The organism is Vibrio sp. SCP2, assembly GCF_059295395.1.
This window is the reverse complement of sequence record NZ_JCAFVV010000008.1, coordinates 1-115,343: the sequence shown is the minus strand read 5'-3', so window position 1 is coordinate 115,343 and position 115,343 is coordinate 1. Positions and strand designations below refer to the sequence as shown.

Genomic DNA, 115,343 nt, shown 5'->3' with positions numbered 1-115,343 from the left:
CTTCATTCGCTCGGTGTCAGCGACGGGTGATAAGGCCAGTCGTGTGACTAGCATCAAATAGCGGATTCGTTTCCCATAAAAACAAAAATGCCCGACCATTGAACTGGTCGGGCATTTATTATTTTCTACTATTAAGCAACTTGAGCTTGCTGCTCTTCAACTTGTTCTGCATTGCTGATTGGAGACTCAGCACCGTGCATCCAACGAACTAATGTATTTGAGAACATTAAGAGGATGACACCAGAAACGGTTGCGGCAATGGCGATGCCACCAAAGATAGACATTGCACCTAGCTCACCTACATGAGAACCAATTAAACCAGCGACATAGTTAGCAATGGCGTTGAAACCAAACCATGCACCCATCATCAGTGATGCAAGGCGAAGTGGTGCTAGTTTTGTTACCAGTGATAGACCGATAGGTGATAGGCAAAGCTCACCAAGCGTATGGAAGAAGAATGCGCCGACTAGCCACAGCATAGAGGTCTTAACGGCTGTATCGCCACCTTGCTCCATAACAGCACCAACCATACATAGGAAGCCTAGTGCTAAGAAGAACAGAGCTAAGGCAAATTTGACCGGTGAATTCGGCTCTTTTTTACCTAGTTTAACCCAGAAAGCGGCAAGTACGGGTGCCAGAGTAATGATAAAGAATGGGTTGAGTGACTGGAACCAAGCGGCAGGAACTTCAAAGCTACCGATCATGCGATCTGTGTACTGCTGAGTGTAGATGTTCATCAGACCGCCAGCTTGCTCAAAGCCAGCCCAGAATACGATAACAAATAGCCCCATAACTAGAATAACCTTCAAACGGTCAACTTCTTGCTTAGTTAAAGGTTGTTTTTGTGCCGATTGTTTATTTTCTAGATCACGAGCAGCAGCAGGTACGGTACCAATTTCGCCCAACCAAGATTTCGCCATCGTCATTTGCATGATAAGGCTAATGACCATACCGATACCCGCGACAACAAAGCCTGCTTTCCAGCCAAATTCATTGGTGACAGAGCCTGAAACAACACCTGCGATAAGGGCACCCAAGTTGATACCCATGTAGAAGATAGTGAATGCGCCGTCACGACGGTTGTCACCTTCTTCATACAGGTCACCAACCATAGTCGAGATGTTTGGTTTAAAGAGACCATTACCAGCAATCAGCAGTGCCAAACCAAGGTAGAAGCTGTGAACAGCGCTCATGCCGACCATTTCAGCTGGCAGTGCTAGCGTGAACTGACCAATAGCCATTAGAGCACCACCGATTAGAATTGAGCGGCGTTGACCTAGGTAGTTATCCGCTAACCAGCCACCGATCATTGGCGTAATGTAAACGAGTCCAGTATAGATGCCATACAAATCGAGAGCATCTTTAGTCGACCAGCCCAAGCCGCCGTTAAGGGTTGTATCTGTTAGATAAAGAACAAGAATGGCACGCATAGCGTAGTAGGAAAAACGCTCCCACAACTCTGTACCAAACAAAAGGAATAGACCACGAGGGTGGCCAAGGATTTGTTGATGTTGGTTTGTCATAAATTTTACTAATGTGATTTATTAAAGATTTTTATTTGTTGTTACGTATACTCCTTAGTGAATCTATCTGCAATGATGGTAAATATAAGCTAGACTTATGCTTTTAATTTAAGTGTTTGAAATAAAACAAATATTTGCTTGGATTGATTGAAAAATGACGTGCTACAAACTTAGTTTTCAAAATCGAGATTATTGTTTTTACAATACGCTGTCATATCAAAGAGCAAAGAGAAGTAGGCAATATTGACAAGGGCTGGTTGGTAAGTAAGCAAATGGGTTGATTTTCAGCAATTGAAGAAGCTTGCAGTGAAAAAAAAGAGGCTCTATGAGCCTCTTTTGAATTTGTTTTGATTAGTAAGAGTCGTTATGAACGCTTTGAACTGCTCGGCCTGATGGGTCGGCCATGTTCTTGAATGACTCATCCCATTCAATCGCCTTAGCTGACGAACAAGCTACCGATGGGCCTCCAGGGACACATTCTGCCGCTGATGGAAGCGGGAATAGCTCTTCAAAGATCTCACGGTATACATAGCCTTCTTTTGTTGTTGGCGTGTTGTATGGGAAGCGGTAGGCTGCTGTCTCCATTTGTTGATCAGAGACTTTCGCTTCAGCCACTTCTTTTAGTGTATCGATCCAGCTGTAACCTACGCCATCAGAGAACTGCTCTTTCTGACGCCATGCAATTGAGTCTGGCAGGTAGTGCTCGAAGCACTCACGCAGGATGTGTTTTTCCATCTTACCGTTGCCACACATCTTGTCTTCAGGGTTTAGACGCATTGCCACATCAATAAACTCTTTATCTAGGAATGGTACGCGACCTTCAACACCCCATGCTGCAAGCGATTTGTTAGCACGAGCACAGTCAAACATGTTCAGAGCAAGCAGTTTACGTACCGTCTCTTCGTGGAATTCTTTTGCGTTTGGCGCTTTATGGAAGTAGAGGTAGCCACCGAAGATTTCATCAGCACCCTCACCAGAAAGAACCATCTTAATACCCATTGCTTTGATCTTACGGCCCATAAGGAACATAGGTGTCGAAGCGCGGATGGTGGTTACGTCGTAAGTTTCAATATGGTAGATAACGTCACGGATGGCATCTAAGCCTTCTTGAATCGTGTAGGTCATCTCATGGTGAACAGTACCGATCTTGTCTGCTACTTCACGGGCTGCTTTCAGATCTGGTGCACCTTCTAGGCCAACCGCAAATGAGTGTAGCTGAGGCCACCATGCTTCAGACTTTTCATCATCTTCAATACGCATTGCAGCAAAACGCTTAGCAACAGCAGAAGTGATTGAAGAATCTAGACCACCAGATAGAAGTACGCCGTAAGGAACGTCTGTCATTAGCTGACGTTTAACCGCAGCCTCTAGCGCTTCAGTCAGCTCTTCTTTGCTGGTGCTGTTCCCTTGGACTGCTGCATACTCATTCCAATCACGAATGTAGTAACGCTGTGGTTCTGCATCACCACTACTGTAGTAGCAACCAGGAGGGAATTCGCTCACTGTCTTACAAACTGGCACGAGCGCTTTCATTTCTGATGCCACGTAATAGTTGCCGTGCTCATCGTAACCTTGGTATAGAGGAATAATACCGATGTGGTCACGACCGACTAGGTAGGTATCTTTCTCTTCATCGTAAAGCACAAAAGCGAAAATACCGTTGAGTTCTTCTAGAAGGTCTGCACCGAGGTCTTGATACAAAGCTAGGATTACTTCACAGTCAGAATCGGTTTGGAAGTCGTATTTGCCTTCGTAGCGAGCACGAATTTCTTTGTGGTTGTAGATCTCGCCATTGACCGCAAGGATGTGTTTTTTATCAGAGCTATATAGAGGTTGCGCGCCACTATTTAGACCAACAATCGCCAAACGCTCATGAGCTAGAATTGCTTTCTCTGAAGAATAAATACCAGACCAGTCAGGACCACGATGGCGAAGCTTCTTAGACATTTCCAAAGCAACAGGGCGTAGAGCTTCTGCATCACTCTTTATGTCAAGAATACCGAAAATCGAACACATACAACTTCCCTTTAAAATAAAATTAACTTGTTGAGTTCAATTTGCCATTCTGATTAAAAAAATCAACCGTGCTTGATGAAAAAGTTTAATGAACTCGGTTGTAGTTAAATTATATTTAATAAAACTGTATTTTTGATGAATGAAGTCTAGGTGTTGTTGTGTTTTTGTCCGGTGGAGACAAAAAAGGCAGCGATTTGCTGCCTTTTGACTGAGATTATTTAGTGAAGTTAGGCTTGAGTTGATCGCAGACATGCCTCGCAAAACCGCTACCTGCCTCACTGTAAATGTTAAATGCAGCGTCTACACCACCTTCGACTAAGGCATCTAGCTGATCTGGGTATTCTGCAATAGCGGCAATCTGACCTTGGAAGTTTTTACGCTGTAGCTGCTCTAAAGCGATTTGGTTACCTTGGTGGTGTGGCATCGCAAGTAATACGAGTTTTACGTTGGCTACGTCTAGGATGCGCTCCCAAAAATCAGGGTCGGTAGCATCGCCTGCAATTACGTTTCTACCGTGAGCTTTGTGTTGATGGGCCGCATCTTCGCGAACTTCGATACCTAAGCTGATTTTGCCATAGCGATTTCTCAGCTCGTCGTAAGCACCAGTGCCAATTCGACCCATACCAAGGATCAGAACTTGAGCATGACCTGGGCTGATCAGTTGATCGCGGATGTTGAGGTTTTCTGCTGCATGTTCGCGTAACCAACGACCTGAGCGTTGATAAAGCGAGTGACCGTGGCGACTCAGTGGCGCGGCTAGTACAAACGAAATTGAAACAGCAATGGCCAGGGCGACCAGAATATCACCGCTCATCCAGCCCATTTTAAAGGCTAATCCACCAACGATAAGACCAAACTCACTGAAGTTAAATAGGCTTAATGACGCAAGTAGAGAGGTGCGTACGCGAAACTTAAATGCATTAAGCACTAAGAAGTAGAGAATCCCTTTTAGTGGCAGTAGCAACATGAACAAAATTGCGAGTGCAAAGCCAGAAAGCGTTGGCTGAGCGGATAAGCCGATATTTAGGAAGAAGCAGACTAGGAATAGCTCTTTTAGGTTGAATAGAGATTTAGATAATTCCGAGGCTTTCTTATGTCCAGCGAGTAACATGCCAAGGATAAGAGCACCGAGATCTGGCTTCATGCCGACTAATTCGAATAGACCCGCACCTGCAACTAGGGCAAAGAAAATCCCTAGAAGTACCAGCATTTCTCCGTGGCCGACCCAATCAAGCATTTTGAAGAATAGAGGTCTGAGTAATGGTAAGGCAAATAGCGCAATAGCGTACCATTCTGGAAGTTTGCCCGTTGAAGCGGTTAGGAACACAACGGCGAAGATGTCCTGCATGACCAGAATACCAATCGCAATGGTGCCGTAGGTAGCATTCATCTCCCCTTTCTCTTGCAGTGACTTCACAGCAAAGACGGTACTGGAGAAGGATAGGGCAAATCCGAGCAAGACGACTTGATCGATAGACATCGCCGCTAGCGAACTGACCCCTAAGAATTTGAAACAGAACAGCGCAACACTAAAGAGTGCAGTGGACAATAGATTGTGTAAGGTTGCACCTGCCCAGATCTCTTTCGAGAGCAGGGTCTTGATATCGAGCTTCAGGCCAATAGTAAAGAGAAGCAGTGTTACACCGAGATCAGCAAGCGTGATGATGGTGTCATTAGACTGAAAGCCGAAAGCGTGCAGTCCGAAGCCTGCCAATAAAAAGCCAACTAGTGGGGGGAGGTTGCATTTCAGTGCAATAAATCCGGCGAGAAACGCCGCTGAAATCAAGATCAGTTCCATATTCGTGTTGTTTCGTCCTAAAAAAACGGGCTACATATCGTAGCCCGTTATTCTAACTCAATTAGTTGCTTACAGGGTGGAGAAGATTAATCTTCTAACAATTTTTGTAGCAAAACTCCGTTTAACATTGCACGTTTGATCATTGCGAATGCACCTAGGGTAGGCTGCTTATCAATTTGCGAGGCAACAATCGGTAAATCTGTGTGGAAAGTGGTGAGAGATTGGTTCTCAACGTTACGGCGAATCGCTGGGAAAAGAATCTCTTCACATTGAGTAATGTCGCCAGCAATCACTATCTTTTGCGGGTTAAACAAGTTGATCGTAATCGCAATCGCCTTACCCAATTGGTTACCAACACGTACTAAGCTCTGTTTCGCTAGTTCATCGCCCATATTGGCATGTTCACAGACGTCAGAGATACTGATGGTTTCAAGTTCAGTTAAGCTTGATTCATAACCTTGTTTGATCAACTTGTTCACTCGTTCAACGATGGCTGGGTTAGCGGCGACCGTTTCAAGACAGCCAAAGTTGCCACATTGGCATTGCTCGCCAAGGGGATCAATTTGAATATGACCGATTTCACCGACATTGCGGTTGAAGCCTAGGAATACTTGACCGTTAACGATAATACCGGCACCTGTCCCTCGGTGAACACTGACAAGAATGGAGTCTTGGCAATCTTGGCTAGCGCCAAAATAGTGTTCGGCAAGCGCCATACCACGAACGTCGTTGCCAACAAAACATTGTACATGGAAGGTGTTATGAATCAGCTCAGATAGCGCAAGGTTGTCAATCGAGATATTTGGCATGTATTCAACCACGCCAGTTTCTGGATTGACGAGACCAGGCAAGGCAACACCAATCGCAATAAGTTGATTGATATTGGTCTGGTTATCTTGAATAAAGGCTTTTAACTGGGAAAGTAACCCTTCAACCAGTTCTTCTTGGGTTGTATAGAAGAACTCGTTGTAATCTGAGGCAAGCTCTTTGCCGCCCAAATCGTACAAACTGAACTGAAGGTAGTCACGACCGAGTCGAATCGCTACTGAGTGGAAAGGCTCAACTTCTGTTGTCAAAGAGATCGCTCGGCGTCCCCCTGTAGAAGCTTGTTGCGCGACCTCTTTAATCAGGCCGCGCTCTAGAAGTTGGCGGGTAATTTTTGTAACACTGGCAGGCGCCAGCTGGCTAACATCAGCAACTTGAATCCTCGAAATTGGACCTTGCTGATCGATCAGCCTGTAAACAGCTGCACTATTTAGTTGTTTTACTAAATCTACGTTACCTATTTGTCCGCCATTCATTCTTAATTTTGCTCGTATTGTCCGTTAACAACTGTCGCCTGAACATTGAAGTCACGATCAAATACGGTAAGGTTAGCCACCATGCCTTTTTTAACTCGGCCTAGTTGCTCTTCCAAACCCATTGCTTTCGCAGGATACAGAGTAGCCATGCGCAGTGCTTCGTCCAGTGCGATACCGACGTGCTCAACCGTGTTTTGAACTGCTTCAATCATTGTTAGTGCTGAGCCGCCAAGTGTGCCGTTTTCATCAACACACTTACCATCTCGGTAATATACTTTCTTACCAACAAAAATAAAGTAATCCATGTCAGCGCCTGCAGGAGCTGTGGCATCGGTCACTAATACTAATTTTTCGCCCTTAATTTTGTGAGCGATACGAATGTTTGCATAGTCTACGTGGAAGCCGTCAGCAATGATGCCCGCATAAACGTCAGGGGTATCGTAGATTGCGCCTACAACACCTGGTTCACGGCCTACCATTGGCGTCATTGCATTAAATAAGTGAGTGGCAAATGAGATACCTGCGTCAAAGCCTTTACGTGCTTCGGTATAAGTGGCGTTTGTGTGACCAATTGATACCACAATACCCGCGGCTTTTAAGCGCTCGATATGTGCTGGGTCATTGTGCTCTGGAGCCAGTGTCACTTTGGCAATGACGTCTGTGTTTTCACACATGAAGTCGATCATACTGTCTTCAGAAGGACGGATATGATCGACACTGTGAATGCCTTTTTTCATCACGTTTAGGTATGGACCTTCAAGGTGCAGACCGAGTGACTGATTTTGGTATTTAGCATGGTAGTCACGCGCTGCCGCTACCGCTTGACGCATATCTTCGTCAGAAGATGTAATTAGCGTTGGAAGGAAGCTTGTACAACCAGATTTCAGGTTCGCTTCATGCATGATTTGCATTGTTTCAGCGGTAATCTCGTCGTTTAGCATTACGCCACCGCAACCATTCAGTTGCAGGTCGATAAAGCCAGGGCTAACGTTTGCACCATTTAAATCTCGTGTCTCGATACCTGCAGGCAGTTCAGACGCTGGGCATACTGACTCAATCAGATTGTTGTTAATAATTACAGCATGTTCAACGAGGACGTCGCTGCCGGTATAAATTTTACAGTTAGTTAGCGCATACATGGTTAGCTAATCCTTATAAGTTTAGAATCTTAATACCTTAGGCCATCTATTGAAGTTAAATATTCACTAAATAGTTGTACTTTATTTGTGAGCTTCAATTAGATCGCAAAATATCTTTAGCAAACGAAAAAATGAGTTCTCAATATTGTGTAAGCACCTTGTATGGTGCTACATCCGCTAGTGATTTACGTCGCATTGGTATCAAGCGCGAAGAGTACGCCTGACAATCACTTCGGCCTTATTTGTACTGATAGGTTAACGCGAATGTGGCTCAATGAATGCTATTTTTTTGGATTGTAAAATAAGTTTTATGATCTCGCTAGCAAAAACCTTCCGGATCACCTGTTTCTGGTGATTATGATCACAAATGATGAGGTTTTAATTTGCGGAGCAAAATTAATGTCATAAACTGAGCAGGACTAAATTGAGCGGCTAAAAAAAGTGGCTCAGCCAAAATACAAAATCCTATAGGGGGAACTTAAGGTGAATATTCTTGGATATGCGCAAAAGTTAGGTAAAGCTCTTATGCTTCCTATCGCAACGCTTCCAGTTGCGGCGCTCTTACTACGTTTGGGTCAAGGTGACCTATTAGACATTCCATTTATGGCGCAAGCTGGTGGCGCTATCTTTGGTCAACTTCCACTACTATTCGGTCTAGGTATCGCGATTGGTCTTTCTAAAGACGGTCAAGGTGCTGCAGGTCTAGCGGGTGCGGTTGCTTACTTCGTACTTACAGCGACAGCAACAACAATCAATGCTGACGTTAACATGTCATTCTTCGGTGGTATCATCGCTGGTATTATCGCTGGTCACTCTTACAACGCTTTCCATGCTACACGTCTTCCTGAGTGGTTGGCATTCTTCTCTGGCAAACGTCTAGTACCAATTATGGCTGGTCTGTTCGCGCTAGTTGCAGGTGCTATCTCTGGTGTTGTATGGCCAACGATCCAAGGCGGTCTTGACGCACTAGCACACGCAGTTTCTACTTCTGGTGCAATTGGTCAGTTCGTATACGGTACTCTTAACCGTGCACTTATCCCTGTAGGTCTTCACCACGTTCTTAACTCTTACTTCTGGTTCGGTATGGGTACGTGTCAAGAAGTTCTAGTAACTGGCGCTCAAGCTGCTGGTCAAGCACTTCCTGCTCTACAGCAACTTTGTGTAGACCCAGCCCTAGCTAAGACTCTTGTTGCTGGTCAATCTCACACGTTTGAGTTTGCTAACTCTGTAACTCCAGAAATCACTGCAACTGTTAAAGAAGTAACTGAAACAGTTAAATCTGGTGACCTACACCGTTACTTCGGCGGCGATAAGTCTGCTGGTGTATTCATGAACGGCTTCTTCCCAGTAATGATGTTCGGTCTACCTGGTGCAGCTCTAGCTATGTACCTAGCAGCTCCTGCTGAAAAACGTAGCCAAGTTGGTGGTGCACTATTCTCAGTAGGTTTCTGTTCTTTCCTAACTGGTATCACAGAGCCTCTAGAGTTCATGTTCGTATTCCTTGCACCTGCGCTATACGCAATGCACGCAGTATTTACAGGTCTATCTCTAGTTGTTGCTAACATGTTTGGTACTCTGCACGGCTTCGGCTTCTCTGCAGGTCTAATCGACTTCATCCTAAACTGGGGTCTAGCAACTAAGCCGGTAACTCTACTATTAATCGGTCTAGGTTTCGGTGCTCTATACTTCTTCACATTCAGCTTCGCAATCCGCGCATTCAACCTGAAATCGCCAGGTCGTGAAGACGATGAAGAAGAAACTGCAGGCGCTCCTGCTGGTGAAGCGAAAAACGGCGACCTAGCGCGTCAATACCTAAAAGCTCTAGGTGGTCACGACAACCTAACTTCAATCGACGCTTGTATCACTCGTCTACGTCTTACTCTAAAAGACCGCTCAGTAGCTGACGAAGTTGTACTTAAGAAGCTTGGTGCGAAAGGTGTTGTTAAGCTAGGTGAGAACAACCTTCAAGTTATCCTTGGTCCTCTAGCTGAAATCGTTGCTGGCGAAATGAAAGCAATCGGTGCTAACGAAGACCTATCTGATGTAAAACTTCCTTAATTACGACACGTAAACTAAGAAAGTGATGAAAGCCTCCTTCGGGAGGCTTTCTTGCGTTTTGAGGGTTTCGAAACTGATCCCTGCTAGCTTATTAACCATACAGAGAAAAAAAAGACGTTTTGCTTCGAGATATTGTTGTGTAATCCACCATAATTGTGGATCATTAGACGCTATGTACTTGACGGTCATTTAAATCGTCTAAGTAAGAATTATCTGAACAATACTAAAACAATTGAGGTGCTATAGATGAGTGAAGCTGAGGCTCGTCCATCGAATTTCATTCGCCAAATCATTGATAAAGATTTAGCGGATGGTAAACACACTAGCGTGCATACTCGTTTCCCGCCAGAGCCAAACGGCTATCTGCATATCGGTCACGCTAAGTCAATTTGCTTAAACTTTGGTATTGCTCAGGACTACCAGGGAAAGTGTAACCTACGTTTTGATGACACTAACCCAGAAAAAGAAGACGTTGAATACGTTGAGTCAATTAAGAATGATGTGAGCTGGTTAGGCTTCGAGTGGGATGGGGACGTATGTTACTCATCAAACTACTTCGATAAGCTATACGGCTACGCAGTGGAATTAATTAACAAAGGCTTAGCGTACGTTGAAGAGCTAAGTCCTGAGCAGATCCGTGAATATCGTGGCACACTTACCCAGCCTGGTAAGCCAAGCCCGTACCGTGATCGCACACCTGAAGAAAACTTAGCGCTATTTGAGAAGATGCGTGACGGTGGATTCGAAGAAGGTAAAGCATGTCTACGTGCAAAGATTGATCTAGCATCTTCTTTCATTGTGCTGCGCGATCCTGTTCTTTACCGTGTGCGCTTTGCTGAGCACCACCAAACGGGTGACAAGTGGTGCATCTACCCAATGTACGACTTTACGCACTGTATTTCGGATGCACTAGAAGGCATTACACACTCACTGTGTACGCTTGAGTTCCAAGATAACCGTCGTCTATATGACTGGGTACTAGAGAACATCACTATTGATTGCCAACCTCACCAGTACGAGTTTAGTCGCCTAAACCTAGAGTACACGGTGATGTCTAAGCGTAAGCTAAATCAACTTGTCACTGAGAACCTAGTGAACGGTTGGGACGATCCACGTATGCCGACGATTTCTGGTCTACGTCGTCGTGGCTTCACGCCTGCTTCTATTCGTGAGTTCTGTAAACGCATTGGTGTTACTAAGCAAGACAACATGATTGAGATGAGTTCTCTTGAGTCTTGTATTCGTGACGATCTGAACGAAAACGCACCACGTGCAATGGCAGTGCTGGATCCGGTTAAGATCGTTATCGAGAACTTCGAAGAAGGCAACGTAGAGTCTTTGACGGTAGCAAATCATCCAAACAAACCTGAGATGGGTGAGCGCGAAGTACCGTTCACTCGCGAAGTTTGGATTGAGCGTGAAGACTTCCGCGAAGAAGCGAACAAGAAGTACAAGCGTCTGGTTCTAGGTAAAGAAGTGCGCCTACGTGGTGCTTACGTGATCAAAGCTGAGCGTATCGACAAAGATGCAGAGGGGAAGATTACCACTATCTTCTGTAGCTACGACGTAGACACGCTAGGTAAGAACCCAGCTGACGGCCGTAAAGTGAAAGGTGTTATTCACTGGGTTTCTGCTGATAAAGGTCTTCCAGCTGAGATTCGTCTATACGATCGCTTGTTCACTGTGCCAAACCCAGCTGCAGCGGATAACTTTGCTGAGACAATCAACCCTGAGTCACTGGTTAAGCTGAATGGTTTTGTTGAGCCAAGCCTCGCTCAAGCGCAAGCTGAGAAGGGTTTCCAGTTTGAGCGTATGGGTTACTTCTGTGCGGATATTAAAGACTCGAAGCCAGAGGCTTTAGTGTTTAACCGTACTGTAGGTCTTCGCGATACTTGGGCGAAAATCGAAGCTAAGTAATCGTCTTACACTCTAGTTTGAAAGCCAGTCCTCGCGACTGGCTTTTTTATTGATGGCGATTGGTATTAAATAGCAGGCAATAAAAAACGCCAGCTTTTGGCTGACGTTTTAGCGTTGACTGTTAAGACGAATTTATTTCTTCGACTTATGCGCGTCTGGGTTGTCTTTGCAGCTACCATCAGCACATTTACCGTAAAGGTAGAGGCTGTGGTTAGTCAAAATAACATTGTACTGGGCCGCGATTTCTTTCTGACGTTCTTCAATGATGTCATCAGAGAACTCAATCACTTCACCACAATCTAGACACACTAGATGGTCATGGTGGTGCTGAGTTGACAGTTCAAATACAGATTTGCCGCCTTCAAAGTGGTGGCGAGTTACGATACCTGCATCATCAAATTGGTTTAATACGCGGTATACAGTCGCTAGACCAATCTCTTCACCTAGATCAATCAGCTTTTTGTACAGTTCTTCAGCACTGATATGTTGGCATTCAGGTTGCTGTAATACTTCTAAAATCTTTAGTCTTGGAAGGGTAACTTTAAGACCAGCATCCTTAAGCGCTTGGTTATTGTCTGACATATACTTTCCTGTTGATGATCTGCAGTTATTAACAGAATTCAATATTCCTATCATTATAGGGTAGTACTGATAAACAATAAACCACGAACTTCAAAGGGTTACTAGTATTTTTTTATAAACAAGTGAGAAGTCACTGATAAAACATGTCAGACCAGTTACAATTGATTAACAAGTGAGGAAAAATAATCAGTTAAGGACAAGGAATGAATAAGTCATTGGCTAAAATTTATAAGCCTGGAGTGGTTAAATTTGCGCTCAACTCTTGGCCACCTTTTTGGGGGGCGGGGATCAAGATACTCTCAATCAGTGACGACTTTCGTGAAGTCAAAATGAAACTTAAGCTACGTTGGTGGAACAAAAATGCCAATCGTACCCAATATGGCGGCAGCATTTTCTCTTTAACCGATCCTGTCTACTCCTTGATGTTAATGGGGATCTTAGGCGAGCGCTACTACGTCTGGGACAAGGAAGCGAGCATCAACTTTATCAAGCCGGGGCAAAGTGATCTGTTTGCTGAGTTTTGTGTCACTCAAGATCAGCTTGAAGATATTTTAAGGCAGACGGCTGATGGGGATAAATGTTTCCCAGAGTTCATCATTTATGTCAAAGACAAACACGGTAATGTGGTGTCTGAGGTTCAGCGTAAACTGTATGTGCGTAAAAAACCGCAATTTCGAGAAGAGGATGCAGAGGAACAAACGGCATAAAAAAACCTCCGTAACGGAGGTTTCTTAATTCGGCGAGGAGATTAGTCTTCTAGCTCAGCTAGGCACATCTCTTCGTGAATCTGCTTACACCAGCTGTTCACGCGCTCATCAGTTAGCTCTGGCTGGCGGTCTTCATCGATACATAGACCAACGAATTGGCTGTCATCGCCTTCAACTAGGCCTTTAGATGCTTCGAACTCATAGCCTTCAGTTGAAGTGTAGCCAAGGATAGTACCACCTTTAGCTTCAACGATATCACGTACTGTACCCATAGCGTCACAGAAGTACTCTGCGTAGTCTTCTTGGTCACCACAGCCAAAGATTGCGACTAGCTTAGTCGAAAAATCGATTTGCTCTAGCTCTGGGAAGAAATCATCCCAGTCACATTGTGCTTCGCCGTAGTACCAAGTTGGGATACCAAGAAGCAGAAGATCGAAGTTATCAATATCTTCTTTGCTGCTTTTAGCGATATCTTGAACGTGAACCAGTTGTTTACCTAGTTGCTTTTGAATCATCTTTGCAACAGCTTCAGTGTTACCTGTGTCGCTACCAAAGAAGATGCCTACACTTGCCATAGATTCGTTACCTTTACTAATTTCTGTTGTGGGCTCGGTTGATATCAGCCGATACCACCACCTTCCCAGCTAAGCTGAATAATGCCTTTGGCGATAAACCCAGCACAGCCAAGGAATAGGACTAACCATACAATGCGACGACCGAAAGGGGGAACATTACCCGCTTTTAAGACATCTTTTATCGCCATACCGATAAAGAAAAAGATAGACGCGAAAAGCAGATCGAGACCAATTGACTCGAGCATGTTCATGTAGTCGTAGAGCATGGAATCCCTTTATGCCAAATTACTTGCGCCGCACTATACCACTGTTACTGAATAAAGTTAACGGGCATAGTACAACTGATCTCTCATTCTGTTTTACGCAATGAACTTGCGAATAGCACGTATCACTTCAGCCGGCTTTTCGGCATGCAACCAATGTCCGGTATTAGCGATAACATGGGCTTTAGCATTGCTAAACTGCTGTTTCACTTGCCCTTGGTGCTCTGCGGTTAAGTAATCTGAATCGCCACCTTTGATAAATAGGGTAGGCGTAGAAATTGTTTCAATAGTTTGCCAACCAAGAATCTCCCAGTAGTTATCCCACAAGCTTTCGACATTAAAGCGCCACGCCAAATGTTCGCCTGTGCTATACAAAGATTTACCAAGAAACTGGCGTACACCTTCTAGCTCAATATGTTCGGCCAAAATACTAAGCGCTTGCTTACGTTGAGTGGGCTTTTGCTCGATGACGGCTTTGAGACCGTTGAATACATTGTCATGGCGACTTTGTGTGTATTGGACTGGTGCCATATCTAAAACAAGCAGCTTATGAATCTGATCTTGCGCGATTTCCGCTAACTTCATTGCTACCTTGCCACCCATAGAGTGGCCGACTACGGTGTAGTTGGTGAGATTGAGATGTTGCAATAGAGCATAGACATCTTGTGCCATCAGCGGGTAGCTATGCTCGTCACTTTGAAATGAGAGGCCATGGTTGCGCAGGTCAATACTTAGCACTTGATGATCTTGTTTCAGATCGCGAGCAAGCAAACCTAAGTTATCTAAATTACCAAACAACCCATGGATCAATACAATGGTGTGACCCTCACCTTCGAGTTTGTAGTTGAGCAGATGTGACATTTTATTCTATTCGTGACAGGTAAACCGTAGAGTCTCTTTAAAGATCTCGCTATAATCCCCCAGAGTTTAAACATAGAGATTGTGAAAAGCGAATGAAAACAATTGAGGTTGATGAGGATCTATACCGTTACATCGCAAGTCAAACCCAGCATATTGGTGAGAGTGCTTCGGACATTTTGCGTCGTCTTTTGATGACTGAAGGTCAAGCGCCTGTTGCCAAACCGCAGGTTGTGGCGCAACCAAAGGGTGTAGTGGTTAGCAAAGATGCAATAAAAGAAGAAACAGTAGATAGCGTTAAAGAGATGCGATCATTGCTTATCTCTGACGAGTTTGCTGGTCTTAAGAAAGCGATTGACCGCTTTATGCTAGTTCTAGCAACGCTGCATCGCATTAACCCGAATGACTTTTCAGAAGCGACTCAGGTTAAAGGTCGTAAGCGTGTTTACTTCGCTGATAATGAGCAAACATTGCTGGCTAACGGTAACACGACTAAGCCGAAATCAATCCCTGGTTCACCATTTTGGGTCATTACCAACAATAACACTAGCCGCAAGAGGCAGATGGTTGACCAACTGATGGCGAGGATGAACTTCCCATCAGACCTGATTGAGAAAGTGACAAACTCAATCTAAAGAATTCTGATTGAAACCTCATAATGCACAACTCAGTTAACGTATTATGAGGTTTTTTTATTTCTACATATTTTTAAGAAAGGATGTCAAATGGCTATGCACCCACGAGCGGGACAAAAAGCTCAACAGCAAGACCTGCATAATATTCCAGCCCTAGTTGCAAATTATTTTCTTCTTCAACCTGACTCTTCGAACCCTGACCACAAAGTTGAATTTGGTACATCTGGTCACCGTGGTAGCGCAGATAAGTCTACATTCAACGAACACCATATTTTGGCGATTGCTCAAGCGGTAGCGGAAGTTCGCGCAGAAAAAGGCACAAAAGGTCCACTGTTTGTTGGTAAAGATACGCACGCGCTATCTGAGCCGGCATTTTCAACAGTTGTAGAAGTGCTCGTGGCTAATGGTGTACAGGTGATTGTTCAGCAAGACAATGGTTACACGCCAACGCCGGGTGTTTCTCACGCTATTCTGACTTACAACCTGAAACATCAAGACAAAGCTGACGGCATTGTGATTACGCCGTCTCATAACCCACCGCAAGATGGTGGTATTAAGTACAACCCAACTCACGGTGGTCCTGCGGAAGGTGAATTGACACAAGCGATTCAAGACCGTGCAAATGTACTTATCGCTGAAGGTTTGCAAGGCGTTAAACGTATGCCGCTAGGTGAAGCTAAAGCTTCAGAACTGTTCATCGAGCAAGATCTTGTAAAGCCATACATTGATGACTTAGTTAATGTTATCGATATGGAAGCGATTCAAAAAGCAAACCTAAAAATTGGAGTAGACCCACTTGGCGGCAGCGGTATCGACTACTGGCGTCAAATCGGTTCTGCTTACAATCTAGATCTGACTTTGGTTAGCGAAGCGATTGACCCATCATTCCAGTTTATGTCGTTAGATAAAGACGGCGTGGTCCGTATGGACTGTTCATCGCCTTACGCAATGGCTGGTCTGTTAGCGCTAAAAGATGAATATGATCTGGCGTTCGGTAATGACCCAGACTATGACCGCCATGGCATTGTTACGCCAAAAGGTCTGATGAACCCGAACCACTTCCTAGCAGTGTGTATTGACTACTTATACCGTCATCGCGAAGGGTGGGGCAAAGACGTCGCTGTTGGTAAGACGCTAGTTTCAAGTGCGTTGATTGATCGCGTTGTTGCTGATCTTGGTCGAGAACTATGTGAAGTGCCTGTTGGCTTTAAGTGGTTTGTTGATGGCCTGTATGAAGGCAAATTTGGTTTTGGTGGTGAAGAGTCTGCTGGTGCTTCTTTCCTACGTAAAGATGGTACGCCTTGGTCTACCGATAAAGATGGCATCATTCTATGTCTTCTTGCTGCCGAAATTACAGCAGTTACTGGTAAGAACCCTCAAGAATACTACGAAGAGCTAGCAGCGAAGCATGGTGCTTCTGAATACAACCGTATTCAAGCTGTGGCAAATGGTCCGCAAAAAGACGTGCTTAAGAAACTGTCTGCCGAAATGGTGACAGCAGAAACGTTAGCAGGTGAAGCGATCACTGCACGTTTGACGCATGCTCCGGGCAATGGCGCGGCAATTGGCGGTCTGAAAGTGACGACTGAAAATGGTTGGTTTGCGGCTCGCCCATCTGGCACAGAAGACATCTACAAAATCTACTGTGAGAGCTTTAAAGGCGAAGAGCATTTGAAGCAGATCGAAGCAGAAGCACAAGAGATTGTGAATCAAGTATTTGCTGACGCAGGTCTTTAATTCCGACGACTAAGCGTTGTATCAAGGGCTGACTATCTGTCAGCCCTTTTTTGTAGGAGAGAACTGGAACGGGCTGCGCCCTTCGGGAGCGGACTTCGTCCTATGGATAACTGGATAACTGGATAACTGGATAACTGGATAACTGGATAACTGAAATTGCTCCCTCATAGTTTAGTTGTCAACTCTCGCTCTCTAGAAGGGCGAAGCCCGATCCCGCTTTCCATAGCGCAGCGTTCCTGCTCTCCATAGGACGAAGTCCGTTCCCGGTTCCTGCCTTACCCCGGCCAAGTGTCAGGCACAACAAACCAAAATTGACCGTTTTGCGTCTGAGCGTGGACAAACCTTCCGTTGGGTTTATCGATAGGGTTGATGAATTCTTCTAGTCCGACCGCCCAAAGTGGCTTTTTAAGTTCATACAGAGGCTCACCGATTTGTTCCCATTGGCTTTGATAGCACCAATATCCGGTGATTTGGCTTTGATTGAGAGGCAACCCCAAACATTCTTGTGGAATGGTTTCTGGTGAGAACGGGTTAATGTACAGCCTTCCTTGAATCAACAGATGTTCTGTTAGATCTTGATACTGTGGGTACTGGTTAAGAAACTCGTCAGTCGAGCTCATTTTTAGCTGGTGGGAGAGCATTCTGGCCAGTTTTTTATCAAGCTGATCATGAGCGTTTGGCCCATACCAAGTTCCGCTATGTAAAAGATAGAACTTGATCGCCACTTCCCAATGTTCTTTACGCTGTTGCTGATGATTTTTAAGAATAAGATCAATCGCGCCTAAGGTTTGCCCACATGATTTATTGATCTGAATTTCTTCATCGAGCAATGCGAAGCGATCACTTTGAGTGAGTAGCTTGGTACAAAGGTATTGATAGATAAAACCAAGTCGCGGGTTGCCTTGATATTCCTCCTCAATATAGGGAGGAACAGATAGAGAAGAGAGCTCCTCAAAAGGTGGCTTTAACTCGAACAGTGATGGAGTCTTGGCAATCCAATGATAAAAACGCTGTAGAGAATGCATTCTTGAGCCTATAACAGTGTGGTTAAAGAGAGTGTACCACGCACTCGCCTCTAGCATCACTGCTGCGGTTGACTTACACTTTGCCACAGTGAATTGAGCAAGCCTCGACAACAAAAAATGGAAGCCCAAATGAATAACTTACAGCTAGAAAAAATCCTCAACGAGAAGCTATCCCCTCAATTGATTAAAGACTATGCGCCGAATGGCTTGCAGGTTGAGGGAAAAGAGCAGATTAATAAAGTCGTCACTGGTGTAACGGCTTCTCAAGCATTGATTGATAAAGCGGTTGAGTTAAACGCTGATGCGCTACTGGTTCATCATGGTTATTTCTGGAAAGGCGAGCCAGAACCTATTCGTGGTATGAAAGGCAAGCGTATTCGCACTTTGATAAAAAACGACATTAATTTAATGGGTTACCATCTGCCGCTTGATATCCATCCAGAGCTAGGTAATAACGCGGAACTTGCTCGCTTACTCGATATTGAAGTAGAAGGCGGACTAGAAGGGCATCCACAATCCGTGGCTATGTTTGGGCGTTTGAAATCTCCAATGACGGGGACTGAGTTTGCAGCCAAGATCAATCAAGTACTCAATCGACAGCCCCTTCATATTGCGCCGGAAAATGCAGATAAAGTGATTGAAACGGTCGGTTGGTGTACAGGTGGTGGTCAGGACTTGATTGAATTGGCAGCTAGGCACGGTTTAGATGCGTTTATTTCGGGTGAGATCTCAGAACGCACTACTTATTCTGCTCGTGAGCAGGACATTCACTACTTTGCAGCAGGACACCACGCGACTGAGCGCTACGGAATCAAAGCACTAGGCGAGTGGCTAGCCACTGAACATGGCCTAGATGTTGAGTTTATTGATATCGATAATCCGGTGTAAGAGAAGGACGGACTTCGTCCTACGGGAGAGCGGGAACGGACTGCGTCCTATGGGAGGTAGAACGGGCTATGCCCTATGGAACGCTGCGCTTTTGGAAAACGGGATCGGGCTTCGTCCTGCGAGAGAAATATTTGTCATTCCTTAGACCGAAGAATGAGGGAGTAAGGAATCTCTAAAGGTTGGCGGCTCGCAGTGAGAGCTCCCCAACTCACTCGTGCCTCGTTCTTGAGGATGACAACTAATCTAATAAAAAAGGGCTAATGTTCGCACATTAGCCCTTTGACTTTTTGCTAGTCAGCTATTATTCACGCTCGTGTAGAGGCGAGAACTCACGTTGTACTTCACCAGTGTAAAGCTGACGCGGACGACCGATACGGTTTAGTGGGTCGCTGTGCATTTCGTTCCAGTGAGCAATCCAACCGATAGTACGCGAAATCGCGAAGATAACGGTGAACATAGATACTGGGATACCGATAGCTTTAAGAATGATACCAGAGTAGAAGTCTACGTTCGGGTATAGCTTCTTAGAAACAAAGTATTCGTCAGAAAGCGCGATACGCTCAAGTTCCATTGCCACATCAAGCAGTGGATCTTTGATGTTAAGCTCTTTAAGAACTTCGTGACATGTTTCGCGCATAACTGTTGCACGAGGGTCGTAGTTCTTGTAGACACGGTGACCGAAGCCCATTAGTCGGAATGGGTCATCTTTGTCTTTCGCGCGTTCAACATACTCTGGAATGTTTTCTACGCTACCAATCTCTTCTAGCATCTTCAGACATGCTTCATTCGCGCCGCCGTGAGCTGGGCCCCAAAGAGATGCGATACCCGCTGCAATACATGCAAATGGGTTAGCACCAGAAGAACCAGATAGACGTACTGTTGAAGTTGACGCGTTTTGCTCATGGTCAGCGTGTAGAGTAAAGATCTTATCCATTGCGCGAGCCACAACAGGGTTTACTTCGTACTCTTCACATGGATTAGCGAACATCATGTGTAGGTAGTTTTCAGCGTAGCTCAAATCATTACGTGGGTAGATGAAAGGCTGACCGATTGAGTACTTGTAACACATAGCCGCAAGTGTTGGCATTTTCGACAGCAGTCGGTATGCCGCGATTTCGCGGTGCTCGTCGTTGTTGATATCTAATGAATCGTGGTAGAACGCAGCAAGTGCACCTACTACACCACACATTACAGCCATAGGGTGAGCGTCACGGCGGAAACCGTGGAAGAAACTAGCGATTTGCTCATGGACCATAGTGTGACGCGTAACAGTAGTTTTGAATTGCTCGTATTGTTCACGTGTTGGGGCTTCACCGTAAAGAAGGATGTAACATACTTCTAAGTAATCAGCGTTATTTGCTAGCTGATCAATTGGGTAACCGCGGTGCAAAAGAATACCTTTACCGCCGTCAATGTAGGTGATTTGAGATTCACAAGATGCAGTGGCAAGAAAACCTGGGTCAAAAGTAAAAAATCCGTTTGCTCCAAGTGTACGAACATCAATCACAGGTGTGCCTAGGGCACCTTCCATAATTGGCAGCTCGATAGGTGCTTGACCTTCAACATGAAGGGTAGCTTTCTTATCTGCCATAACAATCTCCTTTGTTTATTATTTAATCCGTCCAGGATGTTTGTGTGCCATTTTTGTACGTGTGATCGTTATCAAAGTCAATTTTTCTCATCTGATGTGTGCACTTGTTATGATTTTTTGAACGTATAAGGTGAAAAATCTGGTCTGTGTAGCAAAAATTGTTACATCAATTGTATTAGAATGTTGCCAGCCGTATAGTGGCGCAGTAAATTTTGGTGGAAACCTTATAAATTCAAGGCTTGAAACAAATGTGAGGTGAAGTTTTAATCCTTGTTGTTAACAATTATTTTACAAAATACTCCGGCAATTGTTGCAGTCTAGTGTTAAATAAATGTTAACTTTTGTAGGTTTGCAATCAAAATTCGTTCATAACTATAAATGCTCAATGGAGCTGAGTGAGCAAGCCCGTGAAAGAAAGAAAGTCAAGACCTGTTAATTTAGATTTACAGACCGTAAGCTTTCCGATCACTGCAATCGCATCAATCTTACACCGTGTGTCCGGTGTAATTACGTTTGTCGCAATCGGAATCCTGCTTTGGTTACTATCCATTTCTCTATCCTCCCCAGTCGGTTACGCACAAGCTGTTGACTTAGTCGATGGTTTCTTTGTGAAGTTTATCTTATGGGGCATTCTAACGGCTTTGGCCTATCACATTGCAGGTGGCATTCGTCACTTACTAATGGATCTTGGTCATTTTGAAGAGCTGGAATCTGGCGCGATGAGCGCTAAGGTTGCATTCGCAGCAACAGCCGTTCTGTCTCTACTGGCGGGGGTAATGGTATGGTAAAACACATTTCATCTTTTGGTCGTAATGGTGTGCACGATTTCTTATTGATTCGTGCGACTGCAATCATTATGACGCTTTACACTATCTATCTGGTTAGCTTCTGCGCTTTCACAGATATTTCTTACGTATCTTGGACCCAGTTCTTTGGTGGTACCTTCACTAAAGTGTTTACAATGCTGGCGCTTGTATCTGTTCTAATTCACGCGTGGATTGGTTTATGGCAGGTACTGACTGATTACATCAAGTGCGCCAAGCTTCGTGGTGGCCTACAGCTAGCTATCATTGCTGTATTGTTCGGTTACTTCTTCTCTGGTCTATTTATTCTGTGGGGTGCGTAAGTGTCTATTCCAGTTCGCGAATTTGATGCCGTAGTAATCGGCGCTGGTGGTGCAGGCATGCGCGCTGCACTGCAAATCTCTGAGCAAGGCCTATCTTGTGCATTGCTTTCTAAAGTTTTTCCAACTCGTTCACACACTGTTTCTGCACAAGGTGGTATCACGGTTGCGCTAGGTAATGCGCACGAGGATCACTGGGAACAGCATATGTACGATACCGTTAAAGGTTCCGACTATATTGGTGACCAAGACGCAATCGAATACATGTGTAAAAACGGACCAGAGTCAGTGATTGAATTAGAGAAAATGGGTCTCCCATTCTCTCGCTTTGACAATGGTAGAATCTACCAACGTCCGTTTGGCGGACAGTCGAAGAACTTCGGTGGTGAGCAAGCAGCACGTACAGCTGCAGCGGCTGACCGTACAGGTCACGCTCTACTTCACACGCTATACCAACAAAACGTTAAGCACAAAACAACTATCTTCTCAGAGTGGTATGCACTCGACCTAGTTAAGAATGAAGATGGCGCAGTTCTTGGCTGTACAGCCCTTTGTATGGAAACGGGCGAAGTTTGTTACTTCAAATCGAAAGCAACCATTCTGGCGACAGGTGGTGCTGGCCGTATTTACGCTTCAACAACTAACGCTCACATCAACACGGGTGATGGCGTTGGTATGGCACTACGCGCTGGCGTTCCAATGCAAGATATGGAAATGTGGCAGTTCCACCCAACAGGTATCGCTGGAGCCGGTGTTCTGGTAACTGAAGGTTGTCGTGGTGAAGGTGGTTATCTACTGAATAAAGACGGTGAACGCTTCATGGAGCGTTACGCACCTAACGCGAAAGACCTTGCTGGTCGTGATGTTGTTGCTCGTTCAATGATGATCGAAATCCGTGAAGGTCGCGGCTGCGATGGTCCTTGGGGTCCTCACATTAAACTGAAACTGGATCACCTAGGTAAAGAGACGCTTGAGTCACGCCTGCCGGGTGTTTGTGAGCTATCTCGTACCTTTGCTCACGTCGATCCAGTGAAAGAGCCAATTCCGGTAATCCCGACTTGTCACTACATGATGGGTGGCATTCCAACTCAAGTTTCTGGTCAGGCTATTAAGCAAGATGAAGCGGGCGCTGATGTTGAAGTTCAAGGTCTATTTGCTTGTGGTGAGATCGCATCTGTATCTGTTCACGGTGCAAACCGCCTAGGTGGTAACTCTCTACTAGACTTAGTTGTATTTGGTCGCGCTACAGGCCTACACCTTGGTGAAACACTGGCTAAGCAAGCTGAAGCTAAGCCAGCAACGGAAGCTGACATTGAGCGTTCACTAGAGCGTTACAACCGTTGGGAAAATAGCACGGAAGGCGAAGATCCAGCGCAAATTCGCAAAGATCTGCAACAATGTATGCAGAACAACTTCTCGGTATTCCGTGAAGGTGATGCAATGGCAAAAGGTTTAGAAGAGCTAAAAGTTATTCGTGAGCGCCTGAAGAATGCTCACCTTTCTGACAAGTCGACAGAGTTTAACACCCAGCGTATTGAGTGTTTAGAGCTAGAAAACTTGATGGAAACTGCTTATGCAACGGCTGTTGCGGCTAACTACCGTACAGAAAGTCGCGGTGCACACGCTCGCTTTGATTTCCCAGACCGTGATGATGAGCAGTGGCTATGCCACTCAATCTATAATCCGGACAATGAAGCTATGACAAAGCGTGGTGTAAACATGGAGCCAATCCATCGTGAAGCATTCCCGCCTAAAGCGCGTACGTACTAGGGAGAGGAGGATAATATTATGAAACTGAATTTCTCTTTGTACCGCTACAATCCGGATGTCGATCAAAAGCCATACATGAAGGACTACACGTTGGAAGTAGAAGAAGGATCAGACATGATGCTTCTAGACGCGTTGATTCTGCTAAAAGAGCAAGATCCAACGATCTCTTTCCGTCGTTCTTGTCGTGAGGGTGTATGTGGCTCAGATGGTCTAAACATGAACGGTAAGAATGGCCTAGCTTGTATCACACCACTTTCTGCATTAAGCGGTGACAAGATAGTCATCCGTCCACTGCCTGGTTTGCCTGTTGTTCGAGATCTTATCGTTGACATGACACAGTTCTACGATAACTATGCGAAAGTTAAGCCATTCTTGATTGATGACGGCGCGCTGCCACCATCACGAGAGAACCTGCAAACGCCTGATGAGCGCGCGCATTTGGATGGTTTATATGAATGTATTATGTGTGCATGTTGTACGACGTCATGCCCATCATTCTGGTGGAATCCAGATAAATTTATCGGTCCTGCAGGTCTTCTTGCGGCGTATCGTTGGCTAATTGATAGCCGTGATACAGCGACAGATGAACGTTTGTCAAATCTTGATGATGCATTTAGCGTTTTCCGTTGCCATGGCATCATGAATTGTGTAAGTGTTTGTCCTAAGGGACTAAATCCTACGAAGGCAATCGGTCATATTAAGACGATGCTTGTAAACCGTTCGATTTAATTAACAAAAAATTGCCGACCCATTCTGGGTCGGCTCTTAATAGCTCGGCGTAAGACCGAAGCAAACGTGAAAACTACTGGTTAAGGGAAAATATGCACAACGGCGTGATGAAGGCGTGGCTCGAGTCTTCACACTTGGCTGGCGCCAATGCAACGTATGTAGAGGACCTCTACGAACTGTATCTAAGTGATCCCGATCTGGTAAGTGAGGAGTGGAAACGTGTTTTTGATGGCTTGCCTAAGCCTTCAGAAGAGGTGGTTGAACAACCCCATTCACGTGTCCGTGACTACTTCCGACGACTCGCTCAAGAAACAAAGCATTACAATGTCCAAGTTAGTGATCCTGATGTCGACGCTAAACAGGTAAAAGTACTTCAATTAATCAATGCTTACCGCTTTCGTGGTCATGAAGCGGCACAGCTTGACCCTCTAGGTTTATGGCAACGTCCACCAGTGGCGGAGCTAGATCCTGCATTCCACAATCTTACCGAAGACGATCTAGAAGAAACTTTCAACGTGGGTTCTTTTGCTATTGGCAAAGACACCATGCAATTGAAAGACATCCACTCGTCACTGAACAAAATTTACTGTGGCTCTATCGGTGCTGAATACATGCACATGACAGACACTGAGCAAAAACGTTGGATCCAGCAGCGTTTAGAGTCAGTGGTCGGTCAGCCGTCATTCAGCAAAGAAGAAAAACAAGAATTCCTCGAAGAGCTAACAGCAGCAGAAGGTTTAGAGCGCTATCTTGGTGCGAAATTCCCGGGTGCAAAGCGTTTCTCTCTAGAAGGTGGTGATGCCCTAATCCCTATGACGAAAGAGTTAATTCGTCATGCGGGTAAGAGCGGTATGCGCGAAGTCGTGATTGGTATGGCACACCGTGGCCGTCTGAACATGCTTGTGAACGTACTTGGTAAGAAGCCACAAGATCTATTTGATGAGTTTGCTGGTAAACATGACGACACTTGGGGTACAGGTGACGTTAAGTACCACCAAGGCTTCTCAGCAGACTTTGCGACACCAGGTGGTGATGTTCACTTAGCACTTGCGTTTAACCCGTCTCACCTTGAGATCGTTAACCCTGTAGTTATCGGTTCGGTGCGCGCGCGCCAAGACCGTTTAGGTGATACAGAAGGTAATACCGTTCTTCCTATTACCATTCATGGTGACTCTGCGATCGCAGGCCAAGGTGTTGTGGCTGAAACATTTAACATGTCTCAGGCACGAGGTTTCCGCGTAGGTGGTACGGTTCGCATCGTTGTAAACAACCAAGTTGGCTTTACAACATCTAACCCGACCGACACACGTTCGACTATGTACTGTACCGATATCGCTAAGATGGTTCAGGCACCAATTTTCCACGTTAATGCTGATGATCCAGAAGCGGTTGCTTTTGTCACTCGTATTGCGCTGGATTACCGTAACGAATTTAAACGTGATGTTGTGATTGACTTGGTTTGTTACCGTCGTCATGGTCACAACGAAGCGGATGAGCCAAACGCGACTCAACCGTTGATGTACCAAAAAATCAAGAAACACCCAACCCCGCGTAAGCTTTATGCTGACGTGCTGATTGAACGTGGTGATTTTGGTATTGATACAGCAACCCAGTATGTCAATGAATACCGTGATGCATTAGATCGCGGTGAAGTCGTGGTTAAAGAATGGCGCCCGATGGCGTTGCACTCAGTAGACTGGTCTCCATACCTTGGGCACGACTGGGATACGGAATGGAATAGTAAATTCGATACTAAGCGTTTACTAGAGCTTGGTCAGCGTCTGTGTACTTACCCTGAAAGTCACAAGCTGCAAAGCCGAGTGAACAAGCTATACAACGATCGTACAGCGATGTTGAGCGGTGAAAAAGCGATTGACTGGGGGATGGCTGAAACTTTGGCTTACGCAACTCTGGTTGACGATGGCAAGCGCATTCGTATTTCTGGTCAAGACTCTGGTCGTGGTACTTTCTTCCACCGCCACTCAGTTTTGCACAACCAAAATGACGCGAGCACTTTTGTTCCGCTAGCAAATATTCACGACAAGCAAGGCCCATTTGAAGTCTTTGACTCTGTTCTATCTGAAGAAGCAGTACTGGCATTTGAGTACGGTTACGCGACAGCAGAACCAAGTGGCCTAACTATTTGGGAAGCGCAGTTTGGTGATTTTGCCAACGGTGCTCAAGTAGTGATTGACCAGTTTATTTCATCAGGTGAGCAAAAATGGGCACGTTTATGTGGTCTGACTATGCTTCTTCCTCATGGTTATGAAGGTCAAGGCCCAGAACACTCATCAGCTCGCCTAGAGCGTTACCTACAGCTTTGTGCTGAGCAAAACATGCAGGTTGTCGTACCTTCTACACCAGCTCAGGTTTACCACATGATTCGTCGCCAGGTTGTAAGACCTATGCGTCGCCCACTTGTAGTGATGTCTCCTAAATCATTGCTGCGTCACCCGCTTTGTACTTCGACAATTGAAGACCTAGCTGAGGGCACATTCCAAGCGGCAATTGGTGAAATTGACAGCCTAGAAGCTGCGAAAGTGAAACGCGTGGTTTTCTGTTCAGGTAAAGTTTACTTCGATCTGCTAGAGCAGCGTCGTAACAATGAACAAGATGATGTGGCGATTGTTCGTATCGAGCAGCTTTATCCATTCCCTCTTGAGGAAGTAAAAGCCGCTATCGAGCAATACATTAACGTTGAAGATTACGTTTGGTGTCAAGAAGAGCCGCAAAACCAAGGCGCTTGGTACTCTAGCCAACACAACTTCCGTGCTGCAATCCCAGCCGGCGCTGATCTGAAATACGCTGGTCGCCCAGCTTCAGCATCACCTGCAGTAGGCTACATGTCAGTACACTTGAAACAACAAAAAGCGCTAGTTGATGATGCGCTTAACGTGAATACAAAAACTTCGGACTAAGAACTAGAAGTTAAAGGAAGAAACAGATATGACAATTGAAATTCTGGTTCCAGATTTACCTGAATCGGTTGCTGACGCAACAGTCGCAACATGGCACAAACAACCTGGTGACGCAGTAGAGCGTGACGAGGTTCTAGTAGATATCGAAACGGATAAAGTGGTTCTTGAAGTACCTGCTCCAGAAGCGGGCGTTCTAGAAGCCATCATCGAAGAAGAAGGTGCAACCGTACTTTCAAAGCAGCTAATCGCTAAGCTTAAGCCGGGTGCTGTTGCAGGTGAGCCGACTAAAGACACGACTGAAGAGTCTGAAGCGTCTCCTGATAAGCGTCATAAAGCGTCGCTAACAGAAGAAAGCAACGATGCACTAAGTCCAGCAGTTCGCCGCCTACTAGGTGAGCACGGTCTAGAAGCGAGCCAAGTGAAAGGCACTGGTGTTGGCGGTCGTATCACACGTGAAGATATCGAAGCGCACCTTGCTAAGGTGAAAGAAGCGCCGAAAGCAGATGCTCCGGCAGCAGTCGAAGCACCAGCTACAGCGCGTAGCCAAAAGCGTGTTCCAATGACTCGTCTACGTAAAACAGTTGCAAATCGTCTTCTTGAAGCGAAGAACAACACTGCAATGTTGACTACGTTTAACGAAGTCAACATGAAGCCAATCATGGACCTTCGTAAGCAGTACAAAGACCAGTTCGAAGAGCGTCACGGTATTCGTCTAGGCTTTATGTCTTTCTACGTGAAAGCGGTAACGGAAGCACTGAAACGTTACCCAGAAGTCAACGCGTCTATCGACGGTGAAGACATCGTTTACCACAACTACTTTGACATCAGCATGGCTGTTTCGACGCCACGTGGTCTAGTGACACCAGTACTAAAAGACTGTGACACATTAGGTTTCGCTGATGTTGAAAAAGGCATCAAAGAGCTAGCAATCAAAGGCCGTGACGGCAAGCTAACTGTTGATGAGCTAATGGGTGGTAACTTCACTATCACTAACGGTGGCGTATTCGGTTCTCTAATGTCTACGCCTATCATCAACCCACCTCAATCGGCGATTCTTGGTATGCACAAGATCCAAGAGCGTCCAATGGCGGTGGATGGCAAGGTTGAAATCCTGCCTATGATGTACCTAGCGTTGTCTTACGATCACCGTCTAATCGATGGTCGTGAGTCTGTGGGCTTCCTAGTAACGATTAAAGAGCTACTAGAAGATCCAGCGCGTCTGCTATTAGACGTTTAATATCGCTAAAACGTCTAGCGGCCGTTGGTGGCTAGACGTTCGATAGTTTTCAAGGCTAGACTGGCTCAACTGTCTGGCCTTCACTTGAATCTTATCTACCTGCACAGCGAGATAAGATTGATTTGAGAAGACCCTACAGACGTCCGCTGACATAGCGGCGTTATGGAAATAATAATCCCTACAAGGGAAAATAAACGGAATATCAAAATGAATTTGCATGAATACCAAGCCAAACAGCTGTTTGCAGAATTCGGTTTGCCTGTACCGGAAGGTTACGCGTGTGATACACCACAAGAAGCTTTTGAAGCTGCAGGTCGTATCTCTACAGAGAAGAAAGTCGTTAAATGTCAGGTTCACGCAGGTGGACGTGGTAAAGCGGGTGGCGTTGAGCTGCACGATACTAAAGATGGCGTTAAAGAGTTTGCACAAAAGTGGCTAGGTAAAAACCTAGTGACTTACCAAACAGATGCAAATGGTCAGCCTGTTACTAAAATCCTAGTTGAAGAAGCATCAAACATTGCTAACGAACTTTACCTAGGTGCGGTTGTAGACCGTGCAACGCGTAAAGTTGTATTCATGGCATCGACTGAAGGTGGTGTTGAAATCGAGAAAGTTGCAGAAGAGACTCCAGAGTTGATTCACAAAGCAGCGATCGATCCACTTGTTGGTCCTCAAGCTTATCAAGGCCGTGAGCTAGCATTCAAGCTAGGTCTTGAAGGCGATCAAATCAAACAGTTTGTTAAGATCTTCATGGGTCTTGGTAACATGTTCTCTCAGTACGATTTAGCGCTACTAGAGATCAATCCTCTTGTTATTACTGGCGAAGGCAACCTGCTATGTCTAGACGGTAAGATCAACATCGACTCTAACGCTATGTACCGTCAGCCTAAGTTGCGTGAAATGCACGATCCTTCGCAAGAAGACGAGCGTGAAGCACATGCAGCTCAGTGGGAACTTAACTACGTAGCACTAGACGGCAACGTTGGCTGTATGGTTAACGGCGCAGGCCTAGCTATGGGTACGATGGATATCGTAAACCTACACGGTGGTAAGCCAGCTAACTTCCTAGATGTAGGTGGCGGCGCAACGAAAGAGCGTGTAGCAGAAGCATTCAAGATCATCCTATCTGATGACAATGTAAAAGCAGTACTAGTTAACATCTTCGGTGGTATCGTTCGCTGTGACATGATCGCTGAAGGTATTATCGGTGCGGTTAAAGAGGTAGGCGTAAGCGTACCAGTAGTTGTTCGTCTAGAAGGTACTAACGCAGACCTAGGTCGCGAAGTTCTTGCTAATTCTGATGTTGATATCATTGCAGCTGAGTCGTTAACTGACGCAGCTCAGAAAGTTGTTGCTGCTGCGGAGGGCAAATAATGTCTGTACTAATTAATAAAGACACGAAAGTAATCTGTCAGGGTTTCACTGGTGGTCAAGGTACTTTCCACTCTGAGCAAGCTATCGCATACGGCACGCAGATGGTTGGTGGCGTTTCTCCAGGTAAAGGCGGTCAAACTCACCTTGGTCTACCTGTATTCAACACAGTACGTGATGCAGTAGAAGCAACTGGCGCGACAGCAACAGTAATCTACGTTCCTGCTCCTTTCTGTAAAGACGCTATTTTAGAAGCGATTGACGCGGGCATTGAGCTGATCGTAACAATCACTGAAGGTATCCCAACAACGGATATGATCGACGTGAAAGTGAAGCTAGAAGAAACTGGCGTTCGTATGATCGGTCCTAACTGTCCAGGTCTTATCACTCCTGATGAGTGTAAGATTGGTATCATGCCTGGTCACATCCACAAGAAGGGTAAAGTCGGTATCGTTTCTCGCTCTGGTACACTTACGTACGAAGCGGTTAAGCAGACTACAGACGAAGGCTTTGGTCAGTCTACTTGTGTTGGTATCGGTGGTGACCCAATTCCAGGTTCAAACTTCATTGATATCCTAAAACTGTTCCAAGAAGACCCAGAAACAGAAGCAATCGTAATGATTGGTGAGATCGGTGGTACAGCTGAAGAAGAAGCAGCAGCGTTCATCAAAGAGAACGTGACTAAGCCAGTAGTTTCTTACATTGCTGGTGTAACGGCTCCTCCAGGTAAGCGTATGGGTCACGCAGGTGCAATCATCTCTGGTGGTAAAGGTACTGCGGAAGACAAGTTTGCTGCACTAGAAGCAGCAGGTGTTAAGACGGTTAAATCTCTTGCAGACATCGGTAAAGGTCTACGCGAAATCACAGGTTGGTAATTTAGCCAAATGTGATAAATAAGGCTTGGCATTCGCCAAGCCTTTTGTTTTTTGTGCTCTCCAGCTCTCCAGCTCTCCAGCTTTTTATCCCGCTAACTTCTTCTCAATCGCAACCAGTCTTGCGGTTAAATCAGCAACCTCTTGCTCCAATTGCTTTATACGATCCTGATCGCTTGATTCAGTTTTCGCTGCGACTTCGACTTTTGGTACACGGTTAGAGCTCTTCCAGCTTTTTAATGTAGTGATTAAAGCAGGCATCGGGACAGAGGTACTCAAGCGCGCTTTGACCAAGGCTACAGTCGGCTCCTTTCCTTCTGCGTGTAATTGTTCAAGGATATCTTTTAGCTCTTGGCTAACATCTTGAGTAAGCATAAAACCTCCATTGTGTTGTGAACACCAATAATACTGAGCTTAGCAATAATTGACTAATGGAAAATTAAGAAATGGTGTGTGCGAGATTTCTCACAAGTGATGTAAGACAAAGTGCGTTTTAAACACGGCAATAGTCTCTGGTGTTAAATTAACTTATTGATTTAGCGTGAGTTGTTGGTTTGTTTCTAACTTGTTTCAATAATGGTTTTCTTTCATCGCATTGTCTTAAAGGCGAATTCGAGTAAATTAGAAGGTGTCGGAAGGATGCTGACACGGAACAGGAAATACCAAGGATTGGGAATCTTCAGGATGAAGATTGGTTGACGAGGAACGTTGATCAAGCATGGAGCGAAAGGACATTGTAAGGATACGTTCGCTAACAGGATGTTAGTGGCAAGGATGACAATGGACACCTCTAGGATGAGGCTAGGACAGTATCAGGATGATACAAAGGACACCGCTCAAGGAACAAGTGATGTGGAGCTGACGAGGAATGTTAGCTATCAGGACGATTAGGACACCGCTAGGAAGGCGAAGGCAGGATTTTACTGAAGGATTCAGTAACTATTAAGGAAGATGCATGGAGCACCTTTTGTAGCCGGATTGCTGCGAGTAAGACTATAGCCCCGATACTAACGTATCGGGGCTTTTCTTAGATCTCACCTTTATAAAAAACTCTAACAACATCATTCAAAAAACTACCTAGATCAATAAAGGTATTTAAAAGTTGGTTTAACTTTTCGGCTTTGTTTTACAAGACAATTTTGGCTGCTAACAAGGATGTGTCATGACTATAGTGACTCGCCGTGCGTTATTGGTTCCCTATAACGACTCATTACAATCTGAATTTTTGATGCTCAATTGCTGTGCCATCAATCGCGCTCAGATGAACGGTGCCCATACGGTGTCGTCTGCAAAGAAACTATTTGAAAAAGTCCTGAATGACCGAAATATCTATGCTATGGCAGTGTTAGACAGCCATACTCGCGACTTTATCGGTCATGTGTTTATCTCAGACCTAGATAGCCAGCCAGAGCTCGGATACATTTTCGATAAAGATTATTGGGGTAGAGGTATTGCAAGTGAAGTGTTGCAAGCGTTTTTCCCTAAAGCAGTTAGAGATTTAAATCTAGATAGGGTACTAGCGACAGCCAATGTAGGACACGAACCGTCGGTACGTATTCTGCAAAAGCTAGGTTTCAAGCTAAATGCACACAAGAAAGATACATTTGGTCCGTTTGATGAGTATCTGTTTACATCCGATGTGGTGGAAGCTCAACCTTTGCTAGTCGGAAACCTTGCATAAAGATTTGGCCTTGATAGCAGTCATCGCCAAGCGAAGAAAATTCAAATTGATAAACCGAATGCCAACGCCAGACACCGTCTGGCGTTTTTAGTTTATGACCTTTAAGCGCAACGCTCAGTAGCTGTAAGTCGAGCTCTTTGCATTTACGAGCCGCAATGGTTTTAGCGAGTTCTGCTTGGCGGCGTTGTTGCCAAAACACTAGACAGATAATTGCGAGTCCGAGTATGGCAAAAAGGTCATGAATCATAGTTACGCCTTCGCTGCTTGTTGAAGGTTGATTAACGCTTTTGTTAGCTCTTCAGAAGGGCTAGAGTGAAGCAGCGGCAACAGAACCATTCGTAACTCGGGCAGCATGACAAGATCGGCAAAAAGCTGGTTGAAGAGTGCTTGATTACCCGTTTGGGCCAACCTGAGTAGAAACTGCTCGGCTATTTTCGCATCACTTAGCCAATGCCAGCTGCGCCCTGCAATACCAATCAACACCTCTTGATGGCTTAATCGCGGAGAAGCGAGTACTTGGCGAATAATTGGCAGCGAGAGCGGTTGTGATGCGCCAGATAACGCGCGCAGCAAGGCAGACAGCAGGAATAGGTCCGGTTCGTTGCTATCAATTTGCTGTTGAGCCATTTCAACTAGGCGCTGCGCTAATTTTTGCGGTAAATCGGTATGTTCTAGGGCGCCGAGTAGGGCATAGAGAGGTTCGTTAGGCAGGTGCTGCAACGCTTTTCTAACATTGACACCATTTTGTTCCTGCCCCAAGCGTGCACAGATATCTGTGACTCCTTGTAAGCCAACGGTATGCCACTTATCCCATTCTAAACCGCCAGAGAAGTAGTGCTGGGCATGCTCGTAATATTGGCTGCATGGCAGGTTCAGTTCAGCACGAATTTGGCTATGGAAAACGGCCATCTTATCTTCACCGGGTTTGAAGGTATATGGGTTATTAGATAGCTTTTGCTGCTGCTCTTCGCTCATTTCTTGATTTAAGCGCGTTCCCATTGCTTCAATTACATACTTGATGAAGTTACCCACATCGGCTTGCTTGAGTAAGCCTCGCTCGTCCAATTCAAACTTTAGAAACCATATCCACGGCTGTTGCTCTTGATTCCAATAAGCAATCGCCAAGTGGGCCTTACGCTGCATTGGGTAAGGGTAAGGTTGCTGACCTTTTTCAACATCGGCGAAGACTTTATTTTCAATCTTCTTGGTTCGGCGACCAAGATCAAACACTTGATACTGACAGTCACTGTTCGTCAACAATTGGGTAAGGGTATGAATGGTTTCCATTGGAGAATTGTCCTAACTTTCTTTCCTCTATAAATGGTACTCTTAGGGCAATTTTCAAGGTCAGTAACAAAGATAAATGACAAAAGAGAAACAATTAGCCGCACTGATTGACCGTTTAGAGCTTGCCATGAAGCAACTTGAACTATGGTGCTCAGAGCAGCCCAGCGAACAAGCGTTGGCAAGCCAGCAGCCATTCGCACTGGATACCTTAGAGCCACAAGCGTGGTTGCAATGGGTATTCATTAGCAGAATGCGAGTGATGCTTGAGCAAAAACAACCATTACCAAGTGGCTTTTCGTTGTCGCCCTATTTTGAAGAGTGTTGGAAAGAGCAACATAGCTTGCACCCAATTATAGCGATATTACGTCAGATCGATGAGGAGTGCCGTTGATGCTAGAGATAGTGTATCAAGATGAGTATTTTGTCGCGGTGAACAAACCTGCAGGCATGTTAGTTCACCGTAGCTGGTTAGATAAATACGAAACTCAATTCGTCATGCAGACCTTACGTGACCAGATAGGGCAGCATGTTTTCCCACTGCATCGACTCGATCGTCCTACATCTGGTGTGCTGATTTTTGCCCTGTCGAGCGAGGTCGCTTCTCAGGTGATGCCGATGTTTGCCAATCATGAAATGGAAAAAACGTATCACGCTATTGTCCGTGGCTGGATTGAAGAAGCGGCGCGCTTGGATTATCCGCTGAAAGTAGAGCTAGATAAAATTGCCGATAAGCACGCTAGCCAAGAGAAAGAAGCTCAGGAGGCGATCACCGATTACCAACCTGTTGCGAAAGTCGAAATTCCTCACTCTACCGGTAAGTTTCCGACGACACGTTATTGCTTGATGGAGATGAAGCCATTAACGGGGCGAAAACATCAGCTAAGACGTCATATGGCGCACTTAAGGCACCCAATTGTGGGAGATACCACACATGGCGATGGGAAGCACAATAAGCTATTTCGAGAGATCTATGATTCACACCGATTGCTACTTCATGCCTCTAGCTTGAAGTTTATTCATCCATTTACCGGACAAGAATTGATGATTAAAGCGGGTATTGATGAAACTTGGCAGAGGCTCTGTGCAGAGTTTAGCTGGGACATTCCGAAGTCGTAGAGGAAATAAACCGTCACTTTAATGCAAAGTGACGGTTGAAAAGCTGATATTACTTACAGTAAACACGCGCTTCACGAGGAGTGTAGATACCGAACGTGATAGTGCTGAATACGATATCTTTGAAAGTTTGCTGCGTTTCTACTTTAGCCACTTTATCTGCTGCTCCACATACTTGTGTTGCGTCGATTTGCTTGCTTTGACCGATACCGCTCACAAAGAAGTGATGAGTTTTTAGTTCTGTCGCTTCATTTGTTTCTTGCGCTGGTGATACAACGAACGTTTGTTGTGCACAGCCAGATGCCAATAGACTGATTGCCGCTGCGATGACAAGCTTTTTCATAACTCTTTCCTTAACTATTATAATTGGACTCAAATCGGCAAGCGTTCTAATTAGCCGGCCGAATGCAGTGTAACAAGTTTCTTATAGGTGTGTATGTCTTGAGTTTGTATTTATTTGTCATGTGATTGATTTTTGTGATGCTGATAACTGATTGAACCAGATAATAAAAAACCCTCCGAAGAGGGTTTTATCAATAACAGTTCAAGTTCCAATCTATTTGGCGATGTAATCACGAATCGATTGTTCGATGCCTACAGCATCAAGCCCCAGTTCCTGATGAAGTTCTTCTTGAGTACCTTGGGCGATGAATTTATCTGGCAAGCCAAGGTTTAGTACTGGCTTAATGATCTTTTCCTGCATCATAAACTCGATTACACCCGCACCTGCGCCGCCAGCAATGGCGTTTTCTTCTAGCGTAACCACCACATCATGCTCATCAGCGAGTTGCTTGATAAGTGCTTCATCGAGAGGTTTGACAAAGCGCATATCAGCGACGGTTGCATTGAGCGAGTCTGCTGCTTGTTGTGCACTGTTTAAGAAGGTACCAAAGTTCAGAATAGCCACTTTTTCACCTTGGCGGACAATGCGGCCTTTACCGATTTCTAGCGCCGTGAAATCTTGTTTGATTTCTGCACCTGTCCCGGTTCCACGTGGGTAACGAACCGCAGATGGACCAGTATGTTTATGGCCCGTATACAGCATCTGACGACACTCATTTTCGTCACTTGGTGCCATGATGACCATGTTCGGGATACAGCGCATAAAGCTGAGATCGAACGCGCCTTGGTGGGTCTGACCATCAGCACCAACAAGGCCTGCTCGGTCAATCGCGAACATGACGGGTAAGTCCATGATCGCAACATCATGAATGAGCTGATCATAACCACGCTGCAAGAAGGTCGAGTAGATAGCCACAATAGGGTGGTCACCTGCGATGGCCATACCTGTCGCTAACGTCACGGCGTGTTGTTCTGCGATTGCGACGTCAAAATATTGATCTGGATACTCTTTAGAGAATCTGACCATACCTGAGCCTTCACGCATTGCTGGTGTTATAGCCATCAGTTTTGGATCTTGCGCGGCCATATCACAGAGAAAATCACCAAAAATCTTCGAGTAACTTGGCTTTCCACCGCTGCTCTTAGGCAAGGACGTATGGCTAGGGTCAAACTTAGGGACACCGTGATAGCCGATCGGATCTTTTTCCGCTGGCTCATAACCTTTGCCCTTTTTGGTCATGATGTGTAAGAACTGTGGCCCTTTAAGCTCACGCATATTCTTGAGCGTTTTAACTAGCTCATTCACATCATGGCCGTCTACTGGACCAATGTAGTTAAAACCAAGTTCTTCAAATAGCGTTCCTGGGACAACCATGCCTTTAAGGTGCTCTTCAGTGCGACGAACCAGTTCTTTAATCGGTGGTACACCTGAAAGCACTTTTTTACCACCTTCACGGATAGAGGTGTATAAGCTACCAGATAGCACTTGAGCAAGATGGTTGTTAAGAGCGCCTACGTTTTCTGAAATCGACATTTCGTTGTCGTTAAGAATCACCAGCATATCAGGATGCACATCACCAGCGTGGTTCATCGCTTCAAATGCCATACCAGCTGTAATTGCACCATCACCAATCACGCTAACCACTTTACGGTTTTGCTCTTCTTTACCCGCACTGATTGCCATACCGAGTGCAGCACTGATTGAAGTCGATGAATGACCGACCGATAAGGTGTCATATTCACTTTCTTCGCGCCATGGGAAAGGATGCAATCCATCTTTCTGACGGATAGTAGACATTTGGTCACGGCGACCCGTCAGGATTTTGTGCGGGTATGCTTGATGGCCAACATCCCAAACCAATTGGTCAAATGGAGTGTTGTAGACGTAATGCAGAGCAACGGTAAGCTCAACTGTCCCTAAACCTGATGCGAGGTGACCGCTCGACTGACTTACTGAATTCAATAAGTAGGTGCGTAATTCATCACACAGTTTAGGTAGTACTTCTTTTGGAAGACTACGTAGCTCGTCAGGTGTATCTGCTAAAGCCAGTGTTGGATATTTCGAAATATCAAGAGTCATATAAAAATGCGCGCTTATAGTGTTAGTTCTTGCGCTCGACGACGTATCGGGCGAACTCTTCGAGTAACTCTGTATTGTATGGGATTGCTTCCAAAGCTTGAAGAGCTTCATTTAACAGAGTGTGAGCTTTGTTAATAGCTCCTTCCAATCCAAGCAGTGCTGGATAGGTGCTTTTGTTTAATTCTTGGTCAGAACCTTGCGGTTTGCCTAAAGTTTCTGTATCGCTGATGATATCCAAAATATCGTCTTGAACTTGAAACGCGAGGCCAATTGCATTGGCGAATGTATCAAGTTGAGGCATTACCTCTAACCCTTTATCGCCAGCGGCGAGCGCGCCAAGACGAATAGCAGATTTCATTAATGCGCCTGTCTTGTTGCGGTGAATTGCTTCCAGTTCTTGCAATGATACTTGTTTGTTCTCTGCCGCTAGGTCAAGAGCCTGTCCCATACACATGCCATTGGCACCTGAAGCATCGGCAAGAACTTTTACCATCTTTATACGGTTGCTTTCAGCGTTTGGGTTCAGTGAGCCCTCCGCGAGAATTGTAAACGCTAAGGTTTGCAGCGCGTCGCCAGTGAGAATTGCCGTTGCTTCGTCGAACTTAACATGGCAGGTTGCTTTGCCACGGCGCAGTTCATCATCATCCATAGCGGGAAGATCATCGTGGATAAGTGAGTACGCATGGATGCACTCGACGGCAGACGCTGGAGTGTCTAGGTCGTCAAGCTTGCAACCTAACATTTGTCCTGTGATGTAGACAAGAAACGGACGCGCACGTTTGCCCCCAAGCAATAAGCCATAACGCATTGCTTCAATAAGAGGTAGATTTTGGTGTGGCAGTGCTTGCAGCCAGTTTTCGAGCTGAGTATTGTTTCGCTGTTGAAGTGAGGTTAATGCCTCATGCATGGCAGACATCTTCTATAAATTATTGTTCAGGCTGAGCGTTAAAATCAGATAGTGGAGATTCATCATCATTTTGCAACAAGATGCTAACGCGCTGTTCTGCATCGCTCAGTTTTGATTGTCCTGAACGAGCAAGGGCAATGCCGCGCTCGAATTTTTTCAACGCATCTTCTAGTGCTAAATCACCATTTTCGAGGTTTTCAACGATCACATCAAGCTCTTCAATGGTCGCCTCAAAGGTCATGTTTTCTGGTTTCTTGCTCGCCATAACTATTCTACCGAGATAAAGATGCACGAAAGTTACCTTAGCCGATAATGATGGTCAAATTTAACCGAGTAAATTTGTCAGAAAAATCGAGCTTGTACGGTCATATTCTGCGCAGGTACTCAATATAGGGCTAAAGTCTATTAGGGTCCTGGCACTCAGCATCTATATTTATGTGAGTACAGTACCAATAAAATACTAAAGATCTTAAGATGTTGCCGATATAATTTGTTAGAAGCTTAAAGATAGCATGAGGAGTGCTCTGTGGATTTAGCAACGCTGGTAGGACTGATTGGCGGTTTTGCTTTCGTCATCATGGCAATGATACTGGGCGGAAGCATCATGATGTTCGTCGACGTAACGTCGATTCTTATCGTGGTGGGTGGTTCTACCTTCGTAGTGTTGATGAAATTCACTATGGGGCAGTTCTTTGGCGCAGCCAAAATCGCTGGTAAAGCGTTTATGTTTAAAGCTGACGAGCCAGAAGACTTGATTGCTAAAGTGGTTGAAATGGCGGATGCGGCACGTAAAGGTGGTTTTCTTGCTCTCGAAGAGATGGAAATTACCAATAGCTTCATGCAAAAGGGTATCGACTTGCTGGTGGATGGTCACGATGCCGATGTAGTTCGCGCAGCACTGCAAAAAGATATTGCCTTAACTGATGAGCGACATGATTTTGGTTCTAGCGTGTTTAGAGCCTTCGGTGATGTTGCACCTGCAATGGGCATGATCGGTACTCTCGTCGGTCTGGTTGCCATGCTATCAAACATGGATGACCCGAAAGCAATCGGCCCTGCAATGGCTGTTGCACTTCTTACCACACTCTATGGCGCAATTCTTTCCAACATGGTGTTCTTCCCGATCGCTGATAAGCTTTCCCTTCGTCGTGAGCAAGAAAAACTCAATCGTCGCCTTATTATGGATGGTGTGCTTGCGATTCAAGATGGTCAAAACCCACGCGTTATCGACAGCTATCTGAAGAATTACCTCAATGAAGGTAAGCGTGCCCTTGATGTAGATAACGAGTAAGGTCGCTGATATGGAAGAAGAAGAACCAAAATGTCCGCCACCCGGCCTCCCGCTGTGGATGGGGACTTTTGCTGACTTAATGTCGCTCTTGATGTGTTTCTTCGTACTACTGCTCTCGTTCTCTGAAATGGATGTACTGAAGTTTAAACAGATCGCGGGTTCAATGAAGTTCGCTTTTGGTGTGCAAAACCGATTGGAAGTGAAAGACATTCCTAAAGGAACCAGCATTATTGCTCAAGAATTTAGGCCGGGTCGACCTGAGCCGACGCCTATCGACGTTATCATGCAGCAAACCATAGATATTACTCAGCAGACTCTAGAATTCCATGAAGGAGAGTCAGACAGAGCCGGTGGTACGCAGCGTGATGAGGGCAAATTGACGGGCGGGCAATCGCCGGATACCTCGACGCAAAATAATCAAAACTCTGAGTCAGACAATGAACAGCAGCAATCGGCTGAGATGTCACAAGAGCTTGAAACCTTAATGGAGAGTATCAAGAAGGCCCTAGAACGAGAGATAGAACAAGGTGCGATTGAAGTAGAAAACCTCGGTCAGCAGATTGATATCCGTATTCGTGAGAAAGGCGCATTTCCTGAAGGGTCGGCATTCTTGCAACCTAAGTTCCGCCCACTGGTTCGACAGATTGCCGATCTAGTGAAGGATATACCGGGAATCATTCGAGTATCAGGGCATACTGACAATCAACGCATTGACTCTGAACTTTACCGCTCCAATTGGGATTTATCGGCACAGCGAGCGGTTTCTGTCGCTCAGGAGATGGAGAAGGTCCGCGGCTTTGACCATCAGCGTCTTCGCGTCAGAGGCATGGCAGATACAGAGCCACTTGGCCCCAACGATACTGAAGCGCAGCGTTCTCGTAACCGCCGGGTTGAGATCAGTATAATGCAAGGGGAAGCGCTGTTAAGCGACGAAGTCCCAGTCATTCAATAAAAGATAAAAAGACGAGCACAAACGCTCGTCTTTTTTATGGTCTTTGCTTCATGTATAATCTTGCGCCCTTAGAGGCAGCACATCGCTGCTAGGCTCAATAGAGCGTGAAAATAGCGAAACAGTTAACTTGTGAAGTGAATTATGAAATTTATCGTAAAGCCCCATCCAGAAATTTTTGTAAAAAGTGAGTCTGTGCGTAAGCGCTTCACAAAGATTCTTGAATGCAACATTCGTAACGTAATCAAGAGTCGTACAGAGTCTGTTGCTGTTTTCAACCGTCGTGACCACATTGAAGTAACGGCAGAAACGGATGAATTCCACAAAGAGACAATCGAAGTATTGACTCATACGCCGGGTATCCACCACGTACTTGAAGTACAACAGTCAGAATTTAAAGACTTACACGATATCTTCGAGCAAGTACTGGAACTTAACCGTCCTAACCTTGAAGGCAAAACGTTTGTTGTTCGTGCCAAGCGTCGTGGTAAGCATGATTTCACTTCTATTGAACTAGAGCGTTACGTAGGTGGCGGTCTTAACCAAGCGATCGAAAGCGCGAGCGTAAAACTGCGTAACCCAGATGTGACGGTTAAAGTGGAAGTAGTTAACGAGAAGCTTAACCAAGTTATCAAACGTTACAAAGGTCTAGGTGGTTTCCCTCTTGGTACACAAGAAGATGTTTTGAGCCTGATCTCTGGCGGTTTTGACTCTGGCGTATCAAGCTATCTGCACATCAAACGTGGTTCAAAAGTCCATTACTGCTTCTTTAACCTCGGTGGCCCTGCGCACGAAATTGGTGTCAAACAGGTTTCTCACTATCTGTGGAACAAGTACGGTTCATCTGCAAAAGTGCGTTTCATCTCGGTAGACTTTGAACCAGTAGTGGCCGAAATTCTAGAGAAAGTCGATGACGGTCAAATGGGCGTTATCCTTAAGCGTATGTTTATGCGTGCTGCGGGTATGGTCGCTGAGAAGTTCAAGATTGAAGCGCTAGTGACTGGTGAAGCATTAGGTCAGGTATCAAGCCAAACCCTAACGAACCTGCGTCATATCGACAATGTGACAGATACATTGATTCTTCGTCCGCTTATCAACTGGGATAAAGAAGACATCATCAATCTAGCTCGTGACATCGGTACTGAAGATTTCGCTAAGACCATGCCGGAATATTGTGGCGTAATTTCTAAGAAGCCAACGGTTAAAGCGGTTAAAGCGAAACTGGACACTGAAGAAGAAAAGTTCGACTTTGATATTCTAGAGCAGGTTGTTCGTGACGCGCGTGTCATGGACATTCGTGATATTGCCAAAGAAACCGAGCAAGCTGCGCCAGAAGTTGAGCAAGTTCAAGCGGTGGAAGAGCACGCGATCGTACTCGATATCCGTAGCCCTGAAGAAGAAGACGACAATCCACTTGAGATTGATGGCGTTGAAGTGAAACACATCCCATTCTTCAAGCTAGGCACTCAGTTCGGTGATTTAGACCAATCTAAATCTTACCTGCTTTACTGTGACCGTGGCGTGATGAGTCGTCTACAAGCTCTTTATCTTCAAGAGCAAGGCTTTAACAACGTTAAGGTTTACCGCCCGTAGCGAGCACTCCATATAGTACTAAAAGCGCAAATCGTTGATTCGGTTTGCGCTTTTTAGTTTGTAGCGAGTGGAATTTGGCGCATAAAAAAACACCGCCATCGAGGCGGTGCTAAATATTTGACAGACAGGTCAAAATAAATACAGGAAGTATATGTTTCGTTTCCTATGGAAACAAAACTGGTAGAAACCTACCGAACTCGAAATACGAGTTTGCAAACACAACATCGCAACAAAAGGTCAATTGATTTAAAGCATAAATCAAGCCGTTCTGACTTCTTGCTGCGGGGTGAAATATAGAATTTCTCTGGTCGTCAGGCAACGGACATTTTATAATGTTTCAGATAAAAAAAACTAATCCAATTTATAGAAGGTCACTATGTCCAGAAGATTGCCTCCTTTGAACTCATTAAAAGTGTTCGAAGCCGCGGCTCGACATCTGAGTTTTACTCGCGCAGCCGAAGAGTTGTTTGTGACTCAAGCTGCCGTCAGTCATCAGATTAAGGCGCTAGAAGAATTCCTTGGCTTAAAGTTATTCAGACGAAGAAACCGCTCGTTACTGCTTACAGAAGAAGGTCAAAGTTACTTTCTTGATATAAAAGATATTTTCACATCGTTAGCAGAAGCTACTGATAAAGTACTCGAGCGCAGTGAGAAAGGGGCATTAACCATCAGTTTACCGCCAAGCTTTGCGATTCAATGGTTAGTCCCTAGATTAGCGGATTTTAATCAACAAGAGCCTGATATTGATGTTCGAATTAAAGCGGTCGATATGGACGAAGGCTCGTTGACCGATGACGTCGACGTGGCGATTTATTATGGTCGCGGTAATTGGCCAGGTTTGCGAGCGGACAAACTGTATCAAGAATTTTTGATCCCACTCTGTTCACCTTCATTACTTTTAGGTAACAAACCATTAGAAACTCTAAGTGACTTGAAGCAACATACCTTACTTCATGACACCTCTCGCAAAGATTGGAAACAGTTTGCTAAGCAAAATGGCATTGAAGGAGTTAACGTTAATCACGGGCCCATTTTTAGCCACTCAACTATGGTACTTCAAGCCGCTGCTCACGGTCAGGGGGTTGCACTTGGTAACAATGTTTTAGCTCAACCCGAGCTTGAAGCAGGCCGTCTGATCGCACCGTTTGATGAGGTCTTGGTGTCTAAAAATGCTTTCTATGTTGTTTGTCATGACAAACAGGCCGATATGGGGCGTATTGCTACTTTTCGTGATTGGATGTTAGCCAAAGCGCAAAGCGAGCAAGAGGAGCTTTTAGATGACTGATTACCTCATTGACGGTGACAAAGGCAGTCCGTTGTTTATTTTTGCTCACGGAGCTGGTGCTGGAATGGATCACACCTTTATGGAAGCAGTGGCAAAGGGCCTTGCTCAAAAAGGTATTCAGGTGGTGCGCTTTAATTTTCCTTATATGGTTAAGCGAGCTGAGGACGGTAAGAAACGTCCGCCAGATAGAGCACCTAAATTACTGGAAGCCTACCAAGCCGTTGTTGACCAGTACTGTCCAACAGGAGCGTTTATCATTGGTGGCAAATCAATGGGAGGGCGCATGGCAAGCCTTCTATCAGCTGACGATAAGGTTGCGGGAGTTGCTTGTTTAGGTTTTCCGTTCCATCCGCCCGGTAAACCCGAGAACTACAAAGGTGGTCACTTAGCAGAGATAGAAAAGCCTTGTCTCATCCTTCAAGGCGAGCGCGATACCTTTGGTAAGAAAGAAGAATTTGAACAGTTTGATCTCTCTAGTGCAATCAAGGTGGAATTTATTCCCGATGGCGACCATAGCTTCAAACCTCGTAAGAGTTCAGGGCATACCGAAGTTGGTAACATCGAACTGGCTATCGATCACTTAGCCAAGTTTATCCTAGAGGTGTCTGATGCGAAGTAGGTTCTGGTTAGCGTTGGGTGGTGTATTGTGCGGCCTTGGTGTTGCTTTGGGGGCGTTTGCTGCTCATGGTTTGAAGAAAATGCTCTCACCTTATCTGATTGAGGTTTTCTCTACGGGCGTGCAGTACCAATTCATTCATGGCATTGCTATTTTGCTTTGTGGCGTGTTACTTGGGTTAAAATTGCCGCTTAAGTCACAAAAATATTTCTCCCTTGCCGCGGTTTGCTTTATCATCGGCATCCTTTGTTTTAGCGGCAGCCTCTACGCGTTGGCATTAACAGGCATTAAATGGTTTGGTCCTATCACACCATTAGGTGGTTTAACGTTTATGCTTGGTTGGGGTTTGTTCGTATACGCAGCACTACAGGTTAAAGAGGTGAACCAGTGAAACAATTAATGCTCTACTGCCGCAGCGGCTTTGAAAAAGAGTGTGCCGGAGAGATTCAAGATCGTGCTACTCAGTTAGAAGTGTTTGGTTTCCCACGTCTTAAAAAAAACACTGGTTATGTGCTGTTTGAGTGTTACCAAGACGGTGATGCAGAAAAGCTTGTCAAAGAGCTGGATTTTAAATCGCTGATCTTTGCTCGCCAGATCTTTGCTGTCGCAGCTGAAATTCAAGAACTGCCACGTGAAGATCGTATCTCGCCGATTTTGCATGATTTAAGCTTCGTAGAGACCATGCCTCGTTGTGGTGATATTCGCGTTGAAACGCCAGATACCAACGAAGCGAAAGAGCTACTTAAGTTTTGTCGGAAGTTCACTGTGCCAATGCGCCAAGCTCTACGTGGCAAAGAGATTCTGTTCCCGAAAGACAGCCCTAAAAAGCCTGTGTTACATATTTGCTTTGTCGCTCCGACGCATTGCTTCATCGGTTATTCTTTACCTAGCAATAACTCGCAGTTCTTCATGGGTATCCCTCGTCTTAAGTTCCCAGCGGACGCACCGAGTCGTTCAACTCTGAAGCTAGAAGAAGCGTTTCACGTGTTTATTCCTCGTGAAGAGTGGGATGAACGCTTAGCCGCAGGTATGTGGGGCGTTGACTTAGGGGCGTGTCCAGGCGGTTGGACGTACCAACTAGTGAAGCGTTCGATGTTTGTCCACTCTGTCGATAACGGCATGATGGCTGATAGCCTAATGGAAACCGGGCAGGTTAAACACCACCAAGAAGATGGCTTTAAGTTTGAACCGGCACGTAAGAACGTAACTTGGCTAGTGTGTGACATGATCGAAAAGCCATCGCGCGTTGCTCAATTGATGGGCGAATGGATTATCAGTGGTTGGGCGAAAGAAGCGATTTTTAACCTTAAGCTGCCGATGAAAGGGCGTTACGACGAAGTGTTAGAAGATATCGAGAATTTAAAACTCTTCCTGATTGAAAATGGCGTGAAGTTTAAGCTTCAAGCTAAGCATCTGTACCATGATAGAGAAGAAATCACGGTACATGTTCAGTGTTTATCGAATATCTCACCGCGCTAAATTAAAAACGCTCCCTAGATAGGGAGCGTTTTTTTTAGTTGGACGTTGGCCACATTTCCCACAGCTGCGCTTCCATGCTCTCTTCAGTGCTGTTAGCAATAAGAGAAAAGAAGTCCAATCCTGTTTGCTGCTCAACCGCATCGATTGTAGTGACGAAGCTTGCAAGCTCACTGCTAGAGACATCTCTATGTGGAACAATGAAGGCTATGGCTTCATTGAAAGCAGGATCTAAGATTACCTTGTAAAAAGCGCTCGGTATGATGACATTGTTACCTATGGCGCTTTCGTTACCTTGATAGATAGGTCCAGTGACCACGTAGAGCTCGTTGTACTCGTTCGCAAGATCACGTACGTGCTCTTCCAGGATACGCCAACCTACACGGTTAAAACCCGGAAGCTGAGGAGACATATTGCTCATCAAAAAGCTCTGCTTCATAGAGTCTTGGCTAAAGTCCATTGTGGCAGATGGCGCTAGGTGTCCTCGATCATAGCCAGAGCCGCTGTAATCGGCTAGCGTGGAGCGAGCATAGTCGGGGAGCTCACTGTCTTCTTTGAAGCTATTACTGCGTTTATAGCTGGCGTTAACGCTTTCTGCGGTAATGTGGTAAGCCACCCAGTCGGCATTTTTGGTTTGATAGTTGTAGCCAACGGCATACCCATCCCGGCAAAGCAATTGATCAGGTTGCTCTGAAGGCAAGCCTACGTCTAAGTGCTTTCCACAGGTTTGCGCGAAAGTTGGTAGGGAAAAGACAACAGCAAGTGTTAGTAAAACAGTATTTTTCATTATTATGCTCCTTGTTATTGGAGCTATGAAAAATAGTCGATTGGCTTTGCGTTACTGTGATAGTGGTTGAATGTTAATCAATACTTGGTCCGGTATTGAGCAGTTAAATATTAAGCTTGTGAAAGTAACCGATTTCACAACAGATTCGATTAACATTGCTTTTCTAATCAGCTAGTTAATATGTTCTAGGCATTATTGAGTAGCTTCATTCTCACCATTAAAACGAATATCTTGCAGGTTAAAGCCGAGTTCCATATCGGTTTTGAGTGCTGCAATCGTCTTACATTTTCGCGCTGATTCAATATGCTCATCTAGTTTCTTACGATACTTAGTAGGGAGTTCTTCACTGGCGAACGCTTGTTCGATGTCGCTAAACTGGGTAAGGATTTCTTTGGCGGCCTTTGGTCCAACCCCTGGTACACCAGGTACCTGGCTTGAACTAATGCCTGTTAGCCCCCAATAATCGGCAAGCTGACTCGGCTTAACGCCAAATTCAGCTTCGATAAAAGGTTCGTCCAACCAGCGATGCTGAAAGTAGTCTCGGATTTGCAGAGTCGGAGAAAGGAGCTGACAGTAACCTTTATCCGTCGACACAATCGTGACTTTCTCGCCATGGTTAGCCACCTTAGTTGCTAGAGTAGCGACTAAGTCATCAGCTTCGTCTCCATCTGAAAGTAGCGAGTCTATCCCAAGCTTCCACCAAGCATCTTGAATTGACTCTAAGCCTTGTAACAAAGGCTCGGGCATAGGTTTTCGGTTTTGCTTGTACTCTGGCAAGATCTCCGCTCGCCAACCTCGTTCTTGAAGGTGATGATCGAACACGGCAATGATATGAGTTGGTTGTGACTCGGATAAAATACGATTCAGAGTGCGGGTTGTCGTATTGATGGTTCTTGCTATATCTGTGGGATCGGGTTGCGCGGAATGAACGCGTCGGATCAGGTTGAGAGCATCGATGATAACAAGATGAATAGACATACAAATCAAAAAAATAAGGGCTTAGAGCCCTTATTGTATAGATTGAGGTTGAGATTACCAGTCAGTACAGTAAACAGTACCTAGCCTGATGTCTTAATTTGGTAGCAAGGTTCGTAAGCGGTACCACCTGGTAACTTCATGCGGTCTTGCTCGACGAAATCTTTAAGTAGCTTATCCATTTTCTTCATCAAGCTTGCGTCTCCATCTAAGATGAATGGGCCGTGACGCTCGATTTCACGAATACCTTCTGCTTTGACATTACCGGCAACGATACCGGAGAACGCTTGACGCAGCGCTGCTGCAAGGTTCTCTGGACGCTGATTTAGGTGTAAGTCCAAGCTTGCCATATTATCGTGGGTTGGGTCGAAAGGTAGCTGGAATTCTGGCTCAATTTTTAATGACCAGTTAAAGCTATAGGCATCGCCGGTATCTTTACGGTACTGACGCACATCCGACATGCTCTGCTTCATGATCTGAGCGACTTTGGCTGGGTCGTCAACAACGATTTGGTAGTGTTTCTGCGCCTCTTCGCCAAGCGTATCACCAATAAAGCGGTCTATAGAGCGGAAGTACTCTTCGCTCTCTTTCGGGCCTGTCAGTACGATAGGTAGTGGCTGGTCGGTATTGTCAGGGTGCATCATAATACCAAGAATATAGAGAAGCTCTTCTGCTGTCCCTGCGCCGCCCGGAAAAATCACAATCCCGTGGGCCATACGTACAAAGGCTTCTAAACGCTTTTCGATGTCTGGCATGATGACCAGTTCATTGACGATAGGGTTTGGTGGCTCTGCGGCAATGATTGAAGGTTCGGTTAGGCCCAAATAACGCTGTTCATAGTAACGCTGCTTCGCGTGACCAATCGCTGCGCCTTTCATCGGGCCTTCCATCGCGCCCGGTCCACAGCCGGTACAAATGTTTAACTCGCGCAGACCAAGTTCGTTACCGACTTCTCGAGTGTATTGATATTCGGTGGGATTGATTGAGTGCCCACCCCAACATACCACTAGGTTCGGTTCGATACCCGGCGTCAGGGTGCCTGCATTGCGTAAGATGCCGAAAACAAGGTTAGTGATATGACTAGCGTTAGTCAGGTTAAGACGCTGATTATCAGCAAGGTGCATATTGACGTATACGATGTCACGCAAAACTGAGAATAGGTGTTCTTGAATCCCTTTGATGATCTCGCCATCGACAAAGGCGTGCTCTGGCGCATTGGTGAGTTCGAGCTTAATGCCACGCTCACGACGCACGACGTTGACATCAAAAGATTTGTATTTGTCGAGTAGTTCTTTAGAGTTATCGGTGTGGCTGCCGGAGTTAAGAACCGCGAGGGTACAGTTGCGGTAAAGTTGGTAAAGATCACTTGCAGCGGTTTTCTTAAGGCGCTCAACTTCAAGTTGAGAAAGTAGATCCATACTACCTGCTGGACTAATGTGTGTGATCATAGTGACCTCCTTGACGAAACAGCACTCGTAGAGAGTGAGATATCATTATTGTTATTGTCCATATACGTTGCCAATCTGCGAACAAATTAAGCAAACGTCTAATAAGCTTAGCAGCTTTTTACAGATAATAAACCTAACTAATTGATATCTATAGATCAATCACACTAATGAAACATCATGGTGGGTTTGTGAAGTGCCGTCTAGCGCCAAACGAGTTGGTTCTTACCGAGCGTTTTTGCTTCATTAAGGCACAAGTTGAGTCGCTCTAAGATCTCTTCGGGTGTATCCGAATCTTTGAATGCAGTACTTGCGGCGGAAAGGGTGATGGTTAAGTTTCGATCACGGAACTTAAATGGCAACTTAGATACCTGACCCTGAATCGCTTGAATCATATTGAAAGCGTTGCTGTCAGAGAGCTCTGGGAGCAACAACACGAATTCTTCACCAGAGAAGCGCGCCACGGTATCTGTATCGCGGATCTCTTTCTTAATTGTGCGAGCAATAATTTTCAGTGCCTTGTCACCTGCGGCATAACCAAAACTGTCATTGATCGCTTTAAAGCCATCGACATCGAGTATAACGACACGAAGAGTATGTTGTGCGCGTATCCAGCGGCGGTACTCTAACTCAAGGCGATCGCCAAATGCGGCTCGGTTATATACCTTGGTCAGTGGGTCAAGCAGCATACGTTGTGCTTGATCTTCTAAGCGGCGGCGATAGTCCTGAGTCACTTCATACAGTGCTTCTAGTTGGTTTTTGCCGTAATCCATGCGCTCAATCAAGGCTTGTTCACGTTGTTCGGCGTGTTTCAAGCGCTCAGTCAATGAGTTCAGTTGAGCCAGTAAAGGGTTCACCTGTTCTTTCAGCGAATCTAAACTTTCTGCATTGGACACTTTGGACTGCGTATCGGTGACGAGTTCAGACAACTCAGTGTTCATCTCTTGGCGATGAGCAAAATAGCTTTGGGATTGCTGTGAGTTTTGCTGTGAGCTTTTCAGTGACGACGAGAGCGAAGAGTTGATTTGTTCGAGAAACTGTTCTGAAGTTTTACGCTCATAATGGGTGCCATCAATAACCAACTTAAGCGTTTGTAGCGTTAACTCTAACAAAACGTGGCTGTTTACCCCAATCAGCAACTTAGCGCGAATGTCTGTTAGCAGCTCCCCAGACTCGCCTTCAAAATCAAGTTCAGTAATCAAATGCTGCAATTCTTCGGAAAGGCGAAGCAACAGCTCACGATCGGAACTAGCCGCGATTTGGTTAACGCTGTAGTCAGGGTTGGTTGTGATGATTTTTACGGAGCGCTCATAAAGGTTAAGCAGTCTTAGGGCTTGTTCTGCTCTTGGATGCTTAAGGCCATCGGAGTAACTGAGTAAATCGCGTAGGTCGCGTTTGATCTTCGGAGGCAGCCCAGTCAAGCGCAGTAGCGTTTCACCACTATGCTTAATTTGGGAATCCAAATGTTCAGTTTGTTGTTCCATAGCCAAGCCTTGTTGTTTTAGCAAACGCTCCAATACCGCCAGTTTTGGTATTAGTGAGCTGACGTCTTGCTGCTGCTCGATAGCTTGTTTCAGTTCCATGAGTCCCGCTTGTAGTCGCGGGTTTTCACATTTGTAAGCACTACTTAACGACGAGATGACACGCTGAAGTACCTTTTGTTCTCTATTAAATTTGAACGAGGTATCCCTTTGTGTCAATCGAACTTGTTCCAATTGAGATTTCAGGTTGTGCAGCTGTGACTGAAGATCTTGTTCGATTACGCCCATGAATAAACTTAAAAATAGAATCTACTTATATCTAGTGATCTGTCGATAATATCAAATAAATCACGGGCGTCACGACTTACAACGTTTGATTGATGCGCTTTTATTCATCTTTTAGCAGTTTTTTGATACCGTCCTCATTCTTGAAAGAAGAGTGAACTTTTATTAACCCCTGATTGATGGAATGCTTGCACGCCTTACGGATATTACCGGTGGCTAAACTTGCAGCAGGGGCGTTCTCAATCGCTTTCAAGTAGACCCACTGACTAGAGTGTTCTTTCATGCTCAGCGTTCTTGCCGTACTGGTTGACATTAGTAGCACATCAACTAGTTCCTTATCATTAACCGCAGTATACGCCCTTGGTAGGAAAGGGTAGTCCGCCATACCAATACGAATGATGCGGTTGAGTAAACGATCGGGTTCGAACTCAAGGATCCATTGTTGGATCTTTTCAAACAACTGTTCAGGGTCGGTATTACGTTCGCTGTTTGGTTCAATATACAGCAGGTTGGCATCAGAAAAATGATAAATTCTTGCTGGATGTTCTACGCGCTGTTTTAAATAATCACCAAAAGCACGTTCTAGCTTTAAGCCTTCTTGGTAACCATGTTGCAAATACATGTTGCGTAAAAATGGCACGTCAATCATTACAAAGCGCAGACGGTCGTTGAGTGGTTCATGGATCAACTCACCAACATGCCACTTCTCAAACTTATGACTGCTCTCCTCTAAAGAGGCAGGAAGTTTAGCATTAAGCATACGTAAGTTTTTTAACCCAGAGCGAGAATGGGTATAAAGATCTTCGTTAAGAACATCGAGCTCTTCTTTTTGCACATTGATCACGTGACCACGACGTAAAATGAAGATAAACAGCAACGCGGATAAGACAAACAAGGTGAAGGTTATCTTCTGGAATTTTCGATATTCGTTATGGGTTTCTTCTAACTCTTGTTGCTGGCCGCTTAAATGTAGAGTTTGTTCTACAAACTCTTTCTGTTGTCGGAAAGCATCTTCACTGATCAGATCTAACTCTTGCTGTTCAATCGTTGCTAGAGAGTTGTAGTGCTTAAGGTACTCTAAAGCCTTTTGATACTGGCCATTGAGTTCGTAGCCTAAATAGAGCATCTGATAAGAAGACTTCTGCATGCTGATATCTTGCAATTGCTGTGCTATCTCAAGCGCTTGATTCGCGCTTTCCAGTACCTTTTTAGGCTCTTGTTTATGGCGAGCTAATCCGGCTTCTAGTAGTAAAGCGTAGGCCTTTAACCTTGGAATATCTGCGTATTGGAGTAGCTCTTGCGCGCGTTCAAGATATTGTTCAGCCAAAGTATAATTGACTAAGTGTAAGTAGGTTGTCGCAAGCGAGATGCGAATATCGATCACGCTTTCAATGTTGTTTTGCAGCCGTTCATGATCCATTGCGTTGAAGTAGTGAACCAGTGCGAGATTGTATTTACCTTGGTAATAGTAAATATCGCCCATGCGCTTAAGCAGTGGCGCTAATGCAGGCGAGTTCTCATAGTTATCATAAAAATCAGCCGCTTGCGAAAAGTGGTCATTGGCTTTATCTAACACGCGGCGATCATAAAATAGCTGCCCCAGAATACGGTTAACTTCAGCAAGTTGACGCGCAGAGTCGGTTTCTATAGCCGTCCAGTAACTGATCAGTAACTCTGACAAGGCACGGTTGTACTTCTTGTTGGCAAGGAGTTGTTTACCCACTGTGGTGTGGTATTCAATTACGGTATGAATCGACTTTGAGCTGTCTACATACGGCTTTACTTCTGAATAGAGTTGGTCAGCGAGCTTTAGGTTACCTTCAGAAGAGGCAATCTCTGCTTTCAGCATTGTCATACGGTACTTTAGACCGCGAGCTAACTGCTGTGGATTATCAATGTGACTGAACTCTTCTTCTATCTGCGCCATTTTATCTCTGGCAGCTTCAGCGTCACCATTGATAAGCCAAGTTAGTCTGATCTCAACTAACTTTAGATCCAGCAGTAAATAAGGCAGCTTGTAAGTTATTGCTAAAGATTTTGCTTCTTTCAGAAAACTCAATGCTTCAAGCTGATTGCCTAAGTTAAACTCCGCTCTGGCGAGAATGCGCAACGCGTCAATTGTGCCGCCCGGGGTTCGAGTTCGGCTGTCTGCTTCATCGCGAGAGATGGCAGAAGGGCTTTTTTCAGTTTTGTCGGTCAAAGTACGCTGGGTTAGATAATCTGTGGCAAGTTGCTTGGCCTGTTTCGGAACAATGTTGACCAAACTGTTTGCCTCACTCAGGACGGCTGATGAGTACAGAGTGTTTGCCCAAAGTGGCGCAGAGAACAGAACCAATAACGCGCCAAGCAAGCGCTTCCAGCGTACATTTACCATTAGAGTCGACTTCCTATTGACGAGCCATGCGTTGATTATGACTAGGTTGGTTGTTTACGTTGGAGCGGTAAGGGTTGATATCCAAACCACCACGCCTTGTATAACGTGCGTAAACCGTCAACGATTCAGGCTGACAGAATTCCATAATGTCAGTAAAAATACGCTCAACACATTGTTCATGAAACTCATTGTGCTCGCGGAATGAGACAAGGTAGCGAAGTAGGGCTTCACGATCGATTTGCTTACCCTTGTATTGAATTTCGACACTGCCCCAATCCGGTTGGTTTGTGATTAGACAGTTTGATTTCAATAAGTGGCTGTGCAGGCTCTCTTCGACAACGTCACCGATTGCAGCTCCTTGAATAAGCGTGCGGTCAAAGTCGTAGCTAGTGATCTCAATATCTTGCTCGTCAATGCAGTCGCCATCCATTGTGACCACAACGGAGTCCGTGTAATCCACGACAGAACGAACCGTTACAGAGACTGTTTCACCCGCGCAGGTTGAAAGGTCTTTAACCAGTGTTTGTTCTACTTGATCCCAAGAAGAAAAACGAGTTTGGTTGAAGCTGTTTAGATATAACTTGAATGACTTAGATTCAATCAGGTTGGCACTTGTGGCTGGAATGGAGACTTCACCAATCGCCACTTGTGGTAAGCCTTTCTCATTGAGCCAAGAGAGTTCGTAAAGTGTCCAGATATCGCAGCCTTGAAAAGGCAGTGAGTCACCTAAGTTAAGGTCATCACGATTGAGACTACGAGGTACAGGTTGCAACAGGCTGGCGTCATATTGGTTTGAATATTCGGTCTTTTGACCAAGCGTTAGGCCAGCAAGCTCTTTCGCATCAGAATATTTGCTCATACTTTTGTTCGTTTTCTATTAGAATGTCGAGAATTTTACGCAATCCCGCACCTAAAAGCGAATATTCATGTTGGAGAATCTAATGGCTGATCATGCCTTGCAAGCGTTACTCTCATTCAGTGAAAAATACCGTCAGGCCCATCTTGATGCACATGGCCACCTGCCACAAAGCGAAGAGTTGGTCGATCTTGTATCACCATGTGTCGAGCGCAAAACGGATGATGCAGTTGAGTGGCAGGCTTTTACAAGAGAACAAGCTGCAGATTTTACCAATGTAGAAAATGGTATTGAGCTAACACTTCATGAAGACATCAAAACCTTTTATGGTTCTCAATACAGTGCAGATATGGATGCGACTTGGCAGGGGAACGAGCTAACGCTACTTCAAGTGTGGAGCGATGATGACTTTGTTCGTTTACAAGAGAACATTCTAGGCCATCTCGTGACTCAGCGCCGTTTGAAGTTAAAGCCAACTGTGTTTATCGGCGCTACGGATGCGGAATTGGATGTCGTCTCAATCTGTAACTTAACAGGGAACGTGATTTTAGAGCGACTAGGCACAGATAAGCGCGATGTCTTAGCACAAGACATCGCCGAGTTTTTGGCCAACCTAGAACCTGTGGTGTAATCATGTACGTTGTAGAACTTCAGTTTGAGTGTTTTGACAACACCACGGTTAGTGCGGTAGACAAAGCGATCAATGGTTTGATGGATGCGCTGCGTTATAACGGCCAAGTGTTGGGGCGTGAGTTTCCAATTGTGATGGGAGATGGGGAGTTCTTTGTCCGCGTGGTTTGCCCTGAACAAGATAGTCTACATCCGAGTTACCATTCAGACTTTGTAAAGGTCTGTTTAAACCGCCTGTCTGAGGCAAGTCTACTAGCGCCTAAAATGCGTCTTCTTGGCCGTGACCTTAATTCTGAAGAGGCTGCGGAAGAGGAACAACCAAGTTGGCAGGTTCTATATACCACGTATGTTCATACCTGCTCTCCACTCAGAAGTGGTGAAACACTGTTACCGATCCCGCTCTATCGTAATGGAGCGACATTGAATGGCGATCACAAAGCGGTGGTAAAATGGCAAACCGAGTGGCAAGCGTGTGACGAAATACAGATGGCTGGTGGTTGCCGAGCCGAGCATGCTGCGCTGCATGAGATTTGCGATACTGACAGCGTGTTGTTCAAGCGTGGTTGGGATTTACGCGGTCGCATCGAATACATCACTAAGATACCTACATACTACTATCAGTATCGAGTCGGTGGACAAAGTCTTGCAGATGAAAAGGCACGTAAATGTCCTAAGTGCGGTGGTGAATGGTTATTAGAAGAGCCATTACACGATATCTTCTACTTTAAGTGCGATGATTGCCGAATTGTCTCCAATATTTCTTGGGATCACCTCAAGTAATACGTGAAAATAAAAAAGACGCTAACTTAAGCGTCTTTTTTTGAATCTTGCGACTCTGGAGTCGTCTCTTCGCCGTCGGTGTGTGGTTTCTTTTCAGACTGACCAAACTTCATATTGGCTGTGTATTTAAGGGCAGCAATGTTACCTATTACGACGCTCAACACAATAACAATGATAACCCATGGGTTAGTCAGTAAATCCATCACCGCACCTATTTTGAAATATTGCTAACAAACTGATTGTAGATCGTTTCGAGCTGTTCTAACACCGTCTTCTTACCCAAAATCGACGTCGCAGCAAGCTGTTGTTTGAGTGTCGACGCATCCAATTGTTTTAAGCATTGCTCTGATATGGCTTGGTGGCTGATGTGCCACGGCTCGGCTGCCACACCGCCTAGATCTTGGGCATATGGGAAAAAGAACCCGTAATCATGCAGATTGCGGCTTAACCAGTTATAAAAGGCTTTCTGATGCCCAGTGAGATATTCCCAAGATTCCAACTTGAGTGTTTCCCCTTGAGGTAAGCTATCTCGATCAAAGACATCAAAGTCTGTTCCCCAATGATGGCGACTGCCGCCCGGTAAGGCAGACCAACGAAGAATCGCCATCACCTTTTCTGCTTCAGACAAAAATTCAGCCTTGATGACTTGGCTTTTACTATCCAAGATGTCGGATTTACCTGACATCTTGTTATTCCAAATCGTGGCTTGGCGATCAAAATCGCGAAAGCCACTGGCGATATTGAGATTAAATCCAGCCAACGTTGCTGACTGTTTGAGCGCCAGTAAATCTTGGCTCACAGCTGCGTGAACCAAGAACGCTTTTTGTCCGACCATTGTCTCTACAAGGTGGCTGGTCACTCGCCCGGTCAGTTGCTCTGGAGTCATCATTGAGCGAGTAAGTTTTCCAATGTCTTCTGGTACATTTGTGTCAGCTTTTCTAAATCTGACACCTTAACGCACTCGTTCACTTTGTGAATGGTTGCGTTTACTGGACCTAGCTCTACCACTTGACCACCCATACGGGCAATAAATCGACCGTCAGAAGTACCACCTGTCGTCAGCAGCGCAGGTTTAGTTTGGTTAACCGTATCAACCGCATCAACCACGGCATCAAGCAAGGCACCGGTATCGGTTAGGAATGGGTCGCCGTTGAATGTCCATTTAAGGTCATAATCTAAGTCATGCTTGTTAAGTGTTTCGGTTACACGAGAAACGATGGCATCGTTGTTAAGCTCAGTACTGAATCGCAAGTTGAACTGAACGTTAAACTCGCCAGGAATAACATTCGAAGCGCCGGTACCTGCATGGACATTAGGAATCTGGAAACTGGTTGGCGGGAAGTAGGCGTTACCTTGGTCCCACTCAGTGGTTGCCAGTTCATGGATTGCCATTAAAGACTGATGAACCGGGTTTTTCGCCAAGTGTGGGTAAGCAACGTGGCCTTGAATACCTTTAACCGTAAGATCACCAGTAATAGAGCCACGGCGACCATTTTTCACAACATCGCCGACCACTTCAGTACTTGACGGTTCGCCGACAATACACATGTCGATGTTTTCGCCGCGCTCCATCAGTGCTTCTACCACACGAACTGTGCCGTTGATAAAAGGACCTTCTTCATCTGATGTGATTAAGAAACCAATCGAACCTTTATGATCTGGGTTTTCAGCAATGAATTGCTCAACTGCAACAATCATGCTTGCCAAAGAGCCTTTCATATCGGCAGCGCCGCGACCGTGCAAGAAGCCATCCTTAATGGTTGGTTCAAAGGGAGGGGTTTCCCATAGCTCTAATTTGCCCGCAGGCACGACATCAGTATGACCTGCAAAGGCGAATAGGGGCGCTTGTGTACCACGGCGAGCCCAGAAGTTGGTAGTGTCCTCAAACACCATGACCTCAATCTCAAAGCCCAGTGCTTTGAGTCGCTCAATCATTACCTCTTGGCAACCTGCATCTTCAGGCGTTACCGATTGGCGACTAATTAAATCTTTTGCGAGAGCCAGAGTTGGGCTATCTGTCATCCTTGAAATCCTTACGAAAAATTATGAAAAAATAGTAGCGTATTGATCCGCTTTGAACCCTAGGTGGTAGTCATTACCTGAAACCAGAATAGGGCGTTTGATCATGGCTGGCTGCTCTACTAACAGCGCAATGGCGTTCGCTTCGTTTAGCGACTCTTTTTGCTCTGGTGTCAGTTGGCGGTAGGTTGTGCCACGTTTATTGAGGACGTTTTCCCAGCCAAGTTGTTGGCAGAAAGTTTCGACCAAAGCTTTGTCGATACCTTGCTTACGGTAATCGTGAAAATTGTATTCCAATCCCTCTGCTTCAAGCCACTTTTTGGCTTTTTTGATCGTGTCGCAGTTAGGAATGCCATACATGGTGATTGTCATAGTGGAACCTTTGAAAGTGACTTTGGGCAATCTGCCCTTGTAGTTTTTTAGTTTGTTTTTGCATCCTAGCAGGAAGTGAGGAGCGAGACAAAAGTGTGATGTATATATTTCATTGGGCAAAAAAAATGTGTTTCAAGCTAAGGCGATCGTCGAGTTTTTGATCAAACGCAACACTTAGCAGTGCAAATCAGAAATAATGACTCTAGAAATTTTAAGGAGGTATCAATGGAATTGAGTCCTGTTTTTGCTAGGCGCTTGTATCTCGCATTGCTGGTTGAAAATCTAGAGCGCCCAAATGTGCCCAAATTGATTGAGCAAACAGGTTGGCCACGTCGAACTATCCAAGACGTGATTAAAGCGTTACCTGGCATTGGCATTGAGTTAATGTTTGTCCAAGATGGTCGACGTCACAACGACGGCTATTATCAGTTATCTGACTGGGGACCTTTCGATAGCCAGTGGGTACTAGACAGGGAGACAGACATCGCCGCAAGTCTTGGCTTTTAAAACGAATTGAAAACAACGAACCTAGCGTGAAAGCGCTAGGTTTGTTTTTATTTGGTTACTTTTCCTGTTTGGGGCAATCATAAGCATTGCCCATCACAGTAAATGAGGTCACAAAATCTTGCGGTTGAACTAGGTAGACAGTGTTTGCCCCTAGCGCTAAGGCTTGATTTTTCGCTTCATTCAATGCGCCACGAACCATCACGTCATTGGGGAAGAAAAGATAGCTATACCAATGCCCCTCGCTACCCGTAATCTCACCAAGCCATTGGCAGTTATCTGCATTAAACTGACTGTCTAACCGCAAATGTATCGAGCTTGCAGCAGGATCCATTTTGGTTGTGGGAGTCGCGCAACCCGCTAATACAGCGAGCGAGGCAGCGAGTATAATGTATTTAGTTTTGGCTAACATAGGCGATAAACCCTATCCAACTGATGACGAGTAATGCCCAAGGTAAAATTGAAGGCTTGGTGCTTATTTCTTGGTTTTCAATGTCTACTTGAGTTTGGCTTGTGCTCACCTCTACGTCGGCTTTCTTGGCTTTTTGAGCCTTTTTCTTCGCTTTATCCGCTTGTCGTGAGCGCTCTTTCTGCTGCTTTTTGTATTGGGCGATACCTTTCTCGATACCTTGCGCAATCAGCTTAGTTTGTTCTTTTGTTTGACCAGGCTTTTGCGTTGCTTTGGCAATCTTCATCGCTTCTTGTTGTGTTTCTTGAGAAGGAACCACTTTATTTTTCATATTGATAGGTCTTGCTAGATCAAAGATGTATTTATCCTAACAGGATATACTTTGTCAGTAATGAACAAAAGCTTTGGAGTGCTGATGAAACGAGTTTTACTCGCCAGCTTGGTAATTGCCGTACCCGTGTATATTTGGCTTCAAGGTCAGCCACCTGCACCCATTGCAGAGCTTGAACCGCAGCAGACCCATCAAGAGTGGATGTTGTCTTTGCAAGATCAGCTCAAGCAAGACCCAAACCAAGCTGAGCTTTGGTTTCAACTCGGGCATGGCTATCTCAACAATCAAGATTTTTCCTCTGCTTTGACCTGTTTTGACTATGCAGTTCGATTAAGCGATCCACCGTCCGCCAACCAATTAGCTGCAAAAGCAACCGCCCTTTACTATGTTCATAAGCAGAGAATGACACCTGAAGTCTCGTCTCTACTTGAACAAGCGTTGGGTATAGAAGCCAATAATCTCACCGCTTTAACCTTGATTGCTAGCGACCATTTTATTAGTTTCCGTTACCAAGAAGCGATAGATACTTGGACGCGTATGCTTGACTCTAATCATCCTGAATTGGATCGTGAAATGGTGATTCGATCTTTGAACCAAGCAAAAGCTCTGAATAAAGGGTAAGCTGCGATTGAGGCAATAGAGAAGGAAGAATAATGATAGTTATCACTGGCGCTAGCAGTGGGTTAGGTGCTGCATTAGCTAAACAATATGATGAACAAGATGCGCGAATCCACCTAACAGGGAGGAGTGAACAAAAGCTAAAGCATGTCACCAGTCAATTGTCCTCTAACACCACTTACCAAGCATGCGATCTCGCCAATCACAATGATGTCGAGTCACTGTTTGAGCAACTGGATGAAGTGCCAGACAAAATTATTCATTGTGCTGGCAGTGGCTACTTTGGGTTGCTAGAAGAACAAAACCCTGAGCAGATTGAAGCGCTAATTAAAAATAATCTCAGTTCAGCCATCAATGTTGTGCGTGAGTCAGTAAAACGCTACAAAGCGCAACCCGTTACGTTAGTTATGGTTATGTCTACGGCGGCGCAGCAACCCAAAGCTCAAGAGTCAACCTATTGCGCGGTGAAGTGGGCAGTGAAAGGGCTTATCGAATCCGTCCGTCTGGAGCTAAAAGGTCTGCCAATGAAGATTGTTGCCGTATACCCGGGTGGAATGGCGACGGAATTCTGGACTACCAGTGGCAAGGCGTTCAATACCGATGGTTTTATGTCTGTGGAAGATGCAGCATCAATGATCTACGGTGCGCTCACTGGGTTAGGTAATGGCTATGTGTCGGACATTACAGTAAACCGGGTGTGAGAAGAGTCATCTCAATCTATACGTCATTCAGTGTCGCTATAAAATAACAAAGCCAGCAATTGCTGGCTTTGTCTATTAACGCTCTAGTGACTTATTGCTCGTAGCTAGCTTCGCGTTGTTCCGCGGCTTTCTTCCACTCTGGGACCACAGTTTTTAAGAAGTTCTCTTTATCAGAGTTCATCTTATCCATATCCATACCCAGTGCTTGTTGTGCAGCGGCTTTAGTCGAGATATCAGGCAGCTCTACAGGATCTGTGATGCCTTTCTTAGCCAATAGGCGAACGATCTTGGTGCGAGCATCTGCCGCGCGGTCTACCGCAGTGCCTAATACTTCAAGTGCGACTTCTGGAGCGTGCATATGTACACCGTGTGAGGCGATAGCATAGTCCCAGCGCCATTGAGCGTGGCGGATATCTTGAAGAATATCTTTCATCTCTTCTTCCGTGGCACCGGCTTTCCAAGCTGCGCCCGCTTCGAAGTGAGCAGCAACAATTTGCTTCTCAGCGGTTAGCTTCATGTTGAGCACTTGAGCTTTGCGAGTAGAAACAATGTCACGTAGCTGATCTTTAGACTGCGTATGACAATTTGCACAAGTGTCTTCGAAGCGATCAAATGGGTTACCGACTTTATGATCGGTGTAGACAGTGCCATCTTCTTTGGTCACTTTCGGCATATGACAGTCGACACACGCTACTTTGTTCTTACCATGAATGCCATCACGCCATGTTTCGTAACCTGGGTGTTGCGCTTTTAACATCGGTGCTTTAGAAACCTTGTGCGTCCAATCTTTAAAGCCAAGTGCGTCGTAGTACTGTTCCATATCATCGACAGTGGTGCCCATATCCCATGGGAATTTGACTGACTTGTTTGGACCTGTGAAGTAGTACTCTACGTGGCACTGACCACAGACAGAGGCTTGTTGGTCAAGGCGAGATTGTTGTTCAAAAGGTTTGTCTATCGCCTGAAATGCGCGTTCAACATAAGGTTTTGCCAACGCAAGTGCTGGCTCACCATTCTTGAAGGCTTCACTACGTGTATCGTGACAGTCTGCACAGCCAATTGGGTTGTTAATTTGGTCACCTAAACGAGCCCATTTGCCTTTAAAGTAACCATCTTCACCACGTTCATCGATCACGCGACCTACGTCTGGGCTTTTACAGCTCCAACATGCCATTGGCATTGGGCCGGAAGTTTCATCTTGCGGAGCACCTGTACGCAATGTTTGGCGCACATCATCAACGGCGTAAAAGTGGCCACGAGCCTTGTTGTAATCTTTAGCGAAACCATAGCCAGCCCACAAAATCACCATATTTGGATCTTCTGCAAGTGCGTCTTCGATATGTTCGCTTTCTGAGGTGGCTTTCCAAGAGTGGTATTGATCAGGGTGCTGTTGCTCATACGCATCGTTGCGAGGATCAATTAAGCCTTTTTCTTCGGATGCAGCAAAGCTTGTGACACTCATCAGTGAAGTGGCCACAATTGCTAATGCTGCAGCGGATTTTGGTATCCAATGCAATTTATTCACAGTGCTATCTCCGTATTCTGTTTTTTATTAGCAGCGTTGTGAACTGGCTATATTCCAAACTAAGAATTGGAGAACTGAAATATATTGTAATAAATAGAAATAAAATAAATAACTTAGTAATAGTACTTAATTGTTCAAGATCAATTTTAGCTAGTGATCCAGTTCAAATTCACCTGCCTATACCTCTTTAGGGTTAGCTGCTGTGTGTCTGTATAAGAAATGAAAACTATTATCATCAATGACTTACAATATTTCCCTTTATATTGATAGGGTGATTGAGATCGAATTTTGAACAGTTTTGCCTACCCCTTTAGTGTAGGCGTTGTAATATATAATTTATTAGCGTTGTGGCTTTTCCAAAATAAGAATTGATCTCATTTGATGTGCTTTGCGCGCATTGAAGGATTTTAATTTTTAACCGTATTTTTAATTTGTTGATTGTTTTACGAATTAGTACGGAATAAGGAAAGGATAATATGGGCAATATAAAGTTGGCCATAGTCATAATGCTTAAATCACTTCTAGCATTTTGCCTCTATGGTTATTCTCTTCATGCCGTAGCCGATACTTCAACAGTGCAGTCTGAAGACAAATCCGCACGTCATGAAGTCACGCTTATCCGTGACAAGGATTATAAGTGTATCCAATGTCATAAGGATTCGCAGCAGACCATCCATCAAACGCACACCACTGAGAAATTTGAGCAGATTGGCAAAACGCTGAACTGTACCACCTGTCACGGCAACATCGGCCCTGACCATCGTGAAGGGGCGCCTGTCGTGACTAAGTACGCGCCAGCTCAATCACAGATGGGAAGCGACAAGGTGCAAATGCCGCATCAGGGAATACTTGATGCAAATAGCCAGTGTACCAACTGTCATACTTCAGAGCGGTTACATAAAGCGAGCTGGACGCATGACGTGCATGCCAAAAATCTTACCTGTTCAAATTGCCACAATGTTCACGCTGAGAAGAAGTCGAAAATTCTTAGCCTAGAACGTAAGGACAAAATCAAGATGTGCGTGGATTGTCACTCGGATATCACCCAGCTAAAAGAAGAGGAGAAGTAGTATGAGTTGCTCAAGACGAAACTTCTTAACTGGCGCAGGCGCGGTTATCTTCACTACGGGTGTGGCGGGAACCGCTGTTATCAGTAGTCGAAAAACACTCGCTAATGTTGAACAAGATGGCAACAAACTCTACGGGATGGTTCATGATGAAACCGCCTGTATCGGTTGTACCGCTTGTACGGATGCATGTCGTGATGTGAATAAGGTTCCTGAAGGGGTATCACGCCTCGAAATTATACGCAGCGAACCACAGGGCGAATTCCCGAATGTTGATTACCGTTTTACCCGCAAATCTTGTCAGCATTGTGAAAATCCTCCGTGTGTCTATGTCTGCCCAACAGGTGCGGCGTACAAAGATGAGAAAACAGGTATTGTTGATGTCCATAAAGAGAAATGCGTTGGCTGTGGCTACTGTTTAGCTGCTTGTCCGTATCAAGTGCGTTTCTTTAACCCTGAAGATCACTCGGCTGATAAATGTAACTTCTGCCGCGATACCAACCTTGCCCAGGGCAAATTACCTGCTTGTGTTGAGTCTTGCCCAACTAAGGCACTGATATTTGGTGACCTTAACGATCCAAACAGCGAAATTAACCAAGTGTTAAACAGCGAAGTCGTTTATCGAGACAAGGCACACTTAGGCACTAAGCCTAAATTGTACAAAGTGCCTCATCAGAAAGGGGAGGTTTAATCATGACTGGTTTTGAAAGTGCATTCCACTTTGACTCTCTGGTGTGGGATTGGATTATTGCGGTTTACCTGTTCTTAGCGGGTATGTCTGCAGGGGCGGTAATGATTGCGCTTTATCTAAGGCGCAAAGTGATTGAAGGGGATCCGGCGAACAACGGCATCTTGAAGGCAATGGCATGGCTAGCGCCATTTGGCATCATCTCGGGTCTAACGATCTTGATTTTCCACCTGACCAAACCTTTGGAGTTCTGGAAGATCATGATTTACTTCAATATGAACTCTGTGATGTCAATGGGGGTTATCCTATTCCAGGTCTACATGATCGTCTTGTTTATCTGGATTGGTATTTTGTTCCGTCATCAAATCATCGGTTTCGCTGAAGGTAAATTGCCTAGTAAATTGCTCGATTTTGTCGATGGATTCTTAATTAAATCGGGTAAATACAACAATGCAATTGAACTCTTTTTAGGTTTCCTTGCGGTTGTACTTGCTGCTTATACTGGCTTCCTGCTTTCAGCATTAAAAACATACCCAATGTTGAACAATCCAGTGTTGCCGATTCTGTTCTTGTTCTCCAGTCTTTCATCTGGAGCGGCTGCTTGTTTGATGTTTGGCATATTGGTTTTCAAAGAATCAGCGACAAGTCCAAGTGTTTCTTGGGTGCATAGTTTTGAACGACCAGTGGTGCTGTTTGAACTGTTTGTGTTAGTCACCTTCTTTACCGGGCTTATCTTCAGTGGCGGTCAGAATGAAGTCGCTGCTTGGAATGCGATCGGTGGTGGTTTTTGGTCGAACTGGTTCTGGTTTGGGGTGGTGTTAATCGGCATGCTTTTACCTTTGACGCTTAATGCAGTTGCGCCAAAAGAGACACGCCACAATGGTGGGTATATCTTTATGGTGACCGCCTTAAGCTTGGTCGGTGTGCTTATGCTACGAACCTTTATCCTCTACGCAGGCCAGATGACGGTAGTGTAAGTATGGTCGGAGAGCTAGGACACTTTGCATTAGTCTGGGTTGCGGTTTCAAGTTCGCTTATCTCGGCGGCTTATGCATGGAACAAATGGCAACAGCAAAGTGCCGCTCTCTCTTTATCATTGTTAGCAAGGCTTAATGGCGTGGTTGCGTCGTTAAGCCTTGTCTTTCTTGGTTACCTATTTGTTAGTGATCAGTTCCAGTTCCACTATGTTGCCTCTCACTCGAACACAGCGCTGCCTGATTTCTTCAAAATTGCCGCGGTGTGGGGAGGACACGAAGGGTCGATGCTATTTTGGGTGTTCACTTTAGCTATTTGGTCGGCCTGCATCTCTTTTGTCCAACAGACTTGCAAAAAATACCTCGATGATGTGCTGTGGGTGATGCAGTTGTTTATCGCCGCGTTTGGCTGGTTCACCCTGATCGCTTCTAATCCATTTTCTTATGCTGAAGTTTGGTTAGAGCAAGGTCGAGATCTCAATCCAATGCTGCAAGATATCGGATTGATCTTCCATCCACCGCTGCTCTATCTGGGCTATATCGGGTTTTCTACCGTGTTGGCGTTTGCCCTCGCTGCACTAATGCAGGAAAGATTCGTCGATGATTGGGTAAAGCTAGCAACTCCTTGGGCAATATCCGCATGGGCATTTTTGACCTTAGGTATCTTGGTCGGATCTTGGTGGGCTTATAATGAACTGGGCTGGGGAGGCTGGTGGTTCTGGGACCCTGTTGAAAATGCGTCACTTCTGCCGTGGTTAACAGGAACCGCACTATTGCACGCTTTACTCGCAGCTAAATGCTATCAACAGCAGCGAAGAACGGCATTGGCACTGGCATTGATAACTTTTAGCCTGAGTATTCTAGGCACTTTTATCGTGCGCTCTGGCGTACTGACATCAGTACACGCTTTTGCGGTGGATCCCGGTAAAGGTCTGGCTTTATTAGCCATTCTTGCTGTGACCTTGATTGGTTCATTTGCCTTGCTGTTTGAGCGAGGCGAGGCCATCAAGAGTCAACACGTTCAATCGCTCTTTGGCCGCAGTTATCTTGCCATCGCTTCTGTCGGCATGCTTGCGGTGGCGACGTTTACTGTTTTTCTCGGTACTTTCTACCCTATGGTGTATGAACTTGTAGGGTTAGGCTCGGTATCGGTTGGTGCTCCCTATTTTAATACCTTGTTCTTACCTTTAGTTCTGCTTGCTCTCATTGGTATGGGGTTGGTTCCATTACTTAAGTGGCATAAAGGCAGTCACTATTCCAAACAGCAGATCGTCTTGTTATTTATCACGTCTATGCTCATCGGCACGGTGATGTATTGGTTGCAAGATATGTGGTTCTCGCTAGCAGTCTCTGTGGTCTGGGGGCTGGGGGCTTGGGTGATAATCAGTCACTTGTTATTGGTGGTGAAGCAGCAAAAGCTTACCTTTATGGTGCTTGCTCACATTGGTCTGGCGATGAGCAGTATTGGCGCAGTGATGAATGCAGAGCATTCTTTCGAAGTGAACCATAAAATGGCTGCAGGTAGCACTTTGGAATTTGGTGAGTGGCAAGTCGAGTACCTTGATACTCATTGGGTTATTGGCCCTAACTATAGCGCTGAACAGGCGGAATTGAAGTTCTCCTCCGAACAGCGAAGCTTTACCCTGATACCAGAGCGTCGTCATTATCCCGTTCGAGTGATGAATATGAGTGAACCTGCAATCCGGCCATTTTGGCATGGTGACTACTATGTGACGCTAGGTAGTAAAGTTGATGCTGATTCTTATGCGGTCAAGATCCAATATAAGGCGTATATCAGTTGGATTTGGGGCGGGGCGCTAGTCGCTATGCTCGGTGCTGTGTTACCTTTTCTCTCTCGTCGACGAAAGGAAGTGGCTCATGGCTTTATCAAGCAAGCATAAAATTACCCTCTTTAGCGTGGTTTTAATGGGTTTTATTGCCTTTCTTATCGCAGGGCTGAACACCCAGCAGTTTGGTCCCGCCTCCCAGCCCGTGGTTAGGCAGTTTCCAACACAATCAATAGCGCTGCTTATTAAGCAGGAACAAGTGCAAAGCACGCAGCTATTCCGCCATGAATATCAGCTAGTGAATGTATGGGCATCATGGTGTGGCGTATGTCGTAAAGAACATGCTTACCTTAATCAGCTTGCAAAACTCGGTATTCCTATCATTGGATTAAATTACCGTGATCAACGCTCAGGTGCTGTGAACTATCTTGGCCAGCTTGGCAACCCATACAGTGGAGTCATGTTCGACCCTAAAGGTATTCTCTCTCTAGATCTCGGAGTGGTGGGAACGCCAGAAACTTACCTCGTCGATCAAAGTGGGGCGATTGTTTATAAACATCTTGGCGTGTTGAATCAAAAAGTATGGGACAAGCATTTTGCTGACTTCTTTGCTGGTGGGGAGAACTCATGAGCTTAAGGTCGGCTTTTGTGCAATACCTGTTGTTATTGCTTTCGATAGTAGCGCCACTAAGTCTTGCGAGTGCAAATCAAGATATCTTTGCAGCGGCTACGACAGAGCAAAACGTTCAAGTCGAGCTGTTTCAATTTGATTCGCCACACAAACAAAAGGTTGCGATTGAACTGGCAAAATCATTACGTTGCCCACAGTGTCAGAATCAAAATCTAGTCGAGTCCAACTCGCCGATTGCGAAAGACTTACGCTTGATTGTGTTTAGTAAAATCAATCAAGGCCAAAGCGAACAGCAAGTGATTGATTTTATGACAGCTAGATATGGTGAATTTGTTCTCTATAAGCCTACCTTTAGCGCTAGCAATGCTCTACTTTGGTTAGCGCCTGCTTTCCTTCTGCTACTGTTTTTTATCGTTTCCCTAAAACGAGTCCGAACCAAGCATCAGCAATAACCTCGCCGTGGCTATTCGCTATTATCTATCACTCTAATATGCAATAACTGATAGAAAAATATGCCAATTGGTATAGAGTGGAGTCTAATTGAATTCAAGCAGTGACATAGCAGTGCGTTACGCGTTAGAACAATATGATAAACATGGCTTTTTAAGAGCACCGAAACTGGTTTGGTTAGCGTGGCTGTTCTTAGCCAAAGCTTGGGTCGTGTTTGTGGTCGCCGGTGCCAGTCGCGAGAGTGGCAGTAAAATTCTTGCGATAGTTTACCCAGACCATAATATGCTTTATCTCGGGCTAGCGATGGGAATTCCGAGTATTCTACTAATGTGGATGGTGAGTCTGCGCAGCCCAGAGCGAGCATGGATAAATCACTTAGTGGAATACGGCAGAGGGATTACGCTTGTGACCGCAGCCGCTCAGCTATCTCAAACTCTGTATCATGTCTATCTAGTCCATGGTGCATTTAGCTGGACCAATGGCGCTGTGATGTTGTTGCTATTATGGTTGATTATTTACTTCGCTAAGAGTCGTAGTGTCAGAGATAGCTTTAAGAAAGTTCCGACACAGTAAACTTCCCCTGTGATGATCGTCATCAAAAACTAAAGTAATAAATAAAATACACTGAGCAAAAAAATCGAGTGAGGAATTAAAAATGTCATACCCTCAAAGTGCAATTCTTCCTGAAGCAGGTCCTTTCGCGCAATACACCTTGCTTAAGGTCAATCAAAACGAAACTAAAGTGTTGGAGCAGCTGCAAGCTCTACCGACGTTAGTTGAAGAACTCAATACGCAGCAACCTGGTGCCGAGCTAACGCTGTCTATTGCGTTTACTAAGGCATTTTGGAGCAAGCTTGATATGGCTGTGCCAGCAGAGCTTATCGACTTCCCACAACTCGGTGAAGGCGACGTGGTTGCACCTAGTTCTGATGTTGATGTGTTGATTCACTGCCACTCGAACCGTCATGACCTGCATTTTTACTTATTGCGTAAATTCTTTGCGCAAGTGTCAGAAGATGTAGCTGTCATTGATGAAACATACGGCTACCGCTATTTAGATTCGCGTGATATGACGGACTTTGTTGATGGTACAGAAAACCCGAAAGACGCTCAGCGTGAAGAAGTGGCCATTATTCCACAAGGTGAATTTGCTGGTGGCAGTTATGTGATGGTGCAACGTTTCATCCACAACTTACCTTCTTGGAACCGCTTGAATGTTTCAGCGCAAGAAAAAGTGATTGGTCGTACTAAGCCAGATTCTATTGAACTTGATGACGTTCCAGCAGCCTCGCACGTAGGGCGCGTAGATATTAAAGAAGAGGGTAAGGGCCTGAAAATTGTACGCCATAGCCTGCCTTACGGTAGCGTGTCTGGTGAACATGGCCTGTTGTTCATTGCTTACTGTAATACTCTACATAACTTTAAAGCGATGCTCGAAAGTATGTATGGCGTGACGGACGGTAAGACAGACCAACTGCTTCGTTTTACTAAAGCGGTAACGGGCGCTTACTTCTTTGCCCCTTCTAGTGAAATGTTATCGGGCTTAAAGCTTAAGTAAACTGATACAACACTCGCTACTTCAAAGATTTAAAACCGAACCTTAGAGTTCGGTTTTTTGCATTTTTTCATTAAAGAAACCCTATTTTTGCCGATAAAGAGAGTAACCCGAAGAAGGATTACATCACTTTATGACCATTACTGTTAATACCAATGTATCAGCTATGACTGCGCAGCGTCACTTGACCAATGCCACAGATATGCTGAATCAATCGCTGGAGAGACTCTCTTCAGGGTACCGTATTAACAGCGCCAAAGATGATGCTGCCGGGCTGCAGATTTCCAATCGCCTTGAATCCCAGATGCGTGGCTTAGATGTCGCTATGCGCAATGCTAATGACGGGATCTCCATTATGCAGACTGCAGAAGGGGCGATGAATGAAACCACCAACTTACTGCAACGGATGCGAGACCTTTCGCTTCAATCTGCCAATGGCTCAAACAGCCATGCGGAACGAATTGCATTACAAGAGGAAATGGCAGCTTTAAACGATGAATTGAATAGAATTGCTGAAACCACCTCTTTTGGTGGTCGAAAATTGCTCAATGGTTCGTTTGCCTCATCTTCTTTTCAGATTGGTGCAAGTTCTGGTGAAGCGGTGCAAGTCTCGCTCAAAAACATGCGCTCCGACAGCTTAGATATGGGTGGTTTTAGCTATATTGCAGCAAGTAAAGCTGACAGTAACTGGCAAGTTGCGCAGGGTAATAACCAGTTGGTAATGCAATACACCAATGCTCAAGGCCAGCAAGAAACGATCAATATTGAAGCTAAAACTGGTGATGATATTGAGGAGCTCGCGACTTATATCAATGGTCAAACGGATAAAGTATCAGCCTCTGTTAATGAAGACGGCCAGTTACAAATCTTTATGGCTGGTGATAAAACCTCTGGGACGATTTCATTTTCTGGCAGCTTAGCAAATCAACTTAATATGAACCTTAGTGGTTATGAAGCGGTTGATAATATAGATATTTCTCAGGTTGGTGGCGCTCAAAGAGCCGTATCGGTTATTGATACAGCACTGAAATATGTTGATAGTCATAGGGCCGAGTTAGGTGCGATGCAGAATCGTTTTAATCATGCGATTAACAATCTCTCTAATGTTAATGAGAATTTGTCGGCATCGAATAGTCGTATTAAAGATACCGACTACGCCAAAGAAACCACACAGATGGTTAAACAGCAGATCTTGCAGCAAGTGAGCACCTCTATCTTGGCACAGGCAAAGCAACAGCCTAATCTTGCCTTAACTTTATTGGGATGATTCTCAAAAAAGAGAATGTTATCGACAGTCGAATCTAAAGCTTTAGCGAAAAAATAACTTTATTTGCAATTTTTTCCCTTTAGTCACGTTTTCCCTCCGAAATGAACTTTTTTCAAAAAAAACTCAAAAAAGTACTCAAGGTTTTCTGATTCACGCCGTTAATAAAAGTAACTTTAAGAGAAAACGACTTTGGTTTTCCGAGACGTCGGAAGCCGGTTACATCGGAAAATCAAATGGAGAAATCACCATGGCAGTAAATGTAAACACTAACGTATCAGCAATGACAGCACAGCGTTACCTAAACAGCGCGACTAATGCTCAACAAACTTCAATGGAGCGTTTGTCATCTGGTTTCAAGATCAATAGCGCAAAAGACGACGCAGCGGGTCTTCAAATCTCGAACCGCTTAAACGTACAAAGCCGTGGTCTTGATGTTGCAGTACGTAACGCGAACGATGGTATCTCTATCGCGCAAACTGCTGAAGGTGCGATGAACGAAACCACTAACATTCTGCAACGTATACGTGACCTATCGCTACAATCTGCGAACGGCTCAAACTCTAAATCTGAGCGTGTTGCGATTCAAGAAGAAGTAACAGCATTAAACGATGAGCTAAACCGTATCGCTGAAACAACTTCATTTGGTGGTAACAAGCTATTAAACGGCACGTTCACAACTAAATCTATGCAGATTGGTGCTGACAACGGTGAAGCAGTAATGCTAACGCTAAATGACATGCGCTCTGACAACGTTGGAATGGGCGGTACAGCTTACCAAGCAGCGAATGGTAAAGACAAAGATTGGTCTGTTCAGGCTGGTGCTAACGACCTAGCCATCACTCTTACTGATAACGCAGGTCAGCAGCAAACAATCAATATCAATGCTAAAGAAGGCGATGATATTGAAGAGCTAGCAACTTACATCAACGGTCAAACTGACCAGGTGACAGCTTCTGTTGATGAAGAGGGTCGTCTACAAGTGTTCGCTGGAACTGACAAAGTTCAAGGTGCTGTATCGTTTGGTGGTGGTCTAGCAGGTGAGCTAAGTATGGGTCCAGGCACAGCAGTAACGGTTGATACTATTGACGTAACGACTGTAGGTGGTGCTCAAGAGTCAGTAGCAATTGTTGATGCTGCATTGAAATATGTTGATAGCCACCGTGCAGAGCTAGGTGCTTTCCAGAACCGATTCTCACACGCAATCAGCAACTTAGATAATATCAACGAAAACGTTAATGCATCTAACAGCCGAATCAAAGACACTGACTTTGCAAAAGAAACGACTGCACTAACTAAGTCGCAAATTCTTTCTCAAGCATCAAGCTCAGTACTTGCTCAAGCGAAACAAGCGCCAAACTCAGCACTGAGCCTACTGGGATAAACCCAACCTTGATCACAAAAATCCAGCCTCGGCTGGATTTTTTTGTTTGTGTTAACTTTTTGATCTTTAAAGCAATTCTTACGGAATACGGAAAAATTTAAAAAAGTTCGCTAATTTTTTCCTAAAGGTATTTTTTAGCTCGCCGTTAAAGGATTGAGAGAAATGAGATGTGTTGAAGCGAGGTGAGAGACGCTGATACACATCGCCCTAATGCCTAAGGAGATCAAATATGGCAATTAACGTAAACACGAACGTGTCTGCGATGACTGCTCAGCGCTACCTTAATGGTGCGACTGATGGCATGCAGAAATCGATGGAGCGTCTATCTTCGGGTTATAAAATCAACAGTGCCCGTGATGATGCTGCTGGCCTACAAATCTCAAACCGCTTGAATGCGCAAAGCCGTGGCTTAGACATGGCTGTAAAAAATGCGAATGATGGTATTTCGATCGCTCAAACCGCTGAAGGTGCGATGAACGAAACCACCAACATTTTGCAGCGTATGCGCGATCTATCATTGCAATCCTCTAACGGCTCGAACTCTCGTTCGGAACGTATTGCGATTCAAGAAGAAGTTACCGCACTGAATGACGAGCTTAACCGTATTGCAGAAACCACTTCATTTGGTGGTAACAAATTGCTTAACGGCACGTTCGGTACTCAGTCATTCCAAATTGGAGCGAGCTCAGGGGAGGCTGTTCAGCTTTCAATGGGTAGCATGCGTTCTGATACTGTAGGAATGGGTGGTAAAGCGTATATTGCTCAAGCAGGAAAAGCGTCAGATTGGACTGTTTCCGCAGGTACAACTGACCTTACACTAGACTATACTGATGTACATGGAGAGGCAAAAACGCTCACCATAAATGCAAAAGCTGGCGACGATATCGAGCAGCTTGCAACGTACATTAATGGTCAAAGTGAAGATGTGAAGGCTTCTGTGGGTGAGGAAGGTAAGCTTCAACTTTTCGCAGCTTCCAATAAAGTCGCGACAGATGTCACGATTGGCGGAGGACTAGGTGGTGAAATTGGCTTTGGTGCAGGACAAGATCGTACTGTAGCCGACGTCGATGTTTCGACAGTCGCCGGTTCTCAGTTAGCGGTATCTGTCATCGATGGTGCATTGAAAACGGTAGACAGTCAGCGTGCTGAACTGGGTGCTTTCCAAAACCGTTTTGGCCATGCTATCAGTAACCTAGATAACATTAACGAGAACGTTAATGCGTCTAGAAGCCGGATCGTTGATACTGACTATGCGAAAGAAACTACGCAAATGACTAAGTCGCAGATTCTTCAGCAAGCAAGTACATCTGTTCTAGCGCAAGCCAAGCAGTCTCCGTCGGCAGCTCTTAGCTTATTAGGTTAATCGATAGGTTCGATAGGAGCTTATTGGTGCAACAGTATGTTGTAACCTGCTAAGGTGGAAGGGAGATCGTTATGGAAATACCATCCTACACATCGAACATCCAGCCTTATGGCTCAGATAGTGGCACTAAACTTGCTTCAAAATACGATGTACAGCAAGTTTCCTCGGAAAAGGAACAGGTCTCTACTAAGGAGATGAGCGAAAAAGCGACTCAGTCTGTTGAGAAAGCGATAGAAGCCTCGAAAGAGCGTGAAAAGCTAAACAGGGCAGAGCGTGAAAGGATTGTTCAACAGATGAATGATTTCATCTCGTCGATCAATAAAGGCTTGTCATTTCGTGTAGACGAAGAATCTGGTCGAGATGTTGTAACAATATACGAAGCGGATACTGGTGATATTATTCGTCAGATACCCGATGAGGAAATGCTAGTTATCTTACGTCGCCTAAGGGAGCAAACCGCCCGATATTCATCGGGTATTGTGAACCAGACGGTGTAATCGTACTTGAGGTGAGTAAATGAGTTTTGGCCCTATAGGCATGAATTCTGGCATGGATATCAATTCCATGGTCAGCAAAATTGTAGATTCGGAGCGCGTACCTAAGCAGCAACGAATCGACAATGAGCGGGCCCAAATTGATTCTAGTATCAGTGCCTATGGTCGACTCAGAGAGTCGCTGGATACGATGAAAAACTTGATGGCGAGCTTTCGTCAAGAGAAAGCTTTCGCCGCAAGAACAGTCGAATCAACGGATGAAGCTGTAGTATCCGCAACAGCAACCACTGAAGCTATCGCTGGTCGATATGCTATCGATGTGTTGCAGCTTGCCCAAAGCCACAAAATTGCGTCGGATGTATTGCCGGAGGACGCAAAATTTGGCCCGGGTAAGCTGCAGATTTCAATGGGAGATAAAAAGTTCTCTATAGATGTTCAAGAGAACTCAAGGCTGGGTGATATCGTGCGCGGTATCAACGGCAGTAAGGCGAATCCCGGAGTTCGTGCTGCGGTGATCAATGACACGGAAGGCCCACGTTTAATTGTTGCGTCCAATGTATCTGGGCAAGACAATGACATTTCAATGCGCGCTGAAGCGAAAGCTGGCGACCCGCTTAAACTACTCGAATACAAAACTCTTGAGCAACGAGTCAAAGACTTAGAACGCGCCCGCGCTGCCGCTCAAGAATTGCTTGCCCCTCTGACACCAGAGGAGCAAAAAATTGCCGATAAAATTGCTCAAAACAACATCGATGCGGCAAAAGCTGTCGATGATGAAATCGCTGCAACTTCAAAGCAAGCGGCAATTCAGGCTGATCCTAACGCTGCGAAAGATGCGACTGCAGACAATGAGATGTCAAAAAGCGCCACAGCGGCCGCTGCACAGGCGGGGATAGAAGCAAACAAATACATGAAACCCGAAGACCGTATTCCAGGATGGACAGAAACGGCGTCGGGTACTTTACTCAGCTCATACTGGGAACCAGAGCCTCAGCTTGACGATAAAGCAAAAGAAAAAGCTCCTGATGTCCCTGGTTGGTCTAATACTGCATCGGGCACTTTGACCGATTCGTACGTTACTCCAAAAGAAGCACAGGCTAAGCTCGATGCTGAGCAAGCACGAATTGAGCAGAAAGTAGCGGATGAAAAAGCGCTGCTTGCTCAACGTGTCGCGACAGGAGAGCTGACACCTGAACAAGCCAAAGAGATGGAGCGGGCTAAACTTCCGAAAGAAGAGCGTGAGTACCTAGAGCGAATTGACCAAGCTCAAGCTGATCTCGTTGCAGCGCAACAATCATTTGATACCTACCGAGGCATGACAGAGGTACAGGCAGCACAAGATGCGAAAGTGTTACTAGATGGCGTTGCCCAGCTTTCAAGTAATAACAATATTATTGAAGATGCCATTGACGGCGTTGATTTAACCCTAAAAGGTCGCACCCCAGTAGGCAAGCCCGCTTCAGAAATTGATATTGAGTATGACCGTCAAGGCGTGCGTAATGATATTGAGCAATTTGTTGCGGCTTACAACCAGTTCTATCAAACTTCTCAAGAACTTGGTGGTGTAGACCCAAGAACTGGAGCCGCAGGTCCACTGGCTGGTGACAGTATTGTTCGTAGTGCAGACTCTCGTTTGAAAGCCGTGTTTTCGTCTAGCGTAGAACCTGCTCCAGAAGATCTAAAGACACTAACCGAGTTTGGTATTACTACTACGCGTCAAGGTACTCTGGAAATCAACTATGACATGCTAGATCGCCAGTTGAACAATAACTTCAACAAGCTTGAGGATTTTTTTGGCGGGAACCAAGGTTTTGCAAAAAAAGTGGAAGACGCGATTCAAGGTCTGACTGGCGTAACTGGCTCGATACGTAATCGAGAGAAAAGCATGACTGAGCGGACGTATCGCTTACAAGATGATCAAGCGGCATTAGATCGCCGTATGGATAATCTAGAAAAGCGCACTCACGCCAAATTTACGGCAATGCAGGATGCCACGAGCAAAATGCACTCTCAGCTAGCAGGTATGATGAATGCGCTTGGATAGTGAATTTCTCGGCCAACTTGCCAATTTGTGTGAATTAGATCAAAAAATTTCTGAAACTCTTGCATCGGAAGAAATAAATGCTGAAGAAGTTGTTCAGCTAGTCGATATAAGGGAACAGTTATTGCAAAGTTTGTTAGATGTAATAGAAACACATCCAGAGCTTGCACAACTACAGCAGTGGTATGATGCGGTCAAAAGAACCCAAACTGTTGTAGAATTAATGCAGAATAAAACTTCTGAACTGGGACAGGCGTTACAAAAGTATCGTCATGGCAAACGCTCAGTTCAGCAGTATCAAAAATTTTTATAGAAAAAGAGGGTTGTTATGCGTGGTTCACTACAGGCTTACAAGAAGGTATCGGTTGATAGCCAGCTCAGTGCGGCCTCCCCGCATAAAATTGTTCAAATGCTGATGGCTGGCGCTATTGAACGTTTGATTCAAGGTAAAGCGGCGATGCAGGCAGGAAACATTCCAGCCAAGGGTGAGCGTTTGGGTAAGGCTCTAGATATCATTATCAGCTTGCGCAGCTGTCTTTCAATGGATGATGGTGGCGACATCGCTCAGAACCTTGATCAGCTGTACGAATTTATGATTACTCAGATTACAGAAGCAAATCATCAAAATAACCCACAACCCATTGATGATGTAATTGAGATTATCCGTGAAATTAAGTCAGCATGGGATCAGATTCCTACTGAGTATCACAACCTAACAGCAGCGGATGTTGGTTTATAAACTGAACTAAGTTTTTAGGAAATTTCATACATAAATAAGTATGCATTGAAATATTATGCCTATTAAGCTTTTGGGCTAACATCACATCAAGTAATTGCTTGGTTGCCTTATTTTTTTTATCAAATAGAATAGAAGCCACTAACTAGCCTAGTGGCTTTTTTTTGTTGCTGAAATTTCTAAATTGTCTAACGCGTTTTCTGAACTATAGTTACAAGTGACGTTTAGATTTTTAACCCAGCCACAACGTTTCAAAATAAAGGCAAACATTCTCACCTATGCAAGGTTTAGCAAAACTACTTGTGATTGAAGATGATGCGCAAGCACGAATCAATCTCAGTAATATTTTAGAATTTGTTGGAGAACAGTGTGAGGCGATCACTTCTGATCAGCTTGATGACCTAGATTGGTCTCGAGTGTGGGCCGGTTGTATTCTAGGTTCTCTGAATAATAATAAATTACCTTCCAAGCTGAGCGATAAATTATCCCAGGCTAATCATATTCCTTTACTTATTGCCGGAAAGCATTCTTATCCAGTTGAAGAGCTAACAAACTATGTTGGTGAGCTGGAGTACCCATTAAATTACCCGCAATTAAGTGAAGCGCTGCGCCACTGTAAAGACTTCTTAGGCCGTAAAGGTGTAAATGTTCTTTCCTCTTCTCGTAAAAACACATTGTTCCGTAGCCTTGTTGGCCAAAGCCACGGCATTAAAGAAGTCCGCCATCTTATCGAGCAGGTTTCTGGAACAGAAGCAAATGTGTTAATTCTAGGCGAGTCTGGCACAGGTAAAGAAGTCGTCGCTCGTAATATTCACTATCATTCAGCTCGTCGTAATGGCCCATTTGTGCCAATTAACTGTGGTGCGATACCACCTGACCTTCTTGAAAGTGAGTTGTTTGGTCATGAAAAAGGAGCGTTTACTGGAGCGATTACCTCGCGTAAAGGGCGCTTTGAACTTGCTGAAGGCGGTACGCTGTTCCTCGATGAAATTGGCGATATGCCGATGCCGATGCAGGTTAAATTGCTTCGAGTACTGCAAGAACGTTGCTTTGAACGTGTCGGTGGCAACACCACCATCCGAGTCAATGTTCGTGTTATTGCGGCAACGCACCGCAATCTTGAAACTATGATCAATGACGAGTCTTTCCGCGAAGATCTTTATTATCGTCTCAACGTGTTCCCGATTGAGATGCCTGCACTGCGCGATCGCAAAGATGATATCCCATTGCTGCTGCAAGAGTTAATGACGCGCATGGAGTCAGAAGGGGCTCAGCCTATCTGTTTTACACCGCGCTCAATTAACTCACTGATGGAGCATGAATGGCCTGGTAACGTTCGCGAACTTGCTAACCTTGTAGAGCGAATGATCATCCTGTATCCGAACAGCTTAGTCGATGTGAATCATCTACCGACTAAATATCGTTACAGCGATATTCCGGAGTTCCAGCCCGAGTACAACAATCTTGAATCTGTTGAAGAGCAAGAGCGTGATGCGCTGCAAGATATCTTCTCTGAAGACTTCAGCTTAGAGTCGAGTGACATATTCCAAGAGCATGAAAATGCGCCGCAAAGTCTTCCTCCTGAAGGGGTTAACCTCAAAGAGATGCTGGCGGACCTTGAAGTCAATATGATCAATCAAGCACTTGAGGCACAAGGTGGTATTGTTGCGCGAGCAGCCGACATGTTAGGCATGCGTCGAACGACTCTAGTTGAGAAGATGCGCAAGTACAATCTACAGCGATAATTTGATGTAAGACTTGACTGTCAATTTACTGACCTTATAGTAAATGGTTGAAAAGTAAAACAAATAGCTTGGCGTGCCTTTTGCATGTCAGGCTATTGTAGTTTTTAAGGCAGAAATACGTCATGCAGTTAACCCCGTCGGTCGATAATCCGATGCCACTAGGCACACTAGAACAACAAGTAGAACGCTATCAGCAGGTACTCGATGTCATGCCCGCTGGTGTTATATTGCTCGATACTCAGGGTGTGGTGCAGGAAGCCAACCCAGAAGCTTTACGTTTGTTGGAAGTCCCGCTCGTGGGTGAAAAATGGTTTGAAGTGATTCAACAAGCATTTGCACCGCGAGAAGATGACGGTCATGAGATCTCGCTTCGTAATGGTCGTAAAGTCCGTTTAGCGATTTCAGCCTCTAAAACAGGACAGTTGATTCTTATCACTGATTTGACCGAGACACGTCTTTTGCAGTCTAGAATCAGTGACTTACAACGCCTGTCTTCTCTCGGTCGCATGGTGGCTTCACTGGCTCACCAAGTTCGAACGCCACTTTCGAGCGCCATGCTTTACGCCTCCAACTTAGGCGCGCCCAATTTACCGCCAGCAACGAAAGACAGATTTCAAACCAAGCTGATGGATCGCCTTCATGACTTAGAAAAGCAAGTCAATGACATGCTGCTGTTTGCCAAAGGCGGCGACAATAAGGTGGTTAAGCCATTCACCGTGGCAGATTTGGTTGCCGAGTTCTCACCTATGGTTGAAACCGCTCTGAAAAACAATCAAATCGATTACTGCTTGGAAGTCGAGCAAGAACAAACTCAGCTACTGGGCAATGCTAACGCCATCGCTTCAGCATTAAGTAATTTGGTGATGAATGCGATTCAAATTGCCGGTAAACAGTCTCAAGTCGATGTGTTTTTTAGACCGGTTAATGGCGAACTGAAAATCTCAGTACAAGATAGTGGTCCGGGTGTTCCCGTTGAATTACAAAACAAAATTATGGAACCTTTCTTCACCACTCGCTCGCAAGGGACTGGACTCGGTCTTGCGGTAGTGCAGATGGTGTGTCGTGCGCACGATGGAAGGTTAGAACTTATTTCAGAGCAAGGTGACGGCGCATGCTTTACTGTGTGCATTCCGCTAGAGCGTCACCCTCACCCTGATCAACAAGCTATGACTGGAGAAGAATAATGGCTCAAAGCAAAGTACTGATCGTAGAAGATGATGAAGGTCTACGCGAAGCCTTAGTCGACACTTTGGCTCTGGCTGGCTATGAATGGCTTGAGGCGGATAGCGCCGAAGATGCCTTAGTGAAGCTTAAGTCAAACAGCGTAGATATTGTTGTGTCAGACGTACAAATGGCCGGAATGGGCGGCTTGGCGTTACTGAGAAACATCAAGCAGCATTGGCCAAACCTGCCAGTACTGCTAATGACGGCTTATGCCAACATTGAAGATGCGGTTTCAGCAATGAAAGATGGCGCTATTGACTATATGGCAAAGCCTTTTGCACCGGAAGTGCTGCTCAATATGGTCAGCCGTTATGCGCCAGTAAAATCGGATGATAATGGCGATGCTGTTGTTGCTGACGAGAAAAGTATCAAATTACTGGCTCTCGCCGATAAAGTGGCGAAAACCGACGCTAGCGTTATGGTTTTAGGTCCAAGTGGTTCGGGTAAAGAAGTCATGTCGCGCTACATCCATAACGCCTCAAATCGCAAAGATGGCCCATTTGTCGCGATCAACTGTGCGGCGATCCCTGACAATATGTTAGAAGCGACCTTGTTCGGTTATGAAAAAGGGGCGTTTACTGGTGCGGTACAAGCGTGTCCAGGTAAGTTCGAACAGGCGCAAGGCGGGACTATCTTATTAGATGAGATCAGTGAGATGGATCTGAGCCTGCAAGCTAAGCTATTGCGTGTGCTCCAAGAGCGCGAAGTCGAACGCTTGGGCAGTCGAAAGAGCATCAAGCTTGATGTACGTGTTTTGGCGACCAGTAACCGTGACTTGAAGCTGTATGTTCAAGAGGGCAACTTCCGTGAAGACTTGTACTACCGCTTAAACGTTTTCCCAATTGCGTGGCCTGCTCTTTGTGAGCGCAAAGGTGACATTGAACCACTGGCCCAGCACTTAGTTGAACGCCACTGTCAAAAACTGGGTATGCCAGTGCCGAACGTGACGGCCAATGCCATCAACAAACTTCTCTCTTACACATGGCCGGGTAACGTTCGTGAGTTGGATAACGTTGTCCAACGTGCGCTTATCTTGAGTGAAAACGGTCAGATCGATTCGGAGCACATCCTGCTTGAAGGGCTAGATTGGCAAGACGCATCCAGCTTACAAGTGGCGGTAGAAACAGGTGACTGTATTGTACCTAACGTTAAGCCTGTAGCTGAACAAGGCAGTAACCTCTCTGCGGGTAGTGGACTAGGTGGCGAACTTCGCGATCAAGAGTACGCCATTATTCTCGACACTCTGGAAGAGTGTAACGGTAGACGCAAAGAAATGGCTGAGAAGCTAGGCATTAGCCCGCGTACTCTGCGGTATAAATTAGCAAAAATGCGTGACGCTGGGATTGAAATTCCAAACTAAGGTGTTATTTTTCTTCTGGTACTGACATGGCACGATGCTTGCATAGTCAGTACTCCAACACTAATTTAAGTCAAAGAGTTGACTACTGAGGTTTTGATGAGAGTTGACGGTTTTCAAAGCGAAATGCAAGCAATGATGTTTGAAGCAACGGGTACTAAACCTGCTGCGACAGGGCATACAGTCGGTGCTGATTTTGGCCAATTGCTTAATAATGCGATCAACAACGTTAATAGCCTCTCAAAGACGTCTAGCGACCTTCAAATGCGATTTGACCGCGGTGACGCTGACGTTTCACTCTCTGACGTAATGATCGCTAGAAACAAATCTAGTGTCGCTTTCGAAGCCACAATTCAGGTACGCAACAAGCTTGTTGAGTCGTACAAAGAATTGATGAACATGCCAGTTTAAAGTTAGGTAACGACTGTGTCAGAGCAAAATTCATCAACCGATCTAACCGTAACTGAAGGTGCTGGCGAAAGCGCTATGGTAGCTACGTCGGATCTTGATTCACACGTACAAAACCCAGATTTGGACGAAAAATCCAGTTCCAAGTTTGATATGGCTGTGGGTGACCTCGATCTGCTTCGCCAAGTCGTTCTGGTACTTTCAATCTCCATCTGTGTCGCTCTGATTGTTATGCTGTTCTTCTGGGTTAAAGAGCCAGAGATGCGTCCATTAGGGGCTTACGAAACAGAAGAGTTGATCCCCGTCTTAGATTACCTTGATCAGCAGAAACTCGATTACAAGCTTGAAGGCAATACCATCTTAGTGCCAGCAAGTGAGTTCAACTCATTAAAGCTTGATATGGTTCGGGCTGGCCTTAACCAAGAGAAACACGCTGGTGATGACATCTTGCTACAAGATATGGGCTTCGGTGTTTCACAGCGTTTAGAACAAGAGCGTCTCAAGCTAAGCCGTGAGCGCCAACTGTCAAAAGCCATCGAAGAGATGAAGCAAGTACGTAAAGCGCGTGTCTTGCTTGCTTTACCTAAGCAAAGTGTATTTGTTCGACATAACCAAGAAGCGTCAGCATCTGTATTTTTAACACTCAAAACAGGCGCGAACCTTAAGCAGGAAGAAGTCGATTCTGTGGTCGATATGGTGGCAAGTGCGGTACCGGGTATGAAGCCTAACCGTATTACCGTCACTGACCAACATGGTCGTCTATTAAGCTCTGGCTCACAAGATCCTGCCTCGGCAGCGCGTCGCAAAGAACATGAATTAGAGCGTAAGCAAGAGCAAGCACTGCGTGACAAAATCGATTCTGTACTTATCCCTATCTTAGGTTTTGGTAACTATACTGCTCAAGTGGATATTGAACTCGACTTTAGTGCAGTAGAACAGACCAGTAAGCGCTTTGACCCGAACACACCTTCAACACGAAGCGAATACACCTTAGAAGACTACAACAATGGTAACGTCGTCGCAGGTGTGCCAGGTGCATTGAGTAACCAGCCTCCGGCGGATGCTTCTATTCCACAAGATGTGGCGCAAATGAAAGATGGCACAACCTTAGGTCAAGGTTCTGTGCATAAAGAAGCTACACGTAACTTTGAACTCGATACCACCATCAGCCATGAACGTCGTCAAACGGGTGTAGTAAACCGTCAAACAGTTGCAGTCGCAGTGAAGAACCGTGCAGTCGTCAACCCAGACACGGGTGAGACCAGCTACCAACCAATTTCTGAGGCTGAACTAAACTCTATTAAGCAACTACTGATTGGTACGGTAGGATTTAGCGAAGCACGTGGCGATCTGCTTAATGTGCTAAGCATGCAGTTTGCAGAACCTGAAATTGAAGTCATGGCGGATGTGCCAATTTGGGAACACCCTAACTTCAATGACTGGATACGTTGGTTCGCAAGTGCGTTGGTTATCATTGTTGTGGTCTTGGTTCTTGTCCGCCCAGCACTGAAAAAACTCCTCAACCCTGCGTCTGATGAAGATGAAGATCAGCTTTACGGACCAGATGGCTTACCAATTGGTGCTGATGGTGAAACCAGCTTGATTGGTGGCGACCTAGACGGTGGCGAGTTGTTTGAGTTTGGCTCAAGTATCGACTTGCCTAACCTACACAAAGATGAAGATGTGCTGAAAGCGGTGCGTGCATTGGTTGCTAATGAACCTGAGCTAGCAGCACAAGTAGTGAAGAATTGGATGCAGGATGCCTAACGAAATAGTTCCACAGGAAGAGGGCGGTGAGGTAGTAGAAAACACCGTGGATATATCAACCATCCCGGGCGAAGAGCGCGCGGCGATTCTTTTACTCAGTCTCAATGAGGAAGACGCTGCGGGTATCATCCGTCATTTAGAACCTAAACAAGTTCAACGAGTGGGTAGCGCGATGGCGCGTGCTGCTGACTTAAGTCAAGAAAAGGTCGGTGCTGTTCACCGCGCCTTCTTAGAAGACATTCAGAAATACACCAACATTGGTATGGGCAGCGAAGACTTTATGCGTAATGCACTTGTCGCTGCTCTGGGTGAAGATAAAGCCAACAACCTAGTAGACCAAATTCTCTTGGGTACAGGTTCGAAAGGTCTAGACTCTCTGAAATGGATGGACCCACGTCAGGTGGCGAGCATCATCATCAACGAGCACCCACAGATTCAAACCATTGTACTTTCTTATCTAGAACCTGATCAGTCCGCAGAGATCCTTAACCAGTTCGCTGAGCGAGATCGCTTAGACTTGATGATGCGTATTGCTAACCTTGAAGAAGTTCAACCTTCGGCGCTGGCTGAGTTGAATGAAATCATGGAGAAACAGTTCGCTGGTCAGGCTGGTGCGCAAGCTGCCAAGATTGGCGGCCTGAAGGCAGCAGCAGAGATCATGAACTACATGGACAACAATGTCGAAGGTATCTTGATGGAGCAAATTCGCGATCAAGACGAAGACATGGCGACGCAGATTCAAGATCTTATGTTCGTGTTCGAGAACCTTATCGAAGTGGACGACCAAGGTATTCAGAAATTGCTGCGTGACGTACCGCAAGATGCACTACAGCGTGCATTGAAAGGTGCCGATGATTCACTGCGTGAGAAGATCTTCAAGAACATGTCTAAACGTGCTGCTGAGATGATGCGCGATGACCTAGAGGCTATGCCTCCAATCAAGGTGTCTGACGTAGAAGCAGCACAGAAAGAAGTACTGGCAATTGCACGACGCATGGCTGACTCTGGCGAGATTATGCTGGGCGGTGGTGCAGACGAGTTCCTATAAATTAATTAAGCAAGGTATCTATGTCTTTGGAGAGGAAACGCGGTTTTTTACGCCTAGATAACGATGAGCAGGTCGAAAAGCCTGAGCGATGGGGTATGCCTGATTACACCTCGCAAACTCATAAGCAGGCTAAAGAAACGGCGATGAACTACGATCCGAGCTGGATGCCTATCGCTGAACCTGTTGCAGAAGAAGCACCGAAAGAGCTCACCGAAGAAGAGATCGAACTGATTAAGCAGCAAGCTTATCAGGAAGGACTTCATCAAGGGCAAGAGGCAGGCTTTAAGCAAGGGTACGAAAAAGGTAAAGAGCAAGGGACGCAAGAAGGCCATCAAGAAGGTCTTGAAGCGGGTAAGATTGAAGGCGTTGCGGCAGGGCAAGAGTTTATTCAGCAACAAGTTCAAACGTTTGTGAACCTTGCTAACCAGTTTGCTCAACCGCTTGAATTAATGAATGCTCAAGTGGAGAAACAGCTTGTCGACATGGTACTGACTTTAGCGAAAGAAGTGGTCCATGTTGAGGTACAAACCAATCCTCAAGTAATCCTTGATACCATCAAACAATCGGTAGAATCGCTACCAATTTCAGGTCATGCGATTACTCTCAAACTACACCCTGATGATGTTGAAATCATTCGCTCTTCATACGGTTCTGAAGAACTTGAATTCCGCAATTGGACACTGATGGCAGAGCCTGCGTTAAATCGTGGTGATGTTCAGATCGAGGCGGGTGAGTCGAGTGTTAACTATCGTATGGAAGATCGTATCCGTAGCGTTATTCAGAGCTTTTGTGGAGTGAATCGCCACCAAGGTGGTGAATAGTGCTAGCCCTCGCCGATCGCCTTTCGCAATACAAAACTCAAGGGCTCACATGTAGACCTGTCGCTGCGGGCAAGTTAGTACGAGTGGTCGGGCTAACTCTCGAAGCTACAGGATGCCGAGCGCCAATCGGCAGTTTATGTAAAGTCGAAACCATGCATGGTGAAATGGAAGCAGAAGTCGTCGGCTTTTCTGGTGAAAGCTTATACCTAATGCCCAGTGAGCAAATTACTGGTGTGCTTCCTGGGGCGAAGGTTACCCCATTAACCAGTGAGTCCGGCTTACCTGTTGGGATGGAACTGCTTGGACGAGTCATTGATGGTGTGGGAAACCCACTGGATGGCTTGGGGCCAATTTATACCGAAAAACGCGCTTCTTTTAACGCAGAACCTATAAACCCGCTTGCCCGTAAACCTATCTCTGAACCACTCGATGTCGGCATTAAAGCTATTAATGGTCTGCTAACGGTGGGCAAAGGTCAGCGTATCGGCCTATTTGCCGGTTCTGGTGTGGGTAAATCGGTCACCTTGGGCATGATGACCCGAGGAACGACAGCGCAGGTTGTTGTCGTAGGTTTGATCGGTGAACGTGGCCGTGAGGTGAAAGAATTTATCGAAGAGATTTTGGGTGTTGATGGCCGCCAGCGCTCTGTCGTTGTTGCCGCGCCCGCTGACTCTTCGCCACTCATGCGATTAAAAGGATGCCAAACCGCACTGACCATCGCTGAATATTTCCGCGATCAAGGGCTGGATGTCTTACTCTTGATGGATTCTCTGACTCGTTTTGCTCAAGCTCAGCGTGAGATTGCCCTTTCTGTGGGTGAACCTCCGGCGACTAAAGGTTATCCACCTTCAGTATTTGCTAAATTACCAGCCTTGGTTGAGCGTGCTGGTAACGGGAGCCCGGAGCAAGGCTCTATCACCGCTTTCTTTACCGTACTGACCGAAGGTGATGACTTACAAGATCCAATTGCCGATGCGTCACGCGCTATTCTTGATGGTCACGTTGTTCTATCTCGTGAAATGGCAGATGCTGGCCATTATCCGGCGATTGATGTTGAGAAGTCTGTCAGTCGTGTTATGCCTCAGATTACCTCTGAAGAGCATGTCTTGATGTCAAAAGCAGTACGACAGGTTCTCTCTGTGTGCCGTAAAAACCAAGATCTTGTCTCTATCGGTGCTTATAAACCGGGTACTGATCCTGCAATAGACGGCGCGTTTACACTTAAACCTAAGTTGGACGGATACTTGCAGCAGACAATGAAAGAGACGGTGCCTTACGACATGTGTCTCAATATGCTGCGTGGACTGTTACAAGGCGAATAATAAACGATGGATAACGCACTAGAGTTTCTTTTAGAACAGGCTAAAGAGCGAGAAAACCAAGCGGTTTTGGCGCTAGGCCAAGCTCGTACTGAACTCGAAGGGTATTATCAGCAGCTTGAGCAAATTGAAAAATACCGCCTTGATTACTGTCAGCAGCTTGTCGACCGTGGTCAACAAGGCCTGACTGCTAGCCAATATTCCCACCTTAATCGCTTTTTAACCACGCTCGATGAAACTTTGGCTAAGCAGAAACAAGCCGAATCGCACTTTAAAGGTCAGGTAGAAGGGTGCGAGCAGAATTGGTTAGAGAGTCGTAAACAAAGACGCTCCTATGAGTGGATGATAGAGAAGAAACAAGCGGAAAAAGAACGTCAGCAAAACATTCGAGAACAGAAACAGATGGATGAGTTTGCGACCCTTCAGTTTTCTCGTCGAAGTTTGAATTAGCCTCACAAGCTTCAACTGAACGTCAATGTCTTGCACTTAGTGGCGTGCTTCTTGCAGTAAACCTAGAAATGTATGCAATCCTATTGGCACCTTGCCGCCTAGAGTCTGACTGGCGCTGAGCAACTGAGAGTGAACCTGGTATGAATATCAATTTATCGTCGGTATCGGAAAGTCCTAAAGTGACCAAAGCCACTACAGAAGGTGGTGACGCGACCTCTGAATCTTCAGAATCAGGAGGCTTTTTCTCCAAACTTGCTGCGCTGATTAAAGGGGAAGGTGAGTCTGAAGGTAAAGTCGATAAAAGCCAGACTAAGGCGACTACTGAAGGCGAAGAAGTGAGTGTTGAAGCGGACTCTGAGGCGAAAAGCGTCAAGGTCGCAGCGACGGAAAGCCAAAGTGCCGACGAATTGCTAGAATCGGAAGAGAGCTCGTCCGCCAAATCAGAAAAGGTAGTCGTTCAAGGTGAGGGCAGTGAATCAGCCAAACCTACGGTTTCCGAAAAGGAAGTTGCTCAAGCAAGCTCTCAGTCTGCTGAAAAAATCGTCTCAGATAACGACGAAGTATTGCAGCGACTCGACCACTCCAATAAGGCGCTTCAACCAAAAGACGGCAAAGCGTTGCCACAAGATAATTCTGAGCAGCAGGTTGTTGCTGATAAATCTGCTCAAGGTGATGAAGAAGTCGCGGCAGTGGGAGCTGCTAAATTAACCAGTGAGATGGACGACACCGACATTCAACAAGCCAACTCAAAGCAAAAGTCTGTAAACACTGAATCTGAAGCGACTCAAGCGGTGAAATCACAGCAACAAGAGACCGTTGTCGTCAAGTCTGCTGAGGGTGAAGAGGTTGTAGTTCCCGCATCAGCGGAGCGCTTTGTACAGCAATCTTCAGAACAGAAAAACGATGATCCAACTGAACAACAGTCAAATTCTAATGTATCTGCTTCGGTTGCAGGTGCAGCAGCACTTACTCAAGATGATGTAGTTGAACCAGCGAATAAACAAGCAGCACCTCAAGTAGAGAGTGAACACTTACAAGCTACAAATTTGGCTAGTGCTGAAAACAATGCCCAAGTTGCTTCCGATACAGAGCAAACAGAAGGTTCGGACTCCGCAGTGGTTGCAGGAGCGACCGTAGCAGCAGGAGCCACGGTGTTGGGTGGAGCTGCAGTCGCTGGCTCTGGTGCCGAAAAAGTCACTGATGGTGCTACTACAGCAGCGGTTCAAGTTCCGAGTAGAGCTCAATCACTAGCAGCGGCAAGCGATAATCAAGCTGAATCAGAGATTGACCCAAGTATTGCGGCCGCGACGGTAGCTGCTGGTGCGATTCCTTGGGCGGCCTCGGCAGAAGGCCAAGCAAAAGATGACGTAGCCATTAAAGCGGACACTATGTCTAAGGCTCAGCAGGCGCCAGTCGCTCAGTCCGTACATCAAGCCATCGTTAGCCAACAATCTCAAGCTCAGCTCGCGCAAGCGCAGCAGCAAAGCGCTGTACCAACTATGCCTAGTGATTTAACGGCGACTCAAATGCAGCAAATGGCAGCATCGCCAAATGCGGCTATGGTTCAAGACCAAGCCATGCTTAAGGCGGTTATGGGGGCAAAAGCGGCGGGTACGCTTGGGCAGATGGCTGCCAATAAAGATGGAGCTCAGCAAGGCGCAGAGTCTAATACCGGTTTTGCTCAGCAACTGGCGCAAGCTTCCGGACAGCAAGGTCCGGGCGCATTAGGTCAAGTAAGAGCTGAGCAAGCGGCCCAAGCACCGTTACAATTGAATCGAGAACTTGCGGGAGAACAAGTGGCTGAGCGCGTTCAGATGATGATGTCGAAGAACCTGAAAAACATCGATATTCGTCTCGATCCACCAGAACTTGGTCGAATGCAAATTCGCATGCACATGAATGGCGATGCGGCGACAGTACACTTTACCGTTGCCAACCAGCAAGCCCGTGATGTGATTGAACAATCAATGCCAAGATTGCGCGAAATGCTTGCTCAACAGGGTGTACAATTGGGTGATAGTTCCGTTCAGCAACAAGCGTCAGGACAGCAGCAAAGACGCTATGCCGACAACGGACAAGGAAATAATGGTCAAGGTAACAGCAATCAGGGCTTCTCTGGAGAAGAAAACCTTGAACCAGACATCAATCTTGATTTGAATGTCGCAGCAAAGCGTGATGGAATTAGCTATTACGCTTAAACTGTTAAAAACAAAAGAATAGAGAACGTTAAGTTATGGCAGACGAAGAACTCGAAACGGAAGCACCCAAAGGAAAAAGTAAGCTACTCATCATCATTATTGCTGTCGTAGTGTTACTTGCTGGTGGCGGCGGAGCTGCTTTCTTCTTGATGGGCTCAGATGAGCCAGCAGAGGGACAAGAAGCCATGCAACAAGAAATGGCTGCGCCAACAGACCCAGTGGCTTACGTTAATATTCCCCAACCATTTTTATTTAATGTCACAGGCGATAAGAAAGATCGCCTAGTTCAGATTAAAGTCCAGCTCATGGTGCGTGGAAGCGAGAACGAAAATCTTGCCCGCTACCACTCTCCACTGATTGAAAGTTCGCTGTTAAGCACGTTTGCTTCAGCTACCGTAGACCAATTACGTACGGTGAATGGTCGAGTTGAGCTACGCGATAAAGCGACTGATGACATTAAAGCCAGTTTGAATCGAGCAGTTGGGCAGCCTGTGATTGAGCGCGTGCTGTTTACTGACTTTGTAATGCAATAGGTGACGAGTGACTGATCTATTAAGCCAAGATGAGATTGATGCTCTCTTACACGGTGTAGATGACGTTGATGAGGCCGAAGAGGAAGAAGTTGCCTCGGATGCCAGTGCGGTAGACTTCGACTTCTCATCGCAAGACCGCATTGTTCGTGGTCGAATGCCAACGCTAGAGTTGATCAATGAGCGCTTTGCTCGCCATATGCGCATCAGCTTGTTCAACATGCTGCGCAAAACCGCTGAAGTCTCTATCAATGGCGTTCAGATGATGAAGTTTGGTGAGTACCAAAATACCCTGTACGTCCCCACCAGCTTGAACATGGTACGCTTTAGACCACTAAAAGGTACCGCGCTAATTACCATGGAAGCACGTTTGGTGTTTATCTTGGTAGAGAACTTTTTTGGTGGCGATGGTCGTTTCCATGCTCGTATCGAAGGTCGTGAATTTACCCCAACCGAGCGTCGTATCGTTCAGCTTCTGCTTAAGATCGTGTTTGAAGATTATAAAGAAGCTTGGTCGCCTGTCATGGGGGTGGAGTTTGAATATCTAGACTCTGAAGTGAACCCGAGCATGGCGAACATCGTCAGCCCGACAGAAGTGATTGTTGTGAGCTCATTCCATATTGAAGTGGATGGCGGTGGTGGTGACTTCCACGTGGTGATGCCGTACTCCATGGTTGAGCCGATTCGCGAGCTTTTGGATGCAGGTGTCCAGTCTGACAAGATGGAGACTGACGTTCGTTGGAGTACTGCGCTGCGTGAAGAGATTATGGATGTTCCAGTTAACTTCCGCGTAGATTTGCTAGAGCAAGACATCTCGCTGCGAGACTTAATGGAGCTCCAACCAGGCGACATTATTCCTATTGAGATGCCAGAACATGCGGTGATGTTTGTTGAAGAGTTGCCAACCTATCGAGTGAAGATGGGACGTTCAGGGGACAAGCTCGCAGTTCAGGTATCAGAAGAAATTAAACGACCAGATGTGGTTAAAACGGATATCGCCTTCTTAGGTAAAGACGTCATCTCTGAACTAGAAGAAGACGAAGGCGAAATCGAAGATTAAGAGATTATATAGGTAACAAGTATGGAACCGAGTGACGACCAAAAACTGGCGGACGAATGGGCTGCCGCATTAGGTGAAGATCCTGATGCACCTGAGGTAGACGTCGATGAAGTGATGAATGCCCAGTTAGATGAGCTTCAAGACACCTCGTCACCAATCACCGACGATGAGCGTCGTAAGCTAGATACCATCTTAGATATTCCAGTGACCATTTCGATGGAAGTGGGTCGCTCGCAGATTAGCATCCGTAACCTACTGCAGCTTAACCAAGGTTCAGTGGTGGAATTAGAGCGTTTGGCGGGTGAGTCATTGGACGTACTGGTTAACGGCACTCTGATTGCTCATGGCGAGGTTGTTGTGGTCAACGATAAGTTTGGTATTCGTCTTACCGATGTAATCAGTCAAACTGAGAGAATTAAGAAACTACGATAGTGCAAGGATAGCTATGTCTTTCAAGGTTAAGGAGTACTTATTTTACTCACTTATACTGCTTTCTCCTTCTGCAATGGCTACCGTTTCTCAACCCGGTAGCCAGCTTGATTGGGCGACCACTTTTGGGTCGCTCTTATTCGTTATAGTCTTTATTTTATTCTTGGCATGGCTACTCAAACGAATGCGAGTTCCAGCCTTAGTCAATCAGAAAGGCCTAAGCGTAGTGCGCCAAATTGCGGTGGGCCACAAAGAACGTATTGTGATTGTACAAGCAGGAGAAGAGCAATTTTTAGTTGGCGTGACTGCGCAATCAATCCAACTGATCTCAAAACTGGAGAAACCTTTGTCTCAGGAGGAGATGGCTGCGAGTCCTTTTTCCAATCAACTGACTCAGCTATTGAAGAAGAATGAAAAAAGCTAATAACCTAACATTGATTGTCTTAGCGTTTGTTCTGACACTGTTTTCTGCGTTCTCTCAAGCTCAGCTGGAGATAGAAACCCCTGTACCGAGCAATGTGGCTCCGTCCGAATCTGTGACAGTCACTGCGATGGAAAAGGAGCAAGGGGCGTCACGCACAATAGCCGCAGGCACAACGACTGGTGGTGGTATTCCTGCCTTTACCATGACTACCAATGCTGACGGTGGCGAAGACTACTCTATCAACCTACAGATTCTCGCCTTGATGACCATGCTTGGTTTCTTACCAGCCATGGTTATCTTGATGACATCTTTCACGCGAATTGTCGTTGTTATGTCTATCCTTAGGCAGGCGATGGGTCTCCAGCAAACACCGTCAAATCAGGTGATAATCGGTATTGCTATCTTCCTCACCTTCTTCATCATGTCGCCGGTGCTAAATAAAATTAACGATGATGCGATTCAGCCATACATCAATGAGCAGATAACCGCTCGCGAGGCGTTTGATTTAGCTCAGGTGCCAATGAAAGACTTCATGCTTAAGCAAACACGAGTTAAAGACTTAGAAACCTTCGTTAATATATCGGGCTCGACGGCGACAGCCCCTGAAGATGTTTCGATGGCAGTGCTTATCCCAGCCTTTATCACTTCGGAGCTAAAAACGGCATTCCAAATCGGCTTTATGCTGTTTTTGCCATTTTTGATTATCGACTTGGTGGTGGCATCGGTATTGATGGCGATGGGTATGATGATGCTTTCGCCGATGATCGTCTCCTTGCCATTTAAGTTGATGCTGTTTGTTTTGGTCGATGGCTGGAACCTAATTTTGTCGACCTTGGCCGGCAGTTTCGCCTTGTGACGGGAGAAAGACTATGACTCCTGAAATGTTCGTTGAGCTGTTTCGTGAAGCACTTTGGATGGTTCTCCTCATGGTGTGCGCAATCATTATTCCCAGTCTGTTGATTGGTTTAGTGGTTGCTATTTTCCAAGCGGCGACCTCGATCAATGAACAAACCCTAAGTTTCTTACCTCGTTTAATTGTCACGCTACTCGCGCTGATGTTGTTTGCTCACTGGATGACACAAATGCTAATGGAGTTTTTCTTTAGCATGATTGAGCGACTGCCTCAGGTACTATATTAGGTAGCGTTATGGAATACCCAACGAGCATCGTTTTAGACTGGATTGCCAACTATTTTTGGCCTTACACCCGAATCGCAGCCATGCTGATGGTGATGTCGGTAACGGGTGCTCGTTTTGTCTCTACTCGTGTTCGTCTCTATTTGGGGTTAGCGATTACTTTCGCAGTCATGCCAGCGATTCCAGCGGTGCCGGACAATATTGAATTGCTCTCTTTTGCTGGCTTTATGACACTACTGGAGCAGATCATCATCGGTGTTGCGATGGGCACAGTTACCCAGTTTATGATCCAGATTTTCGTTATCTTGGGTCAGATCTTAGGTATGCAGTCGAGCTTGGGTTTCGCCTCCATGGTTGACCCAGCCAATGGACAGAACACCCCCTTGCTTGGTCAACTATTTATGTTCCTCGCGACCATGTTCTTCTTAGCAACTGACGGTCACTTAAAGATGATCATGTTGGTTGTGATGAGCTTTAAATCTTTGCCGATTGGGACGGGGTCATTAACCACGGTCGATTTTAGAGAATTGGCCCTGTGGCTAGGCATTATGTTTAAAGCCGCATTGAGTATGTCGTTGTCAGGCATTATCGCTCTACTGACGATTAACCTATCGTTTGGTGTTATGACGCGTGCTGCGCCGCAGCTGAACATTTTCTCTTTGGGCTTTGCGTTTGCGCTTATGGTCGGTTTGCTGTTGTGTTGGTACATCATTGCCGGACTCTATAACCACTATGAGCTAATCTGGTTACAAGGTGAACAGCAAGTTTGCTCGTTTATCAGGTTGAACTGCTAGGGTCTGTTGACCTTTTGAGCTGATTTTTGCAGCAGTTTGTGGGTTTTTTATGCAAGGCAGAGGCTTTGAATTGTAGTTGCCCTACCAGATAAGCCGATAACGCAGCAGAAGGGAGCCACAAACGCTGCCCGAAGGGTTCGGCTAAAAGCGTTCTACTCTTTGTTGAGAGGTGTTTTGCTTAGAATGACTAGGCGGCAAACCTCTCGCCGCGATTAAAACGCTTTTATCTCGAACAAAATTTAACCGCAAAAGGTCAACAGACCCTAGGAGGCTGAATGGCAGAGTCAGACGGTCAAGAACGCACAGAAGATGCCACGCCCAGACGCTTGCAACAGGCCCGTGAAAAAGGGCAGGTTGCAAGGTCAAAAGAGCTAGCATCGGTATCTGTATTGGTCGTAGGAGCCATCTCTCTAATGTGGTTTGGCGAGAGTCTTGCGCGCGCTTTATTCAGTTCAATGGGCAGATTGTTTACTCTCTCACGCGAAGAAATATTCGACCAAGTTAAGCTATTTGATATTGCCTTGGGCTCGCTAGGTAGTTTGCTACTACCATTATTGCTTATTCTAGTGACACTGTTTCTGGCGGCGTTAATCGGTGCCGCTGGGGTTGGTGGAGTGAGCTTTTCAGCGGAAGCCGCCATGCCCAAATGGTCAAAGATGAACCCGTTAAGCGGCCTAAAGCGTATGGTCGGTTTGCAAAGCTGGGTTGAGCTGATTAAGTCCATTCTGAAAGTGGCATTGGTTTCAGGCATGGCGTTTTATTTGATCAGTGCTGCCAAAGAAGACCTATTTCAGTTGAGCCTAGATGTTTATCCGCAGAACATCTTTCACTCGCTTGATATACTGCTCGACTTCATCTTACTGATTAGTTGTACCTTGTTGGTAGTTGCAGCTATCGATATTCCATTTCAGATTTGGCAACACGCCAATCAACTGAAAATGACAAAGCAAGAAGTGAAAGACGAATACAAAGAGACTGAAGGTAAGCCTGAAGTTAAAGGTCGTATTCGTATGTTGCAACGCGAAGCCGCCCAGCGACGCATGATGTCTGAAGTTCCACAAGCTGACGTTATTGTGACCAACCCAGAGCACTTTTCCGTTGCGCTGCGCTACAAGCAAGACACAGACCGAGCGCCAATTGTGGTCGCCAAAGGCACTGATCATATGGCGCTTAAAATCCGTGAGATTGCCCGCGAGCACGATATCTATGTTGTTCCGGCTCCACCCTTAGCTCGCGCGCTGTACCATTCAACAGAACTAGAGCAAGAGATCCCAGATGGGTTATTTACCGCTGTGGCACAGATCCTTGCCTACGTATTCCAGCTAAAACAATACCGCAAACGCGGTGGTCAAAGACCAAACCTCAAAGCGTCAGAGTTGCCGATTCCACCGGAGTACAGGAAGTAGGGCTGGCCCGGAACGGGCTGCGCCCTATGGAACGCTTCGCTTATGGAAAACGGGATCGGGCTTCGCCCTGCGGGAAGAACAAAGTTGACTCGCTAAGGAATTCAATCACCCTTAGTTATCCAGTTATCCGTAGGACGAAGTCCGTTCTCGAATCCCGTTATTTCTCCGGAATTGAAAGCAGCACCAACAGGGCGCCATCGCCGCCAAACTCTAACGGTGCTTGGTGGAAAGCCATCACGTCAGGGTGCTGAGCAAGCCAAAGTGGGGCTTTTTGTTTAAGGATGTGTTTACCAATGCCATGCTGCACACAAGCACAAGAGATTTCATTCTTAATGCAATAGGCGATCATCGCGCCAAGCTCGCGTTTTGCTTCTTGCTGCGTCATACCGTGCATATCTAAAAACACATCGGGCACGTACACACCACGACGCAGGCGTTTTACCTCGTACTGGGAAACATCATCACGGGAATAACGTGTTGGGCCATCTTCATTGAGAAGCGGAACAAACTCATCTGAGAAGTAAAACTCTGTATCGCTTGCTTCACGGGCAGTTCGAGTAATTTCTTTTTGCTTAGTATTTTTTTTTGGCTGCTGGACTATGGTATCCTGTGACAACTTTTTTACGCCTTGTACTGCATCCCTAAAAAGGGCGAAGTCGTCATCCATATCGGTGTCTTTTTTGCTCATGGGACTAATTAGTAAATATATAAATGCAATTAGCAGTATTGTAGCGCTTTTCGGAGGCAATTTTGGATAAGATTTTTGTAGAAGAAGCGGTTTCAGAACTTCACACGCTTCAAGATATGATTCGTTGGACTGTGAGTCGTTTCAACGCTGCGAACCTTTTTTACGGTCACGGCACTGATAACGCATGGGATGAAGCGGTACAGCTGATTCTTCCAACACTGTACTTGCCAATTGATGTGCCTCCGCATGTACTGAATTCTCGTCTGACAACCAGCGAGCGCATGCGCATCGTTGAACGTGTAGTGAAGCGCATTAACGAGCGCACTCCAACGGCTTACCTAACCAACCGTGCTTGGTTCTGTGGCCTAGAGTTCTTTGTTGATGAGCGTGTATTAGTGCCACGTTCTCCAATTGGTGAGATGATTCAAGCGGAGTTCCAGCCTTGGTTAGTTGAAGAACCAACACGCATCATGGATCTTTGTACTGGTAGTGGTTGTATTGCTATCGCTTGTGCGCACGCTTTCCCTGAGGCGGAAGTGGATGCGATTGATATCTCAACCGATGCTTTGCAAGTTGCCGAGCAGAACGTTCAAGATCATGGTATGGAGCAACAAGTTTTCCCAATCCGTTCTGACCTATTCCGTGATCTACCAAAAGAGAAGTACAACCTAATCGTGTCTAATCCACCATATGTGGACGAAGAAGACATGAACAGCCTACCAGACGAGTTCGCTCACGAGCCGGAGCTTGGCTTAGCAGCGGGTACAGATGGTCTGAAGCTTGTACGTCGCATTTTAGCTAACGCGCCAGATTACCTCACCGACAGCGGTATTCTTATCTGCGAAGTGGGCAACTCTATGGTACATATGATGGAGCAATACCCACATATTCCATTCACGTGGATTGAGTTCGAGAACGGCGGTCACGGTGTGTTTATGCTCACTCGCGAACAGATGTTGGAACATGCAGCAGAGTTTTCTATCTACAAAGATTAATGCTTTGAATCGATGATTTAAGTGAAACGCCAAGCAGACATTGCTTGGCGTTTTTTATTGCGGGTTAAAAAGCGAAATAGATCCTTTTTAGGGGTTTACATCAAACCGTAATAAAGCGACTATGAATTTACGAAGAATTGAAGTGTAAAGCCCAGTTTACGGGCGCATAGGATTGAGGAAGTAATGGCAGGAAACAGTATCGGACAACATTTCCGAGTAACCACATTCGGGGAAAGTCACGGTATCGCACTAGGATGTATCGTCGACGGATGCCCTCCGGGTTTAGAAATCACTGAAGCGGATATTCAAGTTGATTTGGATCGCCGTCGCCCAGGCACTTCTCGTTATACCACTCAACGCCGCGAACCGGATGAAGTAAAGATTCTTTCTGGCGTATTTGAAGGTAAAACAACGGGTACTTCAATTGGACTGTTGATTGAAAACACCGATCAGCGCTCAAAAGACTATTCAGAAATTAAAGACAAGTTCCGTCCGGGCCACGCGGATTACACTTACCATCAAAAGTATGGCGTGCGTGATTACCGAGGTGGTGGTCGCTCTTCTGCGCGTGAAACCGCAATGCGTGTTGCCGCGGGTTCTGTTGCTAAGAAATATCTTAAGCAAGAATTTGGTGTTGAAATCCGTGCTTATCTTTCTCAAATGGGTGATGTCTCAATTGAGAAAGTCGATTGGGATGAGATCGAGAACAATGCCTTCTTCTGTCCAGATGCTGACAAGGTAGATGCATTTGACCAACTTATTCGTGATCTGAAAAAGCAAGGTGACTCTATTGGCGCTAAGCTTCAGGTGGTTGCCACCAATGTCCCAGTAGGTCTTGGTGAGCCAGTATTTGACCGTTTAGATGCAGACATCGCACATGCACTGATGAGCATCAACGCAGTGAAAGGTGTCGAGATTGGTGACGGCTTCGATGTTGTAAACCAAAAGGGCAGCGAGCACAGAGATGAGCTGACTCCAGACGGTTTTGCCAGCAACCATGCAGGTGGCATCTTAGGCGGTATATCTACAGGTCAAGATATCGTGGCGAATATCGCGCTTAAGCCGACGTCAAGTATTACCGTGCCAGGTGAAACTATCACTAAACAGGGTGAACCTACGCAGCTGATAACAAAAGGTCGTCATGACCCATGTGTAGGTATTCGTGCCGTACCGATTGCTGAAGCCATGTTAGCAATTGTGGTGCTGGATCATCTGCTGCGTCATCGTGGTCAAAACCATGGTGTAACGACTGAGACACCGCAGATTTAAGCGAGTCATTAATTTGAAAACGGCCTCCAATTTGGAGGCCGTTTTATTTTGAGTGCCTATGAGTTACCGGTTCTTGTATTTTCTCTGTAAATGGTTAATTTTAAGGTGTGATGTATGTCATAAATGTTATTGTAATCATAGAGTTAAGTTGTTGTTATTCTCGATATTGATCACGTTTGATTGGTAAGGTTTGTACTAGTATCCGTTTGGTTTACTAACAACTAGGTGAATACTAATGAACAAGAAGCTGTTATCTTGTGCAATCCCTTTTTTCCTCTCTTTTCCTACATTCGCCGCTGATGGAGATATCCATCAGGTCACCATCCTAGGTACGTCAGATATTCATGGCCACTTTATGCCTTGGGACTACGCCGCGGACAAACTCAACATGCGTGGAAGCCTTAGCCAAATCGCGACAAAAGTTAAGGCGATTCGCCAGCAAGAGTCCAATATCATCTTGGTCGATGCGGGCGATACCATTCAAGGCAACTTTGTCGAGACATTCAAAGACGAGCCTGTAGACCCTATGATGCTTGGCTTCAATGAAATGGATTATGACGTTTGGGTCTTGGGTAATCATGAATTTGATTTCGGCGTCAGTGTGCTCAATCGCTCGCTCAAACAGTTTAAAGGCCAAAGCTTAGCTGGCAACATTAAGCGCCCAGACGGTAACCGATTCTTACCGGGTTACACGATTATCGAGCGTGGTGGCATAAAAATTGGTGTGATTGGCATGGATACCCCAATGACCGAAGTGTTTGCGCAAGGGACTAACCGTTTAGATGGTATGACATTTACTAACCCTAGCCTCGAAGTAAAGAAGATCATTAAGAAGCTTGATGATCAAGTCGATGCACTAGTGCTGGTCGCGCATATGGGGATTGATAATGAGAATGACATTGCTGATACGGGCGTGACAGATATTGCCAATATCAATCCAGAATTAGATGCGATCGTCGCAGGCCATATGCATACACGCATTGATAAGGCTGTCGTCAATGGGGTTATTGTTACAGAGCCAGATAAGTATGGACGTGCGCTTTCTCGGGTCGATCTTCAATTTGAAGAGCGCGATGGGCAATACACCTTAATCAATAAAGACAGCTTTACTTATAAGATTGATGGCATTGTCTCTGACGAGAAAATGGAAGAGTTGTATCAGCCTTACCACAAGCGTTTGAGAGAGATGGCCAATCGTCCCATCGCCGAGCTAAAAGGTGTTGACCTAGTGCCTGAAAATGAAATCCGCGGAATTCCGCAAGTTCATGTGCAAGATACCGGGATAAGTGCCTTATACCAAGAAGCTAGCTTCTATTACTCACCGAAAGCAAATGTGATTGCACTACAAATTGATAACGATAAAGCACAGCTTAATGTCGGGACAATTAAAGCCAAAGACATCGCCTACAACTATCAGTATGCGGGTGGCGAAATTACCGTTTATGAGATGACAGGTAAAGACCTTAAGACTTACATGGAGTGGTCAGCAGGGTACTTTAACTCGGTGAAGCCTGGTGATGTGACTTACAGCTTTGACCCAGAGCGTCGCGCATCAAAATACTCGACGAACGACTTCTTTGCAGGTGTAACCTATAAGATCGATTTAACCCAACCGAAAGGTCGACGAATCACAGATCTTAAGTTCGCAGATGGAACCCTTGTTAAAGATGATACGGCGATTCGCCTAGGTATGAATAGCTATCGTATGGGCCATTTGACTAAGCAAGGTGGAGTGCTTGAAGGTCGTGACTTTAAAGTGTTGTCTGATTCGAAAGCGGTGTATGGTGAAGAACAAGGTACGATTCGCAACTTAACCATCCGCTATTTGACTGAACAAAAGAAAGGCCACTACCAAAGCAAGCCGCAAAAGCGTTGGCAGCTAGTGGGCATGGATGATAGTTACAACAAAGAACGAGAAGTGGTTAAGACTTTGATCAACGAAGGCAAAATATCGGTGCCTAGTAGTGAAGATGGAAGATATACCAACATTGCTTCAATCAATGTCAAAGGGCTTAAGTTTGCCAATGACCAAGCAGCGAAAGAAGCGGTGCAAATGCGTCAAAGCAAATTTGCCTCAGCTTCAGATTATGAAAAACAGGCTCTTGAGAGAGACATCGCAATAATAGAAGCAATTAACTAAATAGAATGGGCTTGGTAATACCAAGCCCATTTTCTATCTCTATTTTTTTGACGCTATCCAATTGTTGATGTTTTCGCGCACCACTTCCATCGGTTGTTGTCCGTAGCGCAGTAGCTGATCATGAAACTCGGCATAGCTGAATTGATCACCTAGCTCACTTTGTGCTTTAGCCAGCATTTCTTTGATCACCAAGTAACCTGATTTGTAAGAAACAGCTTGGCCTACATAGGCAGCATAGCGGAAGCTTTCCGATTCGATATCTCCGTCCCCAAGCGCCGAGTTAGCTTTCATATAGTCACGCGCTTGTTGAATGCTCCAACCTTGGCTGTGAATGCCTGTATCAATAGCTAAACGCATATTTCGCAGTTGTGCTTCATTGAGGCTGCCAAAGTATTGAAGGGCATTACACTCTTGCTCATCTTTATAGATGCCTCCCTGCAACTGGCTGTAATCAGCGTTAGCGGTACACATCCCAGTGCCGTTGCTAAAGCTCGGTTTACCATGGCTATCTAACTCACCATAAATACCCATTTCCAGCCCTAGCCATTCGGTATAGAGTGCCCAACCTTCACCGTAGGCGGTGTACCAAATATCCTCCATATAGGCGGGTTTATTTGCTGGTGGGTATTCTAGCGCGTAGGCATTTTGGAAATGGTGCCCCGGTGCGGCTTCATGAAGCAGTAGCGTAGAGACATTCCATTTCTGTAAGCTGTAGTCTGGATTTGTGTTTAGAGTGAAGACATTGTCATCATAGGACGCGACACCAGCGTACAGTTCGTCTTCTGCCGCGGTTGGCTCAATCGAGTAGTCGGTTTTAATCGGTTTGAAATAACCTTGGACGACATCATTGGCATTGACTTTGAACAGGTAGTAATCCGTCAGTGCCCCTTCACATGCCGTGGGAACAGAGGCGTGGCTACATACTTCACTGTACTGGTTATCATCGGTGGAGTAGCCATCTCGTCCATAGAAAAACTGCTCGCTATTGAGGTATTTAAAAAACTCCTCCAGATTAATTTTTCCTGAATCGTTAGCCAGCTCAAAGGTGTGTTTTGCAATCTTGCCAGTGACTGGGTCTCGATAATCTGCTTCTACGATTGCGCCGCGTTTTTTAACCACAAGCTCAGCTACGCGAATCATTTCAGCTTTAGCATCCGCAACCAGTTGTTCTCCTAAGCGATGTAATTCTGCAGCGGATTTTCCAGTGGTGCTGTTTCTATCTAAATGCCATTGATACCAGCTTTGTCCGTTAGGCAGATCCCCCCAACCGATATTGGTATCGGTAAGCTGTCCATCGCCACGCGCAGCTTGGGTGTACTGACCGTGAAGGTAAGCGAGGAGCTTTTGAGTGGCAAGTTGTGCCTTGCCCACTTCTTTTTCGTATTGATGGATAAATTCAGGGCTGTACTCAGGCTGAGTTTTTAGATCCTTCAAGCCGACCTTGAGGATAGAAAAATCATCATAACTAATCGCATCGACACTGCTTTGGTAAAGCCTTTCAGCAAGAATTGCGGGTAACTGTATGCCTTCTAGTTGACCTTGCTGGTATTGGCTGCGTAGGTTGTTGACCCAAGACGTGTACTCTTGAAGCGTTTCGAGTTGATCTTGATAGGTTCTCGAATTATCACCATTGGTCTCGATCGCAGCACCTGCTTCTTCCGCGTTCCATTGAATGTAGTTGTAGAAGTGGGTAACTGGCACATCAAGGTTGCCAAAGCGAGCATTAGCAAAGCTAGCGCCACGGATTGCTATGGTGCGATCAAATTGAAACGTATCGAAGTAAACCTTCTCTTCATCCGTTAAAGCGCTACGGTCAATTTCGAGTAATTTACTCAGGTAGAGTCGATCGAGCGTTTGTTTCGCCGCAGCCATTTGATCGTTAACGATGCCAAATTGCGAGTTGTCCAATGACTTAGATTGCGAGCCATATTCATCAAGCAGAGCAGATAGCTGTTGAGAGGCATCCGGAGTGGATAGAGTGCTACACCCAGAGAGGCTAAGCGCAAGTACGGAGAGAGTAAGACCTAGTCTATTTTTCATTGTTAGACCTTTTTGCTTATAAATTTAAGTAGGAGTAAATAGGAAAGGTCTGGGGTGGATGGGCTAATGCCTGAACTTTCCTTATTGGCGATAAGGGTAAGATAAATGGCTCGCTAGGATTGTGCAAAAGGTCACAGGATTAACTTACTGATTACTAACCACTTGTGTACACAAAATTGAAAGTGAGTGGTTATGTAAATGGCGGGTAAATAGATGAGTGGATATAAAAACGCCCTGTAAAACAGGGCGAATGTGAGATTAGTGCAGTGAACCTTCGGTTTCGAGGTGGAATGACGGCAAACGCCACTTGAAGCGAACTGCGGCCATACGCAGTAGGTAACCGACGATCAGGGTAGAAATGGTTGCTGTCACATCGTTAACACCGAACTCTAACTGAAGTAAGTACATGCCTGATGCGATAAGCGCTACAGAAGCGTACAGCTCTTCATGAAGCACTAGCGGCGTTTGGCGACAAATTAAATCTCGCAATAGACCACCAAAGACACCAGTCACTAATGCTGACACCATACAAATCAGTGCATGGTGACCCATGCCCATCGCCACTTTAGTCCCGATGATGCTAAACACAATCAGGCCCAAGGCATCTAATCGAATGAATAAGCCTTTGAGCTTGATAACCCATTTTGCTAAACCTGTTGTTAGAACACCCGCCACACAGGTAATGGCAAGAAACTCAGGGTTTTTGACCCACCCAAGCGGGTAGTGACCCAGTAGAATGTCACGAACCGTACCGCCACCAATGGCCGTTGCACTGGCTACAAGCATAACGCCAAACCAATCCATTTTGCGTCTGCCAGCACTCAAAGCTCCTGTCATCGCTTCCGCTGTAATACCGATAATATATAAAACACTTAGCAGCATGGTGAAATCTCAATAAATGGCCAAAAAGTTAGGCTAATCACATAAAATTAAGGCGTGAGTGTAGTGGGAAATGTGATCTGTGACGAATGAGATTTTGTTGGTATGAAACTCGCTTTCAGATAACTATTTCTAATATCACTACATAAGATGTGGATTTGCAATTACGATTAAAAATGCGAAAATGCTGACCGCTGTATTAAAACGCAATCAACTGAGCTATGAACCACGATTATCAAGACCTAATCCGTATTTTCAATGACACATTTCTGGCTGGTTATAACACCAAACTAGAGCTAGGTGGAGACGAGCCAATTTATCTGCCTGCAGATGAAAAAACACCTCATCATCGGATTATTTTTGCTCGTGGGTTCTATGCGTCTGGAATGCACGAAATTGCTCACTGGTGTGTTGCAGGGCCTAAGCGTCGATTATTGGAAGATTTTGGTTATTGGTATGAGCCAGATGGTCGTACTGAGCAAGTACAGGCTGAGTTTGAAAAGGTAGAGATTCGCCCACAGGCTTACGAGTGGATTCTTTCTCAAAGTGCTGGGTTTCCATTTACAGTCAGTTGCGACAACCTCAATGGTGATTTTGAACCTGACCGCTTAGCCTTTATGGCGAAAGTGCACAGTGAAGTCGGAAAGATCTTCGAGCAAGGAATCCCACTGCGAGTCAAGATGCTGTCAGATGCGTTAAGAGCCTATTATCAGGTTTCAGAGCTAAACTACTCGATGTTTGCCGTGAAATGAAAAACAAGCCGCTTGATGCGGCTTGTTTGGTTTCAGTTACTGGATAAGCCACTGAGTTTGAGGCTGGTTGTTGTGGTTGAGAGTGTATACAAGCGGCGCTGTATTGGGTTCCATTACCGATACAACCGCAATCAGGGACTCACAGTGATTAGGGACTTGTAGTTGATAGCTCCCTGTACCTGATTGTAGTGCTGCCTTAACGATGCACTTGCTGTAATCGACTGACTGTAAGTTACCTCCTGCGTTGTCACAGATGGAGATATAAACCTGTGACGAGGCTAAGTGGGGCAAGCTCACGTCTACATCCACCCTGTACACTGAGATCAGGCTATTGGTCGGATCAATCTGCAGCGTGCTGAGAGAGACAGGCGTACCGCTGCTTGCTGGTGCGGGTGTTGAAGAACCTGTTGAGCCAGATCCTGTTGAACCTGAAGATCCTCCTTCACCGCCTCCATCACCACCTCCGCCGCCACAACCGTAGAGAGGAAGGATAAGAGCGAGTCCAAGTAGCATTGTTGTTTTTGAATTCCACATAATCTTTTCTCCCTTAGTCGACATAAATCTTACTGTTGTTTGGAATGGTGTACCAAGTCGGTTCGGTCAATCCGGTCGCATCTTGAGCAAAGTCAGCAAACTTTGAGTAGGCTTGTAAGATGTTTTGTTGTTCAAGCGGATGCTGCCATGTATTTGGAATCTCAATTGCCCAAGGCAGACCATTGGCATTGTGATAATGAGTGTCGCCATTAGAAGCGTCTACGCCATTCGCCTTGTATCGTGAGTCAAACTTACTGGTAGGGGCTTGATTTTTAAGATGGATTTCAAGTGCTCGCCCAGGATAGCCCCCGCTTAGCTGATATCCGACGTCACCGTAATAATGACCAGGAGAGGCGAAGATAAATGGGTCGTAAGGGAAGTTTGGCATTGTGTCGGTATTAACCGCATTTTCTAATGAGAAGGTTAAGCTCCATGTCGGGCGGTAACTGGTACCACAATTTTCTTGGGTCCGGAACATGGTACAGCCTTCCGCTTCGCCCGGTTCGGTGATATCCCAAAGATCTTGATGAATAATAAACACGGCATCTGTGGTATCACTTTCTAAGCTGCCAGATTGAAGTGTATTGTTCACATAGAGCTGAACAGAATCAGACTTTATATCCTCACGAGCGATGCCTGGCAAACGAATGGCAAAACCCGAGTGGTAGTCACCGCCTAATGCAGCCACTTTGCCCTCGATTTTCATACGTATGACCTGATTGTTGAGCTGGTATTCGGTGAATTTAACGTTCATTAAAACGTCATTCATGTCGTAGTCACCGACAAGTGGGTATTGATCTTCGTAGGCAAAGGTAGTGAAGCCCCCACCACTTGGATACACTTCTGTAACCACACCACTTTCCGTAATATCTACGAGGTAATCTTCTACTTCGCCTGCAGGCACGCCGCCGCTAGGACCTATACCAGAGGTATTCGAAACACGGAAGCGTGCCCAAGTTTCTCCTGCAACCGCCCACGTTGGTACTGAGAAGAAGATGTCACCTGTGTTGGCATCCACTGACTGGTCTGTGATGATAATCTCACCAGATTCAAATTCGCCATCACGATCAAAGTCTATCCAAGCGTTGAGCACTGAGTTCTCCGTTGCACCAGAGACGGTTGCAATTATTTTACTGGTTTGTCCAACTTGAATGGGGACAGGGAACTGAATTCCGTCATCGTCATTGCTGCCGTCAGAAGTATCATCACTCATAGGGTAAGGGCTGGCATCGGTTTCACCGTCAACTAAAGTACCGAGCTTAAGATCAGACATACCGTGCCTAGCACCTGACGAAGCGAAGGTTGTTTTGTAAGAATCTGGCGCATCACCAAAGTCGGTGTATTCACTAGGCTCGACAGGTGCTAAAGCACATCGAGCACCGTCATTCGAATTACTTGATGGACCATAAGCAAAGAACTCGGCCGTTGAGCTAGTGCCATTGATCGAGACTTTAAACACATAGCCATTACTGTTGTTACTGGCATAGAAGTTACCATCGACGTCAAAGTAGACGGCGCCAAAGGTTAGGCGATAGCCAAGTACATTTTTGTCGAGTAATTGGTTTAGTCGGGTTGAGGTACCTGCGCTGACATCTATCTGCCACAGATAACCATTGGCATCGATAGAGTAAGCGAGGCTGTTATCAGGGTGGAAAGCCAAATCATAGATGGAAGGGTTACCAAATTGACTTGGTGGAGAAGAGAGCTCCATAACCAAGCTATCTAAATCTATTCGATATAAACCGTAGTTTGGTCGGTAGCCATACCAAGCGTTTTCATCCAGTGATACGTCACCGACATAAATGGACGTTGGAGCCCCTGCAGGCTTTGAAATATTGAGTAGGGTTTTGGTAAACGTTGAGTCAATGCGAGAAAGTGAGGCGACACCGTAGTCCCAACCATAGATAAAGTCATCGTGCTTGCTGTATCCAACGCCGTTGAGTTTATCCAAACCTAAGTTCGAATCTAAAGTGATGTAGCTACCGACATCGATGTTCACGCCGTAAGCGACTGGCGTACCGGTTGGGTTTTGAATTAAGAAAGCTTGTGTTGGACACTCAGAAAAAGGCGTTTCTGCCATAACCATTGATGAGCCAGTTAAAGCGACAGTGACCATAGCTATTTGAAGAGCGGTAGGTTTTATTTTCATTGGTTCTTCCTCGCTGAACTTAGGTGAATATTTGAGGAAGTGCACAGGGCGTGCCATGCGTCTAAGCCTTGCTATGACTAGGGTTTGCGTTGGAATTCTCAATGTGAGAAGCTTGGCATTCTTTTTGAGAAGCAAACTGATTAGGCGTTAACGCAAAATGATTATTGAATTTGAAGAACAGCTGCTAGAGCTAATTGATGCACGTATTTCATCGGCATCGGATGATGAGTTATTTGCTGGTGGCTATCTACGTGGTCATATTTCTTTGTCAGCAGCAGCATGTGAAGAAGAAGGCATTAACGATGTAGAAACGTTGAAAGAGCGAATCCAAGCTAGCTTAGATGACGCACGCTCGGAATTGACGCCTGCTGACCGCACAATTGTCAATGACTTATGGATTGAGCTAGTCAACAACGCGTAATCAGAAACGCACTAAATTATCTTAAATAAGGGGTTGTTCGAATTTTTCGAACAACCCCTTAAATTATTTATGGTTGTTGCTTTTCTGTTCAGTGATATTCTTCTAAGCACATATCGAGGAACGAATAGGAAATCAGATTATGAAAATAGTAGCCTTTGGAGCATCAACCAGTTCAACATCTATCAACAAGACTTTAGCGACTTATGCAGCGAATCTCATTGAGGGTGCAGAAGTAACGATTCTCGATTTAAATGACTATCAAGTTCCTATGTTTAGTGAAGATACTGAAAAAGAAATTGGTCAGGCAGAGGGCGCGAAAGCATTCTTAGCTGATTTAGCTAAAGCTGATGCGATAGTCGTTTCGTTTGCAGAGCATAACGGATCTTACCCAGCGGCATACAAGAACCTATTCGATTGGTCGACGCGTATTGAGCGAAATGTGTTCCAAGAAAAACCAGTCGTGTATTTAGCAACCTCTCCGGGCCCAGGTGGCGCGCAAACGGTACTTGCTGCTGCAACTGGCTCAGCACCTTATTTCGGCGCAGAGGTGAAGGCTTCTGTTTCCGTACCAAGCTTTTATGACAACTTCGATTTAGAAGCAGGTCAGTTCCGCAATCAAGAGATTGCGCAGCAAGTAAAGCAAGCGGTCGCTAATCTAGTTTAGGACACAAGCAGATACAAAAACGCCGCCACTCTCTGCGTGAGGGTGGCGGCGTTTTATTGTCTGGGTAGCTAGAGTTCGGTAATCGCTTTGCCTTTGCGTAATTTTCGAACCCACATACGGCTTGGATGAAGCTGTTCTAACACGTCAACTGGCAAAGGTAACGGATCGCCACAAATCTGTGAGGCGAGTGTCTCTGCCAATAATGGCGCTGAGCTTAAGCCTCTAGAGCCCAACCCAAGCATGCAAAATAGATTTGGATAACTTGGAACGTCTGCCGCGTTTTTGGCAGGCTTCTTTTTGTGTAGTTCGGCATAGATTTGCTTAATCTGCTCTAACTGACCGACATTACCAACAAAAGGTAGATGGTCTCGGCTTACGCAACGAATCCCCTGACGAGAAAGATTCCCAGAGGTATCAACCTGGTTCGGCCAGCTTGGGTTTGGAACACACTTGCGCAGTTTGTCGCCATTATCTTGCTGCGCGGCAGAGTCAAACTCGTAATCAAGATGAGAACGGTCATAGCTGGCACCAATACAGTGGTGACCATTATTCGGGTTAACCGGAGTCATGTAGCCGTCATAACACAGCACGGTTTTAAGCTGCTGCAAATCATCTGTGGTTGGAATATGGCTGACTTGTCCTTTCACCTGACCGAGAGGGATGTTTGCCGACTGTTCAAGTTGGTCAAACTGATGACCATTGGCAATCACAACACTTGAGTGAGTGAAGCTGTTATCACCAGATTTAAGAGTCCATGTTTGCGACTCTTCATTCCAAGTTAGCGCCTCTATTTTGGTAGAAAAAAACGTCTCAAATTGTTCGCTTTTCTCTAGTTCGGCGATTAAACCTTTAGTCAGCTCAGCGGGGCACAGCCAACCCCCTAGTGGATAGTGGACACTTTCCATATCAATAGGTAGGCCAATGGTTGAACTAGTCTGCTCTTGGTTTAAGCGATGAATAAGTTGGCTGTCGAAGTTGCCTTTTAACATCTTCTCTAGCTTAGTTTGTGACTTTTCATCCCACATGAGCTGAGTGACGCCGCACCAGTCGTGGTCGAATTTGATCTGCTCTGCTGCTTGCTCGACAAATTGTCTGGCAAACAGGAAAGCCGGAGCGAAAACGCGAGATACCCCAGAGTGTTCACCATTAAGCAGTGGATAAACAGCGCCTTGGCGGTTGCCAGAGGCTCCTTGGGCTGGTTGAGCATCTTGGCAATACAATGTGACTTTCTTTCCACGTCTCAGCAGAGTTTTAGCTAAGGTTGCGCTAGCAATACCGCCACCAATGATGGCAATAGACTCTGATTGACTAGAAGGTGTGCGAGCAAACCAAGGCTTAAAATTGGTTTCCGCTTGGCGCTGTGTCAGGCTGCCGGCAATCATATCTCGCTTGGTACCAAAGCCTTTGACCTTCTTCATTTCAAAGCCTGCTTCAATTAGACCTCTACGCACAAAACCTGCTGCAGTGAAAGTCGCACAGGTACAATCTTGCTTGGCGAGTTTCGCCATGCCATTGAAGAGATCCTGATTCCACATTTCAGGGTTTTTGCTTGGTGCAAAACCATCTAAGAACCAAGCATCAACAAGACCTTGCTCAGCCACCGGCACTTTAGGCATGCAGTCTTTAATATCGCCAAACCACAGGTCCAACGTTATCGCACCATCTTCAAGCACAATGCGGTGACATTCAGGAACCGCAATAGGGTAGTGCTTTTGCAATTTCTCCGCATATTCAGCCAACTCTGGCCAAGATTGATGCGCTTTAACCAGATCTTGCTGACTGAGTGGATACTTCTCGAAGCTCACGAAATGGAGCTCTTTTAGTGGCGCATCTGGATGTTGCTGCTTAAATTGATCGAACCATTGCCATGCAGCTAGGAAATTCAACCCAGTACCAAAGCCAGTTTCAGCAATAACGAAACGGCGTTGGTCATACGTTTGCCATCTTTGCGGGAGATGATTTTGGTGTAGAAACACATAACGGGTTTCTTCAAGGCCATTGACGTTAGAAAAGTAGACATCATCAAACTGATCTGAAACAGGCGTACCCGCATCGTTCCAGCCTAGTTGGGCATTAGTAATCGAGGTCATAGTGTCGGAAATATGTGAATAAAAACGATAATATGATTGCAATTGTACGGTTTTAAGGGAAAGCTGACCACTTTTCCCCGCTATCTTAGTTATCATCTAGCGGATTTTTGAATTATAGGAATGTCATAATGAAACGAGTCGTAATCACCGGTATGGGTATTGTTTCAAGTATCGGTAACAACGTCGAAGAAGTTTTAGCGTCTCTAAAAGCAGGTAAATCTGGTATTACTGCCTCTGAGCAGTTTAAAGAACAAGGTCTTCGTTCACAGGTATGGGGTGATCTAAAAATCAACCCAGCAGAGCACATTGACCGTAAACAGATGCGCTTTATGGGTGATGCGGCTGCGTATGCATACCTATCAATGCAGCAAGCAATTGAAGACGCGGGTCTAACTGACGAGCAAGTTTCTAACGATCGCACAGGTATTGTTGCTGGCTCTGGTGGTGCATCTGCACTGAACCAAACTGTTGCGACAGACACAATGCGTGCGAAAGGCGTAAAACGTGTTGGTCCTTACATGGTTCCACGTACTATGTCTTCAACGGTTTCTGCATGTCTTGCGACGCCATTTAAGATTCGCGGCGTGAACTACTCAATGAGTTCTGCATGTGCAACTTCTGCACACTGTATTGGCCACGCAATGGAGCTTATCCAGCTAGGCAAACAAGACATCGTATTTGCAGGTGGTGGTGAAGAGCTAGATTGGTCTCAAACTATGATGTTTGACGCAATGGGCGCACTATCAACTAAGTACAACGAAACACCAGACAAAGCGTCTCGTACTTACGATGCAAACCGTGACGGTTTCGTTATCTCTGGCGGTGGCGGCATGATGGTTATCGAAGAACTTGAGCACGCTCTAGCACGTGGCGCGAAAATCTACGGTGAGATCGTTGGCTACGGCGCAACTTCTGACGGCTACGACATGGTAGCACCATCAGGTGAAGGCGCGATTCGTTGTATGAAGATGGCGATGCAAGATGTAGACAGCATCGACTACGTAAACACGCACGGTACTTCTACACCTGTCGGTGACGTGAAAGAGCTAGGCGCTATCCAAGAGCTATTTGGTGACAACAGCCCAGCAATTTCAGCAACTAAAGCGATGACAGGTCACGCTCTAGGTGCAGCAGGCGTTCACGAAGCAATCTACTCAACGCTAATGCTAGAAAACAGCTTTATCGCACCAAGCGTAAACGTTGAGACTCTAGATGACGCAGCGCAAGGTCTAGATATCGTGACTGAGAAGCGTGATGCAGAGTTGACGACAGTTATGTCAAACAGTTTTGGTTTTGGTGGCACGAACGCTACGCTAGTTATCAAGAAATACCAAGGCTAACTGAATCTGCTCATTAGTGAGCAATCCAGTTTCCAGAGCTGACTAACCTTTAGCAATAAAGGTTAGTCTAACAGACGCAGACTTTAACCCATGGAGAGCGGGTTAAGATCCTTTTGTTCTGGACCATTGCCCGGCCAAGTGCCGGGCATTTTTCTATCTAATACCAATCGGAATAATGGGTGATCAGATAATTACTCGACACCGACTCACCTTTTTTGCACAATCAATGCCATTCAAAGCCAAATCGATAAACCCATGAAAATTCTTGTAGATGAAAATATGCCTTATGCTGAGCAGCTTTTTAGTCAGCTAGGTGAGGTTGTTTTAAAATCCGGTCGTACCTTGACTGCCGATGACTTAATCGATGTTGATGCGTTAATGATTCGCTCAGTGACTAAGGTTAACGCAGAGCTAATCGCTAAAGCGAACAAGCTAAAATTTGTCGGCACAGCCACTGCGGGGATGGATCACGTTGATCAAGCGCTACTCAAAGAAAAAGGCATTTACTTTACCGCCGCACCAGGTTGTAACAAAGTAGGCGTCGCAGAATATGCTTTCAGCGTAATGATGGTGCTTGCTCAGCAGCATGGCTTCTCTGTGTTTGATAAAACCGTGGGCATTATTGGTGCGGGCCAAGTGGGAAGCTATCTACAGAAATGCTTAGAAGGCGTCGGCATTAATGTGTTGATCAACGATCCACCTAAACAAGCTGAAGGAGACACTCGTCAATTTACCCCTTTGCCTGAACTGCTAGAGCAAGCTGACATTATCACTCTGCATACCCCTATCACGCGTGACGGTGAGCACCCAACCCATCACCTAGTCGATCAAGCAGTGTTGGAAACGTTACGCGGTGACCAAATTTTAATCAATGCGGCTCGTGGCCCAATTGTCGATAACGCTGCATTAAAAGCGCGCTTGCAGAAGAATGATGGGTTCATCGCGGCATTAGACGTATTTGAATTTGAGCCAGAGGTTGATATGGAGCTTCTGCCTCTGCTAGCATTCGCAACCCCTCATGTGGCAGGTTATGGCTTAGAGGGGAAAGCTCGCGGTACGACAATGATCTTCAATAGCTACAGTGAGTTTCTAAACAATGAATTACGTGCGCATGCCAGTGACTTGCTGCCGATTGCGCCAGTCCCACTGCTCAATTTAGACCGCGAGTGGGATGAAGCAACGCTGCACAACATCACGCAGCTAGTCTATGATGTGCGTAAAGATGACGCCTTATTCCGACGTGAAATCAGTAAGCCTGGTTCGTTTGACCTGATGCGTAAAAACTATTGGGATCGTCGAGAGTACAGTGCAGTCACGTTAGTTGGTGGAGAGTCATGCAATCTATCCCCACTAGCAAAACTAGGTTTTCAGGTTGAGGTAAGTCAATGAGCCAACAATATAATGTTGCAGTTTTAGGCGCGACTGGTGCAGTCGGCGAAACAATTATCGAAGTGCTGCAAGAGCGCAAATTCCCAGTGGGTGAAATTTACCTGCTAGCCAGTGAGCGCAGTGAAGGTAAGACTTATCGCTTTAACGGTAAAACAGTTCGCGTTCAAAACGTAGAAGAGTTTGACTGGTCTCAAGCGCATATCGCGCTATTCTCAGCGGGTGGTGATTTGTCTGCTAAATGGGCACCAATCGCGGCAGATGAAGGTGTTATCGTGATTGATAATACCTCACAGTTCCGCTACGAGTACGATATTCCACTTGTGGTGCCTGAAGTGAACCCTGAAGCGATTGCCGAGTTCCGTAACCGCAATATTATCGCTAACCCAAACTGTTCAACAATTCAGATGTTGGTTGCTTTAAAACCAATTCACGATGCGGTAGGTATTGAACGTATCAACGTATCTACTTACCAGTCAGTGTCGGGCGCAGGTAAAGCGGGTATTGATGAATTAGCAGGCCAAACGGCTAAGCTGCTTAACGGTATGCCAGCAGAGAACGAAGAGTTCTCTCAACAAATCGCGTTTAACTGTATCCCACAAATCGATCAGTTTATGGAAAACGGTTATACCCGTGAAGAAATGAAGATGGTTTGGGAAACACAGAAAATCTTCAACGATCCAGGTATTACTGTGAACCCTACTTGTGTACGTGTGCCAGTTTTCTATGGCCATGCGGAAGCAATCCACCTAGAAACATGCGCTCCAATTGATGCGCAAGAAGTGATTAATCTTCTAGAGCAAACTGAAGGTATCGAAGTGTTCCACGGTGAAGACTTCCCAACACAAGTTCGCGATGCTGGCGGTAAAGACCACGTGATGGTAGGTCGTATCCGTAATGACATCAGTCACCATAGTGGTGTGAACCTGTGGGTAGTAGCAGACAACGTTCGTAAGGGAGCAGCAACTAACGCTGTTCAAATTGCCGAAGTACTGATTCGCGACTACTACTAGGTCATCAGACACTAAGCTGCTGCTGACAAATACCTAACTAAAGCCTCGCCATTGTGTGAGGCTTTTTTAATCGAATTTTGAAAAATTGTGTGAGATTAATGCGAATATGGCGCCGGACACACATTTTTTGCCTATCCACCTATAGTTTTGAGTGGTTTATCCGATATATTTAACAGATCATTGTCATTAATTTAATTGAGCACATAACTGAGCCTTATATGCGTCGACTTTTACAGCGTCTACTCTTGCCTCTGGCAATGGTTGCCGTGACTCAAACTACTATCGTAAACGCGGAGAGCATTCGCCTTAAAGGGCCAAATGGTGAGATCCAGTCATCTCCCCAATTTTCAGAGCCTCTTGCTCGTGATGCGCGTACGGCAGAGCCTTCAAGATTTTATGGCCCTACAACGGAACAAGAGACGTTGTGGAGTATCGCCTCTCAGTTACGTCCTTCTAACGCAGTTACTGTTCAACAAACGCTCTACGCCATTTTTCAACTCAACCCTCAAGCGTTTGAAAACCAAAATATCCACGAGCTGATCCCTCAGAGTACCATCCGTATTCCTTCTCTCAGCCAAGTTCGCAGTGTGTCCACCCAAGAAGCGGTCAACGTGATGGCAGCGCACCAAGCGCGCTTGGGTAAAGCACCTAGCGTTGCAACGCCTCAACCACAGGCTCCAGCCGTCAATGTCGTTCCAGTCAAGCAGCCTGATGACATGGCTAAGCCGATGGAAAAAGTTGTCGATAATACTCAAGAGAAGATGGTCGACAAAAATAGCGACCTCAAGGGTATTGCTGACGCCGAGAAACAAAAACAGGTTAAGTCCCTCGAAAACCAGCTTGAAACCTCTGAAACCGAGCTGATGGCACTGGAGGAGAAGAACCATAAGCTGCGCTTAATGCTGGCGGATGTTCAATCTGAAGTCGATGTACTAAAAGATGAACTTGGAAATGAAGACCGGATTCGCACTGAAGTTGAAAAACTTCTTGAAGCTGAGCGTATGCGTCTCGCCGAAGAGCAAAAAATGGCGCCTTCGGCGATGGATCAACTGTTCTCGAATACTTGGTTAGTTGCAGCATTAGCCATCATCCCAGGGCTATTGATTGGCCTCATCATCATGATGCTGCTTGGTCGTCGTTCTAAAGAAGAGCCACAAGCCGCACCGACAGAGCAGCAACCTCAACCTGTTGCGCCAGTCGTGCCTGAAACGCTTAATGAAGATATTGACGATGATTTGCTGCTTGATGATGACCTGTTTGGTGAATCTGATAAGGAAGAAGAACTGTTTGGTGACGATTCCGTCGACCCAGACGCTGATTCCGATGAAGTAGATGTATTCGCCGACTTAGACGATGGTGACCTTGACTTCAACCTTGAAGGCGAAGATAGCGATGACCCATTCGCAGGCATTGGTGATGACGGTGATTTAGATGAATCACTGGCTGATGTTGACGTTGATATCAGTTCAAATGGCATTAGTGTCAACGGTGACGATAAAGCACTTGGTCTTGAAGAGATGGAGCGCGCCCTCGATGAAGTTGTCATAGAAGACTCTGATGATGAAGGGTTCGACCTGTCTGATGATGGGGAATTCTCGCAAGATGAGTTGGATTCGCTACTAGCAGAAGATGGTGAAAGCGAGGAACTGGGCACTGATGAACTGGATCAGTCACTACTGGATGATCTATTTAACGAAGCTCAAGATGACAGCAGTGATGACCTCGATTTTGATAGCTTGCTTGACGAAGGCGAAGACAGCTTCGATCTAAGTGATGACTCAACAGAGCCGAGCCTAGCTTCTGATAGCGAGATCGATGACATTTTTGCCCAAATGGAAGCGCAGGCGGATCTAGAAACGCTTGAAGCGAATGCGCTTGATGAAACGGCACTGCTAGACGAAGTCGTTGATGAAGAAGGTGTAGAAGTCAGTGCAGATAGCACCGAGCTGTTAGACGAGCTTCTTGAAGAGTCAGCTGCACCGCAAGAGTCGAGCGATGAAGTCGATGCCTTTGATGAGTTAATTTCGGTTGACGAACCTGCTGAAGAAAGTACCGATCTACTCGATGAGTTTATTGCTGAATCCGAAGGTGCAGACGAATTTGATTTAGACTCTGAACTCGATGAGCTTATTGGTGATGATACGTCAGCTCAAGAGATCGATTTAGCTGATAGTACAGATTTGCTCGCAGATGTGGTCGATTCTGAACCTCAAGCTGAAAGCAACGAAGATCTGGGTGATGATGCGACTGATCTGTTTGAAGAGCTGCTTGAAATCGATCAACAAGAAGAGTTGCCAGAGCCAGCATCACAGCCTGAACTGGAAGCTGATTTTACTGATGAGCCGTCGATTGAAGAAGAGGCGCCAGCAACTGACAACAAAGACTTCGCTAGTGAAGACTTTATCGATGACCTGTTAAGTGTCGCTCCAGAAGGGGACCCACTTCTTGATGAGCTCGATCTCGACGATGTCCCAGCTGCAGACGTAACTGAAGACCTTGCTTTAGACACTGAGATTGACCAAGCTCAGCTTGCAGAGCCAGAGCCAGAGCCAGAGCCAGAGCCAGAGCCAGAGCCAGAGCCAGAGCCAGAGCCAGAGCCAGAGCCAGAGCCAGAGCCAGAAGAAGATGATGAAGACGACTGGCTAACGTCGGCGATTGAAGAAGTTGAAAACCCTCAGTTTGACAGTGAAGAAGTAGACCAACTGAGTGATGAAGCTGAACAAGTGGCCGATGAAGTTCAGCCATCTAGTGAAGCTGAATCTGAAGATGTTGCGAGCACCGAGGCACAAGAGGATGATTGGCTAACCTCAGCAATCGATGAGGTGGAGAGACCTGAAAGTACTTCTGAGCCGACACAAGTTGTAGAAAGCCCATCGGTTGGATTAGATGAGGCAACGTCTGCTTCAGGTGCTGAGCAACAAGAAATTGTTGAAGATGATGTGCTTGCACAGCAAGAGCAAAGCGACACACTGAAAGAAGAGACTCCAGAGACTCCAGAGACTCCAGAGACTCCAGAGACTCCAGAGACTCCAGAGACTCCAGAGACTCCAGAGACTCCAGAGACTCCAGAGACTCCAGAGACTCCAGA

General features: G+C 45.7%; 110 protein-coding genes (1 of these 110 running past the window's edge). 73 read left to right on the top strand and 37 right to left on the bottom strand.

What is annotated here, in order from left to right; all coding sequences use genetic code 11:
• On the top strand, positions 1–61 hold the 3' end of the coding sequence (locus AC5O63_RS18525; RefSeq protein WP_494505869.1) for a beta-N-acetylhexosaminidase. Its footprint begins 2,591 nt before the window's first position; the window shows 61 of its 2,652 coding nt (coding positions 2,592–2,652); the start codon falls outside the window, past its left edge; its stop codon occupies positions 59–61.
• A 70-nt stretch (positions 62–131) separates the two neighbouring features.
• Here AC5O63_RS18525 and AC5O63_RS18520 read toward each other — a convergent pair whose 3' ends face one another.
• The 5 genes from AC5O63_RS18520 to nagA form a co-directional block, all read right to left on the bottom strand.
• Positions 132–1,523: a peptide MFS transporter gene (locus tag AC5O63_RS18520; RefSeq protein WP_171322364.1), complete on the bottom strand. Its 1,392-nt coding sequence runs from the start codon at positions 1,521–1,523 to the stop codon at positions 132–134.
• A gap of 351 nt (positions 1,524–1,874) precedes the next feature.
• The gene (gene asnB, locus AC5O63_RS18515; RefSeq protein WP_239852032.1) at positions 1,875–3,539 is read right to left on the bottom strand and encodes an asparagine synthase B; all 1,665 of its coding nucleotides are present in this window, start codon (positions 3,537–3,539) and stop codon (positions 1,875–1,877) included.
• Positions 3,540–3,753: 214 nt separating this feature from the next.
• Positions 3,754–5,337, bottom strand: a complete 1,584-nt coding sequence (locus AC5O63_RS18510; protein ID WP_494505868.1) for a cation:proton antiporter domain-containing protein — start codon at positions 5,335–5,337, stop codon at positions 3,754–3,756.
• Between the two features lie 86 nt (positions 5,338–5,423).
• Entirely contained in the window at positions 5,424–6,638 is a 1,215-nt protein-coding gene (gene nagC, locus AC5O63_RS18505; protein WP_004744496.1) for a DNA-binding transcriptional regulator NagC, read from the bottom strand.
• Between the two features lie 2 nt (positions 6,639–6,640).
• Complete coding sequence (gene nagA / locus AC5O63_RS18500) at positions 6,641–7,777, bottom strand: N-acetylglucosamine-6-phosphate deacetylase (RefSeq protein WP_494505867.1); 1,137 nt, start codon at positions 7,775–7,777, stop codon at positions 6,641–6,643.
• Positions 7,778–8,260: 483 nt separating this feature from the next.
• Here nagA and nagE point away from each other — a divergent pair, with 483 nt between their 5' ends.
• Entirely contained in the window at positions 8,261–9,835 is a 1,575-nt protein-coding gene (gene nagE / locus AC5O63_RS18495; RefSeq protein ID WP_171322369.1) for an N-acetylglucosamine-specific PTS transporter subunit IIBC, read from the top strand.
• Positions 9,836–10,081: 246 nt separating this feature from the next.
• Entirely contained in the window at positions 10,082–11,752 is a 1,671-nt protein-coding gene (gene glnS, locus AC5O63_RS18490; protein WP_494505866.1) for a glutamine--tRNA ligase, read from the top strand.
• Positions 11,753–11,884: 132 nt separating this feature from the next.
• Here glnS and fcrX read toward each other — a convergent pair whose 3' ends face one another.
• On the bottom strand, positions 11,885–12,334 hold the full coding sequence (gene fcrX / locus AC5O63_RS18485) for a ferric iron uptake transcriptional regulator FcrX (RefSeq protein WP_004744501.1): 450 nt from the start codon (positions 12,332–12,334) through the stop codon (positions 11,885–11,887).
• A 203-nt stretch (positions 12,335–12,537) separates the two neighbouring features.
• Here fcrX and AC5O63_RS18480 point away from each other — a divergent pair, with 203 nt between their 5' ends.
• Positions 12,538–13,041, top strand: a complete 504-nt coding sequence (locus tag AC5O63_RS18480) for a DUF4442 domain-containing protein (protein WP_004744502.1) — start codon at positions 12,538–12,540, stop codon at positions 13,039–13,041.
• Between the two features lie 41 nt (positions 13,042–13,082).
• Here AC5O63_RS18480 and fldA read toward each other — a convergent pair whose 3' ends face one another.
• The 3 genes from fldA to AC5O63_RS18465 form a co-directional block, all read right to left on the bottom strand.
• On the bottom strand, positions 13,083–13,616 hold the full coding sequence (gene fldA / locus AC5O63_RS18475) for a flavodoxin FldA (protein ID WP_004744503.1): 534 nt from the start codon (positions 13,614–13,616) through the stop codon (positions 13,083–13,085).
• A 44-nt stretch (positions 13,617–13,660) separates the two neighbouring features.
• Positions 13,661–13,882: a DUF2788 domain-containing protein gene (locus AC5O63_RS18470; protein WP_004744504.1), complete on the bottom strand. Its 222-nt coding sequence runs from the start codon at positions 13,880–13,882 to the stop codon at positions 13,661–13,663.
• Positions 13,883–13,975: 93 nt separating this feature from the next.
• Positions 13,976–14,740, bottom strand: coding sequence for an alpha/beta fold hydrolase (locus AC5O63_RS18465; protein WP_494505865.1), 765 nt, complete (start codon positions 14,738–14,740; stop codon positions 13,976–13,978).
• 92 nt (positions 14,741–14,832) lie between these two features.
• Here AC5O63_RS18465 and seqA point away from each other — a divergent pair, with 92 nt between their 5' ends.
• Complete coding sequence (gene seqA / locus AC5O63_RS18460; RefSeq protein ID WP_004744506.1) at positions 14,833–15,372, top strand: replication initiation negative regulator SeqA; 540 nt, start codon at positions 14,833–14,835, stop codon at positions 15,370–15,372.
• Between the two features lie 90 nt (positions 15,373–15,462).
• On the top strand, positions 15,463–17,109 hold the full coding sequence (gene pgm, locus AC5O63_RS18455) for a phosphoglucomutase (alpha-D-glucose-1,6-bisphosphate-dependent) (RefSeq protein ID WP_494505864.1): 1,647 nt from the start codon (positions 15,463–15,465) through the stop codon (positions 17,107–17,109).
• A gap of 275 nt (positions 17,110–17,384) precedes the next feature.
• Here pgm and AC5O63_RS18450 read toward each other — a convergent pair whose 3' ends face one another.
• Positions 17,385–18,134 (bottom strand): DUF1853 family protein, encoded by a 750-nt coding sequence (locus tag AC5O63_RS18450; protein ID WP_494505863.1) that lies wholly within the window; start codon positions 18,132–18,134, stop codon positions 17,385–17,387.
• Positions 18,135–18,263: 129 nt separating this feature from the next.
• Between AC5O63_RS18450 and AC5O63_RS18445 the strand changes: the two genes are divergently transcribed.
• Complete coding sequence (locus AC5O63_RS18445; protein ID WP_494505862.1) at positions 18,264–19,022, top strand: Nif3-like dinuclear metal center hexameric protein; 759 nt, start codon at positions 18,264–18,266, stop codon at positions 19,020–19,022.
• A 301-nt stretch (positions 19,023–19,323) separates the two neighbouring features.
• Here AC5O63_RS18445 and AC5O63_RS18440 read toward each other — a convergent pair whose 3' ends face one another.
• Entirely contained in the window at positions 19,324–20,613 is a 1,290-nt protein-coding gene (locus AC5O63_RS18440) for a citrate synthase (protein ID WP_171322375.1), read from the bottom strand.
• A gap of 395 nt (positions 20,614–21,008) precedes the next feature.
• On the opposite strand from AC5O63_RS18440, the gene sdhC reads away from it, so the two are divergent.
• From sdhC to sucD, 8 genes are all read left to right on the top strand, one after another.
• On the top strand, positions 21,009–21,401 hold the full coding sequence (sdhC, locus tag AC5O63_RS18435) for a succinate dehydrogenase cytochrome b556 subunit (protein WP_004744511.1): 393 nt from the start codon (positions 21,009–21,011) through the stop codon (positions 21,399–21,401).
• A complete protein-coding gene (gene sdhD / locus AC5O63_RS18430) occupies positions 21,395–21,739 on the top strand; it encodes a succinate dehydrogenase, hydrophobic membrane anchor protein (RefSeq protein ID WP_004744512.1) in 345 nt (114 codons plus the stop codon). Before sdhC ends, sdhD begins: the two co-directional genes overlap by 7 nt.
• Entirely contained in the window at positions 21,740–23,506 is a 1,767-nt protein-coding gene (gene sdhA / locus AC5O63_RS18425) for a succinate dehydrogenase flavoprotein subunit (protein ID WP_171322376.1), read from the top strand.
• An 18-nt stretch (positions 23,507–23,524) separates the two neighbouring features.
• On the top strand, positions 23,525–24,235 hold the full coding sequence (locus AC5O63_RS18420) for a succinate dehydrogenase iron-sulfur subunit (protein WP_004744514.1): 711 nt from the start codon (positions 23,525–23,527) through the stop codon (positions 24,233–24,235).
• Positions 24,236–24,327: 92 nt separating this feature from the next.
• Entirely contained in the window at positions 24,328–27,153 is a 2,826-nt protein-coding gene (gene sucA, locus AC5O63_RS18415) for a 2-oxoglutarate dehydrogenase E1 component (RefSeq protein ID WP_494505861.1), read from the top strand.
• Positions 27,154–27,181: 28 nt separating this feature from the next.
• Positions 27,182–28,390, top strand: a complete 1,209-nt coding sequence (odhB, locus tag AC5O63_RS18410) for a 2-oxoglutarate dehydrogenase complex dihydrolipoyllysine-residue succinyltransferase (RefSeq protein WP_494505860.1) — start codon at positions 27,182–27,184, stop codon at positions 28,388–28,390.
• A gap of 207 nt (positions 28,391–28,597) precedes the next feature.
• Positions 28,598–29,764, top strand: coding sequence for an ADP-forming succinate--CoA ligase subunit beta (sucC, locus tag AC5O63_RS18405; protein WP_004744517.1), 1,167 nt, complete (start codon positions 28,598–28,600; stop codon positions 29,762–29,764).
• Positions 29,764–30,636 carry a succinate--CoA ligase subunit alpha gene (gene sucD / locus AC5O63_RS18400; protein ID WP_004744518.1) on the top strand — a complete coding sequence of 291 codons (873 nt, stop codon included), beginning with the start codon at positions 29,764–29,766 and terminating at the stop codon, positions 30,634–30,636. Before sucC ends, sucD begins: the two co-directional genes overlap by 1 nt.
• 84 nt (positions 30,637–30,720) lie before the next feature.
• Here sucD and AC5O63_RS18395 read toward each other — a convergent pair whose 3' ends face one another.
• Complete coding sequence (locus tag AC5O63_RS18395) at positions 30,721–31,008, bottom strand: hypothetical protein (protein ID WP_171322379.1); 288 nt, start codon at positions 31,006–31,008, stop codon at positions 30,721–30,723.
• Positions 31,009–31,795: 787 nt separating this feature from the next.
• Between AC5O63_RS18395 and AC5O63_RS18390 the strand changes: the two genes are divergently transcribed.
• Positions 31,796–32,314: a GNAT family N-acetyltransferase gene (locus AC5O63_RS18390; protein WP_367938910.1), complete on the top strand. Its 519-nt coding sequence runs from the start codon at positions 31,796–31,798 to the stop codon at positions 32,312–32,314.
• On the opposite strand, the gene AC5O63_RS18385 is transcribed toward AC5O63_RS18390, so the two are convergent.
• Positions 32,262–32,561 (bottom strand): DUF3301 domain-containing protein, encoded by a 300-nt coding sequence (locus AC5O63_RS18385; RefSeq protein ID WP_004744522.1) that lies wholly within the window; start codon positions 32,559–32,561, stop codon positions 32,262–32,264. The genes AC5O63_RS18390 and AC5O63_RS18385 overlap by 53 nt on opposite strands.
• Before the next feature lie 2 nt (positions 32,562–32,563).
• Complete coding sequence (locus tag AC5O63_RS18380; RefSeq protein WP_494505859.1) at positions 32,564–33,601, bottom strand: DUF3549 family protein; 1,038 nt, start codon at positions 33,599–33,601, stop codon at positions 32,564–32,566.
• Positions 33,602–33,677: 76 nt separating this feature from the next.
• Between AC5O63_RS18380 and AC5O63_RS18375 the strand changes: the two genes are divergently transcribed.
• Both AC5O63_RS18375 and truC read left to right on the top strand, forming a co-directional pair.
• On the top strand, positions 33,678–33,992 hold the full coding sequence (locus AC5O63_RS18375) for a YqcC family protein (protein ID WP_494505858.1): 315 nt from the start codon (positions 33,678–33,680) through the stop codon (positions 33,990–33,992).
• Complete coding sequence (gene truC, locus AC5O63_RS18370) at positions 33,992–34,717, top strand: tRNA pseudouridine(65) synthase TruC (protein WP_494505857.1); 726 nt, start codon at positions 33,992–33,994, stop codon at positions 34,715–34,717. The genes AC5O63_RS18375 and truC overlap by 1 nt, the downstream gene beginning before the upstream one ends.
• Positions 34,718–34,766: 49 nt before the next feature.
• Here the strand turns inward: truC and AC5O63_RS18365 are convergent, their stop codons facing one another.
• The 4 genes from AC5O63_RS18365 to xseB all read right to left on the bottom strand — a co-directional run bounded on the left by AC5O63_RS18365 (position 34,767) and on the right by xseB (position 38,308).
• Positions 34,767–35,057, bottom strand: a complete 291-nt coding sequence (locus AC5O63_RS18365) for a Bor family protein (protein ID WP_004744526.1) — start codon at positions 35,055–35,057, stop codon at positions 34,767–34,769.
• Positions 35,058–35,270: 213 nt separating this feature from the next.
• On the bottom strand, positions 35,271–37,136 hold the full coding sequence (gene dxs / locus AC5O63_RS18360; RefSeq protein WP_494505856.1) for a 1-deoxy-D-xylulose-5-phosphate synthase: 1,866 nt from the start codon (positions 37,134–37,136) through the stop codon (positions 35,271–35,273).
• A 22-nt stretch (positions 37,137–37,158) separates the two neighbouring features.
• Entirely contained in the window at positions 37,159–38,043 is an 885-nt protein-coding gene (ispA, locus tag AC5O63_RS18355; protein ID WP_494505855.1) for a (2E,6E)-farnesyl diphosphate synthase, read from the bottom strand.
• Between the two features lie 19 nt (positions 38,044–38,062).
• Positions 38,063–38,308: an exodeoxyribonuclease VII small subunit gene (gene xseB, locus AC5O63_RS18350; RefSeq protein WP_004744529.1), complete on the bottom strand. Its 246-nt coding sequence runs from the start codon at positions 38,306–38,308 to the stop codon at positions 38,063–38,065.
• 261 nt (positions 38,309–38,569) lie between these two features.
• On the opposite strand from xseB, the gene pomA reads away from it, so the two are divergent.
• The 7 genes from pomA to rlmM all read left to right on the top strand — a co-directional run bounded on the left by pomA (position 38,570) and on the right by rlmM (position 45,256).
• On the top strand, positions 38,570–39,334 hold the full coding sequence (pomA, locus tag AC5O63_RS18345) for a flagellar motor protein PomA (protein WP_494505854.1): 765 nt from the start codon (positions 38,570–38,572) through the stop codon (positions 39,332–39,334).
• Positions 39,335–39,344: 10 nt separating this feature from the next.
• On the top strand, positions 39,345–40,286 hold the full coding sequence (locus tag AC5O63_RS18340; RefSeq protein ID WP_494505853.1) for a flagellar motor protein MotB: 942 nt from the start codon (positions 39,345–39,347) through the stop codon (positions 40,284–40,286).
• Between the two features lie 141 nt (positions 40,287–40,427).
• Positions 40,428–41,876, top strand: coding sequence for a tRNA uracil 4-sulfurtransferase ThiI (thiI, locus tag AC5O63_RS18335; protein ID WP_004744532.1), 1,449 nt, complete (start codon positions 40,428–40,430; stop codon positions 41,874–41,876).
• A 376-nt stretch (positions 41,877–42,252) separates the two neighbouring features.
• A complete protein-coding gene (locus AC5O63_RS18330) occupies positions 42,253–43,161 on the top strand; it encodes a transcriptional regulator GcvA (protein WP_494505852.1) in 909 nt (302 codons plus the stop codon).
• Positions 43,154–43,780, top strand: coding sequence for an alpha/beta family hydrolase (locus tag AC5O63_RS18325; protein ID WP_494505851.1), 627 nt, complete (start codon positions 43,154–43,156; stop codon positions 43,778–43,780). Before AC5O63_RS18330 ends, AC5O63_RS18325 begins: the two co-directional genes overlap by 8 nt.
• Positions 43,770–44,168, top strand: a complete 399-nt coding sequence (locus AC5O63_RS18320) for a DUF423 domain-containing protein (RefSeq protein WP_494505850.1) — start codon at positions 43,770–43,772, stop codon at positions 44,166–44,168. The genes AC5O63_RS18325 and AC5O63_RS18320 overlap by 11 nt, the downstream gene beginning before the upstream one ends.
• Positions 44,165–45,256 (top strand): 23S rRNA (cytidine(2498)-2'-O)-methyltransferase RlmM, encoded by a 1,092-nt coding sequence (gene rlmM, locus AC5O63_RS18315; protein WP_494505849.1) that lies wholly within the window; start codon positions 44,165–44,167, stop codon positions 45,254–45,256. Before AC5O63_RS18320 ends, rlmM begins: the two co-directional genes overlap by 4 nt.
• 34 nt (positions 45,257–45,290) lie before the next feature.
• Here the strand turns inward: rlmM and AC5O63_RS18310 are convergent, their stop codons facing one another.
• The 6 genes from AC5O63_RS18310 to queF all read right to left on the bottom strand — a co-directional run bounded on the left by AC5O63_RS18310 (position 45,291) and on the right by queF (position 53,459).
• A complete protein-coding gene (locus AC5O63_RS18310) occupies positions 45,291–46,040 on the bottom strand; it encodes a DNA/RNA non-specific endonuclease (RefSeq protein WP_494505848.1) in 750 nt (249 codons plus the stop codon).
• Between the two features lie 192 nt (positions 46,041–46,232).
• Positions 46,233–47,018 carry a flap endonuclease Xni gene (gene xni / locus AC5O63_RS18305; RefSeq protein ID WP_494505847.1) on the bottom strand — a complete coding sequence of 262 codons (786 nt, stop codon included), beginning with the start codon at positions 47,016–47,018 and terminating at the stop codon, positions 46,233–46,235.
• Positions 47,019–47,098: 80 nt separating this feature from the next.
• Positions 47,099–48,463, bottom strand: a complete 1,365-nt coding sequence (gene ppnN, locus AC5O63_RS18300) for a nucleotide 5'-monophosphate nucleosidase PpnN (RefSeq protein ID WP_494505846.1) — start codon at positions 48,461–48,463, stop codon at positions 47,099–47,101.
• 200 nt (positions 48,464–48,663) lie between these two features.
• Positions 48,664–50,229, bottom strand: coding sequence for a GGDEF domain-containing protein (locus AC5O63_RS18295; RefSeq protein ID WP_494505845.1), 1,566 nt, complete (start codon positions 50,227–50,229; stop codon positions 48,664–48,666).
• Between the two features lie 100 nt (positions 50,230–50,329).
• Entirely contained in the window at positions 50,330–52,600 is a 2,271-nt protein-coding gene (locus AC5O63_RS18290) for a tetratricopeptide repeat protein (protein WP_494505844.1), read from the bottom strand.
• A gap of 13 nt (positions 52,601–52,613) precedes the next feature.
• The gene (queF, locus tag AC5O63_RS18285; RefSeq protein ID WP_494505843.1) at positions 52,614–53,459 is read right to left on the bottom strand and encodes an NADPH-dependent 7-cyano-7-deazaguanine reductase QueF; all 846 of its coding nucleotides are present in this window, start codon (positions 53,457–53,459) and stop codon (positions 52,614–52,616) included.
• Positions 53,460–53,541: 82 nt separating this feature from the next.
• Between queF and syd the strand changes: the two genes are divergently transcribed.
• Both syd and AC5O63_RS18275 read left to right on the top strand, forming a co-directional pair.
• Positions 53,542–54,087, top strand: coding sequence for a SecY-interacting protein (gene syd / locus AC5O63_RS18280; RefSeq protein WP_494505842.1), 546 nt, complete (start codon positions 53,542–53,544; stop codon positions 54,085–54,087).
• A gap of 2 nt (positions 54,088–54,089) precedes the next feature.
• Complete coding sequence (locus tag AC5O63_RS18275) at positions 54,090–54,866, top strand: Zn-ribbon-containing protein (protein ID WP_494505841.1); 777 nt, start codon at positions 54,090–54,092, stop codon at positions 54,864–54,866.
• A gap of 26 nt (positions 54,867–54,892) precedes the next feature.
• On the opposite strand, the gene AC5O63_RS18270 is transcribed toward AC5O63_RS18275, so the two are convergent.
• Genes AC5O63_RS18270 through AC5O63_RS18255 form a run of 4 tightly spaced genes read right to left on the bottom strand, consistent with a single transcriptional unit; the run spans position 54,893 to position 57,257 of the window.
• Positions 54,893–55,069, bottom strand: coding sequence for a DUF2897 family protein (locus AC5O63_RS18270; protein WP_171322404.1), 177 nt, complete (start codon positions 55,067–55,069; stop codon positions 54,893–54,895).
• Positions 55,070–55,077: 8 nt separating this feature from the next.
• On the bottom strand, positions 55,078–55,755 hold the full coding sequence (locus tag AC5O63_RS18265; RefSeq protein ID WP_494505840.1) for a M15 family metallopeptidase: 678 nt from the start codon (positions 55,753–55,755) through the stop codon (positions 55,078–55,080).
• Entirely contained in the window at positions 55,752–56,888 is a 1,137-nt protein-coding gene (gene dapE, locus AC5O63_RS18260; RefSeq protein WP_494505839.1) for a succinyl-diaminopimelate desuccinylase, read from the bottom strand. Before dapE ends, AC5O63_RS18265 begins: the two co-directional genes overlap by 4 nt.
• A 21-nt stretch (positions 56,889–56,909) precedes the next feature.
• Positions 56,910–57,257 carry an ArsC family reductase gene (locus tag AC5O63_RS18255; protein WP_494505838.1) on the bottom strand — a complete coding sequence of 116 codons (348 nt, stop codon included), beginning with the start codon at positions 57,255–57,257 and terminating at the stop codon, positions 56,910–56,912.
• Positions 57,258–57,482: 225 nt separating this feature from the next.
• Between AC5O63_RS18255 and AC5O63_RS18250 the strand changes: the two genes are divergently transcribed.
• Complete coding sequence (locus AC5O63_RS18250) at positions 57,483–57,764, top strand: winged helix-turn-helix domain-containing protein (protein WP_004744549.1); 282 nt, start codon at positions 57,483–57,485, stop codon at positions 57,762–57,764.
• A 55-nt stretch (positions 57,765–57,819) separates the two neighbouring features.
• Here AC5O63_RS18250 and AC5O63_RS18245 read toward each other — a convergent pair whose 3' ends face one another.
• Together AC5O63_RS18245 and AC5O63_RS18240 are read right to left on the bottom strand one after the other, a co-directional pair.
• A complete protein-coding gene (locus tag AC5O63_RS18245; protein WP_171322412.1) occupies positions 57,820–58,173 on the bottom strand; it encodes a DUF4156 domain-containing protein in 354 nt (117 codons plus the stop codon).
• Entirely contained in the window at positions 58,157–58,501 is a 345-nt protein-coding gene (locus AC5O63_RS18240) for a DUF2956 domain-containing protein (RefSeq protein ID WP_239851972.1), read from the bottom strand. Before AC5O63_RS18240 ends, AC5O63_RS18245 begins: the two co-directional genes overlap by 17 nt.
• Before the next feature lie 84 nt (positions 58,502–58,585).
• On the opposite strand from AC5O63_RS18240, the gene AC5O63_RS18235 reads away from it, so the two are divergent.
• Together AC5O63_RS18235 and AC5O63_RS18230 are read left to right on the top strand one after the other, a co-directional pair.
• A complete protein-coding gene (locus tag AC5O63_RS18235; protein WP_494505837.1) occupies positions 58,586–59,122 on the top strand; it encodes a TPR domain-containing protein in 537 nt (178 codons plus the stop codon).
• A gap of 32 nt (positions 59,123–59,154) precedes the next feature.
• Entirely contained in the window at positions 59,155–59,820 is a 666-nt protein-coding gene (locus tag AC5O63_RS18230; protein WP_494505836.1) for an SDR family NAD(P)-dependent oxidoreductase, read from the top strand.
• A gap of 91 nt (positions 59,821–59,911) precedes the next feature.
• On the opposite strand, the gene nrfA is transcribed toward AC5O63_RS18230, so the two are convergent.
• Positions 59,912–61,345, bottom strand: a complete 1,434-nt coding sequence (nrfA, locus tag AC5O63_RS18225) for an ammonia-forming nitrite reductase cytochrome c552 subunit (RefSeq protein WP_272786619.1) — start codon at positions 61,343–61,345, stop codon at positions 59,912–59,914.
• Positions 61,346–61,821: 476 nt separating this feature from the next.
• Between nrfA and nrfB the strand changes: the two genes are divergently transcribed.
• The 33 genes from nrfB to flhB all read left to right on the top strand — a co-directional run bounded on the left by nrfB (position 61,822) and on the right by flhB (position 93,895).
• Complete coding sequence (gene nrfB / locus AC5O63_RS18220; RefSeq protein ID WP_054961293.1) at positions 61,822–62,415, top strand: cytochrome c nitrite reductase pentaheme subunit; 594 nt, start codon at positions 61,822–61,824, stop codon at positions 62,413–62,415.
• 1 nt (position 62,416) lies between these two features.
• Entirely contained in the window at positions 62,417–63,103 is a 687-nt protein-coding gene (gene nrfC, locus AC5O63_RS18215) for a cytochrome c nitrite reductase Fe-S protein (RefSeq protein ID WP_069665771.1), read from the top strand.
• A 2-nt stretch (positions 63,104–63,105) separates the two neighbouring features.
• A complete protein-coding gene (gene nrfD, locus AC5O63_RS18210; RefSeq protein WP_494505835.1) occupies positions 63,106–64,077 on the top strand; it encodes a cytochrome c nitrite reductase subunit NrfD in 972 nt (323 codons plus the stop codon).
• A 2-nt stretch (positions 64,078–64,079) separates the two neighbouring features.
• Positions 64,080–65,975: a heme lyase CcmF/NrfE family subunit gene (locus AC5O63_RS18205; RefSeq protein ID WP_494505834.1), complete on the top strand. Its 1,896-nt coding sequence runs from the start codon at positions 64,080–64,082 to the stop codon at positions 65,973–65,975.
• Positions 65,953–66,492, top strand: a complete 540-nt coding sequence (locus AC5O63_RS18200) for a DsbE family thiol:disulfide interchange protein (RefSeq protein WP_494505833.1) — start codon at positions 65,953–65,955, stop codon at positions 66,490–66,492. Before AC5O63_RS18205 ends, AC5O63_RS18200 begins: the two co-directional genes overlap by 23 nt.
• On the top strand, positions 66,489–66,944 hold the full coding sequence (nrfF, locus tag AC5O63_RS18195; RefSeq protein WP_494505832.1) for a heme lyase NrfEFG subunit NrfF: 456 nt from the start codon (positions 66,489–66,491) through the stop codon (positions 66,942–66,944). The genes AC5O63_RS18200 and nrfF overlap by 4 nt, the downstream gene beginning before the upstream one ends.
• A 112-nt stretch (positions 66,945–67,056) precedes the next feature.
• Positions 67,057–67,515, top strand: coding sequence for a DUF2919 domain-containing protein (locus tag AC5O63_RS18190; RefSeq protein WP_494505885.1), 459 nt, complete (start codon positions 67,057–67,059; stop codon positions 67,513–67,515).
• Positions 67,516–67,597: 82 nt separating this feature from the next.
• A complete protein-coding gene (locus AC5O63_RS18185; RefSeq protein WP_004744447.1) occupies positions 67,598–68,500 on the top strand; it encodes a Dyp-type peroxidase in 903 nt (300 codons plus the stop codon).
• Positions 68,501–68,630: 130 nt separating this feature from the next.
• Complete coding sequence (locus AC5O63_RS18180) at positions 68,631–69,764, top strand: flagellin (RefSeq protein ID WP_272786629.1); 1,134 nt, start codon at positions 68,631–68,633, stop codon at positions 69,762–69,764.
• 247 nt (positions 69,765–70,011) lie between these two features.
• Positions 70,012–71,145 (top strand): flagellin, encoded by a 1,134-nt coding sequence (locus tag AC5O63_RS18175; protein WP_272786630.1) that lies wholly within the window; start codon positions 70,012–70,014, stop codon positions 71,143–71,145.
• Between the two features lie 229 nt (positions 71,146–71,374).
• Positions 71,375–72,508 (top strand): flagellin, encoded by a 1,134-nt coding sequence (locus AC5O63_RS18170; RefSeq protein WP_004744450.1) that lies wholly within the window; start codon positions 71,375–71,377, stop codon positions 72,506–72,508.
• Between the two features lie 71 nt (positions 72,509–72,579).
• Entirely contained in the window at positions 72,580–73,005 is a 426-nt protein-coding gene (flaG, locus tag AC5O63_RS18165) for a flagellar protein FlaG (protein WP_272786631.1), read from the top strand.
• A gap of 19 nt (positions 73,006–73,024) precedes the next feature.
• Positions 73,025–75,046 carry a flagellar filament capping protein FliD gene (fliD, locus tag AC5O63_RS18160; protein WP_494505831.1) on the top strand — a complete coding sequence of 674 codons (2,022 nt, stop codon included), beginning with the start codon at positions 73,025–73,027 and terminating at the stop codon, positions 75,044–75,046.
• The gene (locus tag AC5O63_RS18155) at positions 75,033–75,356 is read left to right on the top strand and encodes a flagellar protein FliT (protein ID WP_494505830.1); all 324 of its coding nucleotides are present in this window, start codon (positions 75,033–75,035) and stop codon (positions 75,354–75,356) included. The genes fliD and AC5O63_RS18155 overlap by 14 nt, the downstream gene beginning before the upstream one ends.
• Positions 75,357–75,371: 15 nt before the next feature.
• On the top strand, positions 75,372–75,782 hold the full coding sequence (fliS, locus tag AC5O63_RS18150) for a flagellar export chaperone FliS (RefSeq protein WP_038202550.1): 411 nt from the start codon (positions 75,372–75,374) through the stop codon (positions 75,780–75,782).
• A gap of 275 nt (positions 75,783–76,057) precedes the next feature.
• Positions 76,058–77,524 carry a sigma-54 dependent transcriptional regulator gene (locus AC5O63_RS18145; protein ID WP_004744455.1) on the top strand — a complete coding sequence of 489 codons (1,467 nt, stop codon included), beginning with the start codon at positions 76,058–76,060 and terminating at the stop codon, positions 77,522–77,524.
• Positions 77,525–77,646: 122 nt separating this feature from the next.
• Positions 77,647–78,708, top strand: a complete 1,062-nt coding sequence (locus AC5O63_RS18140) for a sensor histidine kinase (RefSeq protein WP_494505829.1) — start codon at positions 77,647–77,649, stop codon at positions 78,706–78,708.
• Positions 78,708–80,108 carry a sigma-54-dependent transcriptional regulator gene (locus AC5O63_RS18135; RefSeq protein WP_367939482.1) on the top strand — a complete coding sequence of 467 codons (1,401 nt, stop codon included), beginning with the start codon at positions 78,708–78,710 and terminating at the stop codon, positions 80,106–80,108. Before AC5O63_RS18140 ends, AC5O63_RS18135 begins: the two co-directional genes overlap by 1 nt.
• Before the next feature lie 96 nt (positions 80,109–80,204).
• Complete coding sequence (gene fliE, locus AC5O63_RS18130) at positions 80,205–80,516, top strand: flagellar hook-basal body complex protein FliE (protein ID WP_004744458.1); 312 nt, start codon at positions 80,205–80,207, stop codon at positions 80,514–80,516.
• A 15-nt stretch (positions 80,517–80,531) separates the two neighbouring features.
• Positions 80,532–82,280, top strand: a complete 1,749-nt coding sequence (fliF, locus tag AC5O63_RS18125; protein WP_367939483.1) for a flagellar basal-body MS-ring/collar protein FliF — start codon at positions 80,532–80,534, stop codon at positions 82,278–82,280.
• Positions 82,273–83,328, top strand: coding sequence for a flagellar motor switch protein FliG (fliG, locus tag AC5O63_RS18120; protein WP_004744460.1), 1,056 nt, complete (start codon positions 82,273–82,275; stop codon positions 83,326–83,328). Before fliF ends, fliG begins: the two co-directional genes overlap by 8 nt.
• A 20-nt stretch (positions 83,329–83,348) precedes the next feature.
• Positions 83,349–84,149: a flagellar assembly protein FliH gene (fliH, locus tag AC5O63_RS18115; protein WP_004744461.1), complete on the top strand. Its 801-nt coding sequence runs from the start codon at positions 83,349–83,351 to the stop codon at positions 84,147–84,149.
• A complete protein-coding gene (gene fliI / locus AC5O63_RS18110; protein WP_004744462.1) occupies positions 84,149–85,471 on the top strand; it encodes a flagellar protein export ATPase FliI in 1,323 nt (440 codons plus the stop codon). The genes fliH and fliI overlap by 1 nt, the downstream gene beginning before the upstream one ends.
• 6 nt (positions 85,472–85,477) lie before the next feature.
• A complete protein-coding gene (fliJ, locus tag AC5O63_RS18105) occupies positions 85,478–85,918 on the top strand; it encodes a flagellar export protein FliJ (protein ID WP_004744463.1) in 441 nt (146 codons plus the stop codon).
• Between the two features lie 140 nt (positions 85,919–86,058).
• A complete protein-coding gene (locus tag AC5O63_RS18100; RefSeq protein WP_494505828.1) occupies positions 86,059–88,116 on the top strand; it encodes a flagellar hook-length control protein FliK in 2,058 nt (685 codons plus the stop codon).
• 35 nt (positions 88,117–88,151) lie between these two features.
• Positions 88,152–88,649, top strand: coding sequence for a flagellar basal body-associated protein FliL (fliL, locus tag AC5O63_RS18095; protein ID WP_004744465.1), 498 nt, complete (start codon positions 88,152–88,154; stop codon positions 88,647–88,649).
• 7 nt (positions 88,650–88,656) lie between these two features.
• Positions 88,657–89,706, top strand: a complete 1,050-nt coding sequence (gene fliM, locus AC5O63_RS18090) for a flagellar motor switch protein FliM (RefSeq protein ID WP_272786638.1) — start codon at positions 88,657–88,659, stop codon at positions 89,704–89,706.
• Between the two features lie 21 nt (positions 89,707–89,727).
• On the top strand, positions 89,728–90,138 hold the full coding sequence (gene fliN, locus AC5O63_RS18085; RefSeq protein ID WP_171322449.1) for a flagellar motor switch protein FliN: 411 nt from the start codon (positions 89,728–89,730) through the stop codon (positions 90,136–90,138).
• Positions 90,139–90,151: 13 nt separating this feature from the next.
• Complete coding sequence (gene fliO / locus AC5O63_RS18080) at positions 90,152–90,559, top strand: flagellar biosynthetic protein FliO (RefSeq protein ID WP_494505827.1); 408 nt, start codon at positions 90,152–90,154, stop codon at positions 90,557–90,559.
• The gene (fliP, locus tag AC5O63_RS18075; RefSeq protein ID WP_494505826.1) at positions 90,546–91,415 is read left to right on the top strand and encodes a flagellar type III secretion system pore protein FliP; all 870 of its coding nucleotides are present in this window, start codon (positions 90,546–90,548) and stop codon (positions 91,413–91,415) included. The genes fliO and fliP overlap by 14 nt, the downstream gene beginning before the upstream one ends.
• A gap of 13 nt (positions 91,416–91,428) precedes the next feature.
• Positions 91,429–91,698, top strand: coding sequence for a flagellar biosynthesis protein FliQ (fliQ, locus tag AC5O63_RS18070; protein ID WP_494505825.1), 270 nt, complete (start codon positions 91,429–91,431; stop codon positions 91,696–91,698).
• A gap of 8 nt (positions 91,699–91,706) precedes the next feature.
• The gene (gene fliR, locus AC5O63_RS18065) at positions 91,707–92,489 is read left to right on the top strand and encodes a flagellar biosynthetic protein FliR (RefSeq protein WP_004744471.1); all 783 of its coding nucleotides are present in this window, start codon (positions 91,707–91,709) and stop codon (positions 92,487–92,489) included.
• A 275-nt stretch (positions 92,490–92,764) separates the two neighbouring features.
• Positions 92,765–93,895: a flagellar biosynthesis protein FlhB gene (gene flhB, locus AC5O63_RS18060; protein WP_494505824.1), complete on the top strand. Its 1,131-nt coding sequence runs from the start codon at positions 92,765–92,767 to the stop codon at positions 93,893–93,895.
• A 157-nt stretch (positions 93,896–94,052) separates the two neighbouring features.
• On the opposite strand, the gene smrB is transcribed toward flhB, so the two are convergent.
• A complete protein-coding gene (gene smrB / locus AC5O63_RS18055; RefSeq protein WP_494505823.1) occupies positions 94,053–94,583 on the bottom strand; it encodes an endonuclease SmrB in 531 nt (176 codons plus the stop codon).
• Positions 94,584–94,645: 62 nt separating this feature from the next.
• On the opposite strand from smrB, the gene prmB reads away from it, so the two are divergent.
• From prmB to AC5O63_RS18040, 3 genes are all read left to right on the top strand, one after another.
• Positions 94,646–95,578: a 50S ribosomal protein L3 N(5)-glutamine methyltransferase gene (gene prmB, locus AC5O63_RS18050; protein ID WP_494505822.1), complete on the top strand. Its 933-nt coding sequence runs from the start codon at positions 94,646–94,648 to the stop codon at positions 95,576–95,578.
• Between the two features lie 183 nt (positions 95,579–95,761).
• Positions 95,762–96,847 carry a chorismate synthase gene (aroC, locus tag AC5O63_RS18045; RefSeq protein ID WP_004744475.1) on the top strand — a complete coding sequence of 362 codons (1,086 nt, stop codon included), beginning with the start codon at positions 95,762–95,764 and terminating at the stop codon, positions 96,845–96,847.
• A 235-nt stretch (positions 96,848–97,082) separates the two neighbouring features.
• Complete coding sequence (locus AC5O63_RS18040) at positions 97,083–98,987, top strand: bifunctional metallophosphatase/5'-nucleotidase (RefSeq protein WP_494505821.1); 1,905 nt, start codon at positions 97,083–97,085, stop codon at positions 98,985–98,987.
• A 39-nt stretch (positions 98,988–99,026) separates the two neighbouring features.
• On the opposite strand, the gene AC5O63_RS18035 is transcribed toward AC5O63_RS18040, so the two are convergent.
• Positions 99,027–101,027 (bottom strand): DUF885 domain-containing protein, encoded by a 2,001-nt coding sequence (locus tag AC5O63_RS18035; protein WP_494505820.1) that lies wholly within the window; start codon positions 101,025–101,027, stop codon positions 99,027–99,029.
• 258 nt (positions 101,028–101,285) lie between these two features.
• Positions 101,286–101,909 (bottom strand): trimeric intracellular cation channel family protein, encoded by a 624-nt coding sequence (locus AC5O63_RS18030; protein ID WP_272786647.1) that lies wholly within the window; start codon positions 101,907–101,909, stop codon positions 101,286–101,288.
• Positions 101,910–102,127: 218 nt separating this feature from the next.
• Here AC5O63_RS18030 and AC5O63_RS18025 point away from each other — a divergent pair, with 218 nt between their 5' ends.
• Positions 102,128–102,658, top strand: a complete 531-nt coding sequence (locus tag AC5O63_RS18025; protein ID WP_494505819.1) for an elongation factor P hydroxylase — start codon at positions 102,128–102,130, stop codon at positions 102,656–102,658.
• Between the two features lie 36 nt (positions 102,659–102,694).
• Here AC5O63_RS18025 and AC5O63_RS18020 read toward each other — a convergent pair whose 3' ends face one another.
• Both AC5O63_RS18020 and AC5O63_RS18015 read right to left on the bottom strand, forming a co-directional pair.
• Positions 102,695–103,192: a hypothetical protein gene (locus AC5O63_RS18020; protein ID WP_494505818.1), complete on the bottom strand. Its 498-nt coding sequence runs from the start codon at positions 103,190–103,192 to the stop codon at positions 102,695–102,697.
• A 13-nt stretch (positions 103,193–103,205) separates the two neighbouring features.
• Complete coding sequence (locus tag AC5O63_RS18015; RefSeq protein WP_494505817.1) at positions 103,206–105,341, bottom strand: LruC domain-containing protein; 2,136 nt, start codon at positions 105,339–105,341, stop codon at positions 103,206–103,208.
• Positions 105,342–105,498: 157 nt separating this feature from the next.
• Here AC5O63_RS18015 and AC5O63_RS18010 point away from each other — a divergent pair, with 157 nt between their 5' ends.
• Together AC5O63_RS18010 and AC5O63_RS18005 are read left to right on the top strand one after the other, a co-directional pair.
• Positions 105,499–105,762: a YfcL family protein gene (locus tag AC5O63_RS18010; RefSeq protein ID WP_004744482.1), complete on the top strand. Its 264-nt coding sequence runs from the start codon at positions 105,499–105,501 to the stop codon at positions 105,760–105,762.
• 139 nt (positions 105,763–105,901) lie between these two features.
• A complete protein-coding gene (locus AC5O63_RS18005; RefSeq protein WP_494505816.1) occupies positions 105,902–106,426 on the top strand; it encodes an NADPH-dependent FMN reductase in 525 nt (174 codons plus the stop codon).
• Positions 106,427–106,494: 68 nt separating this feature from the next.
• Here AC5O63_RS18005 and mnmC read toward each other — a convergent pair whose 3' ends face one another.
• Entirely contained in the window at positions 106,495–108,516 is a 2,022-nt protein-coding gene (gene mnmC / locus AC5O63_RS18000; RefSeq protein WP_494505815.1) for a bifunctional tRNA (5-methylaminomethyl-2-thiouridine)(34)-methyltransferase MnmC2/FAD-dependent 5-carboxymethylaminomethyl-2-thiouridine(34) oxidoreductase MnmC1, read from the bottom strand.
• Positions 108,517–108,644: 128 nt separating this feature from the next.
• On the opposite strand from mnmC, the gene fabB reads away from it, so the two are divergent.
• From fabB to AC5O63_RS17980, 4 genes are all read left to right on the top strand, one after another.
• Positions 108,645–109,856 carry a beta-ketoacyl-ACP synthase I gene (fabB, locus tag AC5O63_RS17995; RefSeq protein WP_004744485.1) on the top strand — a complete coding sequence of 404 codons (1,212 nt, stop codon included), beginning with the start codon at positions 108,645–108,647 and terminating at the stop codon, positions 109,854–109,856.
• 255 nt (positions 109,857–110,111) lie between these two features.
• On the top strand, positions 110,112–111,245 hold the full coding sequence (locus AC5O63_RS17990) for a 4-phosphoerythronate dehydrogenase (protein WP_494505814.1): 1,134 nt from the start codon (positions 110,112–110,114) through the stop codon (positions 111,243–111,245).
• The gene (locus tag AC5O63_RS17985) at positions 111,242–112,255 is read left to right on the top strand and encodes an aspartate-semialdehyde dehydrogenase (RefSeq protein ID WP_272786653.1); all 1,014 of its coding nucleotides are present in this window, start codon (positions 111,242–111,244) and stop codon (positions 112,253–112,255) included. The genes AC5O63_RS17990 and AC5O63_RS17985 overlap by 4 nt, the downstream gene beginning before the upstream one ends.
• 218 nt (positions 112,256–112,473) lie before the next feature.
• Positions 112,474–115,343 (top strand): FimV/HubP family polar landmark protein (locus AC5O63_RS17980; RefSeq protein ID WP_494505813.1); only part of this gene is annotated, 2,870 nt, incomplete at its 3' end.

Coding starts and splice junctions, on each gene's coding strand:
- AC5O63_RS18520 (WP_171322364.1), bottom strand. CDS start 1,523: ATGACAAACCAACATCAACAAATCCTTGGCCACCCTCGTGGTCTATTC.
- asnB (WP_239852032.1), bottom strand. CDS start 3,539: ATGTGTTCGATTTTCGGTATTCTTGACATAAAGAGTGATGCAGAAGCT.
- AC5O63_RS18510 (WP_494505868.1), bottom strand. CDS start 5,337: ATGGAACTGATCTTGATTTCAGCGGCGTTTCTCGCCGGATTTATTGCA.
- nagC (WP_004744496.1), bottom strand. CDS start 6,638: ATGAATGGCGGACAAATAGGTAACGTAGATTTAGTAAAACAACTAAAT.
- nagA (WP_494505867.1), bottom strand. CDS start 7,777: ATGTATGCGCTAACTAACTGTAAAATTTATACCGGCAGCGACGTCCTC.
- glnS (WP_494505866.1), top strand. CDS start 10,082: ATGAGTGAAGCTGAGGCTCGTCCATCGAATTTCATTCGCCAAATCATT.
- fcrX (WP_004744501.1), bottom strand. CDS start 12,334: ATGTCAGACAATAACCAAGCGCTTAAGGATGCTGGTCTTAAAGTTACC.
- AC5O63_RS18480 (WP_004744502.1), top strand. CDS start 12,538: ATGAATAAGTCATTGGCTAAAATTTATAAGCCTGGAGTGGTTAAATTT.
- fldA (WP_004744503.1), bottom strand. CDS start 13,616: ATGGCAAGTGTAGGCATCTTCTTTGGTAGCGACACAGGTAACACTGAA.
- AC5O63_RS18470 (WP_004744504.1), bottom strand. CDS start 13,882: ATGCTCTACGACTACATGAACATGCTCGAGTCAATTGGTCTCGATCTG.
- AC5O63_RS18465 (WP_494505865.1), bottom strand. CDS start 14,740: ATGTCACATCTGCTCAACTACAAACTCGAAGGTGAGGGTCACACCATT.
- seqA (WP_004744506.1), top strand. CDS start 14,833: ATGAAAACAATTGAGGTTGATGAGGATCTATACCGTTACATCGCAAGT.
- pgm (WP_494505864.1), top strand. CDS start 15,463: ATGGCTATGCACCCACGAGCGGGACAAAAAGCTCAACAGCAAGACCTG.
- AC5O63_RS18450 (WP_494505863.1), bottom strand. CDS start 18,134: ATGCATTCTCTACAGCGTTTTTATCATTGGATTGCCAAGACTCCATCA.
- AC5O63_RS18445 (WP_494505862.1), top strand. CDS start 18,264: ATGAATAACTTACAGCTAGAAAAAATCCTCAACGAGAAGCTATCCCCT.
- AC5O63_RS18440 (WP_171322375.1), bottom strand. CDS start 20,613: ATGGCAGATAAGAAAGCTACCCTTCATGTTGAAGGTCAAGCACCTATC.
- sdhD (WP_004744512.1), top strand. CDS start 21,395: ATGGTAAAACACATTTCATCTTTTGGTCGTAATGGTGTGCACGATTTC.
- AC5O63_RS18420 (WP_004744514.1), top strand. CDS start 23,525: ATGAAACTGAATTTCTCTTTGTACCGCTACAATCCGGATGTCGATCAA.
- sucA (WP_494505861.1), top strand. CDS start 24,328: ATGCACAACGGCGTGATGAAGGCGTGGCTCGAGTCTTCACACTTGGCT.
- odhB (WP_494505860.1), top strand. CDS start 27,182: ATGACAATTGAAATTCTGGTTCCAGATTTACCTGAATCGGTTGCTGAC.
- sucC (WP_004744517.1), top strand. CDS start 28,598: ATGAATTTGCATGAATACCAAGCCAAACAGCTGTTTGCAGAATTCGGT.
- sucD (WP_004744518.1), top strand. CDS start 29,764: ATGTCTGTACTAATTAATAAAGACACGAAAGTAATCTGTCAGGGTTTC.
- AC5O63_RS18395 (WP_171322379.1), bottom strand. CDS start 31,008: ATGCTTACTCAAGATGTTAGCCAAGAGCTAAAAGATATCCTTGAACAA.
- AC5O63_RS18390 (WP_367938910.1), top strand. CDS start 31,796: ATGACTATAGTGACTCGCCGTGCGTTATTGGTTCCCTATAACGACTCA.
- AC5O63_RS18385 (WP_004744522.1), bottom strand. CDS start 32,561: ATGATTCATGACCTTTTTGCCATACTCGGACTCGCAATTATCTGTCTA.
- AC5O63_RS18380 (WP_494505859.1), bottom strand. CDS start 33,601: ATGGAAACCATTCATACCCTTACCCAATTGTTGACGAACAGTGACTGT.
- AC5O63_RS18375 (WP_494505858.1), top strand. CDS start 33,678: ATGACAAAAGAGAAACAATTAGCCGCACTGATTGACCGTTTAGAGCTT.
- truC (WP_494505857.1), top strand. CDS start 33,992: ATGCTAGAGATAGTGTATCAAGATGAGTATTTTGTCGCGGTGAACAAA.
- AC5O63_RS18365 (WP_004744526.1), bottom strand. CDS start 35,057: ATGAAAAAGCTTGTCATCGCAGCGGCAATCAGTCTATTGGCATCTGGC.
- dxs (WP_494505856.1), bottom strand. CDS start 37,136: ATGACTCTTGATATTTCGAAATATCCAACACTGGCTTTAGCAGATACA.
- ispA (WP_494505855.1), bottom strand. CDS start 38,043: ATGCATGAGGCATTAACCTCACTTCAACAGCGAAACAATACTCAGCTC.
- xseB (WP_004744529.1), bottom strand. CDS start 38,308: ATGGCGAGCAAGAAACCAGAAAACATGACCTTTGAGGCGACCATTGAA.
- AC5O63_RS18340 (WP_494505853.1), top strand. CDS start 39,345: ATGGAAGAAGAAGAACCAAAATGTCCGCCACCCGGCCTCCCGCTGTGG.
- thiI (WP_004744532.1), top strand. CDS start 40,428: ATGAAATTTATCGTAAAGCCCCATCCAGAAATTTTTGTAAAAAGTGAG.
- AC5O63_RS18330 (WP_494505852.1), top strand. CDS start 42,253: ATGTCCAGAAGATTGCCTCCTTTGAACTCATTAAAAGTGTTCGAAGCC.
- AC5O63_RS18325 (WP_494505851.1), top strand. CDS start 43,154: ATGACTGATTACCTCATTGACGGTGACAAAGGCAGTCCGTTGTTTATT.
- AC5O63_RS18320 (WP_494505850.1), top strand. CDS start 43,770: ATGCGAAGTAGGTTCTGGTTAGCGTTGGGTGGTGTATTGTGCGGCCTT.
- AC5O63_RS18310 (WP_494505848.1), bottom strand. CDS start 46,040: ATGAAAAATACTGTTTTACTAACACTTGCTGTTGTCTTTTCCCTACCA.
- xni (WP_494505847.1), bottom strand. CDS start 47,018: ATGTCTATTCATCTTGTTATCATCGATGCTCTCAACCTGATCCGACGC.
- ppnN (WP_494505846.1), bottom strand. CDS start 48,463: ATGATCACACACATTAGTCCAGCAGGTAGTATGGATCTACTTTCTCAA.
- AC5O63_RS18295 (WP_494505845.1), bottom strand. CDS start 50,229: ATGGGCGTAATCGAACAAGATCTTCAGTCACAGCTGCACAACCTGAAA.
- AC5O63_RS18290 (WP_494505844.1), bottom strand. CDS start 52,600: ATGGTAAATGTACGCTGGAAGCGCTTGCTTGGCGCGTTATTGGTTCTG.
- queF (WP_494505843.1), bottom strand. CDS start 53,459: ATGAGCAAATATTCTGATGCGAAAGAGCTTGCTGGCCTAACGCTTGGT.
- syd (WP_494505842.1), top strand. CDS start 53,542: ATGGCTGATCATGCCTTGCAAGCGTTACTCTCATTCAGTGAAAAATAC.
- AC5O63_RS18275 (WP_494505841.1), top strand. CDS start 54,090: ATGTACGTTGTAGAACTTCAGTTTGAGTGTTTTGACAACACCACGGTT.
- AC5O63_RS18270 (WP_171322404.1), bottom strand. CDS start 55,069: ATGGATTTACTGACTAACCCATGGGTTATCATTGTTATTGTGTTGAGC.
- AC5O63_RS18265 (WP_494505840.1), bottom strand. CDS start 55,755: ATGATGACTCCAGAGCAACTGACCGGGCGAGTGACCAGCCACCTTGTA.
- dapE (WP_494505839.1), bottom strand. CDS start 56,888: ATGACAGATAGCCCAACTCTGGCTCTCGCAAAAGATTTAATTAGTCGC.
- AC5O63_RS18255 (WP_494505838.1), bottom strand. CDS start 57,257: ATGACAATCACCATGTATGGCATTCCTAACTGCGACACGATCAAAAAA.
- AC5O63_RS18250 (WP_004744549.1), top strand. CDS start 57,483: ATGGAATTGAGTCCTGTTTTTGCTAGGCGCTTGTATCTCGCATTGCTG.
- AC5O63_RS18245 (WP_171322412.1), bottom strand. CDS start 58,173: ATGTTAGCCAAAACTAAATACATTATACTCGCTGCCTCGCTCGCTGTA.
- AC5O63_RS18240 (WP_239851972.1), bottom strand. CDS start 58,501: ATGAAAAATAAAGTGGTTCCTTCTCAAGAAACACAACAAGAAGCGATG.
- AC5O63_RS18235 (WP_494505837.1), top strand. CDS start 58,586: ATGAAACGAGTTTTACTCGCCAGCTTGGTAATTGCCGTACCCGTGTAT.
- AC5O63_RS18230 (WP_494505836.1), top strand. CDS start 59,155: ATGATAGTTATCACTGGCGCTAGCAGTGGGTTAGGTGCTGCATTAGCT.
- nrfB (WP_054961293.1), top strand. CDS start 61,822: ATGGGCAATATAAAGTTGGCCATAGTCATAATGCTTAAATCACTTCTA.
- nrfC (WP_069665771.1), top strand. CDS start 62,417: ATGAGTTGCTCAAGACGAAACTTCTTAACTGGCGCAGGCGCGGTTATC.
- nrfD (WP_494505835.1), top strand. CDS start 63,106: ATGACTGGTTTTGAAAGTGCATTCCACTTTGACTCTCTGGTGTGGGAT.
- AC5O63_RS18205 (WP_494505834.1), top strand. CDS start 64,080: ATGGTCGGAGAGCTAGGACACTTTGCATTAGTCTGGGTTGCGGTTTCA.
- AC5O63_RS18200 (WP_494505833.1), top strand. CDS start 65,953: ATGGCTTTATCAAGCAAGCATAAAATTACCCTCTTTAGCGTGGTTTTA.
- nrfF (WP_494505832.1), top strand. CDS start 66,489: ATGAGCTTAAGGTCGGCTTTTGTGCAATACCTGTTGTTATTGCTTTCG.
- AC5O63_RS18185 (WP_004744447.1), top strand. CDS start 67,598: ATGTCATACCCTCAAAGTGCAATTCTTCCTGAAGCAGGTCCTTTCGCG.
- AC5O63_RS18180 (WP_272786629.1), top strand. CDS start 68,631: ATGACCATTACTGTTAATACCAATGTATCAGCTATGACTGCGCAGCGT.
- AC5O63_RS18175 (WP_272786630.1), top strand. CDS start 70,012: ATGGCAGTAAATGTAAACACTAACGTATCAGCAATGACAGCACAGCGT.
- AC5O63_RS18170 (WP_004744450.1), top strand. CDS start 71,375: ATGGCAATTAACGTAAACACGAACGTGTCTGCGATGACTGCTCAGCGC.
- flaG (WP_272786631.1), top strand. CDS start 72,580: ATGGAAATACCATCCTACACATCGAACATCCAGCCTTATGGCTCAGAT.
- fliD (WP_494505831.1), top strand. CDS start 73,025: ATGAGTTTTGGCCCTATAGGCATGAATTCTGGCATGGATATCAATTCC.
- AC5O63_RS18155 (WP_494505830.1), top strand. CDS start 75,033: ATGCGCTTGGATAGTGAATTTCTCGGCCAACTTGCCAATTTGTGTGAA.
- fliS (WP_038202550.1), top strand. CDS start 75,372: ATGCGTGGTTCACTACAGGCTTACAAGAAGGTATCGGTTGATAGCCAG.
- AC5O63_RS18145 (WP_004744455.1), top strand. CDS start 76,058: ATGCAAGGTTTAGCAAAACTACTTGTGATTGAAGATGATGCGCAAGCA.
- AC5O63_RS18140 (WP_494505829.1), top strand. CDS start 77,647: ATGCAGTTAACCCCGTCGGTCGATAATCCGATGCCACTAGGCACACTA.
- AC5O63_RS18135 (WP_367939482.1), top strand. CDS start 78,708: ATGGCTCAAAGCAAAGTACTGATCGTAGAAGATGATGAAGGTCTACGC.
- fliE (WP_004744458.1), top strand. CDS start 80,205: ATGAGAGTTGACGGTTTTCAAAGCGAAATGCAAGCAATGATGTTTGAA.
- fliG (WP_004744460.1), top strand. CDS start 82,273: ATGCCTAACGAAATAGTTCCACAGGAAGAGGGCGGTGAGGTAGTAGAA.
- fliH (WP_004744461.1), top strand. CDS start 83,349: ATGTCTTTGGAGAGGAAACGCGGTTTTTTACGCCTAGATAACGATGAG.
- fliJ (WP_004744463.1), top strand. CDS start 85,478: ATGGATAACGCACTAGAGTTTCTTTTAGAACAGGCTAAAGAGCGAGAA.
- AC5O63_RS18100 (WP_494505828.1), top strand. CDS start 86,059: ATGAATATCAATTTATCGTCGGTATCGGAAAGTCCTAAAGTGACCAAA.
- fliL (WP_004744465.1), top strand. CDS start 88,152: ATGGCAGACGAAGAACTCGAAACGGAAGCACCCAAAGGAAAAAGTAAG.
- fliN (WP_171322449.1), top strand. CDS start 89,728: ATGGAACCGAGTGACGACCAAAAACTGGCGGACGAATGGGCTGCCGCA.
- fliO (WP_494505827.1), top strand. CDS start 90,152: ATGTCTTTCAAGGTTAAGGAGTACTTATTTTACTCACTTATACTGCTT.
- fliP (WP_494505826.1), top strand. CDS start 90,546: ATGAAAAAAGCTAATAACCTAACATTGATTGTCTTAGCGTTTGTTCTG.
- fliQ (WP_494505825.1), top strand. CDS start 91,429: ATGACTCCTGAAATGTTCGTTGAGCTGTTTCGTGAAGCACTTTGGATG.
- fliR (WP_004744471.1), top strand. CDS start 91,707: ATGGAATACCCAACGAGCATCGTTTTAGACTGGATTGCCAACTATTTT.
- flhB (WP_494505824.1), top strand. CDS start 92,765: ATGGCAGAGTCAGACGGTCAAGAACGCACAGAAGATGCCACGCCCAGA.
- smrB (WP_494505823.1), bottom strand. CDS start 94,583: ATGAGCAAAAAAGACACCGATATGGATGACGACTTCGCCCTTTTTAGG.
- aroC (WP_004744475.1), top strand. CDS start 95,762: ATGGCAGGAAACAGTATCGGACAACATTTCCGAGTAACCACATTCGGG.
- AC5O63_RS18040 (WP_494505821.1), top strand. CDS start 97,083: ATGAACAAGAAGCTGTTATCTTGTGCAATCCCTTTTTTCCTCTCTTTT.
- AC5O63_RS18035 (WP_494505820.1), bottom strand. CDS start 101,027: ATGAAAAATAGACTAGGTCTTACTCTCTCCGTACTTGCGCTTAGCCTC.
- AC5O63_RS18030 (WP_272786647.1), bottom strand. CDS start 101,909: ATGCTGCTAAGTGTTTTATATATTATCGGTATTACAGCGGAAGCGATG.
- AC5O63_RS18025 (WP_494505819.1), top strand. CDS start 102,128: ATGAACCACGATTATCAAGACCTAATCCGTATTTTCAATGACACATTT.
- AC5O63_RS18020 (WP_494505818.1), bottom strand. CDS start 103,192: ATGTGGAATTCAAAAACAACAATGCTACTTGGACTCGCTCTTATCCTT.
- AC5O63_RS18015 (WP_494505817.1), bottom strand. CDS start 105,341: ATGAAAATAAAACCTACCGCTCTTCAAATAGCTATGGTCACTGTCGCT.
- AC5O63_RS18010 (WP_004744482.1), top strand. CDS start 105,499: ATGATTATTGAATTTGAAGAACAGCTGCTAGAGCTAATTGATGCACGT.
- AC5O63_RS18005 (WP_494505816.1), top strand. CDS start 105,902: ATGAAAATAGTAGCCTTTGGAGCATCAACCAGTTCAACATCTATCAAC.
- mnmC (WP_494505815.1), bottom strand. CDS start 108,516: ATGACCTCGATTACTAATGCCCAACTAGGCTGGAACGATGCGGGTACG.
- fabB (WP_004744485.1), top strand. CDS start 108,645: ATGAAACGAGTCGTAATCACCGGTATGGGTATTGTTTCAAGTATCGGT.
- AC5O63_RS17990 (WP_494505814.1), top strand. CDS start 110,112: ATGAAAATTCTTGTAGATGAAAATATGCCTTATGCTGAGCAGCTTTTT.
- AC5O63_RS17985 (WP_272786653.1), top strand. CDS start 111,242: ATGAGCCAACAATATAATGTTGCAGTTTTAGGCGCGACTGGTGCAGTC.